The 88,489-nt window shown below is 36.2% G+C and carries 74 protein-coding genes; 49 read left to right on the top strand and 25 right to left on the bottom strand.

Annotated features, from left to right (window positions below):
- Positions 1-29: 29 nt before the first annotated feature.
- The gene (locus MJG50_RS11905; RefSeq protein ID WP_240255956.1) at positions 30-545 is read left to right on the top strand and encodes a methyl-accepting chemotaxis protein; all 516 of its coding nucleotides are present in this window, start codon (positions 30-32) and stop codon (positions 543-545) included.
- A gap of 87 nt (positions 546-632) precedes the next feature.
- On the opposite strand, the gene MJG50_RS11900 is transcribed toward MJG50_RS11905, so the two are convergent.
- From MJG50_RS11900 to MJG50_RS11885, 4 genes are all read right to left on the bottom strand, one after another.
- Positions 633-1,979: a GntP family permease gene (locus MJG50_RS11900; RefSeq protein ID WP_240255955.1), complete on the bottom strand. Its 1,347-nt coding sequence runs from the start codon at positions 1,977-1,979 to the stop codon at positions 633-635.
- Between the two features lie 22 nt (positions 1,980-2,001).
- Positions 2,002-3,546, bottom strand: a complete 1,545-nt coding sequence (gene gntK, locus MJG50_RS11895; protein ID WP_240255954.1) for a gluconokinase — start codon at positions 3,544-3,546, stop codon at positions 2,002-2,004.
- Positions 3,539-4,270 (bottom strand): GntR family transcriptional regulator, encoded by a 732-nt coding sequence (locus tag MJG50_RS11890; protein WP_240255953.1) that lies wholly within the window; start codon positions 4,268-4,270, stop codon positions 3,539-3,541. The genes gntK and MJG50_RS11890 overlap by 8 nt, the downstream gene beginning before the upstream one ends.
- A gap of 197 nt (positions 4,271-4,467) precedes the next feature.
- Positions 4,468-4,893 carry a VOC family protein gene (locus MJG50_RS11885; protein ID WP_240255952.1) on the bottom strand — a complete coding sequence of 142 codons (426 nt, stop codon included), beginning with the start codon at positions 4,891-4,893 and terminating at the stop codon, positions 4,468-4,470.
- A 96-nt stretch (positions 4,894-4,989) separates the two neighbouring features.
- Between MJG50_RS11885 and MJG50_RS11880 the strand changes: the two genes are divergently transcribed.
- Positions 4,990-5,637 (top strand): RNA polymerase sigma factor, encoded by a 648-nt coding sequence (locus tag MJG50_RS11880; protein WP_240255951.1) that lies wholly within the window; start codon positions 4,990-4,992, stop codon positions 5,635-5,637.
- A 49-nt stretch (positions 5,638-5,686) separates the two neighbouring features.
- Here MJG50_RS11880 and MJG50_RS11875 read toward each other — a convergent pair whose 3' ends face one another.
- A complete protein-coding gene (locus tag MJG50_RS11875; protein WP_431307277.1) occupies positions 5,687-6,640 on the bottom strand; it encodes an NAD(P)H-dependent flavin oxidoreductase in 954 nt (317 codons plus the stop codon).
- Positions 6,641-6,943: 303 nt separating this feature from the next.
- Here MJG50_RS11875 and MJG50_RS11870 point away from each other — a divergent pair, with 303 nt between their 5' ends.
- Both MJG50_RS11870 and MJG50_RS11865 read left to right on the top strand, forming a co-directional pair.
- On the top strand, positions 6,944-7,789 hold the full coding sequence (locus MJG50_RS11870; RefSeq protein WP_240255950.1) for a MerR family transcriptional regulator: 846 nt from the start codon (positions 6,944-6,946) through the stop codon (positions 7,787-7,789).
- Between the two features lie 174 nt (positions 7,790-7,963).
- A complete protein-coding gene (locus MJG50_RS11865; protein ID WP_240255949.1) occupies positions 7,964-8,782 on the top strand; it encodes a CPBP family intramembrane glutamic endopeptidase in 819 nt (272 codons plus the stop codon).
- 94 nt (positions 8,783-8,876) lie between these two features.
- Here MJG50_RS11865 and MJG50_RS11860 read toward each other — a convergent pair whose 3' ends face one another.
- Positions 8,877-9,344: a DUF8821 family protein gene (locus MJG50_RS11860; RefSeq protein WP_240255948.1), complete on the bottom strand. Its 468-nt coding sequence runs from the start codon at positions 9,342-9,344 to the stop codon at positions 8,877-8,879.
- Positions 9,345-9,367: 23 nt separating this feature from the next.
- A complete protein-coding gene (locus tag MJG50_RS11855; RefSeq protein WP_240255947.1) occupies positions 9,368-9,847 on the bottom strand; it encodes a GyrI-like domain-containing protein in 480 nt (159 codons plus the stop codon).
- A 109-nt stretch (positions 9,848-9,956) separates the two neighbouring features.
- Here MJG50_RS11855 and MJG50_RS11850 point away from each other — a divergent pair, with 109 nt between their 5' ends.
- The 6 genes from MJG50_RS11850 to MJG50_RS11825 all read left to right on the top strand — a co-directional run bounded on the left by MJG50_RS11850 (position 9,957) and on the right by MJG50_RS11825 (position 16,683).
- Positions 9,957-10,919: a helix-turn-helix transcriptional regulator gene (locus MJG50_RS11850; RefSeq protein WP_240255946.1), complete on the top strand. Its 963-nt coding sequence runs from the start codon at positions 9,957-9,959 to the stop codon at positions 10,917-10,919.
- Between the two features lie 128 nt (positions 10,920-11,047).
- Positions 11,048-12,484, top strand: a complete 1,437-nt coding sequence (locus tag MJG50_RS11845) for an AcpB/EbpR/MafR family transcriptional regulator (RefSeq protein ID WP_240255945.1) — start codon at positions 11,048-11,050, stop codon at positions 12,482-12,484.
- A 213-nt stretch (positions 12,485-12,697) separates the two neighbouring features.
- Positions 12,698-13,405, top strand: a complete 708-nt coding sequence (gene deoD / locus MJG50_RS11840) for a purine-nucleoside phosphorylase (RefSeq protein WP_240255944.1) — start codon at positions 12,698-12,700, stop codon at positions 13,403-13,405.
- Positions 13,406-13,430: 25 nt separating this feature from the next.
- Positions 13,431-14,708, top strand: a complete 1,278-nt coding sequence (locus MJG50_RS11835; protein WP_240255943.1) for a purine/pyrimidine permease — start codon at positions 13,431-13,433, stop codon at positions 14,706-14,708.
- Between the two features lie 34 nt (positions 14,709-14,742).
- Positions 14,743-15,924 (top strand): NupC/NupG family nucleoside CNT transporter, encoded by a 1,182-nt coding sequence (locus tag MJG50_RS11830; protein WP_240255942.1) that lies wholly within the window; start codon positions 14,743-14,745, stop codon positions 15,922-15,924.
- 324 nt (positions 15,925-16,248) lie between these two features.
- Positions 16,249-16,683 carry an SRPBCC family protein gene (locus MJG50_RS11825; RefSeq protein ID WP_240255941.1) on the top strand — a complete coding sequence of 145 codons (435 nt, stop codon included), beginning with the start codon at positions 16,249-16,251 and terminating at the stop codon, positions 16,681-16,683.
- A gap of 89 nt (positions 16,684-16,772) precedes the next feature.
- On the opposite strand, the gene MJG50_RS11820 is transcribed toward MJG50_RS11825, so the two are convergent.
- A complete protein-coding gene (locus MJG50_RS11820) occupies positions 16,773-17,750 on the bottom strand; it encodes an aromatic ring-hydroxylating oxygenase subunit alpha (RefSeq protein WP_240255940.1) in 978 nt (325 codons plus the stop codon).
- Positions 17,751-18,005: 255 nt separating this feature from the next.
- Between MJG50_RS11820 and MJG50_RS11815 the strand changes: the two genes are divergently transcribed.
- The 4 genes from MJG50_RS11815 (at position 18,006) to MJG50_RS11800 (ending at position 23,413) form a co-directional block, all read left to right on the top strand.
- Entirely contained in the window at positions 18,006-19,334 is a 1,329-nt protein-coding gene (locus tag MJG50_RS11815) for a uracil-xanthine permease family protein (RefSeq protein WP_240255939.1), read from the top strand.
- 205 nt (positions 19,335-19,539) lie between these two features.
- Positions 19,540-20,520 carry a LacI family DNA-binding transcriptional regulator gene (locus MJG50_RS11810; protein ID WP_240255938.1) on the top strand — a complete coding sequence of 327 codons (981 nt, stop codon included), beginning with the start codon at positions 19,540-19,542 and terminating at the stop codon, positions 20,518-20,520.
- Between the two features lie 207 nt (positions 20,521-20,727).
- The gene (locus MJG50_RS11805; protein ID WP_240255937.1) at positions 20,728-22,455 is read left to right on the top strand and encodes an amidohydrolase family protein; all 1,728 of its coding nucleotides are present in this window, start codon (positions 20,728-20,730) and stop codon (positions 22,453-22,455) included.
- Positions 22,456-22,714: 259 nt separating this feature from the next.
- The gene (locus tag MJG50_RS11800; RefSeq protein ID WP_240255936.1) at positions 22,715-23,413 is read left to right on the top strand and encodes a YczE/YyaS/YitT family protein; all 699 of its coding nucleotides are present in this window, start codon (positions 22,715-22,717) and stop codon (positions 23,411-23,413) included.
- 113 nt (positions 23,414-23,526) lie between these two features.
- Here MJG50_RS11800 and MJG50_RS11795 read toward each other — a convergent pair whose 3' ends face one another.
- The 4 genes from MJG50_RS11795 to MJG50_RS11780 form a co-directional block, all read right to left on the bottom strand.
- On the bottom strand, positions 23,527-24,405 hold the full coding sequence (locus MJG50_RS11795) for an RNA polymerase sigma-70 factor (protein ID WP_275695593.1): 879 nt from the start codon (positions 24,403-24,405) through the stop codon (positions 23,527-23,529).
- Entirely contained in the window at positions 24,371-25,672 is a 1,302-nt protein-coding gene (locus tag MJG50_RS11790; protein WP_240255935.1) for a phytoene desaturase family protein, read from the bottom strand. Before MJG50_RS11790 ends, MJG50_RS11795 begins: the two co-directional genes overlap by 35 nt.
- Before the next feature lie 465 nt (positions 25,673-26,137).
- A complete protein-coding gene (locus tag MJG50_RS11785) occupies positions 26,138-26,776 on the bottom strand; it encodes a lysoplasmalogenase (protein ID WP_240255934.1) in 639 nt (212 codons plus the stop codon).
- 88 nt (positions 26,777-26,864) lie between these two features.
- Complete coding sequence (locus tag MJG50_RS11780; RefSeq protein WP_240255933.1) at positions 26,865-28,163, bottom strand: globin-coupled sensor protein; 1,299 nt, start codon at positions 28,161-28,163, stop codon at positions 26,865-26,867.
- A 342-nt stretch (positions 28,164-28,505) separates the two neighbouring features.
- Here MJG50_RS11780 and MJG50_RS11775 point away from each other — a divergent pair, with 342 nt between their 5' ends.
- The 8 genes from MJG50_RS11775 (at position 28,506) to MJG50_RS11740 (ending at position 37,759) form a co-directional block, all read left to right on the top strand.
- Positions 28,506-29,438: an ArsR/SmtB family transcription factor gene (locus tag MJG50_RS11775; protein WP_240255932.1), complete on the top strand. Its 933-nt coding sequence runs from the start codon at positions 28,506-28,508 to the stop codon at positions 29,436-29,438.
- 182 nt (positions 29,439-29,620) lie between these two features.
- A complete protein-coding gene (locus MJG50_RS11770) occupies positions 29,621-30,922 on the top strand; it encodes an extracellular solute-binding protein (protein WP_240255931.1) in 1,302 nt (433 codons plus the stop codon).
- Positions 30,923-31,036: 114 nt separating this feature from the next.
- Positions 31,037-31,909, top strand: a complete 873-nt coding sequence (locus MJG50_RS11765) for a carbohydrate ABC transporter permease (protein ID WP_240255930.1) — start codon at positions 31,037-31,039, stop codon at positions 31,907-31,909.
- The gene (locus MJG50_RS11760; protein WP_240255929.1) at positions 31,910-32,800 is read left to right on the top strand and encodes a carbohydrate ABC transporter permease; all 891 of its coding nucleotides are present in this window, start codon (positions 31,910-31,912) and stop codon (positions 32,798-32,800) included.
- A gap of 15 nt (positions 32,801-32,815) precedes the next feature.
- Complete coding sequence (locus MJG50_RS11755) at positions 32,816-34,573, top strand: glycoside hydrolase family 2 protein (protein WP_240255928.1); 1,758 nt, start codon at positions 32,816-32,818, stop codon at positions 34,571-34,573.
- Positions 34,574-34,615: 42 nt separating this feature from the next.
- Positions 34,616-35,707: an acyltransferase gene (locus MJG50_RS11750; RefSeq protein WP_240255927.1), complete on the top strand. Its 1,092-nt coding sequence runs from the start codon at positions 34,616-34,618 to the stop codon at positions 35,705-35,707.
- A complete protein-coding gene (locus MJG50_RS11745) occupies positions 35,704-36,651 on the top strand; it encodes a glycoside hydrolase family 43 protein (RefSeq protein WP_240255926.1) in 948 nt (315 codons plus the stop codon). The genes MJG50_RS11750 and MJG50_RS11745 overlap by 4 nt, the downstream gene beginning before the upstream one ends.
- 172 nt (positions 36,652-36,823) lie before the next feature.
- Positions 36,824-37,759 carry a serine/threonine protein kinase gene (locus MJG50_RS11740; protein ID WP_240255925.1) on the top strand — a complete coding sequence of 312 codons (936 nt, stop codon included), beginning with the start codon at positions 36,824-36,826 and terminating at the stop codon, positions 37,757-37,759.
- Between the two features lie 164 nt (positions 37,760-37,923).
- On the opposite strand, the gene MJG50_RS11735 is transcribed toward MJG50_RS11740, so the two are convergent.
- Positions 37,924-39,714 carry a vWA domain-containing protein gene (locus MJG50_RS11735; protein ID WP_240255924.1) on the bottom strand — a complete coding sequence of 597 codons (1,791 nt, stop codon included), beginning with the start codon at positions 39,712-39,714 and terminating at the stop codon, positions 37,924-37,926.
- Between the two features lie 335 nt (positions 39,715-40,049).
- Here MJG50_RS11735 and MJG50_RS11730 point away from each other — a divergent pair, with 335 nt between their 5' ends.
- The 12 genes from MJG50_RS11730 (at position 40,050) to hprK (ending at position 53,664) form a co-directional block, all read left to right on the top strand.
- The gene (locus MJG50_RS11730) at positions 40,050-42,227 is read left to right on the top strand and encodes a transcriptional regulator (protein WP_240255959.1); all 2,178 of its coding nucleotides are present in this window, start codon (positions 40,050-40,052) and stop codon (positions 42,225-42,227) included.
- Positions 42,228-42,376: 149 nt separating this feature from the next.
- The gene (locus tag MJG50_RS11725) at positions 42,377-42,802 is read left to right on the top strand and encodes a membrane-associated protease 1 (protein ID WP_240255923.1); all 426 of its coding nucleotides are present in this window, start codon (positions 42,377-42,379) and stop codon (positions 42,800-42,802) included.
- A gap of 94 nt (positions 42,803-42,896) precedes the next feature.
- Positions 42,897-43,322 carry a DnaJ domain-containing protein gene (locus MJG50_RS11720; RefSeq protein WP_240255922.1) on the top strand — a complete coding sequence of 142 codons (426 nt, stop codon included), beginning with the start codon at positions 42,897-42,899 and terminating at the stop codon, positions 43,320-43,322.
- Between the two features lie 15 nt (positions 43,323-43,337).
- On the top strand, positions 43,338-43,901 hold the full coding sequence (locus MJG50_RS22335) for an FHA domain-containing protein (protein ID WP_240255921.1): 564 nt from the start codon (positions 43,338-43,340) through the stop codon (positions 43,899-43,901).
- Positions 43,902-43,939: 38 nt separating this feature from the next.
- On the top strand, positions 43,940-44,476 hold the full coding sequence (locus MJG50_RS11710; protein WP_240255920.1) for an FHA domain-containing protein: 537 nt from the start codon (positions 43,940-43,942) through the stop codon (positions 44,474-44,476).
- Positions 44,477-44,481: 5 nt separating this feature from the next.
- Positions 44,482-45,321: a PP2C family protein-serine/threonine phosphatase gene (locus MJG50_RS11705; RefSeq protein ID WP_240255919.1), complete on the top strand. Its 840-nt coding sequence runs from the start codon at positions 44,482-44,484 to the stop codon at positions 45,319-45,321.
- 52 nt (positions 45,322-45,373) lie between these two features.
- Positions 45,374-47,140, top strand: coding sequence for a serine/threonine protein phosphatase (locus MJG50_RS11700; RefSeq protein WP_240255918.1), 1,767 nt, complete (start codon positions 45,374-45,376; stop codon positions 47,138-47,140).
- A gap of 20 nt (positions 47,141-47,160) precedes the next feature.
- Entirely contained in the window at positions 47,161-48,444 is a 1,284-nt protein-coding gene (locus MJG50_RS11695; RefSeq protein ID WP_240255917.1) for a normocyte-binding protein, read from the top strand.
- Positions 48,441-49,130 carry an iron-dependent peroxidase gene (locus MJG50_RS11690; RefSeq protein WP_240255916.1) on the top strand — a complete coding sequence of 230 codons (690 nt, stop codon included), beginning with the start codon at positions 48,441-48,443 and terminating at the stop codon, positions 49,128-49,130. Before MJG50_RS11695 ends, MJG50_RS11690 begins: the two co-directional genes overlap by 4 nt.
- A 15-nt stretch (positions 49,131-49,145) precedes the next feature.
- Positions 49,146-51,791 carry a molecular chaperone gene (locus MJG50_RS11685; RefSeq protein WP_240255915.1) on the top strand — a complete coding sequence of 882 codons (2,646 nt, stop codon included), beginning with the start codon at positions 49,146-49,148 and terminating at the stop codon, positions 51,789-51,791.
- Positions 51,792-51,816: 25 nt separating this feature from the next.
- On the top strand, positions 51,817-52,596 hold the full coding sequence (locus tag MJG50_RS11680) for a DNA and RNA helicase (RefSeq protein WP_240255914.1): 780 nt from the start codon (positions 51,817-51,819) through the stop codon (positions 52,594-52,596).
- Positions 52,597-52,737: 141 nt separating this feature from the next.
- Entirely contained in the window at positions 52,738-53,664 is a 927-nt protein-coding gene (gene hprK, locus MJG50_RS11675) for an HPr(Ser) kinase/phosphatase (protein WP_240255913.1), read from the top strand.
- 46 nt (positions 53,665-53,710) lie between these two features.
- Here the strand turns inward: hprK and ahpF are convergent, their stop codons facing one another.
- Together ahpF and ahpC are read right to left on the bottom strand one after the other, a co-directional pair.
- Positions 53,711-55,240, bottom strand: coding sequence for an alkyl hydroperoxide reductase subunit F (gene ahpF, locus MJG50_RS11670; RefSeq protein ID WP_240255912.1), 1,530 nt, complete (start codon positions 55,238-55,240; stop codon positions 53,711-53,713).
- A 15-nt stretch (positions 55,241-55,255) separates the two neighbouring features.
- On the bottom strand, positions 55,256-55,825 hold the full coding sequence (gene ahpC, locus MJG50_RS11665; RefSeq protein WP_240255911.1) for an alkyl hydroperoxide reductase subunit C: 570 nt from the start codon (positions 55,823-55,825) through the stop codon (positions 55,256-55,258).
- A gap of 519 nt (positions 55,826-56,344) precedes the next feature.
- Between ahpC and codB the strand changes: the two genes are divergently transcribed.
- The 4 genes from codB (at position 56,345) to MJG50_RS11645 (ending at position 61,655) form a co-directional block, all read left to right on the top strand.
- Positions 56,345-57,577, top strand: coding sequence for a cytosine permease (codB, locus tag MJG50_RS11660; RefSeq protein ID WP_240255910.1), 1,233 nt, complete (start codon positions 56,345-56,347; stop codon positions 57,575-57,577).
- Positions 57,578-57,614: 37 nt separating this feature from the next.
- Positions 57,615-58,883: a cytosine deaminase gene (locus MJG50_RS11655; protein ID WP_240255909.1), complete on the top strand. Its 1,269-nt coding sequence runs from the start codon at positions 57,615-57,617 to the stop codon at positions 58,881-58,883.
- Positions 58,884-59,227: 344 nt separating this feature from the next.
- The gene (locus MJG50_RS11650) at positions 59,228-60,667 is read left to right on the top strand and encodes a multicopper oxidase family protein (protein ID WP_240255908.1); all 1,440 of its coding nucleotides are present in this window, start codon (positions 59,228-59,230) and stop codon (positions 60,665-60,667) included.
- Between the two features lie 241 nt (positions 60,668-60,908).
- Positions 60,909-61,655: an SDR family NAD(P)-dependent oxidoreductase gene (locus MJG50_RS11645; protein ID WP_240255907.1), complete on the top strand. Its 747-nt coding sequence runs from the start codon at positions 60,909-60,911 to the stop codon at positions 61,653-61,655.
- Between the two features lie 87 nt (positions 61,656-61,742).
- Here MJG50_RS11645 and MJG50_RS11640 read toward each other — a convergent pair whose 3' ends face one another.
- A complete protein-coding gene (locus MJG50_RS11640) occupies positions 61,743-62,357 on the bottom strand; it encodes a TetR/AcrR family transcriptional regulator (RefSeq protein WP_240255906.1) in 615 nt (204 codons plus the stop codon).
- A gap of 165 nt (positions 62,358-62,522) precedes the next feature.
- On the opposite strand from MJG50_RS11640, the gene MJG50_RS11635 reads away from it, so the two are divergent.
- Together MJG50_RS11635 and MJG50_RS11630 are read left to right on the top strand one after the other, a co-directional pair.
- The gene (locus tag MJG50_RS11635) at positions 62,523-63,236 is read left to right on the top strand and encodes a sulfite exporter TauE/SafE family protein (RefSeq protein WP_240255905.1); all 714 of its coding nucleotides are present in this window, start codon (positions 62,523-62,525) and stop codon (positions 63,234-63,236) included.
- A 148-nt stretch (positions 63,237-63,384) separates the two neighbouring features.
- Complete coding sequence (locus MJG50_RS11630; RefSeq protein WP_240255958.1) at positions 63,385-66,114, top strand: sensor domain-containing phosphodiesterase; 2,730 nt, start codon at positions 63,385-63,387, stop codon at positions 66,112-66,114.
- Between the two features lie 107 nt (positions 66,115-66,221).
- Here MJG50_RS11630 and MJG50_RS11625 read toward each other — a convergent pair whose 3' ends face one another.
- Both MJG50_RS11625 and MJG50_RS11620 read right to left on the bottom strand, forming a co-directional pair.
- Entirely contained in the window at positions 66,222-66,344 is a 123-nt protein-coding gene (locus MJG50_RS11625; RefSeq protein WP_240255957.1) for an anti-repressor SinI family protein, read from the bottom strand.
- 143 nt (positions 66,345-66,487) lie between these two features.
- Positions 66,488-67,189: a response regulator transcription factor gene (locus MJG50_RS11620; RefSeq protein ID WP_240255904.1), complete on the bottom strand. Its 702-nt coding sequence runs from the start codon at positions 67,187-67,189 to the stop codon at positions 66,488-66,490.
- A gap of 148 nt (positions 67,190-67,337) precedes the next feature.
- Between MJG50_RS11620 and MJG50_RS11615 the strand changes: the two genes are divergently transcribed.
- From MJG50_RS11615 to MJG50_RS11600, 4 genes are all read left to right on the top strand, one after another.
- The gene (locus tag MJG50_RS11615) at positions 67,338-69,425 is read left to right on the top strand and encodes a sensor histidine kinase (RefSeq protein WP_240255903.1); all 2,088 of its coding nucleotides are present in this window, start codon (positions 67,338-67,340) and stop codon (positions 69,423-69,425) included.
- Positions 69,426-69,613: 188 nt separating this feature from the next.
- Positions 69,614-70,609 (top strand): hypothetical protein, encoded by a 996-nt coding sequence (locus tag MJG50_RS11610; RefSeq protein ID WP_240255902.1) that lies wholly within the window; start codon positions 69,614-69,616, stop codon positions 70,607-70,609.
- A 14-nt stretch (positions 70,610-70,623) separates the two neighbouring features.
- A complete protein-coding gene (locus MJG50_RS11605; RefSeq protein ID WP_240255901.1) occupies positions 70,624-70,911 on the top strand; it encodes a helix-turn-helix domain-containing protein in 288 nt (95 codons plus the stop codon).
- Positions 70,912-71,138: 227 nt separating this feature from the next.
- Positions 71,139-72,077 (top strand): hypothetical protein, encoded by a 939-nt coding sequence (locus MJG50_RS11600; RefSeq protein ID WP_240255900.1) that lies wholly within the window; start codon positions 71,139-71,141, stop codon positions 72,075-72,077.
- 40 nt (positions 72,078-72,117) lie between these two features.
- Here the strand turns inward: MJG50_RS11600 and MJG50_RS11595 are convergent, their stop codons facing one another.
- The 6 genes from MJG50_RS11595 to MJG50_RS11570 form a co-directional block, all read right to left on the bottom strand.
- Positions 72,118-72,834, bottom strand: a complete 717-nt coding sequence (locus MJG50_RS11595) for an N-acetylmuramoyl-L-alanine amidase (RefSeq protein WP_240255899.1) — start codon at positions 72,832-72,834, stop codon at positions 72,118-72,120.
- 130 nt (positions 72,835-72,964) lie between these two features.
- Positions 72,965-74,440 (bottom strand): methyl-accepting chemotaxis protein, encoded by a 1,476-nt coding sequence (locus MJG50_RS11590; protein ID WP_240255898.1) that lies wholly within the window; start codon positions 74,438-74,440, stop codon positions 72,965-72,967.
- Positions 74,441-74,519: 79 nt separating this feature from the next.
- Positions 74,520-75,203, bottom strand: a complete 684-nt coding sequence (locus MJG50_RS11585; RefSeq protein WP_240255897.1) for a DUF4956 domain-containing protein — start codon at positions 75,201-75,203, stop codon at positions 74,520-74,522.
- 63 nt (positions 75,204-75,266) lie between these two features.
- Complete coding sequence (locus MJG50_RS11580; protein ID WP_240255896.1) at positions 75,267-75,965, bottom strand: polyphosphate polymerase domain-containing protein; 699 nt, start codon at positions 75,963-75,965, stop codon at positions 75,267-75,269.
- Between the two features lie 308 nt (positions 75,966-76,273).
- Positions 76,274-77,569, bottom strand: coding sequence for a sensor histidine kinase (locus MJG50_RS11575; protein ID WP_240255895.1), 1,296 nt, complete (start codon positions 77,567-77,569; stop codon positions 76,274-76,276).
- Positions 77,562-78,248, bottom strand: coding sequence for a response regulator transcription factor (locus MJG50_RS11570; RefSeq protein ID WP_240255894.1), 687 nt, complete (start codon positions 78,246-78,248; stop codon positions 77,562-77,564). The genes MJG50_RS11575 and MJG50_RS11570 overlap by 8 nt, the downstream gene beginning before the upstream one ends.
- Before the next feature lie 176 nt (positions 78,249-78,424).
- Between MJG50_RS11570 and MJG50_RS11565 the strand changes: the two genes are divergently transcribed.
- The 4 genes from MJG50_RS11565 (at position 78,425) to MJG50_RS11550 (ending at position 84,256) form a co-directional block, all read left to right on the top strand.
- Entirely contained in the window at positions 78,425-80,527 is a 2,103-nt protein-coding gene (locus tag MJG50_RS11565) for a carbohydrate-binding domain-containing protein (protein WP_240255893.1), read from the top strand.
- A 405-nt stretch (positions 80,528-80,932) separates the two neighbouring features.
- Positions 80,933-82,222, top strand: coding sequence for an ABC transporter substrate-binding protein (locus tag MJG50_RS11560; protein ID WP_240255892.1), 1,290 nt, complete (start codon positions 80,933-80,935; stop codon positions 82,220-82,222).
- A gap of 253 nt (positions 82,223-82,475) precedes the next feature.
- Positions 82,476-83,339: a carbohydrate ABC transporter permease gene (locus tag MJG50_RS11555; protein WP_240255891.1), complete on the top strand. Its 864-nt coding sequence runs from the start codon at positions 82,476-82,478 to the stop codon at positions 83,337-83,339.
- Positions 83,340-83,485: 146 nt separating this feature from the next.
- On the top strand, positions 83,486-84,256 hold the full coding sequence (locus MJG50_RS11550) for a carbohydrate ABC transporter permease (RefSeq protein WP_240255890.1): 771 nt from the start codon (positions 83,486-83,488) through the stop codon (positions 84,254-84,256).
- Positions 84,257-84,320: 64 nt separating this feature from the next.
- On the opposite strand, the gene MJG50_RS11545 is transcribed toward MJG50_RS11550, so the two are convergent.
- Positions 84,321-87,407: an efflux RND transporter permease subunit gene (locus MJG50_RS11545; RefSeq protein WP_240255889.1), complete on the bottom strand. Its 3,087-nt coding sequence runs from the start codon at positions 87,405-87,407 to the stop codon at positions 84,321-84,323.
- A gap of 96 nt (positions 87,408-87,503) precedes the next feature.
- Here MJG50_RS11545 and MJG50_RS11540 point away from each other — a divergent pair, with 96 nt between their 5' ends.
- A complete protein-coding gene (locus MJG50_RS11540; RefSeq protein WP_240255888.1) occupies positions 87,504-88,337 on the top strand; it encodes a TetR/AcrR family transcriptional regulator in 834 nt (277 codons plus the stop codon).
- The last annotated feature ends 152 nt before the right edge of the window (positions 88,338-88,489 follow it).

Raw genomic sequence — 88,489 nt, 5'->3', positions numbered from 1 at the left:
TTCAATTATAAACTAAATCTCGTTTTCCAGTGTCCACTTTTAAGACTAACCTCAAAAATGCCCCCCAAACTGCAATTAACGGAAAAAACTCCGCTTATGTACTTTCGCTTATTCGTAAACTAGCTGAACAATCCAAAACCTCTTCGGAGAAAATAACTGATATACTACAAGGCATTAGTGATCACACGAGTAAGACAGTGATATCTTTGGACAAATCAATGACAGAAGCTCAGACAGGTACACTTATCGCGAATAAGACTGGGCAAACATTTAGTTCAATCGTGGAATCGATTCGGAAAGTATCCGAGCAGGTTGAGGAAGTATCTGCTGCTTCGGAGCAACTGTCAGCAGGAAGTGAGTTAGTTGCTGCTTCATTAACAGTGCTGGAGGGTATCGTCGATTCATCTTCGGCTAACTCCGCGCACGTCGCCGCTTCATCAGAGGAACAACTTGCGGCTATGCAAGAGGTAGCAAGCTTTGCAGCTATGCTCCATGGACTGGCGGAAGAATTAAAACAAAGTGTTGACCGTTTCCGTATTAAGTAGATTGCTGATTAACTGTAAAAAGACTTTTAATAAAAATAAAAGGCAGTAAATCCTCACTATAAGTGGGAATTTACTGCCTAAATTCATTTATACAAATAAGCTTAGTAATAAGATAAAGACTAACCCAGCTACGGAAATAATCGTTTCAAGCAAGGTCCAGGTTGCAAAGGTTTCTTTCATACTTAAACCAAAGTATTCTTTGAACATCCAGAAACCAGCATCGTTAACGTGGGAAGCTATTAAACTCCCGGCACCAGTTGCAAGGACAACTAAGGCAAGATTTACGTCAGTTTGTCCGAGCATCGGGATGACTAAACCAGCTGTAGTTAAAGCAGAAACCGTTGCCGAACCTAGGGAAATACGTAAGATGGCAGCGATAATCCAAGCAAGCAGAATAGGGGATAATGACGTACCTTCGAATAACTCAGCTACATAGTCACCCACACCGCCATCAATTAATACTTGTTTGAAGGCTCCGCCTCCACCAATGATTAAGAGCATCATTCCAATATGTGTGATAGCGGTTGTACAAGAATCCATTACAGTTTTGATTGGGATTTTTCTTGCTAATCCCATTGTATAAACAGCAACTAATAACGAGATTAAAATGGAAGTACCAGCTTCACCAATAAATCGAATCGCTGCTAGAAAAGTATTATCTTCAAATCCGATTGTTTTTTGAAGTAATGTAATAATTGTTGCAATTGACATTAAAATAACAGGAAGTAAGGCAGTGAATACACTAATTCCAAAACCAGGTGTTTCTTCCGTTTTAAATGTTTTTTGCTCCCCTAAAGAAGCAATATTACCTGTTTTCGTAAAAGAGGCAGGGACCAATTTTTTTGCAATTTTTGTGAAAACCGGACCAGCTATGAAAACGGTTGGAATGGAAATAATCAATCCATAAAGTAATACGTGACCAATGTTTGCACCAAATTCACCAGCAATAACAGTTGGTCCTGGATGTGGTGGCAAGAAGCCGTGTGTAACAGATAAAGCCGCTGTCATCGGAATACCAAGGTATAAAATTGAGACCTTCAATTGTCTAGAAATCGCAAATACAATTGGGATTAATAATACTAATCCTACTTCAAAAAATAGAGCGATCCCGATAATGAATGAAGCGACAACGACAGCCCATTGAATATTTTTTTCTCCAAATTTGTTGACGAGGGTCATTGCAATTCGTTGCGCTCCACCAGCATCAGCAATTAATCTACCAAGCATTGCTCCAAGACCAAATACAAGTGCGATGTGGCCAAGTGTTCCGCCTAGTCCAGCTTCAACGGTTTTAACGACCTGATCAACTGGCATTCCAAGCGCTAATGCAACACCGATTGAGACAATAATTAAAGAGATAAATGTGTTTAATTTCAAGCCCATGATTAAAATAAGCAGGGCTACTATACCTATTGCGACTATAATTAATGGCATTGTAATTCCTCCAGATGTTGGTCTAGTTGTGTTTGTTTATCAAGTTTCTTTGATAATTGGCAATTTGCGTATATTCATTTTCTAATACTCTCGATAGGTTAATGAAGATTGGAAGTAAGCCCCTATAAGCATGTACTGCGCTTTCATTCGGTGTATGTTTGTAGGTGCTACCAATCATTTCAGAAACAACCTCAAAGGAATCTATTTCACCGGTGGCATATAACCCTAAAATACAAGCACCGAGACACGAACTCTCATAGCTTTCTGGCACAATGACTTCTGATTCGAATATATCAGACATCATTTGCCGCCAAACGGCTGATCGTGCGAAACCTCCAGTTGCCTGAATACGGGTAACAGGACCGTCCATGCATTCAGTTAGGGCTAGAAATACAGTATATAAATTGTAAATAACCCCTTCTAAAGCAGCGCGAATCATATGTTCTTTTTTATGTGACAGGGTTAATCCAAAAAATGAACCGCGGACGTCTGGGTTCCATAATGGAGCACGTTCCCCCGCAAGATAGGGATGGAATAACAATCCGTCAGATCCGGGTCTTACACGATCTGCAATTTTAGTTAGTACCTCATATGGATCAATTCCAAGCCTCTTGGCTGTTTCTACCTCAGAAGAAGCAAATTCATCACGAATCCAACGTAGAACCATTCCACCATTGTTGACTGGACCGCCAATTACCCAGTGATTTTCCGTTAACGCATAGCAAAAAATTCTTCCTTTTTCATCTGTTTGTGGATGATCAATAATGGTTCGAATTGCCCCACTTGTTCCAATCGTGACGGCAATTTCTCCTTTTTGGATAGCGCCTACCCCAAGATTTGATAGGACTCCATCACTTGCACCAATAACAAACGGTGTTTCTGGTTTTATTCCAATCTGATTGGCCAAAACGGGATCACAGTTTGTAAATATTTGGGTAGTTGGTACGAGTTGAGATAATTGATTGCGGGTGATACCGGCAATTTTTAGAGCTTCTTCATCCCAATCTAAGTTTTTTAAATTCATCATTCCCATACAAGAAGCAAGGGAGTGATCGACAACATATTGATTAAAGAACTTTTTAAAAATATATTCTTTAATCCCGATATACTTTTTAGCTTGAGTAGAAATCTCAGGGCGATCATGTACGATCCAAGTGATTTTACATAGTGGTGACATAGGATGAATCGGTGTTCCAGTTCGTTTGTAGACCTCATGTCCATTCATCTCATTTTTTATTTTATGTGCCCATGCTTCACTGCGATTATCCGCCCATGTAATGCAATTTGTTAGCGGCTGATCATTTTCATCCATGGCAATGACACTATGCATGGCACTGCTAAATGAAATAAATGATAGCTCTTTATCGGAATGATGTTTCATTATATTTGAAATTGATTGTAAGACAGCCTGAAAAATCTCTTCAGGGTTTTGTTCAGCAGTCATTACATCAGGTGTATATAGCGGATAGCCAATATTTTCTGTTTGGATGACTTCTCCCTTATCAGTAAATAAAACTGCCTTCGTACTTGTTGTGCCAATATCTATCCCTAACATATAGCTAGTCATTTTCTTCTACTACTCCTTTAGAAAGCATTTCTTGTGACCTCCAAAGGTCTTCGACTTTACCTTGAACATCGTCAAAGTTTTTGTGTAAAGACTCAATCATGAGGGTTCTATCTTTTGATTGGATGGCTTCAATATAAAGGTTGTGATTATGAACAATACGGGTAAAGTCCTCATATTTTTCTTTGAATCGTACTCGCATAGACAGTAGGATTAGGCTTTCCATTACTGGTTTTAAATTATTCCAAATCATCGAGATATAGGAATGATTACTTGCATGAATGATCGTTTCGTGAAATAACACATCTTGATAACTAAACTCATCAGCATCCTGATATTTGATGGCGATCTTCATCATTTCTAGTATTTTATTTAAATCTCTTACTAACCCACTCGTGTCCATCCCTACAAATCGTTCAAATACAAAGGTTTCAATTAGTAAACGTACATCATATATTTCTGCAATATCTTTTTCGGTTAATCCAATCACAACGGCACCCATTCTTTCTAAACGAATGATATTTTCAGATGCCAATATTTTTAACGCTTCACGAACGGGAGAGCGACTCACATTAAAATCCCCAGCTAATTTATTTTCAGAAAGGGTGGTACCGCTTTCAATTGAGCCGGAAATAATACGCATTCTAAGCTCTGATGCGACGCGTTCACCAGTTGGAGCCTTGGAAAGCCACTTCTCAGGATATAGAAATTCCTTTGAATCGACCATAAAAACACCTCCAAAAGAGTTTGTTTGTATACTTGTATACAAGTATTATAGTATATATTTTGAGTTTTGCAAGCGTTTTTATATATAATTCACCTAGATTTCTGCTAGAAGTTATTGGTATTTGAAGTATAGGGAGGAAAGTAAAAATAGAATTACCAATTCTATTTGAATGGTAATTCTATTCCTATAACTATCAATTAACTATTAAAATCACTTTCTTGCATTTTTCTAACATTATCTGAGTGGAAAGGGGAACCATCAACTTCATTAACTACACTGAATGGATTACCATCTAAATCGAAAAAATCAAAGAATTTCATTCCACCAAAATTATCAATTTCGGTTGTTACGATGCCATTGTTTTTAAAATGTTGATGAGCAGCTTCAATATGATCAACTACAAAGTTATAATAAGAATTCTTCTGATTACTATTGACGTTAAACTCCGTAGGTTGGTGGGATTCAACTTTTACTAAGGCTAGTTGCGTTGAACCAGTTGGTAAGTAAAATCCAGCACCATCTTCCCAACTATCAATTTTCTTTACCCCCAGATTTTTTTGATACCATTCAGCAGATTTTTCAACATCTGTAACCGGAATAAATATACCACCTATTTTAAACATAATCTTCCTCCTTTACGTGAAATTCATATTTATAACGTTTATAATAGTCTAAAGGTTACAACAATATAAAATTTTTTTATAAAAGGGTGCTAAAACATGGTTTTTGAGGATTTAGAGATTGAGATTAAAAAACTTTGTACATATTGCTTAAAGTTGTCTGGATCCCCTTGGACGGCTGAAGATTTAGTACAGGAAACATTGCTAAAAGTCTATAAAATTAAACATTCAGAACCAAATAGAGAGTTTACATTTTCATTCTTATGTACAGTCGCTAAAAACCATTTTATAGATGAAAAAAGAAAACATAAAGAGGTCATTCAATTTAATGAAGAGTTAAATGGAAAAGAGTATGATTCTATCGAATACTATAGTTTAATTGAAATTTTACTAGCTTCATTACCTTTGAAACAATCAATGCTTATTACCCTGAAGGATGTTTTTGGATACACTACAAAAGAAATAGCATCCATGTTAAGGGTGAGTAATGAATCAATTAAGACAGCACTTCATCGTTCTAGAAAGAAACTTAAATCAATCAGTGATACTGATAGAGAGATTTTAACGCCTAATCATGAGATTATGATTGAACTTTCAAGAGCAATACGAGAATTGAAACCGATGCGAATATTTTATTATTATCGACTATTAGAATCACACAACTTTCAAGTAAGGAGAAGTTCTAAGCAGTCTGTATTCCATGTCATAGACCCAGATGGGAATATATTAGAATTGGTTTCTACGTAAGTTTATCCATAGGTACCTGTCCGAATCGTGGAGAAGGTACCTTTCAAATTTACATACAAGCTTTGTATTCACTCATAATATTGTCGATGATTGTTTTAACAGGTAGGATTTCTTTAATTTCATGTACTCTTGATCCGGCAAAAACAAGACCATTCTCGCAATCTCCATTCATAGAGGTTAACAAAGAATCTAGCGTACAAAAGCGATAAGAACAATTTTTAAGGCAATCTACACACTTTTTAATTTTTACCTTTTTATCATCGGAAATGAGTTCAGTGAAGCGGTTCTTAATTGCACGACCCTGGAGCCCAACAGTTGTTTTAACCATAATGGTATCTTCTTGTTTGGCATTTACATATTTTTCTTTGAATGATAATGGTGCATCACACTCTTCACTAGCAACAAATCTAGTTCCCATTTGTACCCCAGATGCCCCTAGTCGTAAGGCTTTTGCAAGATCTTCTCCAGTCATAATGCCACCAGCAGCAATAACAGGAATCTTAACTGCCGCAACCACTTCAGGCAATATATCGAACAAAGGTCTTTCTGTTCCTAGATGTCCTCCAGCTTCATGGCCTTCTACCACAACCGCAGATGCACCAAGACGTTCTGATAATCTAGCAAGCTTTGCGGAAGACACAATCGAGATAACAGGGATGCCGTATTCTTTGCCCCAATTATACATATCTCTTGAAATTCCAGCACCTGATATAATGAAATCTACCTTTTCATCAATGGCCGCTTTCATTTTTTCAGCAAAGTCATTCATAGCGAAAAGGACGTTGACCCCAATATAGCCGGAATCCTTAATACCTTCTTTCGCCTTTCTTATATGTGATCTCATTTCCTCGATGGTAATCCCAGTTCCTGATATGATGCCAATTCCTCCAGCATTTGCAACAGCAGAAGCAAGTCCACTTAAAGAAATTCCTACACCCATACCACCTTGCATGATTGGAAACTTTGGAAACATATGACCTATTTTCAGTTGTGGATTGTTCAAATAAAGCCCTCCATTTCATTACGTTTATTAATGACGCTTAATGTCCACTAATTGTAACAATATGGTTTCTAAAGAATAGTTACGTTTGTAATGGTTACATCTAAAACACAAAAATAAATCTCAACCCTGTCACAGAATATTCAAATTTATTCAAACCCTTTTTGTACTTAATCGACATTGTGTTCAATAGGTGTATGTTTCTTTAATGAAAAAGTCCCTTATTATAAATGTTGCGTTCCTTTCAAATGTCGTTTAATAGTTATATTAGAGATTAAGTTGTATACCATTCATAAGGGGGAAACTATGTACACTGTAGGACAAGTTGCTAATTTTCTTGGTGTAACAAGAGATACATTAAAGTATTACGAAGAAAAGGAATTGGTCAAACCAAAGTATGATGAAAATGGGTATCGTAAATATAATCAATATGATATTCATGATGTGATAACAACCAATTTTTATCGAGAACTTGATATTGAGATTAAGAAGATTCAGGAGATAAGACAAAGCAAGAGTTTAGCAGATCTAGAAGATGTATTAGTGGAGAAAGAAGCAAAAATAATTGAGGAAATGGAATATAAAAAACTCCTTTTAAGGCAAATAAGCTCGGTAAGAGAGAACTGCTCTAAAATTAAACTACACCTAGGTAAGTTTACGGTTAAAGAAATGAGGCCATTAGAAGTAAAAGGCGAAATAGCTGATTTTACTGCTTACAATGAATATGAAATTATAAGAAATAGTACAGAAAGTTTAAAGAAAGCTGTTACTTTAATGAGTGTAAGGCGAGTAATCCATTTTGATGAAGAAGGGAAAAAAGAGGATAGATTTATAGTGGTAAAAGAAGTAGAAGAGGGGGACAAAAATCTTACTGGTGAAGTACTTGCCTTTCCAAAGTGCATTTATACCGTAATCGAAAATGGTAGAGCGGTAACCGGTGGAAAAAATATTGACAATGAAGTAGGAGAACGGCTTTTAAAAATTGCACAAGAAAATGGATATAAATTACTAGGAATAGCTTACATTAACATACTTTTGACTACATATGAGGAAGGCCTTGAGCGTGTGTTTGTAGAAATGTATTCTCCTATAAGTGCGTGTTCAAAAAGGAGGATAAAAAGGACCGAGAAGTTCGAGGCGGCGCAGTTTTGAGCAGCGGAAAAGCAAGCCAACGAAGAAATTCGATGTGTCATTTTTACCGGACTTTTTGAACTTCCTCTATAAAGTAATGTAAAAAGGTATTGAGCTGGGGGTAACCCACAGGTTTAAAATGAGGTTGTTGGGATGTTCTATAACGACAATTTTGTTTTAAAGGGGTGGGTTAATATGAAAAAAAGAAGTTCACTAAAGAAACCTTTACAAACCTTTGTTATTTTAAGCTATGCAATATTTTTTGTATTTTTTATGGGTATCGGTATAAGTATGTTGCTAGGTGCACCTGAGAGCATATCATCCATTTTGCAAATCATCTCCGCTTGGTCATCCACCTTTGCCTTCATTATTTTGTTTAGACGGATCTACCCGGGAGTAAGATTAAAAGACTTTATACAAGAAAAATTTACCCCAAGAATTAAGGTCTCTGTTCTTAGCAGCTTCGTGCTTATTCAAGTTATAATCGTCTCTGTGACTATATTGCTGCTATCAAATAAAAACGATACACAAAATCTATCATTATCAATTATAGGTCTAGCTTTCATATTCAGTGAGTTTTTTGATAATCTGATAAGAGGACCTTTAGGCGAAGAGCTGGGTTGGAGAGGATATGCATTAAATGAACTTCAAAAGAAGTACTCTGCTTTACGGTCAGCTTTAATAGTAGGTGTTTTATGGGGATTTTGGCACACTCCAATATGGTTTACCTCGGGTTATACTGGTGTGGATTTAGTTAATTACATTGTCCTCTTTATGATTGGAATTCTATCTTTCTCGATTATTGTGACGTTGTTCTATAACTTAAATAAGAACCTAGTAATCCCGATAATGATGCACCAATTATTTAATTTTTTTATTGGGGTAATTAAAGGGGATCGATTAGAGGTTTTAACATATGTTATGCTTTCTTATTTTGTTGTTGCGGTGATCGTAGTAATTGTGAATCCTAAGGGGATATTATATAAAAAAAGAGGGGAACTGTACCACAAGTAAATGATGTTTCTTTCAAAAAAGTAACAGCACCCTCTAATTTGTTGGAGAAGTGCTGTCTTGTTATTTGAATGGCTTTTCTTACACATTTCCTTTTTTAATATTCTCCTTTTATTACAAAAAACGAGCCCCGAATGGTTCCAGCTAATTTAGACTTCTGCCTAGCAAACTTAAACCTTGCTTCTAGCTCCTTTGGTACGTCCATACCTTCAGAAAGCTTAAAACCAACAGCACGCTTCGGCTTAGGGCCATCGATTGTATACAAGACGTTGACTGCAAGGCCATCCTCATAAAAGACGTGGGTCCATTTGATGTTTTCAACTTGACATTGTGACGTTTCTAAAGGTTTGGCCGCAAATTCAATATCACGTTCTTCTTTTAAAATTCGATTTACATAATCAAGTGTTTCTTGACTTTCGCTAGCTGGCATAACTGTGAATTCATGCTTATATTTGTTCATAAAGTAACGGGCTTCATTCGCACGTAATCCTGCTAGCGCTTCTGCGACTGGTGAAGACTCTAAACCAACTGTAGATACATCTTTAAAATCAACAATATAGGACAATTTCCAACTCTCCTTTTATCCCTTTATTTTCTAACAACAGGAATCCACATTTCACCAAATACTGATCCATTTCGATTTCCCATCTCAACCGTTGTATTTGGTCCACCCACATAGGCATAATCCTTAGCTTCTGGCAAGACTTGACCAAAGGCAATACCAGTAAGCATATTACTTAACTCTTCAGCTGTCTGTCCTTCTCCTTTAACAACAAGGTACTCTCCCTTAGGAAATTGAATAACTCTAGTTGCTTCAGGTATCGTCTCCTCTGTCATGACACCAGCATAATGCATCATCTTGTTATTCACTGCTTCGTTCACCGCGAAAATATAGTCATTTTTAGCTAAGGATTTTAAAGTATCAAGTGTTCCATCTTGTTTGACGGCTTCCCAAAAGTCTGCTTTTTCCTTGGTTATGCCTGCATAGTCTGTGTAATTGCTCTTAAGCTCAGTTCCAATGCCTAAAACGGTAAAGCTGTCTTTTTCTTCTAACATATAATTTGTCATATTCAAAACCTTCCTTTTTTTTAATTTATCAAATGAATTGTATTTTCACTTGATAGGTTTATAATAGCTTTAAATCATGTCAAAAAGTGATACTGTTTAGGAGGTCCAAATGAAAAAAGTTGAACGGATAAATATTATCATGAGATATATCAATAACCGCGCCCATTTTACAATCTCTGAACTTATGCGTGAATTTAACATTTCTCGTTCGACAGCCATAAGAGATATTAGAGAAATTGAAGCTATGGGGATGCCGCTTGTTGCTGAAGTTGGAAGAGATGGAGGTTATTTTGTCATGAATAACTCTGTTCTGCCAACTGTTCGCTTTACTGATAATGAGATTAAAGCTCTTTTTATAGCCTTCATGGCCACAAGAAATCAACAACTCCCATATCTAAAGAGCCGTCAATCTTTAGCTGAAAAATTATTAGGCCTCATCTCAGAAAACCAGCAAGATGCCCTTGTTCTATTAAATCAAATTTTGCTATTTGAAGGGACCAATCCCCATAATCCCGACCTGCTTGATCTATCAGACCTTCCACATCCTATGTTAGAAAAACTGATCCAACTACTTCTTGTAGATCGCCATTTATTAATTACCATTAAAGAAGAGAAGGTCATAAAGTCTTATCCAATCTATCTCTTGCACCTTTATCGTGAAAAAAGCATTTGGTTGATAGAAGGCTTTGACTTAAACGAGGAAAAAAGACTACTTATTTCCGTGGACAATCTCACTAATGTCGTATCATTCCCTTCGAAAAAAAAGCTAAGTAAGAAAAAGATTTTAGAAAAGCTAAGTAAACAGGAGGAAGTCAATAACCTTATTCTTGAGCTCGGTCCAAAGGCAATTACCCAGTTCAAAAAGTACCATCCTTTAAAGGTTTCAATTTCCTATACGAATCCTTACCAAACGACAGCCATTCTAAAAACTTTCATCAATGTTCACAATCTCGAAGAATTGGCAGAACTAACAAGCTGGCTACTTTTTCTAGGTGAGGATATTAAGGTCAGGGAAATGCCAGAAGAAGTCTTAGAAGTTTTACAAGAGAGATTATTCTTATATTGCCCATAGATAGAACTGGTTTAAACCTCCCTTATGAGGAGAGTGCCCTGTACAGTTTAATTTATTGGCATTAACATTATACTAACATTCTAAGGATTTCTTAAAAAATCAATATTTAGTAGAAATAAGGTGGAAGAGTGGATAAGGAATTCAAATTAGCTAGTCAATTATTAACCCTGCTTGATTCTGAGCAAAGATGGTTTACCTTAGCTGAAGTTGAAAAAAATTTAGGTGTTTCAGATAAAACCATACGTAAGATGGTTGAGGAGATTAATGTGCAATTACCGATTGATATGACCATTGATGTTTCTAGAGGAAAGGGAATCCTTCTTCAACGCGATGGGCGAAGTAAAACTGTTAGTGAAGTAATTTCTAACATGTTAAGACAAACCATCTTCTATCGTTTAATGGACATATTGTTTGCAAATCGTAATCCATTCTCAATGGAGGAGCTTGCGGAAGCCATGTTTATGAGCACTTCTTCTTTGAAGAAACTGATTGTGCAGTTAAATAATCATGATCTAAAGCCATATAAGCTACGCATTACATACTCGACTCCTGTCGTAAAAGGGAATGAATTGAATATCCGATATTTTTATTGGAAGTTATATGGTGATGCATATGAATTTACTGGATGGCCGTTTACGAATATCGACTTTGATTTCATCAATCAATTAATCACGAATATAGAGAATGAGAAGAACATTGTTTATTTTATCAATTCCAAAAGGAAATTATCCTTCTTAGTTGCGATTGTACTTGAAAGAGTAAAGAAAGAAGAATATGTGAAAATCGCCGAGAGTGGTTATCCGTGGGAAAAGGGGATATTCCATTCATCAGTAAAGTCCTTCGCGAAAGGACTTGAAGAAAGATTCTCGATCGAATTACCAAAAGGCGAAATATTTTTCATGCAGTCCTTGTTTAGTCTTAGCCAATATCATTATTATGAAGGGTCAGAAATGACACCAATGAAGGAGGTTGAATTATACAAGGAGAAAGAAGAATATCAAATGGGAAATCAGTTGTTAACATTATTGGATAATGTTTATCCCAATATTGATATGAACGAGCGATTTATCTTGGAAATATATGAGTTCGTTGACAAGCTTTTAATCGATAATGCGATTCCTGAATGGATGATGATTTCAAAAAGCAATTTAACAACATATGTCCAAAGTGAGTGTCAACAAGATTATCAAGTCGTACAGACCTGCATGCACAAGTGGCAAACTTCTTACCCTTCAGTCTTGTATAATAATTTCCATTTAACAAAACTTACCTTGCTTGTTCGTTCAAGCTTACGATACAAAAGTAAAAAGGCCTTCCTCGTAATTGGAGAGGAGTTTTCAATTCGACATTATATAGCAAATTTGATAAAGAAGGAAATAGGGGATCAGTTGATCATTAACACTTCTATCATGAAGGGGCTGACTGATGAAATGGTCCAGCAGTATGATATTGATTTTGTCATTAGTAATTTGCCGGTTGCATTAAAAACAGTGCCAGTGGTGATTATTTCCACGATTCCTTCTAAAAGGGATTTAGATAATATTCGTAAAGAATTGCTCCAATAATTCATTTGGTCAATTATTTTCCGTACGCTACGTAATAATCTGGTCTAGTTTGGAAGGATAAAAAAATTTATGCTCATAGTAGTTTCATAACTTATTTCTTTTCTTAGAAATTTGTTTGGAAATTGCGATGGGCATCTTTTTTTTGATGATGAATGGAAGCGATTTCCTTAGCGAATTTGAAATAAAACAATTTAATTATTTGGGGGAATAACGATGAGTAGGCATTTAAGTGCAAAAAAAGGAGAAATAGCAGAACGTGTATTGCTTCCGGGAGATCCTTTGCGTGCAAAATTTGTTGCAGAGCAATTTTTAGACAAAGCTTATTGTTATAACGAAGTAAGAGGGATGTATGGTTACACAGGAATGTACAAAGGTGTACAAGTTTCAGTTCAGGGGACTGGGATGGGAAATCCATCAATGAGTATTTACGGTACTGAATTGATAAATGATTATGGAGCTAAGAAATTGGTTCGAATCGGCACATGTGGTGCGATGCAAAAGGAACTTAATATTCGCGACGTTATATTAGCTCAAGCGGTGTCTTCAGACAGTAATTTGACGGAGAAGATTTTCCATGGCTGTAATTATTCACCTGTGGCAGATTTTTCATTGTTAATAAAGGCATATCAACTAGCGCAAAGCAAAAATGTAAACGTTTTTGTTGGCAATATTTATAATTCTGATGAATTTTATCGTGAAACATTAGATAGGCTTCACAAGTTTATGGAGTTCGGTGTGTTAGCTGTAGAAATGGAAAGTACAGCCCTATATACGTTAGCTGCCAAATATGGTGTGAAGGCTTTATCAATTTTGACTGTGGGTAGTCAATTATTAACAAATGAAAGCTTAACCCATGAAGAAAGTGAAAAATCTTTTTATGAAATGGTAGAAATAGCTCTTAATACGGTCATCGATGACTAAAGACAAATAAGAGAGTGGGAAAGAAATGAAAGCTTTACTGTCCGGATTGCAGTGGATGATTTTTATGATTGCGGGTGCAATTGCAGCCCCAATTGCGATTGCGGATTTGTATCAATTAACACCCAATGAAACGTCTGGACTAATCCAAAGCACCATTATAACTTTGGGGATTGCTGGTTTTTTACAAGGTCTGATTGGTCATAAATTACCTATTCATGAAGGTCCAGCTGGCTTATGGTGGAGCATATTTACGATTTATGCGAGTTTGGTGGGGGTATTATATACGTCTAACATTGCTGCATTACAAGCTTTATGTGGAGGAATGATCATTAGCGGTGTTTTATTTATCCTACTTTCAGCATGTAAGCTCATGGATAAGATTGCCCGTCTTTTCACACCAACTATCACGTTTATATATTTACTGTTATTAATCTTTCAATTAAGTGGCTCCTTTATGAAAGGAATGATGGGTATTTCATCAAGCCACCCGATGCTAGATGTTAACGTTTTTTTACTTAGTGTGGTTGTCATTTGTATCACCTTTTGGTTAGGAAACAGCCACTATGCTTTACTACAACAGTTTTCAATCATTATTAGTATTTTAATAGGCTGGGTATTATTTATGATTTTTGGAAATATGCCCGTAATTTCACAGGTGGATACCCTGTTTAAAATGCCTGCGTTTTTCCCATTTGGAAGGCCTCATTTCGACAGTGGGACGATCACTACTGCATTTTTATTAACACTGTTATTAATAACAAATGCAATTGCATCAATCCGATTGATGGAAACTGTTATGAAACAAAAACAATCACTTGATGATCGCCGCTATTTGCGTGCGGGGTTTACATCTGGGATAACGCAATTTATTTGTGGATGTCTAGGTGCAATTGGGTCAGTCCCTATTTCAGGAGCAGCGGGATATGTTGAACAAACAGGTATGAAGGAACGCAAGTCGTTTTTAATTGGATGTAGCTTAGTTATCTGTATCTCCTTGCTACCGCCTATTATGAATGTAATAGCCAGTATCCCAGCACCTATAGGCTATGCCGTAACATTCGTTATTTTTGTTAAGATGGTTGGAATTTCTTTGAAGGAATTGAAAAAGGTCCTACATGAAGAGCGAACGTATCTCGTTAGTGGAGTAGCCTTGTTAGTTGGTGTAGGTTTAATGTTTGTCCCTTCATCAGCAACGAATCAGTTATCTCCGATCGTGATTGCTATTTTAAATAATGGATTAATTTGTGGAAGTCTAATAGCTATTATTCTAGAACAAGGATTGATATGGAAGGATAGGCATTGAAGTAAGCGTAAACTTTAATTTTGGAGGGGATAAGATGCATTATTTAATTTCGATTGTAGGTCTAATTGTAGTTCTATTACTGGCATATGTTGCGAGTAATAATAAGAAGAAGATAAAATATCGCCCAGTTATTGTCATGATTGTTCTTCAAATTGTTTTAGGACTTCTTTTACTAAAAACGAGTATTGGAGAATTCTTAATTGGAGGTTTTGCTGATAGTTTTGCAAAATTACTTGAGTATGCTAATGAAGGTACTAATTTTGTTTTTGGTGGGATTGCCAATGAAGGGGCTCACACATTTTTCTTATTTGTCTTGATGCCGATTGTTTTCATGTCAGCAATAATTGGGATTTTACAGCATTATAAAATTTTACCGTTTATTATAAAATATATTGGTTTAGTTCTAAGTAAAATCAATGGTATGGGGAAATTGGAATCTTATAATGCCGTTGCAGCAGCGATAGTAGGGCAAAATGAAGTGTTTATATCGGTGAAAAACCAAATCGGATTTTTACCAAAACACCGCTTGTATACATTATGTGCGTCTGCAATGTCGACTGTGTCCATGTCCATTGTTGGTTCATACATGACAATGCTAGAACCTAGATATGTAGTTGCAGCATTAGTATTAAACTTATTTGGTGGTTTTATTATTGCATCAATTATTAATCCGTATGAAGTTAAGCCTGAAGAAGATATTATCGAAGTTCAAGAAGGTGAGAAACAAACATTTTTTGAAATGCTCGGCGAATATATTATGGATGGTTTCAAAGTGGCTATCGTAGTTGGGGTAATGTTAGTCGGTTTTGTTGGACTCATTGCTTTAATTAATGGGATCTTCAGTGGTGTATTTGGCATCTCATTCCAAGGAGTATTAGGATATGTATTTGCACCAATTGCCTTTGTAATGGGAGTTCCGTGGCACGAGGCTGTTAATGCGGGTAGTATTATGGCAACAAAGCTTGTTGCGAATGAATTTGTGGCAATGCTTGACTTTGTCGAAGTAAAAGATGGTTTAAGTGATCGTACGACTGCAATTGTATCCGTTTTCCTCATTTCATTTGCGAACTTCGGATCCATTGGTACTATTGTAGGTGCAGTTAAAGGCTTGAATGAAAAACAAGGGAATGTGGTTGCACGTTTTGGATTAAAGTTGTTATATGGGGCTACATTAGTAAGTGTTCTATCAGCTATCATTATCGGTATTGTATTTTAAATAGATTCATCAGTAGTAATATTTCAAGCTTGTAAGCTATATTCTAATAACCAAAGACATTATCTATTTCTATTGCATAAGGGCACCCATTCTAGAGTTTGTTCGTTTCAACAAACGTCATTCTACTAGAAAGGTGTCCTTTTTGGTGTAACTTAGTTGGGAGGCATAGGGTTGATTAACATTTGCAATTAGTGATAGAACTATAGTGTATGGAAGTGCGAAATGATTTCCCCCTCAACTACTAGAAAAAATAAAGTTGTAAACGCTGCTATTTTCACATATAATTAACGAAAAATTCAATATATTATAGGGGTGGTAGTGGAAATGGAAAAGGGTAAAAGTGAAATAATTACGATTGAAACCACAGTTCAAGCATCAGTTGAAAAGGTGTGGAAATATTGGACAGAGCCCCAGCATATAACAAAATGGAATACGGCTTCTGATGATTGGCACGCTCCAAAGGCAGAGAACGATCTGAGAGTTGGAGGGAAATTTTTAACGCGAATGGAAGCCAAGGATGGTAGCTTTGGATTTGATTTTGGTGGTGTTTATGATGAGGTGAATCTTAATGAATTAATTTCTTACACCATGGGAGATGGAAGAAAAGTTGCGATCACATTTAGTAGTCAAGGAAACGCCACGAAGGTAATTGAAGAATTTGAAGCAGAGTCTACAAATTCCATTGAAATGCAAAAAGAAGGCTGGCAAGCGATTCTAGATAATTTTAAACAGTATTGTGAAACGCCAAAAGAAGAGTAGATACTATTGGGATATTCCCTTTCAACTCGTTATAAAAGAGTGCCAATCGATTCCTACAATGTAATCTTTTGGCACTCTTTTTTTATTTATCAGGCTGTTCCTAATGTAACCCCTATTTTTTTCAAATATTGACGATAGGCTATACTCATGCGATCTGATTTTAAGGAAAGCTCAACTTGTAAATCCAATGGAAGGTCTTCAGGTTTTTGATTTTCGACTATTGGCTTGTCCTGTGCAAAAATCATATCCTGGAATTTTATCGTTTCTTCATCAGACGTTCCGGTGTCATAGTTAAAGGAAATAATTCCATGAGCAATTGATTTTTTTTCTGTAATTGGTTGAATCATAAGGACAATTGTCATTTTATTGGTACTTTCAGGATCCCTCTTTGTAAATTGAACAACAAGAGGATTGAAAATTTCGTACGTATAATAGACATCCTTTGCTATACCAGTCCCATCTGGATCAGGTTGGAAGATCGCAATTTCATCAGAGTAAATATGTTCTTCATCCTCGTGAACATCATAATCACTGATTACTGGTTTTTCTTGAACACCAAGGAAGCCTTCGTGAACGAATGCAAGGTGGCCAACATCAAGGAAATTTTCAACTACCCTTGGAGGGTTTGCATTTATTTCTGTTTGCCCCCATAAGACATTATGGTAGCTTTCATCAAGAAATGGACGATATGTAAACATTTTAGGATGATTATTATTTAAATTTACCCATACATAGCCATATTCTTCTCTGCATGAATATTTTATCGCCTTTGCCTTTAAAGGTATCTTTCTTCCTTCGGGTAACTGTGGAATTTTTGTACAAGATCCTTCTGAGTCATATTCCCAGCCATGGTATGGGCAAACGAGTTGTCCGTCTTTGACACAACCAAGTGAAAGGGCTGCACCACGGTGGATACAAAGGTCTTTGAATGCATGAATTCCCTCTTCCGTTCTAAATAAAACAATTCTCTCACCTAGAACGATCACTTGCTGTGGTTCTTCTTTAATATTTTCTGCTTTCGCTGCAACAACCCATTGATCTCTTAATACTTGGTCTTCAACTAGCATGACCAATCCTCCTTATAACTTGTATTCCCTTCTTACATTTTAAATACGCAAATTGATTAAGTCAACAAAAACCGAACATTAATTAGATTAACATTATAATCATTCGTATTTTCTATTTACATTTTCAATAACCTATTTTATAATGCAAAATATGTTAACAACACGCTTATAGTTTTTACTGAAATAATACTAGTGTTACCTAGAATGTATAGAGTTTCTATTCTAAAAGAATTTCATAACATTGGAGGAAGAGTAATGGAAGCGACGAAGCAAAACCCGAACTTAACAGTAGGGGTAAATGAGAAAATTGGTGTTGGTAAATCGCTTTTATTAGGTTTTCAACACGTACTTGCGATGGATCTATACATTGCTCCAATTATTATTGCAGGCTTACTTGCATTAAACACGATGAATACAACGTACTTCATTCAAATGTGTTTTCTTGCAGCTGGTATTGCTACACTGATTCAAACAATTGGCGGATTGAAATTACCTGTCGTTCAAGGTCCATCTTATGTACCAATTGGTGCTTTAGCCGCAATTGGCGGGAAGCTTGGATTAGGAGCAGTATTTGGAAGTTTATTACCTGGTGCTCTTTTAATAGCGGTGTTAGGATATCCATTAAAAATATTTGCAAAAACGGTTAGGAAAATTATTCCTCCATTAGTTGGTGGAACTGTAATCGTCATTGTTGGGATTTCATTAATGCCAAGTGCATTCAATAATATCTATGCTGCACCAGGAAGCGTCGGAAATAACGTAATAGTCGCTACTGTTTCAGCAGGAGTACTATTAGTTTGTATGTTACTTGGTCGGAAAAAATCAGGATCTGGTACTTTCTTCCGTCTGGTATCAGTTATTTTAGCAATTATTATTGGAACAATCACTGCTTCATTCTTTGGAAGTGTTGATTTTTCAACTGTCAAAGAAGCAAAATGGATCTCGCTACCAAGCTTCTTCCCATTTGGCGAACCTGTATTCAATCTTCAAGCAATGTTAACGATGGTCTTTATTTATATGATTATATTAATTGAAACTACTGGTACGTGGTTTGTTGTATCAACAGTTACAGGTGAAGAATTGGATGATAAGCGTTTAAATCGCGCATCAGCAGGAGAAGGTATTGGTTGTTTTGTAGGATCTTTATTTGGCGGAACTCCAATGACAGGTTATTCTTCAAACGCTGGTATTATTGCGATTACTGGTGTTGCGAGCCGTATGGCGATTATTGCAGCAGGTGCAATTCTTGTATTTCTCGGTTTAATTCCTAAACTATCTGCTATCATTACGTGTATTCCTGAGCCAGTAATCAATGGAATCTTTGGAGTTGTGTGTGTGGCAATCGTTATGAACGGATTTAAGGTTATTCAACGTATTGATATTGATGACAGAAACATGATTGTAATCGGCGTCCCTATTCTTTTAACCGTTGGAACGATAGTATTACCGAAAGAAATTCTATATAGTGTTCCTGATTTTGCAAACTACATACTTTCGTCTGGAACAGCAGTAGGTGCAATAGCGGTGTTAATACTTAATTTGTTAATTCCTGAGGTAAAGTCAAAATCAGAATCTTTATCGTAATATTCACGTCATCTAGACTTAGGCTAGATGACGTTTTTGTCGAATTCATCATCCTTTTTCAAAGAAGATAGATGATGTTCATTCCGAATTATCAGAACAATTTATTTTTTCTAAAAATAGTATTGCAATTCTAAAAATAAGTGTTATTATAATTTTAGCAGTTAATCGATTAACTAGGTATCTTATAAAATAGGAGAGATATTAAATGGCTACTTTAAAAGATATCGCCAAGCATGCAAATGTAAGTACATGTACAGTTTCTAGATATCTCAATTCCAATATTGTTGTAAAAAAGGAAACCGAGGTAAGAATAGAGGAGGCGATTAAGAAATTAGGATATGTTCCTAATATCATCGCTAAATCTTTAAAGCAGCAAGAGACTTCCAATGTTGCTGTTATTTTACCAAAATTAAATCATTTGTATTATTCCGAGGTCACTTCGGGTATCAGTCAAACATTAGCTGAGCATCACTACAATATTTTTATTTATGAGGTGGACAATCTTCATTTAGATGAAGAGGGTATTATGAATCTCATGAGAGAGAATATGGTGGCAGGAATTGTATTTATCGGATTATTTCCTGATACATCCTTTCAGGAAAAAATCAAAGAAGTTTTTTTAGGCTGGAAGATTCCAGTCGTATATACGAATAGATGTATTCCTTATGACGGTTTTCCGCTCCTCTATCCTAACCTAGTGAAGGCAAGTAAAATTGGTACAGAACATTTGATTAAAAGGAAAAAAGAGAAGATTGCCTTTATGCATAAGCCATTACCTAAGGATTTGCTAAACCAATTTTTAAAAGGATATAGGGAAGCAATAAATCGTGATCATGAGCCATTGTTTATAGAAATTTCTGATGATAAGAATGTTAATAAGGAATATGTACAGAAACTTATAGAACACCAGATTAATGGCGTGTTTGTACTTGATGAGAAAAGTGCAGTTTACTTAACAAAAACATTGGCAAAGTCCAATATACAAGTTCCATATGATATCGCCGTGCTTAGTCTAGGTAATTCACTTATTTCAGAAATTTCAACGCCAGAACTTACTTGTGTTGATTTGCAAAACCGGGTATTAGGTCAAAAGAGTGCAGAAATTATTCTAAATCAGATTTTAAATAAAACATTTGAGGATGTAACCGTATTGGAGCCATTTATTGTAGAACGAGAATCTACCTGATTTCTTTCAAGTAAATCAGGTGAGATCACTCATTTTAAAAATTTGTAAGGGTTTACACTAGCAAAGGTTAAACGATTAACTAATTGTAATACCAACCAATAACGGTAGTATAGTAGGACCATTATTAATTTTGGTTAATCGATTAACCATATGAGAAGAGGACTATGTTTTATAAATAAAAATGACGTACAGAAAGGGAGATATCACATGCAAGAAGGTACTAATCAATTAGAAAAGGTTCAAACGATTTTTCGTATTCTAGAAGGGAAAGCAGAAGCGGACTTACTTATGAAGAATCTAAATATTTTGGATGTACACGGAGAGACCGTGTATGAAGGATCTTTACTCATCTATGACAAACGAATTATCGCACTCAATCCAGATGAATCTATGATTCAAGTAAAAGAAGTTTTTGATGGACAAGGGTTATATGCTATTCCGGGATTAATAGATGCACATATTCATTTTGAATCTCAACTAGCCCACCCTACAGCATTGGCTGAAGCAATGGTTCCAAACGGTACCACGACTATATTTGCGGAATGCCTTGACCTTCTTAGTGCAGCAAAAGAAGACGGCATTAAAGCAGCTGCGGAGCTTTTTGAAGGATATGAAAAATTACCATATCGCTTGTTTGCATTTGCACCTGGGAAGAAAACAGATCCTAAGGTTACCAAAGCAGTATTGGATATGAAGCCAGTCATTGGCCTCGGTGAATTAGATCATTTCAAATATAGTAAAGGAGATATGGAAGATTTTCAAAAATTAGCATGGGCGAGAGAAAACGGAGGCTTTATTGATGGACATTGGGGAGTAACCGCACTTTCCGATATGATGTTAAATTATTTGCCTGCGGTTGGTGTATCCAATAATCATGACGTATGGAATGAAGATGATATTGAAAAAAGTATTCGCTATGGTTTCCCTACACAAATTAAATTTGGCGTCGGCAGTAGTGAAGTAATTAAAAATTTACTTCGTGCAATTGTCGACCGAAAATTTCCAACAGATAATTTTATGCTATGCACTGATAATATTTCTGTAGAAAGACTACTTAAAATGGGGCATATGGATTGGATTATCTCCTATTGTGCTGAGATGGGCATCAATCCAATTAAAGCAATCAAAATGGCTTCCTTTAATACTGCGAAGTCATTCCATATGGATCATGAAATCGGCTCCTTAACTCCAGGACGTTATGCAGATATTGTATTAACAGACAGTTTATCTAATATAAATCCAATTTATGTATTTAAAGATGGGGAGTTAATTGCAAAAGATAAAAAATTACTAAAAAATGCGGATAATGACTATTCGGGCATGTGTACAAAAGCAGTAAGAGGGTTAGAGGATTTAACCCCAGAACAATTAGATATTGAACCATTAGAGATTTCAGAGGATGGGACACAAGCAAAAGTATATTTATTTGATGTGTATGGCAGAGGGCATGCAAACTTCTTCCAAGAAATATGGGTACCTTACAAAGATGGTGTGGCCATTCCTGAATATGAAGGGGTATCCTACAGTAGACTATCTGTCATTCAACGATATGCGAATGGTACGAGGCATGTTGTCAATGGGTTATTTAAAGGTGTCTATGTAGACCATGGCGCTGTTGGGACAACTTGGCCAGCACCAACACCATATTTTGTAGTAATTGGTCAAAATAGCGAAGAAATGTGTTACTGTGCTAAGGAAGTAGATAAATATTCAGGTGCATGTATTGTTACAGATAACTTAGAGAATAAAAGTGTCATGCCTTTAGAAATCTATGGAGTGATGGCAAATATGACAGTAGATGAATTAACATCCAGCTCATATGCGATTGATACAGCATTGGAGGAAATGGGTAATCATAATGAAGGTGAGCCGGTTGTTAATAAATTGTTAAGTTTGTTCATCTCACTACATCGTTTCCGTTTCATGGAAGAATGATGAATGGACCGACCCTAAATTTTATTATTTTTTATCAATGAGAAAACACCTATAAAGTTGTTCGCTCACCATTAGTACTGTATAAAAATTTGTTTGTAAAATTGCCAATATTATGTGAATATATCGAGATAGTATTCGTTCTTATTATTTTGCTTTGGAAATTAGAGGAGGTTTCTAGCTTCCAATGATTTTGATAGAGGTCTGTATTTTCCTTAGTGGTAAGATCAAATAAATTTCTTAAGATAAAAGGAGGGTTTTTATGCAAAATGGAAGTAGTTTGGTGGCGGACAGGAGTAGTTTAGTAAAACGATGGATTGTGTATATTATTGGTATTTATATATTGTCAATTGGTGTTAGTTTGGCAATTAGAGCCGGGATTGGAATTTCTCCTCAAAGTGCTTTTCAACGAGTCTTTGTTGTGCATATTGATTGGTTGACCCAAGGAAGAGCAAATTTCATTTTAGAAGTTATTATGTTAATTCTAGCATTTTTAGTGTATAGAAAGGGCTTTAAATTGTACCATATTATGGGGCTATTAGTTGCTGGAGTTTTTGCAATTTGTCTAGATTTCAATTTATCCCTTGCATTTACCTACGTAGAGCTTCCTGTTTATTGGACTAAACTAGTAACACTTGTTATTGGAGATGCATTTTTAGCCTTTGGTGTATTCCTTATGCTTCAATCTAATGTTGTTCTAATGCCTATTGATAATTTCGTTGATGCTGTTAAGCGAAGGACTGGATTTAAATGGGGGAACGTTAAAACGTGTTTTGACTTGACGTTACTTGCTTTAGCAATAATCTTCGGCTTGATTTTAGCTGGTAAAATCATGTTTGTTCGGGAGGGTACAATCTTAAACGCCATACTTGTCGGACAATATATTAGATTATTTACGTACCTTTACAACAAACATAAGGAGAAAAAAGAACTTCCAATTACTCCGCCAATAGCAAAATAATTCAAAGTAGATTTAGTGTATATACCCTTAGGTTTAGAAGAAATGATGAGACGAGGTAAACCCAATTACGAGTAGTGGTTTTACCCCGTCTTTTTCTATTTCCGCTGCTTTACTTAAGAAGTAGGTAGCTTATCAGGATTCAGGGTGATATACATTTCTAAAATTTTATCATTACGAATATGAAAGCTTAGGATACTTTGAATCTTACTATCCATATAAAAAATGATTGCTGGCTGACCATTGACATTTTTAACTTCAAAATTAAAGTTGGGAAACTTTTTAGTAATACCGTATAGTAAGGCTAAAACATTGGATAAAGACTGAACTGGGCGAGTAGCAGCATTGACTTTTCCACCGCCATCAGAGAATACGGTAACATTTTCAGATAGTAGTTCTAATAGGACATTCATATCTTGAGTTTGAAACGCTTTGATAAAGCGATCAATAATAGATTTATTGATCTCGTAGTTTAAGCTTTCACCCTCGATACGGGAGATCTTTTGCTTGGCCCTACTGAAAATTTTTCTACAGTTTTCTTCTTTTTTTTCAAGGATACTCGCAATCTCTAAATAAGAGAAGTCCAGAACTTCTCTTAATAGTAGTACCGCTCGCTCATCTGGAGACAAATGTTCCATCATACGTAGATAAGCGATACTTAATCCTTCCTTTTCTATAATGACTTCAGAAGGGTCAAGGTCATGTAATTTTTCTTGTATTAAGGGCTCTGGATTCCATGGTCCTACATAATATTCCCGTCTGAATCTAGCAGACTTTAATAAGTCAAGACAACGGTTCGTCAACATTTTGCAGAGATAGGCTTTTTTGTTTTTTATGTTCTCATCACTTAGTTGGTATGCTCCTAGAAATGTCTCTTGGACAATATCTTCTGTCTCCACAACTGAACCTAGCATTCGATAACCTAATGAAAATAATAATGGTTTAAATAACAGGTACTCCTCATTTGAAATTTGCACTCTCTTTCCTCGTTTCATTTAAAATAATTTCATGAGCTGCATGTTTTCCGCTGCTGGCTGCCCCATCTGCTAAAATGAGGTCGGGGGAAGCCCAGTCTCCTGCTATATATAATCCAGGAATGACTGTTCTAGAACGCTGTAACTTGAGTTCATCTCCTATTTGAGGTAAGCGTTGATTGACTGTGATAGTAGGGAGTAGGCGACTAGTAACTACATATTGCTTCCACCCGGGTTGCACCTTGTCTAAGAATTGTTCAAGTTCACTTTTAATATTTGTTTTATCAATGTGTTCGTCTGGATGTAGATATTTAAATACATGAAGAATGGTATGATTTGTATCATCTGAGAGGTGAGCATAATGTGAATGTACAGAATAATAAAAGGGGTCCGTAATCCCCATTGCGAATAATCGTTTTGGATTAGGAAGCCGTGATAAAGCAACATCTAATGTTGCTCCTTTTATAGGTGTGATACGAGAAAAAACACCGTTTTGCCCAATATTAAAATTTTCACCTATCATTTCATTAAGTTCTTGAGGACCAGTAGCACTAATCACATACTTTCCGATCATTTCTTCCTCATTAGATAGAACTAATTTAAATTGCTTCTGTTCGTAAGGGTAAATTTGTTTAACAGGCGCATGTGATCGAACTTGAATACCTGAAAGGATTGCTAGATTGTGAAGCTGATCAATGATTGTTTGCCAACCTCCATCTAGATAAAGAACGCCTCCCATTGCATTTTTCAAATTTGTAACCATGACTTTTGCGCTCATCTTATCTGGAGCATGACAATAGGTCGCAAGTCTACCAAGTGTGTATAGCAATGACTCAATGACTTCAGAGTGGGCTATTTGCTTGACCCATTGTTGGAATGTTTGATTTGCTAGTGTTTGAGGATCTATCCTCATCACTTTCAATAGAACTGCAATCCATTCCATCCGTTCCTTAGTACGTAATAGACCTGTTGTCAAAACTCCTAATGGAGAAAAAGGGGCAGCATATTCAAAATTGTTCTCCATTAAGATGCCCCCTAATTTAGGGGATTTCCCATTAAGGTGAATACCTAACTCTTCGAGAATGGACCTCGCTTTTCCTCTTTTATATAGGGCATGTGGACCAAGATTAAAATACTGTTGATTCATTTTGTTTGTTCTAGCTCTTCCGCCAACATGTTTTCCTTTTTCTAATAGTAAGATAGATAGGTTCGTTTGACGTAAATAATTTGCAGCAACATAACCTGCTAATCCGCCACCAACAATGATAACATCCCATTTTTGAGCCATATGAAAACCTCCTTAAGTTCTTTCTATACTCAAGACGACATAGGAGGAATAGATGTGACAGGATTTTAAATTTATAATCTGGGTTCAAGAGACTAATTTTGCGGATTTCCATAAATTAGGTGTGTTGGCCGGATTAAATAGATATCCCGCCGGATTCCTGTTTAAACCGGCCGAATTAATCCCAACACTCGCCGGATTACTAGCAGAATCGGCCGGATTACCTTCAAAACCCGCCGGATTCCTTATGTTGAAGGTAGAAAGTTACTCATGAAACCACGTAATGATTAGGATATACCTTGAAATCAAAAAGACCGGCCCTTTATGCATAAAAATAACCGAACTAATTCATACTTGCTATCTGAATTAGTTCAGTTATTTAATTTCAGTATTGAAAATTATAAATGCCTCTTTATTTAGACTACGACATGCTTATTAAATTCGATAGTTCAGAACTTTAGTGTTGTCTCAGTCCCTTTTTTGAAAAAATATAATACTTTTGGCTATAAAAAACTGGGCTGTGTAATAGGTCGTCATAATTAAGATGGCTGAGTAAGGGACGTCCGAAACAAACCGATTCCATGCTAAGATTGAATCTGATATAACAAATAGAATACTCCCCATAATGGCCCACCTATTATTGGTCATGATTGCAGACCATGCCATGATCGAAATGATGATTAAGTATGCAATAACAGGGATTAATAAAGTGATATTCCCACCTTCAATAAGGGAGCTAGTAAGGCGATTACCAATAAAAATTGCATAAAAACCGATAGGAATTATGGATAGAACACGGATGAGGGAAAAATGCCACTCCTTAAAGAACGCAATTATATAAAAAATATGGCCTAACAAAAAGGCCGATAATCCTATTAGGAACCAATGGAGCAATCCATCCCCAAACATACAAAATATTAATCCTGTAACTATCATTTTACTAGTGAAGGAACGATTTTCCCGATAATGAATAAATGCATACGTAATAATTAACCACATCGGAATTAACTTGAAGGTGAGTTTAAACAGAAGAGGTTCATCCGGAATAATAAAAATATATAGTACACTTGAAACGAAGATCAATAAAGGTAAAGACAATCTTTTCAATTCGCCACACCTTTCTATTCGCACATTCTATTTTTACTATATTAAATGATTCTACACTTAATACCGGATTCCTCTTCTTGGTAAACCTTTAATATCCTTGCATCGTTTCATTTAGATTATCTGCTAAATCTGCTACTTTTGAATCGGCTTTGCCAATCTCTTTTAAAATATTTGTAAATTTAATGATTTCTTGGTTATTTCGTTCATTTTGTTCTCTGCTTGTTTTACTTGCAGTTAGAATTTCATCAAAGCTTTCTGCAGTTTCAAGGACATTTTGGTTAACTAACACAGTTTTCGAATTGACATTATTTATTTGGTGTACAACATCTTCAATTTGCTGAGTTGTTGAGATAACTAGTTCAGTTATATTATTTGAAGATAACTTTGTTTGTTCAGCTAGCTTTCTGACTTCAGCTGCTACAACAGAGAACCCTTTACCATGTTCTCCTGCTCTCGCTGCTTCGATAGCGGCATTAAGAGCCAAAAGATTTGTTTGATCTGCAATGGAAGTGATCACTGCAACGATATCTCCAATTTCTCTTGAGTTTGTTTCCAATGAACTGATACTCGTTTGAATGTGATGAACACTATCTTTTAGGGAAACCGTTTGTTCAATTACTTGATCTAACTGTTTTCTTCCTGATGCGGAAGTTTCTGCTGTGATGATAGAAGATTGTAGGCCTTCATTTAAATATGTCTTTATACCTTCAGACCGAACAATGACGTCTTCAACGGACGCCCCAACCTCTTCAGACATGGCAGCCAAGTCTTCTGTAATAGCGCCAATGGTTCCTTTGATATTCTGTTTTGCTTGAATTTCCTTCGTTGCTGCAGCCTCATTTTGAAGCTCCTGCAGTGCTGAAAGACAAAGCTGGAGTTCTAAATTGAAAAGTTTACTAATCACTTTAGATGCAAGTGCAATACTTTCAGAATCGTCCTTATATGCTTCTTTAATGAGATCAAGTATGTTGTTTATAAATGCTTGGTTTGTGCAAAGATACCATTTAACCTCTACACCAGTCTTTAAATAATATTTACTAAGCTGATATCTTTTCCCAGCGAACTTATCGTCAATGATCCCGTCAAAAAAGCTAACGACATATTGCTGGCTGCCTGCTAAATCAATACCTATTGGTGTCATATCAACTACACTTCGAATACCCGGAAAAGGGTTGTTATACATTGGATTATAGATAGTTGAAATGTTCTCTTGAATAAGTGGTTGTAATGCCCTCGCTACCGCTAGATCGTCTAAAGTGAGATCGATGATGGATAGTTGCTGCATTAAATCTCGATCATTATGGATCTCGATCCTTACGAATTGTCTTTGTTTATTCGCTTCTTCTAGTAAAGCTACTGTCTTTTCCTTTTTTGCAAAAATACTCATAAGATGCTCCCTTGATTAAAAAATATTTGTACAACTAAATAAATGATATAAGTTAAATATCGGCAATAAAAATTATTTTTATATAATAACGATAGAAAATAAAGATTTCAAGATAGTAGGCTTATTCAATGATAACAACACCTTCTTAATTTGATTTGTTCATTACACAAAGTAGTACAGTATGTGAAAATACGTTGTTTAGATCCTATTCCATTGTCCTATACTCAGAGAAAAAGTAGTATATTACCAACTTTTAAATATAAAACTTGTTTTAATACATAAAAATGGTTTATATTTATGTTATAAACTATACTTTTGTTAAAGAGGATTGAGGGGGAAGAATTGTTAGAACTATCGATTAATAATGCGGATCATTTACAAAAGGTTGCTCATGCTTTATCCTCAGAAGTTCGCTTGAAGATTATTTATTTGCTGAATAAAGGGACAATGAATATTCACGAGTTATCAGAAAGCCTCGATAAACCAGTATCTACAATTGCTTCTCATGTAAAGGTTTTGGAGGATTCGGGGTTGATTCTAACTGAGCTTCGGCCTGCAAGTAGAGGTGCGATGAAGGTTTGTGCGCGAAATTTTGATGATATTCATATTCAATTAAATGCAATAAAGGATCCAGCGAATGATCATAAAATTTATGAAGTAGAGATGCCAATCGGGCATTATGTTGATTTTCATGTGTATCCTACATGTGGCATTGCGAATCATGATGGACTTATTATTCCAGAGGATGAGCCTGTTCATTTCTATAGCCCTGTTAGAATGAATGCGCAATTACTATGGACGAGGAAAGGGTATTTTGAATATAAATTCCCGCTTATGATTCCTGGAGATGTTCTGATAGATGAGCTACAGTTATCCTTAGAGATCTGCTCAGAAGCTCCTAATTATGATCAAAATTGGTTGTCGGATATCACAATTTGGTTAAATGGTGTTGATATTGGAACGTGGACGAGTCCAGGAGATTATGGGGATCGACCAGGAAAACTTAATCCAATTTCGTGGAGTGAAACGACAAGCACGCAGTATGGAATATTAAAGACATGGAAGGTAACGAATCATCAAACAACGATTGATGATGTCCACTTATCTAATGCTACAATTCATGATTTGAACCTTCTGGACTCTAACTTTTTAACCTTTCGGATAGGTATCAGAGATGATGCGATTCACAAAGGTGGGTTTAATTTATTTGGCAAAGAATTCGGAGATCATCCACAGGATATTAAACTGAAGATATCATTTCGTGATGCTGACTAAAAAGAATATTACATGAAAGATCCATCAAAAAGTAAATTTGATGGATTTTTTATCGAAAATTGCTGTCCAAATTATATTGACTATTCTGAAATGTAAGCGTATTCTATTGATAAATACAAATAATCTGTAATTAAACAGATTATTTGTATTAAATGAAATGGATAAAAAAGGGGGAGGAAATGATGAAGAAGTGGTATACGATTCTTGTGGGAGTTGTACTTGCAACTATGGTTTTGGCTGCATGTTCAGACAAAGGTAGTTCTAATTCGGCTGGAAATGATGTTGAGATTCCAGAAGGTGCAACTGAGGTTGTGATGTGGAACATGTTTGGTGGCGGGGATGCAGAATTCATGGATGCAATTGTTAAAAAGTTTAACGAGAGTCAAGACAAGTACTTCGTTAACAATGTGTTGCAAGAGTATGATGAATATTACACAAAGTTACTGACAAGTATTGGATCCGGAAAAGGCCCTGACCTAGCGATTTCGCACAGTCACGTTTTACCTGAATTAGTTAGCCAAGGCCTTGTTACCAACATAGATGATTATGCTTCAGATGTGGGGCTAAAATGGGATGAATTTAATCAAAATGTATTAGAGGCCACAATTTTTGAAGGGAAAAATTATGCAGTACCATTTGATACTCATCCAGAGATTATGTATATAAATAATGATCTTGTGAAGGAAGCGGGCCTCCTTAATGACGATGGTACTCCGAAGATGGAAGAAACTCCTGAGGGATTTGTTCAATTCTTAACTTCCCTTAAAGAAGCATTACCTGATGATAAAATGGCGTTTTCATTTTCATCTGCTGGTGAGGACCCATATCGTATATGGTGGGCATTATATAACCAAATGGGTGGAGAGCACATCGTTTCAGGTGATTTGGAAAATCCAGAGTATGTGTTAGATGAAGAGAAAGCTATTGCTGCAGCAAATTATGTATATGATCTCTACTATAAACAAGAAGTGATCCCTTTAAATCTAGCTGACTTTTATGCAGACTTCCAATCTGGGAATGCGGCTGTATTGGCTACAGGTGTATGGGCAACAGGTATTTGGGAAAAGACAGACGGTTTAAACTTTACGCCAATGGCGTTCCCAAATATGTTTGGAGAAAATGCAGCATGGGCAAGTTCACATACATTCGTCTTACCTTATTATGATGATGTAGATGCAGAGGTACAAAAAGGTGCTGTGGAATTCATGAAGTTCATGACAGATAATGGTGTGATGTGGGCAGAAGCAGGTCATATACCATCAAAAGACACTGTCATTGAATCAGCTGAATTTAAAGAATTGCCATATCGCAGTGAATACGCTGAGGTAGCCAATTTTGTAAAATTCGCTGACAAAACAGTTCATGCGCGCGGTATTCAAGATATTTTCGTTCGTAATCTAGATATGTTATGGGCAGATAACGCTAGTGTTGAAGAAGTATTTTCAAATATTGAATCAGAAGTGACCGAGCTTATTGGTGATTAAGCAATAGAGTCATAGATTCGTTAAAAGGAGTCTGGCCTCAGGCAAATTGATGAATGTTAGGGGTCAGGTTCCACCATTTATATGTTCTATATCCTTTCTTAAAGGAGGTCAATTATGAATAAGAAATGGATTCTGGATTTGAAAGCGGTTCCCTTTTTACTGCCCTTTTTTCTTGCGTATGTTGTTTTTACGATTTTTCCAATCTTTAAAGGGTTAGAAATGAGTTTGTATGATTGGACATTGGTTCGTAAATTAGAATTCGTGGGATTAGAAAATTATCAAAAAATGTTTGCAGATAAGCATTTTTGGCGAACGCTATGGAATACAACCTTTTTTGTTATTTTAACAACGCCAACAATGGTTTTATTGGCATTAGGTTTAGCGCTATTAGCTAATCTTAATTCGAAATTTAAAACATTTTTCCGCGGTTCCTTTTTTATCCCAAGTATATTATCCGTTTCCGTTATATCCTTTTTGATGATTTTCATGCTGCAACCATACAATGGGTTCGTCAACTCATTTCTCCATGCGATTGGCATAAATGCTGAACCGTTTTGGATGGCGGATAAGGGACTTGCATGGGTAACGATTGTTATTGTTACGTTATGGTGGACGGTTGGATTTAATATGATTTTATTTCTGGCAGCACTGCAGGATATACCAGAATCATTATATGAAGCTAGTGAAATTGACGGTGCTTCCCGTTGGGATATGTTCTGGCATATCACCTTACCACAGTTAATACCGATTGGACGGGTCATTGTGTTGTTGCAAATACTCGCATCTTATAAAGTATTTGCTCAGATTCTCTTAATTACAGGTGGTGGACCTGGTGGAGCAACAAGGCCATTAATTCAATATATTTATGAAGCGGGCTTTAAGCAAAATAACCTTGGTTATGCCGCAACGATGTCATATGGGCTATTCTTTATTTTATTAATTCTCTCTATTATTCAATTAAAGAGTCAAAGATCGGGGGAGAACTAAATGGGCGCACCTCAAATATCGAGAGACAATGCTATCCAAGTGACCAAACAGAAAAGCAAGCTATTACAAAGAAACCGTGATCCTAAATTACGACTAAAGGTTTCGTTAGCATTTATTATAGCGATTGCTTTTATTTTTCCGATCATTTGGATGTTATTTGTCTCGATAAAACCAGAGGGATTTTCAACAACTGAACCATTGGCTTGGTTTTTACCACCATACTCGTTTGAAAACTATGCAAATATCATCTTTGATAGTTTAATCTTCCGTTGGCTACTCAATAGTTTGGTTGTTGGAGTAATTACAACCTTTTTGACATTGCTTATTACATCACTTGCTGCATTTGCTCTTTCGCAAATGAAATTCCGATATAAAAACTTGATCTTTATTTTCTTTTTATTAGGGTTAATGATTCCTGGCGAAGCAACGATTATACCACTCTATGAGGTTGCTAAGAGTTTGGGATTACTTGATTCTTATGCCGGTTTAATCCTTCCGATGATTGCTTCCCCATTAGGTGTCATTATACTGAAAAGCTTTTTTGATAATGTACCAAAGGAAGTTATTGAGAGTGCGATTATTGATGGATGTTCGAATTTTAAGCTGTTTTATAAAATCGTATTACCATTGGCAAAACCAGCTTTATCAGCAATTGGTATTTTTACTTTTATTGGTTCATGGAATAACTTTTTATGGCCATATTTATCAATATTGTCAGAGTCCTTATACACATTACCAGTAGGTCTACCAGTGTTTAACTCGACTTATTCTCAGGCATATGTGTTACCGATGACTGCAAATGCTATTGCTTCTATACCAGTTATTATTGCATTTTTAATATTTGAAAAACAAATTGTAAAAGGCATCAGCCTTACAGGAATAAAAGGATAAAAGGAGAGTACTCAGATGAAAACGACAATGACGTATCAACGAACAGAATACCCTCGTCCACAATTTCAACGTGATTCATGGGTGAACTTAAATGGAACATGGAAATTCGCATTTGATGATCAAAATATAGGTGAACGTGATCGATGGTATGAGAATGTAACGACTACAACAGAAATTCAGGTGCCCTACACGTATGAGACAAAAGCAAGTGGAATTGGAGATGAAGCATTTCATAAGTATGTCTGGTATCAAAGGTCATTTGAAGTTGCAACAGAGCAAATTGGAAAACGAGTAATTTTACGATTTCAAGCTTCAGACTATGTAACAAAAGTGTGGGTGAACGGTGCTTATATTGGTGATCATGTAGGGGGTAATGCGGCATTTTCATTTGACATTACACATGCCATTACGACACGAGCAATAAATGAATTAGTTGTGAAGGTAGAGGACAGTCAAAGCTGTTTCCAGCCGAGAGGGAAACAACGATGGAAGGAGGATAATTTTGGCTGCTGGTATGTACAGACAACAGGTATATGGCAAACGGTATGGTTAGAGTTTCTTGAGCGTAAAAGTATTGAGAATGTGAAAATTACACCGAAAATTGATACAGATTCAGTTGCATTTGATTATACCTTGAATGGCGATGTTGATCGACATGTAAGTGTAGAGACAACAATTCGATTTAATGGAAAGGAAATAAAACAATTTTCATTTACACCTAATCGATCAACGATGCAATTTGAAGTGGATCTATTATCTGAAATTCATGAATGGAAGATTATGCTTTGGTCGCCTGAGCATCCTCATTTATATTATGTTACATTTTCCTTATATGAAGGTGAACGGTTAGTAGATGAAGTTACATCCTATTTTGGAATGCGAAAAGTTTCGATAAAAGATGGGAAAGTCCTTCTTAATAATCGACCACTCTATCAAAAGCTGTTACTCGATCAAGGCTATTGGACGGACACGATGCTAACACCACCGTCGGATCAAGCGATGATTGAGGATATCGAAAAAACTCTTCAAATGGGATTTAATGGGGTTCGTAAACATCAAAAACTAGAAGATGAGCGCTTCTTATATTGGTGTGATAAGAAAGGATTGTTAGTATGGTCAGAAATGGCTGCCACATATGAGTTTTCAGACAAAGCTGTTGAAAACTTTACAAAGGAATGGCTCGAAGTTATGCAACAGCATTACAATCATCCATCAATTATTACTTGGGTCCCTTTCAATGAATCATGGGGAATTCCACATATTGCAATAGATAAAAAGCAACAAGCATTTACGGAGTCAATTTATTATTTATCAAAATCAATTGATGATCAAAGACCTGTTATTGTCAATGATGGGTGGGAGCATACCGTATCCGATATTATTACCCTACATGACTATGAGGAGTTTGGTGAAAAATTTTATAATCGCTATAAAAATAAGGAGTTAATTGTGAATAATGAAATCCCTCATAATCATCATAAATATGCATTTGCAAATGATTATTCCTATAAAGGACAGCCAATTATAATCTCTGAATACGGCGGAATCGCATTTAACGATGAAAGTGGATGGGGGTATGGGAATCAGGTTGATACGGAAGAAGCATTTTTAAAGCGTTACCGTAGCATTACAGATGCCATTAAAGAAATCCCATATATATCTGGCTATTGTTACACGCAAATAACGGATGTGCAACAGGAAGTCAATGGATTGTTAAAAGAGGACCGCACACCAAAGATTGCGCTAGAAAGGATAAAGGAAATAAATGATTGAGAAGGGACAAGAGGACATTCCACTCATATTTATTAGGAAGTGATGACCATCGATACTCGTGATCATTCTATTGATTATTTTAAAGGGCTATTAGTTATAGGGATGGTCTATACGCACGTATTGCAATTTTTTAGTGATGTATCGATCTTTCCATCAATTGAATATAGCATAAACTTCTTTAATTTGATTACCTTCTCTGGCTTTGTTTTTTGTTTTGGTTATGTTTGTCAACTAGCTTATTATCGGAAGACGTTCCAATTAATTTATAAAAAAATGCTTTTAACTGGTTTGAAAACCTTACTTGCATTTTATCTCTCGGGAATTGCGTTTCAAGTATATGTTGGTCAACAGGCATTGAATATGAATACAATCGTACCCATTCTATTATTAGATGTAATCCCAGGGTGGTCTGAGTTTTTAGTTTCCTTTTCGATAATTATCTTATTGGGATTGGTGTTCTTTCCAATTTTAATTTGGATTTCTAATCGACCCATTGTATTTTGGATCATCTGTCTACTACTATTGGGGACAACTTGGATTGACTATAGCAAGGTAACGATTCCGCAGCTTGGACTACTGGTTGGTACAACGCAATTCCCAACCTTCCCCGTTGTACAATATTTCCCATTTTACTTAATTGGGATGTATTTTGCGAGACATCGAATTGGTTTTAAATGGAGATATTTCCTAACCTCTGTCGTTGGATCGATTCTATTTCTTTCTTATCTGATATTTAATGAAATGCAATTACCGGGAAGGTTTCCGCCAAGTATTTACTGGATCATCGGGCCAACCTTTGTTCTCTATGTAGCCTATCTTTTTACGAGAACATTGGATAAGTGGAAGGCAGGCTCGAGCTTTCTCCGGATAATGGGGGAAAATGTGCTCGCCTATTTGCTACTAAGTAATATCATAATTTTTTCACTGGATCGTTCGCTAACGTTATTTATCGTTGGGCCGTGGAAGGGATTGTTCGGTAGTATCCTGTTACTGCTCATTATTACTTTTTTAATTACATTGGTTAATCGGTCTAGTAGACCAAGGGGGAGATCTATTAGCTTTGCACAGGCCTCAACATCCTACAGTGTAGGCGTTTTGTCGTCAGCTAAAAAAGAGGAGGAGAGCATTAAGTGAATCTTACATTTCAGAACCCCCTTCTAGATCCTGGAGCAGATCCATGGGTGTATAAAGATAAGGATATGTACTATTTTATGGTTACGAAAAGGACACATCTTGATATATGGAAATCAACTACCCTGAGTGGAATAGCTGAAGGGGAATGTAAGACAATTTGGACAGCACCAACTGAGGGAATAAATTGTGCAAACATATGGGCTCCGGAGATTCATAAGGTGAATGGAAATTGGTATGTGTATTACACTGCGAATGATGGAAAAGGGGATGATCGAACAAGAAAAGTGTTTGTACTTGAGAATTCCGCAGAGGATCCTTTTCAAGGGGAATGGGTAGAAAAGGGATATGTGAACACAGAATATCCTGGATTAGATGGAACAATTTTTGAACATAGAGGATGTTTATATTTTGTCTATGCAGGGTATGGAAAATTTCCCGACTATGGTTCTGCGCTATACATAGCTGAGATGGAAAACCCATGGACCATTTCGGGTAAGAATGTATTATTGTCGAAACCTGAGTACGACTGGGAAAAGCAAGGTGGTATGGCAATAAATGAGGGCCCTGTTATGTTAAAGCGAAATGGAAAATTGTTTTTGGTATATTCAGCAAGTACAACTTGGTCCGATGAGTATTGCCTTGGTATGTTGACCGCTACAGACGATAGTAGTCTCCTAAATCCGGAGTCATGGCTTAAATCTACCCAGCCTTTGTTTAAAAAGAGCATCGTAAATGAAGTGTTTGCACCAGGTCATAATTGTTTTACCCAATCACCTGATGGGAAAGAGGATTGGATTGTTTATCACGCAATCCCGACATCAGCAGGCGGCAGTCAACTAAGGAGTACTAGAATTCAAAAATTCACCTGGAATCTAGATGGAACACCCAATTTCGGAGTTCCTTTGTCTACAGGGACACCAATTGATTTGCCCTCTGGGGAATAAGGGAGATCACCATGTGTTAGAGTGATTTTTTGCATGATATCAAGAAAGGTTTAGAGTAAACTCTTTTTAGTAGGCTCCTGATTTCTCTATTATTCTACAGGAAGGGACTTCCATTCCACTCGGCTTATTGGTACTATAAAACTATTAATTCTGATAAATGAGGGAGTTTCTATTGGAAGAGATAATCTATGAGGCTTGTCTTAAGGAAAATGAACAATTAAATCATTCGTATCAGATTCAATCAGTCATGTCTGCTAGTGACTTATCGATTGTCTATTTAGCGCAGGGGATAGAAAATGAAAAAAGTGTCGTTATCAAAGAATTTTTTCCAAAATCCCTTGTCAACCGCGATTTAGATGATCGAACATTATTATGTAGATATTCAACCAATAAAAAGAAATGTAATGAATTAAAGCAATCCTTCTTGGAAGAGGTCAACTTTTTAAGACGACTTTCACATCCTAATATCATTCAATACATTGATCATTTTGAGGAAAATGGAACAGTCTATTTAGTGATGGAGTATTGTCAAGGTGAGACTATGGAAAGGTATATACAAAGAAAAGATTCCTTTCAATTTTCAACTTTTCTAAAAGAGGTTTATCTTCCTCTAATAAATACGCTTCACTATGTGCATAGTCAAGGCATTATACACCGGGATATTAAGCCTAAAAATATATTGATTGACCAAGAGGGAAATCCTAAATTGATCGATTTTGGTTCAGCTACTTCATTGGAAACAAACTCTAATAAACAGATTTTCACTACAAAAGGTTATTCACCATTGGAGCTTTATTCGAATCAGTCACAACAAGGTGTCTATTCAGATATATATAGTATGGCTGCAATTATTTACTATATTGTAGTTGGACAACCTCCAGTCGACGCCCCTTCAAGGGTAATAGAAGACAAGATGGAATCTATTAATCGTAAAGATTTGAATTTATCGCCATGGTTTGCGAAAAAAATAATGAAGAGTCTATCAGTTCACTATCAAGAAAGACCGGATTCTATCGCATCATTCATTCCAGTAATTAAGCTTGAATATACACTCTTCAATATAAGGAACCGGTTTCTGAAGCCATCTAAAAAACCCGATTTCAATTAACATCGGGACCGGATGAGTATATAATTTTACTGATAAATGTCTAGCTCGAGCGCCTAGGCCCTCGAGGTCAAATAACCTGATGCAAGAAAAGTCAAAGAGCGACTTTTTTGCATCAGAACATTTGCTTGTCGGGCCTGGACAAGGCGCTTGCGCTTTTCTTCATTTCAACTCGTATAAGAGTATGCTTCGATCGTTTCATATTGTTCTGTTGCTTTATAAAGCAGCTCTACTTCCATTTCGCCATCTTCAAATGTGATAAATAATTTCTCGTTATTTCGGATGATTACTTTTTGATTTCTAGGAATGGTGGTTCCGCCTTTTAGAATGATACATCTCGTGGTGTGTTTCATGAATAGAACACCATTTTTACCTGCTTGAAAGTAGATTTGTTCTGCACCTGGAACTTTGTCGTGAATATCCAGCCGTGAAAATAACTCTGATAATGTGACTTGTTTTTGATTGTTAAAGGCTGCGAGTGGCCAATGTTTTTTTGAAGGAATCATTTTCCCTTCTGTCTGACGATAGACCCCCTCCAATCGGCCAATAAATGAATAACTTCTCCTAGTTAACCATAGAGTTATTAATGCAATACATATGAAAAAAGCAGCAATTCCTACTATTAAATAGATTGGATTCGATTTTTTTTTCGTAATAGGTTCTGATTTTGATAGGATTGGTTGTGAATTAATTAGTTCAAAGGACATACTTTCAGTTTCAGCTTGAAAGCTCGGCCCCGTTATTAGTGCTTTTGCCTCATAATTACCAAGTGTTGTAAATTCTTGTTCAAGCTCAAAATAAGCTCCTGTATTCTTCATCGGAAATCGTAATTCGGTCCCTGTTATCAAATGCTTAACAACAAGTTCGCCAACAAGGCTTGATGAGAGCTCTGAAGGTGTGCTAGTGTCTTTGCTGATGAGCTTGGAACGAATGACAATTGGTTCATCCTTCACTATTTTCTCTTCTGGCAGTTCAAGTGCGGCAGTAAACGGCTGATTACCAAGAAAGCTTACCGTTACCATATCTCCTGAGACAGCTTTAAAATTCAAAAATAAAGATTGTTCTTTGATTTGTTTCATATTCAAAATTGTGTAATGTTTTGATTGATGTTGCTTGCTGACAGTAGTGTCTCCATAGATAATGGCTTCACCAATTGGCTGCTGTGAAAGTAATACGACAGATCCTTCTGATATTCCAAATGGGATATCAATCTTAACCTCTTGTTCCTTTCCGTTGGCAGTAACTGATGCGATTGGAAAGATCGTCGATTGACCTAGTCCTGCAAAAATTGTTTGAAATATTTCAGGGAGTGCCTCTGCCTTTTGTGCAAAAAATGTGGATCCCCCAGTTTCTACAGCAATATGCTTCAACTGCTTTTCATTCATAATCCCACCACTACTCAAACCGACAGTATGGATCGTGTGATTTTCTTGTTGAGCTTTTTTAATTACTTCGGTAATATCACTTTCAGATTCTGCCTTCGTTCGTTCAGAATGGGGAGGCAAATCAATTTCCCCATCGGTTAATAAAATGATAGTTTTGCTAGTTTGGTCATGATTGCTACTCACAAGTAACTCTTGGCCATTTTTTAATCCTAGACCAAGGTCTGTATAACCCGTTTGGGGAATCGTATTTAATTTTTCCTTCAATCGTGATTTGTTTGTCAATGATTCGAGCGATGTTAACGGTTGTGAAGCAACTATTTTATCATTGTAGAAGACAAATCCAACCTTCGTTTTCGAATCCTCATTTAAATCTATGAACATATTTAGTACTTCGTTCGTAATTCTCTCTTTATCATTTGTCTTCATTGAGAAGCTAGTATCGATAACAAAGACAACTTCCGCCTCTGGTGGCACACTTGCAAAGATATTTGAAGCACCAATAGGACTGATAGAGAGCGCAATTATAATGAATGGAATTAGCAACCTTTTCACAATCTGATTTATTTTACTCATAATCCAACCCACCTTTTTTTGAAAAGTTTCATCTGTTTTTTAATTTACATAAATACTTCGTGACGAAATGCAAAAATCCTTGAAAAATGTTGAATATGGTAGGAAAGTATCAAAATTAGAAACTTATGGTACTTTTTTCTCAATTTTTGGAATTATGTAGTTGAATTTTTAAATTCTTCTGTATAATACAATTGCAGGATACTACAAAGACTACAATTTATAACTTTTATGGAAAAAAGGGGAATAGGTAAAAAGTTATTAGAGATTATTAATACATTGAGAGGAGGAAGCCATTATCATTTGCAGCCATTTTGCAAATTGTATGGCCAAAATTTATGGATATTATCTATCAAACAAACAGAACAATGCTATTTGAAGAAATTAATCCTGAAAAGTTAGATTTACTTACGCTTGTAGGGGATGTGAAGGGCATTGATAGTTTAAGTGACGATAAAATTAAGGAGATCAATCAGTATTTACTAGTAAAAAGCTTTGATGAGTTTTTGACTAAGTTTTCACCGACTGTTTATTCCTTCTACAATGCTGCTAATCAAAAGGTCATTTACACATTAAAAAAACCAGAAGGCATATCTGATGATTTAATCTCAGCAATAAAAATTGATCAAAACAATGATTTCTTAAAAATGTTATTTACACTTATCGATACGAAAAGAAGCCAAGGAATTGCAAATGTAGACTTTAAATTTGAAAATTTACTTGATATGATTTCACCTAAAAAGGTGATGGAAGATATACGCCAAGTTCGAAAAGAGATCCACTATTTGCATGATGAGTATGAAAAGTTGGACGAAGGCGATCCAAAACAACTAGACATTGGCGATAAATTAAATATGAAATTTGAAGAGGCGAGTCAAAATTACAACAATGTAATGGCGATGCTTCCATTGGCAATAGAGGATATAAAGACAAGACTATTACTAGGTGCTTCCCAGAACGGTGAGGAAGCAGAGGAATTACAGATCGGAATTCTGTCAATTGGTGATGACGGTGAGTTGAAAATCATTGAAGCACCAAAGGAAGAAAGCAAGGAATTACTAGCACTAGATGAAAATAGCCAAATGAGATTAGAGACTGTATTTGAGGAAGATTATGAAGCAATTACAGAAACACCTTCCTCATATGTTAAGGATCTAGTTGTACGAACCTTTTCACCACTTCCAGCTGTAAGAAATGAAGTTGATGTTGAAGTAGAAGTACAGAACTACAACACCTATTTGGAATTTTATAAGAATGCAAAGGATGACTTTGTAAAAACAGTGAAGCCACTCGTGGAAAAAATTCTCGGTGTTAAACTGTTTTTTGATCAATACGATACGAAAAACCGAGGAATGCAGCCTAGTTTATTAGTATTAAATACGAGATTGGATATGTTAGTCAAAAGCAGCAATATTTCTAGACTAGAAGCGTATTTAAATACCGTCAATGCCAAAAATGACTTCACTGATACAGTTTGGTTTGGTATTGTTCCAGTCATCGAATGGGAGACAAATGGAAAGGCACCAATTAGAAGGCAGCGCTTCAAAGGGAATGAAGTATCTGTAAAAAAAGACAGCAATCGAATGGAGTCCCTATCTATGCTTCTACAGGTTGCGAAGAATTATCGAGTACAGTTGTTCTTCAGCTTTGAATCTGGTGATGAAACAACATTTAACAGTATTTCAACGACAGGTGTAGACCGCTTCATTGACAAATGTGCAGTCCTTCTGAGAAAGGACTATAGTGAATTTGCTGTCCCTTGCTTACCGAATTTCACCATTATTCCAAAGGACAAGTCAGGTGTCATTCTCGATAGTCGAATGAAACAGACTGAAAATGGTGTTCAATTATCAAAAGAGAAGGAAGATATCTTGAAGCTTTGGATTGAAGGGGTCTATGTGGAAGCCTCTTACATAGCAGCAGGAATTGTTGCGGCTTACCAGTGTCCGGAATATTTGAAGAAGAAATTCCGCAGTGTAACGAGAGAGTATCCTGGTGTACGCTTTGACATTGAAGCAGAGGATCATAGTTTACATGCAACGACAACGATGGCGAAAGAGATTTCTGGATTCACAAACACGATCAAAGATTCTATTAATCAAAGAAGCTTTGGTTTTATCTTTTCATCTGATAATGCCCAAGTTGACAAAAAGGATGTTACTCGTATTTCGGTCTATAAGGCTAGAAGTTTATCATCCTCAATCGATGATGGTGTAGGCTTTGATTCAATTTACAAGACGCTTGTTAGTACTTATATAGAGCGTATCCTTCGCTTTCAAACAGGTGATTTCAAGCATGACAATATCGTGAAGTTCTTTAGTAATAATCCTAGCAGTCAAAAGAGCAAATGGTTGAAATCCAAGGAATTTGTGAACTCAGTTCTTCAGGACGGAGATGATATTAGTTATACCATTGATGAGCGTAATAATCTGTGCCATATCGATATTGTCTTCAATGGCAATGTGAAAAACCTTGAAGTTACGATTACAAAAGGGACAACTGCAGTCAAAGCATAACTTCATAGATTCATATGAAATGGATTCGTAAGTAGACTTATTATTATCAGTTGTTAAAGGCAAGGTTATTACGCCATGCTTTTCAACATAAATATCACAAGCAAAAAATGCCTGTGAAAAGTATCAATAAACAAAAGGAGGATTTTTGTATGGGATTTAGGCTTAGGGTAGAAGGAGCAGGAGAAACAATTGAGTTAGGAGTTAGAAATATTGAGGAGGCAGTGTTTGGCACTGATACACCAGATGATACAAATGCACGTTCAACAGATGTGGGTGCAACACTCAAAATTAAAGGTAAAATCCTAACTGCAACTACTGAAGATGGAGCAGATGACACAATTAAGCTTGCTGAATGGTCTACTGTTCCAGCAGAGAAGCTTGAGGCTTATCGTGAAGTTACATTAGAAGTAGAAGCAGCTGGACAAATTGTGCGTAAATTTACTTTACCACATGCATTTGTTGTGGATTACAGTGAGATTTTTGGAGATTCCCAAGGCGTAGGAAGCTTCGAATTATTAATTAAACAGAAAAAAGACAAGACAGACGAAGTGGTCATCGACGGAAACTTCCAATAATTTTTTTACAGGACGATAAGAGGCTTTCCGCCTCTTATTGTTCGTATTAAAAATAGATAAACCACTTCACTAAAAATTACAAGGATTTGAGCTGATGAATAATTATTATGATCAATTAGGGATTGAACCTAGTGCAACAAGGGATGAGGTAAAAAATGCTTACAGGCGATTAGCAAAGAAATATCATCCAGATGTAAATCATGGGGATCCAGATGCAGAGAGTCGTTTTAAAGCAATCAAAATAGCTTATGAAACGCTATATTCAACTACATTAAGAGAAAAGTACGACGCGAAACAAGGAATTAAGCAGCATGCTCCAAATGGTGATACTCAATCAAAACATGCAAATGGAGAAATGAGTAATCATGGATTTGACCCTGCAGCAGTCCATCAAACCTTTGAGCAGTTTTTTGGCTTTAATCCAAAAACGAAAGAATCAACACGAAAAAAGGGAGAGCAACAAAAGAAAAATCCATTGGATACATCGGAAATGTTTAATCAATACTTTGGCAGAAGATAAATGGAGGGTTGGGTAGTGAAGGTAGATGATTCTTCGCATGAAAAAGAGAACAAACCTAAAGCAATCATTGTGATTGATAGCCTCATCGTTATAACAATCATCTTTGCTCTTATTTATACATATTTCATTAATTCTCAATTACTACTAAAAATTCTTGTAGCCATTATGCTAGTCATCACACTTGTGTGGCTGCTGATTGTTAAAACGAAGAAAGATCCAAATGAAGAGTTCAACGATACAAAAATTAATAAGCTTGTGTTGTTAGATCATGAAGGTGAGAGCTTGAAGGAATGGTATATCCAGGGTATTCCTTCGATGCTAATTGGAAAAAGCTCCCCAGACCATGAGGTAGATATCGATTTATCAGATGTTGATTATGCTTCACTCATTAGTAAAGAACACGCAGTCCTAAACTTTTCTTCAGGAAGCTGGTTCATTGAGGATTTAGAGTCTGAAAATGGGGTGGGCTTAAGAAAGCTGGGTGAACGTTCCCCACAAAAATTACAGAGTGATAACCCAAGTGAACTTCACTTTGGTGACATGATATTCCTGGCAAATACACGTATTTTAGTAAAATGAATGACACTTAATAGGAAATTTAGGGAAGGGTGATAAAAATGAGTTTAACACGCTGCAAAAATGGTCATATGTTTAGTTCGAGAAGGCATGGAAGTCTGTGTCCGTACTGCAATGTAGCAGTTGAAACAACGATTAATCCTAGCAATAATCGAGTGATTCAACCAAGTGATGATGATAAAACAATGCCATATTTAGGTGAAACAGAAGGTGTAGAGCCAGTAACAGGCTGGTTGGTTTGTATTGAAGGACCACCACTTGGACAAGATTTTAAAATTTATGCGGAGAAAAATTTCATTGGTCGATCTGATGAAATGCATATTCGTATTCTAGGTGACAATACAATTTCTAGGCGTAATCATGCGGTAATTGTGTATGATCCGAAGCAACGAAATTTTTATCTATTACCTGGTGATGCATCAGGACTTGCCTATCACAATAATGAAGCTGTCTATTCTCCTGTAGAACTCCAAGGTTATGATGTCATACAGCTAGGGCGAAGCAAGTTCATTTTCTTGCCGCTTTGTGGCGTTCACTTTGAGTGGGAACATCATCAACTTCAGCATCAGGAGGCGTAAAATAAATGTTTGCTGACCAAACTTTTAGCCCCTATATCATTTTATTATGCCTTGTATGTCTTATTTTTATCTTATTGTATGCCCGGCGCATTGTACAAACTCCACAGGAAGTGGATGAAATTTTAATAGGAAATGGACAAACAATTGGAAAAAGGGAAGAACAGGATGATTATTTTTCAACAGTCATATCGGAAGGGCATACCCTTGCAGTTGTTGCCGATGGCATTAGTGGATTAGCAAATGGAAGAATGGCAAGTACCCTGGCTGTAACAACCTTTGTAAGGGAATTTATGAAGCTTGACCGCTTTATTAAGCTTCATGACTTTTTCTCACGTGCTGCACATCAAAGTAATCAAGAAATATTGAAATCCCTAAGTGGAGCAAGTGGGGGGACAACCTTAGCCTGTGCCGCCATTTCTCATAATTATCTACATTGGGGAGCGGTGGGCGATAGTATTATTGCTTTATATCGAAATGGGCATCTAGTCAATGTTAATGAGAAGCATACGTTAGGTTCTTTACTAGAGGAGCAATATTTATCAGGACAAATTACGAAACAGCAGGCAATGGAAAATCCACAGAGAAAAAGACTTATTAATTATTTAGGATTTGAAGGGTTTAAAAGTATGGAAATTGGAGAACCGCTTTCTTTGAAAAAAGGGGATAAGATTGTTCTGTGCACGGATGGTGTTTATAACAGCCTAACAGAGCTGGAGCTATGTGAAATCTTAGAAAAGCCCATGTTGCCAATTGAAGCAGCGGAAGAAATTATTAATCGAATCGATGGTAAAGGACTTAAGCATCAGGATAATGCAACAATCATTATTTTAGAGAAATCATGGTAAGCCTTGCTGTGTTTTAAAGAGGGAATTTAAGAGGAAGGAGCTGGAAATTGCATTGAGAAAGGAAAACAGCAAGTTTGAAACGGCATTCCTGTCCGAAGCAGGGAGTTCCATTCACAATAAAGATTATTTTGCCTTCGTTGAGCTTGATGATTTTGCATGCTGGGTGATTGCCGATGGGCTTGACACGGATCAGGAAATTGAAAGTGCAGAGCTTGCGGTGAAGACAATCATTGGCAAATTTCTCGAAAAACCAACGATGTCGAGACGTAAAATAAAAAAGTATATGCGTACAGCTCACAAATTACTTCAATCTGAAAGCAAGCGTTTCCGACTAAAAGCAAGCCTTACGATGGTTGTGTCGAATTATTCAAAAATGGTCTGGGCGGTAGCCGGACATACACGCTTGTATGTGTATCGAAATGATGTTCTATTTCAAAAAAGCAATGATTTAAGTCTGGCTCAAACATATGCGGATGAAGAGAAAATCTCATTTGATCGAATAGATACACATGATGAAAGATATAATTTGCTGACATATATGGGAATGCCTAGTGAATTCAATCCATTTGTATCAAAGAAAATACGGTTAAATGACGGAGACGCTCTTCTATTGTGTACGGCAGGTCTTTGGGAGAATGTTGAAAGCACTGAAATGTTGGATGCAGTCAATGAGGCCAAAGGTGGCCAGAAGCTAGTGGATACACTTGAGGAAATTATCTTAAGCAAGCAAAAACAAAATGTATCAAACTACACGGCTGCTGCAATTATGGTTGACAAGGTCTTTCAAGAGGACCCGAAGAAACGAGCAAGGATCTTCAAGCGGATAGCACTTATCTTAATTCCGATTCTCTTACTTGGAGGAGGAGGAGCATTCTTCATGGTGAAGAATGCCCAACAAAGAGCACAATGGGTCGCTGATATGGCTGAATATAGCCAAAATGGAGACACCTATTTAGAAGACAAAGACTATGCAGCTGCTGCTAAGGAATACAGTGAAGCCAAAAATGCCGCAAAAAGGATAAAGGATCCGATTCACCGTGAGTTATATGGGAAGAAACAAAGGGTTGCTCATTTGGTTGCTCAAGGTGACTCGATGCTTGCAGAGGGCGATTATGTGAAGGCAATTGAGTTCTATGAAAAGGCGAAAAAGGAATCGAAGTCATTAAAACAATTTGACAAAAAAGATTTAGAGGCAAAAATTGAACAGGCTTCCAATGTGCAAGGTGTATTGGATTCAATGAAAGAGGCAGACTTGAAGCTGGCAGCGAAGGATTACGTTGCTGCACTTGCCATTTTTGAAAAGGCGAAGAAAGCTGCGATTGAAGTATCTTACACAAACGGTCAGAAGCTTATTCAAGAAAAAATGGTGGATGCTGAAACGAGAATAGCAGAAATAGAACGTGAATTAAGAAAGCTTGATGCAGAAAAGCTTGAAAAAAGCGGGGACCAAAGTGAAAAAATGAATGATCTAGAAGAGGCGATGACAGCTTTTGCAGGGGCTCAAGAGATCTATCAAGAAATTGATATGCTTGAAAAGGTATTAGCAATGGAACGTAAGATGGCAAAGATTCAAGAGACAATGAAAACGGAACGATCAGAGCAAGAGATAGAGACTCAGGTGATGGACGCAGAGCGTTTGGAGAAAAAAGGGGATGGGTTTTTAGCGACTCAAAATTATGGACAGGCAATTGCTTCCTTTTCAATGGCACAGCAGCTTTATCAGGAGGCAAGTCTAATTGATAAAGCGATGCAAGCTGGTGAAAAGAAAGCGTTGGCGCAACAGGAACAGGCCCTTCAACAAGCTGGAAATGAAGAATAAAGGAAAGGGGGTCACATAACATGTCATTAAAGGATATTGTACAAGATCGAATCAACCAGATGGAGGACTTGGAGCAGCGCAAGCAATTGAAGAGTATTGTTTCGGGATTATTTACGAGTCTTGCTACCTATCAAGAAGAAATGAATGCGAGATTAGAGGATCGGATTTTTAGTGAAATTGTTGATTCTGAGGAAATGCATACGATTTATGTAACGATTTGCCCTCGTAAAGATATTGATCCAATTCATGACTTTCTCTATCCGATGCTTGAGGAAGATTTAGCTGTACCTGTCTTACATCCAAAGAGTATCAATATGGCATTGAGTGAAAAACGAGACATATTTTTATATACCCTTTTCCTTGCTTGTGATTATCCAATGATCCAGAAGTTGATAGCTAACAAGCCATTATTCCAAGGGAAAATGATCACGAATAAAGGTGAATATAGCATTGAGGTTGTCCTGCAGCAAAGTCAAAAGTATCTTTTGGAAATTGAAAAACTATATATATCCTTTTTAAAAAGTGCCCTTTCCTGGAAAACTGTTAATCATCCATATGCTAATAAGTTTTTTGATATTCATTTACGAAGTATGAATGGTGAACTGCAGGAAGGTGAGGTAGTTCAGGAGATATCCATACATTTACAAGAATGGGACGCCTTTAAACGAACAGATATTATTCCTCTCTGGAATATTCAACGCTTGAATATTACAACCGCTGGGTTTCCATTTCCAGCACTTGACCGAGTCAATTATGAGCATAATCTTTCCATTCAAAAACATGGAACAGGAAATGGTTATTTGATAGATTCGGAGGAAACAAATATAAGATTTATGAAGCGACTACCAGAGTCCTTAGTGGTCGTATCTCCAGTAGAGGAATCAAAACAGTGGAATATTATTAAAATCACCCAACCAAAAGAGATAAATGAGACAGACTATCCGTATACTCTTGTTTCAAATAAGAGAAAGGATCGTTTCCTTAACCGTTATGCTAATCTGCAATCTAGAACCATCAGAACTAAAGGGGAATTATTCAGAATGATCGATTCATTCGAAGCAGCTACAAGTTTGAAGCTAATCGACCTTACTGTTATTGAAGAAAGGGAAAGAGAATCAAATACATATGATATGAACCCTTTTGTAAGTGAAAATATAAGAATTGATCAAAATAAAAAGGTGCTACGAATAACCTTTGATTCTGAACTAGAAGATGATTATCTCATTTATGATTTAATTAGTTTTCTTGTTTCTGAGATACAAAGTTTTTTCCCAGAGTATCGTTGTGAGGGTGTCTTGAAATGAATTACATTTGGGATCTAGTAATCAAGGCAGAGAGTGCTGGGTTACAAAGGAAGGATCTAACTTTTACTCCCGCGACTATCTACTCACCATATATGGAGCTTAGCTATGAGCATTTAAATACGCATTTGATTGAATCGAATGTTGAAATCAATCCATATTATCGATTCCACTCCATATTCCATCAATTATTAGATATTAATTTCAACGAAAGCCAGGAACTTAGATGGACACTATTTGATATCGTCACCCATCTACTCGTCGAAATTGATGTCATGCAAGGTATGAGCAGAAGGGAATTCTATATTCACTTTTTAATGAATGACATTCAATCGGGAGTATATGGGGAAGAGGTTACGCACGATTTTTCATATTTTCAGCGGGTAGAGAAGGAGATCATTGCAAACAATATTCTTCGTCTTCATGAAACCGGTGAGACAATCTATTTATTAAAGGATTCAATCAGTCAAATTTTTAAGAGTACAACGGTATATGTCAATTGTGATGAAAAAGATGAGCTGCTTATCTATATTGGTCAGAAGGAAACGGAAGAAGCAATGGCAAAAATGAAACTAATCATGAATTTGTTTTTACCGATTTCGTACCATGTTGAAATGTATTGGCAGTATCATTTTGGAATCATTGATATTGAGAAAACGATGCGTATTGACCGAATTGCGCTGTATTGAGGGGGGCGATTAGAGATGGGAAGCTATTCATACAAACTGTATCAGGGTACAGAGAAAAGACGAAGCAATCTAACATACACACGGGAAGAGCTCGAGGAAATGACAACATTTCACCTTAGAAATATTTGTTATAAGGAGAAGCTTGTCGTTGGAATGATTTACAAACTAGATCGAAATGGGTTAATCGAGACGATTCTGAGATATTTAGGCGCAAAGGAGCATCTTCTAATCAATGACTTTAAAGATGGCGGATTTCAAAGGCTTGAACAGACCTTAAAAAACTATTTGCGAACGCCACTTTCAGATCAGCATAAAATACAGGTTCCTGCAAAGCTAACATTATATAAGGGATTAAAAATGGATAGACGGGATCAATATCGTGTTGAAGCTGGCAGTGGAATTGGCGTATCAAATGTGTTGGTCATCAATGAAAAGATGGAGTTATGTGGAATATTGACTCTTCGACAAGACGTGGAGAAGCCAGGAAGCTTTGTCCTAATGACTTCAGGACAATTGGAAATGAAGGAAACGAATAATCAACAGTATAGTTTACTCTTTTTTCGGAAAGAGGATTCTGATTACTTATATAAGGCATATTATCAAGATCGCGCATTGCCGCCTACAAATCTACGGTATTATCAAATTCCAGTTGAAGAACTTGAAATTCGTACACTAGAGTCGACAAAGGCTGTTCTTGCTATTGATTTTGGCACATCGAATACGACAGCAGGGGCGTACCTTGATGATGATTATGTGCTGCTTCCAAATGAGCAAGATATCATAATGGGGAGAATACGCCCAAATGCAATTAACTATATTTCCTTTCCACAAGTAATGGAGAAGGAAGAGGAATGGATTGAGCTATTGCCGACCGTTATCGCAGTGATTAATTGCGAGGATCAGGAAAATATTCAATATAGTTATGGATTTGAGGCATTGAAAGCAATGAAAAAAAATGGCTTCAGTAGTCATGCAACCGTATTCCATGGAATAAAACGATGGGTCAATGATTATTTGAAGGAAGAAGAGATTATGGACAGCCATGGAAATACAGCAAAGGTCGCCCGAAAGGATCTACTTCGCTCCTATTTGAAGTACATTATTGGAACAGCTGAGCATCAGCTGAAATGCCGCTTCAATCATTTGCATATTTCAAGTCCAGTCAAACTTAAGTCACAATTTCTTGATATGTTTCAAGCTATATTACCAGAATATACGATCGAAACGGAACAGGCATTAGATGAAGGAATGGCAGTTCTGTACAATACGATTGCGAATACGATTGAGAAGAATCAATTTTTAGATGAAGAAGAGTATCACGCTCTCGTGATTGATTGTGGAGGAGGTACAACAGATCTATCCTCATGCAGATTCCAAATTAGGGATAATCGAATTTCGTATAAGCTTGATATTCATACAACATATGAGAATGGTGAGACGAATTTTGGTGGAAATAATATCACCTACCGTATCTTTCAATATCTGAAAATTTCATTTGCACACTATTATTCTAAAAATGGAAGGATTCTAGATATTGACCAATTAATCGAGATCCCAGGGGCAGACATATTCCGACATGTAGACGAATTCGGTGTAAATTCAGTCTATGAAAGGCTAGAACAACAGTATCATCAAGTAGAGGGTATTCTGCCAACGAAGTTTAAACTCTTTGAAAATCGAAGCCGTGAAGAATACCAGCGAGTCCGCCATAATTTTTACTTTCTATGGGAGCTCGCAGATTCCATGAAGAAGGAATTCTTTCGTAAAACAGGGGTTGTCCGAAATCGATTCCATTCAGAGGAAGGAAATCTTCATGAAAATGATCTACTCGTGACAGCTGTGGATCGCTGGTTCCTGTCAATTATTGATAATGAGCAATTCAATGATGTGTATGACTATCCTGATATGGTCTTCAATATTCAAGAAATGAATCACCTAATAAAAGCAGATATTTATGAAATCGTCCGAATGTTCCTTGATGACTTTTTCCAAGAGGGTCGACTTCAGCATTATTCCATCATAAAGCTAACTGGACAGTCCTGTAGAATTGATGTATTTCGCGAAGCACTCAAAGAGTTTGTCCCAGGAAGAACGATTGAGTTTCGACAAAAGTCTGAGGAGCAAGGTAAGGTTCCAGAATTGAAATTAGCTTGCCTACGTGGTGCGATTCGGTATATTAGCGATCGAAAATTAGGGAAGGTTGAAGCAAGTATTACAAATGATGCTCCGATTACTCCTTATTCAGTGAGTGCGTACACACACACACAAGTGGAAAAGGTGCTAATCAGTTCATTAAAACGAATGAGTGTTGTAAGGGGATCGATATCAAGACCGGTGACTGTAAAAGAAGTTGAATTTTTCCTTCGTGGCAATGAAGGCGATATCAGAAGGAAATTAATATATTGGAATGATAGTAAAAGCTATACACCCGTTCTTTTTGAGGAAATTAAAGAAACCTTTGGCGATAAAATCCCACAGGATGAGACAGATACGATTGGAAATGGTGAGGTTAAGTTTTTTGTATTTGCGGATGAGAACAATTGGGGCTTTCATCTTCTGCCAATTGCTAGGGAACACGAACAGCTCTATTGGGCAAAGAAACATTATTTTGCCTTTGAAAATGAATTATCCGAGCTTGATTTCTTTAACGGGATGAAGTAAGAGCGCAAAGAAAGGGGGAAAAGGCTTGCCAACCAATTTTTATCCTACCTTTCAAAAAGGACGGATTCTGAAATTAGAAATGCTAGAGCAACTGCGTGACTATCCTCGGCATTTGATGGACATTTATTATCAGGATTATTCAGATGGAATCATAACAGGAGCAAATGTCATTGTCAATGAGAATAGTAGTCTAACCGTAACGAAGGGAATCGTCAAACTTCATGGTCATCTCTATTATATTGAACAAGATCAAAAGATTGGATATGAAATTTCCGGGAATGAAACCATTATAAAGATGCGCTTCCATCCAGAGAAAAAGGAGAAAGACTTTATTAAGTATCAAACAGAACTTCTTCTAGATGAAAATACAGAGATCCTGCCAAATGAGCTTGAGCTTGCACGTTATAAGTTAAAAAAAGGTGCACGTTTAAGGTCAGACTATCAAAACTTTGAGGATTTTTCTACCGAATTTAATACTCTTAATGTCATTCATACCCCTTATGCTGGCATCGGTCAGAGCACGATTCATCCAATTATTCAGCGCTATTTTGCGAAAGAGGTGCTGAGGCTTGGAGGCAAGGTAATGGAGGATATGATGATTGCCATGCTTTGCCTAAATAATGAATCAGTTGAACGAGAAGTGTACCTTTATTATTTGGCAAACCGCTTCAGCTTGGACTATAAAGATTACTCTAATCTGCAAATACATCGTTTTTTGGTTCGTATTTTACAAGAATTAATGGGAGGAAGTCCTACAAGATCTACGATGGGCGGAACTGGAAGGAAGAGAATCCTTGTTGATTAACATTTGTAATCTACTAGCTTGTACCGATTGAATACCCTAGACGAAATGTTTGGGGTATTTTCATTTTTTTAATGGGTGACGATTCCAGTATTCTTAAGTATAATTCAAATAAAGATGGGCATTGAGGACGGTGAGTATAGAGTGAAAAAGATAACAGTTGAAAACGTAGTTCGTACATTTTCATTGAAAATAGTGGCAGGTGAGAGTAAGCTGCAGAAGGTGATTACACAATCAAGGGTGCATCGTCCAGGCCTTGAATTTGTAGGCCACTTTGATTTTTTTCCAACAGAGCGAGTGCAAATTTTAGGGAAAAAGGAAATTACCTATTTACATAAGTTAAGTAAAGAGGAGCGGAAAATCCGAATCGGAAATATTGTTAAATATCATCCACCTTGTTTTATTGTTACAGCTGGTGAAGAAGGGCTTACTTATTTAACACACCATTGCATTCAAGAAGGTATCCCTTTGTTAGTAACAAAGGAGCCTGAATCGACTTCTGAATTTATTACAAAATTGGATGCTTATTTGGTGAAGGAATTAGCACCGGAAATTGCGGTACATGGAGTTTGCTTGAATGTGTCAGGTATTGGGATTTTACTTCGAGGTCAATCAGGGGTAGGAAAAAGTGAGACCGCACATACGTTAATTCGCAGAGGACATAGGTTAGTTGCTGATGACATTGTTGTCTTAAAGAAGCTAAGTGCTCAGACAATTCTTGGTACACATGATGAGAAAACGAGAGAATTTTTAGCCCTCCGCAGCATAGGACTGTTGAACGTAGTTCGCTTATATGGTCGTAAGGCATTTCAAGATGAAACTCGTATTGCTCTTGAGATTAATTTAACGAAATGGGAAAAAGACGCCTTATACAATGATTTAGATCAAGAATTTCACCATACTGATTTTATGGGTGTTAAGATCCCATCTATTGAAATTCAATTACAACCTGGACGTGACGTAGCGGGGTTAATTGAGGCTGCGGCAAATAACTGGTACTTGAGACAGCAAGGATATATTGCAGCGGAGGAATTTATGAGCAGGATTGAGGCGGAGAACGCAAGTAAGTAAAAAAAGCTAGAAAAGACATATCAATTCGTCTTTTCTAGCTTTAATTTTAATTACGGATTAGATAATCAAATGCACCTAATGCTGCAGTTGCACCTGATCCCATTGAAATAATGATTTGTTTATAAGCACTGTCCGTACAGTCACCTGCTGCAAACACACCAGGGATGTTAGTAGCACCATGCTTATCTACAACAATTTCACCCATTCTTGTACGTTCAAGTGTTTCACCTAACCAATCAGTATTAGGAACAAGACCGATTTGAACGAATACACCTTGTAATTCAACATGATGTTCCTCGCCTGTTTCACGGTCAACATAGGTAATACCATTTACTTTATCAGTACCGGTAATTTCCTTTGTTTGTGCATTCTTAATAACTGTTGCATTTGGTAGACTGTTAAGACGATCTTGAAGTACAGAATCTGCTTTTAATTCTGATGCAAATTCAAGAACTGTTACATGTTTTACAATACCTGCAAGGTCAATAGCTGCTTCAACACCGGAATTCCCACCACCGATTACTGCAACGTGTTTTCCAGTAAATAATGGACCATCACAATGAGGACAATATGCTACACCTTTGTTCTTGAATTCAGCTTCACCAGGAACACCAACATTACGCCAGCGAGCACCAGTTGATAGGATAACAGATTTGCTCTTTAGAACAGCACCGTTTTCTAACTCAACTTCAATAAAGTCCTTCTTCTCAAGACTTTTTGCGCGCTGTAAATTCATAACATCAATGTCATACTCTTTCACATGCTCTTCAAGACTTGCTGCAAGCTTAGGACCTTCTGTACGGCTTACACTGATAAAATTCTCAATGCCTAATGTGTCCATAATTTGGCCACCAAAGCGTTCAGCTACGATACCAGTACGGATACCTTTACGTGCTGCATAGATAGCTGCACTTGCTCCTGCTGGTCCACCACCAACAACAAGTACATCATATGGATCTTTGTTAGCGAATTCTGATGCATCTGGAGCACTGCCGATCTTCGCAAGAATTTCCTCTAGTGACATACGACCACTGCCAAATTCTTCACCATTAAGGAATACGGTTGGTACTGCCATAATGTCTTTGCTCTCAACCTCTTCTTTGAAAGCTGCACCATCAATCATTGTATGTGAGATACCAGGATTAAGAATACTCATTACGTTTAATGCTTGCACAACATCAGGACAGTTGTGGCAGCTTAAGCTGATATAAGATTCAAAGTGATACTCGCCCTTAATCCCTTTTACTTGATCAATGACTTTCTGGTCAACCTTTGGAGCTCTTCCACTTACTTGTAGAAGTGCTAAAACAAGTGAAGTGAATTCATGTCCAAGAGGAATTCCGGCAAATGTTACACCTGTGTCTTCGCCAATTCGATTGACGCTAAAGCTTGGTGTTCTTTGTAATTCAGTTTTCTCAACTTTAATATTGGCTGACATGGAGACTAATTCGTCTACTAGTGCCATCATATCGCGAGAAACGTCATCGTTTCCCGCGCTTACTTTAATTAGTACTTCGCCTTCCATCAATTCAAGATATTGGGCTAATTGAGCTTTAATATCTGCTTCTAATATCATTTGTGGTCGCGCTCCTTAAATTTTCCCTACTAGATCAAGGCTTGGCTTAAGTGTAGTCGCGCCTTCCTTCCATTTTGCTGGGCAAACTTCACCTGGGTTGTTACGAACGTATTGTGCTGCTTTAATCTTGTTAACAAGAGTACTTGCATCACGACCAATACCGTCAGCATTGATTTCAGCAGCTTGAACGATACCGTCTGGGTCAACGATGAAAGTACCACGTTGAGCAAGACCAGCTTCTTCATCAAGTACGTCAAAGCCACGAGAAATTTTTTGAGAAGGGTCACCAATCATAACATATTTGATTTTACCAATCGCATCTGAATGATCATGCCATGCTTTATGAGTAAAATGAGTATCAGTTGAAACTGAGAATACTTCAACTCCAAGACCTTTTAGAGTAGCATATTCGTTTTGAAGATCTTCTAATTCAGTTGGGCAAACGAATGTGAAGTCAGCTGGGTAAAAGCAAACAACACTCCATTGACCTTTTAAACTTTCATCAGAAACCTCGATAAATTCACCACTGCCAGCATCATATGCTGAAGCTTTAAATGCTTGTATTTCTTTTCCGATTAGAGACATAGTAAAATTCCTCCTAAGATATATTTATAATTATAGAATGCTTGTCCAGTGCAACTGGGAAGCGTATTTTCTATAATTATTCCTTATTTATATTTATTATTATATAGTATTGATAATATTTGTCAACGAGAACATAATAATTATTTTAAATAAGATATTAATTTACAGTTACTGAGCTTTTCTGCAAAGGTTAGAGCAATAGAGGTGAGCATTCTAAAATTTCTAATCCATATTACATTATATAATACTTCCAAATGTACCATTTTTTATTCATTGACAACAAATTAGTTTCTTGCAATAATAAGGACAATTAAATATGGGTACCTTTAATTCAGTCCTGAGAGGCTGACAAGGACAGCGGAAGTTTATAACATTCATGGGATGCATAGATAGGTGCAGCCTGTGTGTATTGTAAATGAATGGGGTTTATTGTCAGATGATGGCGATAAACCCCTTTTTGTTGTTTTGTACAGGCTTATTAAAGGATCAATTACAAAACAAAAATTTGGGGGAATATATATGGAAAAGGTAGACTTAGAGTTTTCATTACAACCTGTACCACAGAATAATAGAACTGGATTTTGGAAAATTCTCGCTGTTATGCTTGGTTTTACATTTTTTTCAGCAAGTATGTGGTCTGGTGGAACGTTAGGTAATGGCCTATCATTTATAAATTTTATTTGGATTGTCCTAGCTGGTAATTTAATTCTTGGTGCTTATACGGGTGCACTTGCTTATATTGCAGCAAAGACGGGGTTATCTACTCATTTGCTGACTAAGTATGCTTTTGGTGAAAAAGGCTCTTATTTATCTTCTCTTTTGTTGGGTGTTACTCAGGTCGGCTGGTTCGGTGTAGGGGTTGCCATGTTTGCTGTTCCGGTTCAAAAAGCAACAGGTCTTAATGTATATGTATTAATTATTATTTCAGGAATTTTAATGACTATCACAGCGATCTATGGAATTAAAGCACTTGCTATACTGGGAGTTGTTGCTGTTCCATCGATTGCAATTTTAGGGAGCTATTCTGTTTTTGAGGCTACTGAAACAGCTGGTGGGATTCAAGGACTTTTGGAATATCAGCCACTTGAAGCAATGGGGCTAGCATCTGCGTTAACGATTTGTATTGGCTCATTTATCAGCGGTGGGACACTGACACCAGACTTTGCACGATTTGCTAAAACAACTCGTTCTGGAGTAGTTTCAACAGTAATTGCATTCTTTCTTGGGAATTCATTAATGTTTTTGTTTGGTGCTGTAGGAGCGATTGTCTATAATAAATCGGATATATCAGATGTTATGTTTTTACAAGGTTTAATCATACCGGCTATCATTGTTCTGGGCTTAAATATATGGACAACTAATGAAAATGCTTTATATGCTTCAAGCTTAGGGTTCGCTAATATTACGAAAATCTCAAAAAAGAAAATTGTTATCTTTAATGGTGCTGTTGGGACAATTACAGCGATGTGGTTATACAATAATTTTGTTGAATTTTTGACTATATTGGGATCAACATTGCCTTCGATAGGTGCAATTGTATTAGTCGATTATTTCTTATTAAAGCGCGGCAACTATAAGCCGTTTGAAGACATGAAGTTTAAAGCGGTAAATTGGCTAGCAATTATTGCGTGGATCGGCGGAGTTATTGCTGCGAACTTTATTCCTGGTATACCACCGATTAATGGTCTTATAGGTACAGCAGTTCTTTATGTTATTCTAATGAAGTGGGTACCACAGCGTGAAGATTCGTAATAATAGAAATTGAATGCAAGAAAAGGTGGGTTAATCAATGATTATTAAACAAGCAAAGCTTAGGGGCAAAGAAGGATTATGGAATATTGTTGTACAGGATGGAAAGATAAGTAAGGTGACACAAACCTTAGATGAAGTATCTGATCATGAAGTAATCGATGTAGAAGGAGCACTCGTTCTTCCTCCGTTCATTGAACCACATATTCATTTAGATACAACATTAACCGCGGGTGAACCAGAGTGGAATATAAGTGGTACCTTGTTTGAAGGAATTCAAAGATGGTCACAAAGAAAAGAAACATTAACATTTGAAGATGTTAAAAATAGATCAAAAACAGCATTAAAATGGCAAATTGCCCAAGGGATTCAACATGTCCGTACTCATGTAGATGTGACAGATCCAAAATTAACAGCATTAAAGGCAATGCTTGAAGTGAAGGAAGAGATGGCTCCTTATGTAAATATTCAGCTAGTTGCTTTTCCACAAGAGGGTATTCTCTCTTTTCCAAATGGAGCTGAACTATTAGAAGAGTCATTGAAGATGGGTGCAGATGTAGTTGGAGGAATCCCTCATTTCGAATTTACCCGGGAATATGGTGTGGATTCATTAAAAGTGGCGTTTGATCTAGCGGAAAAATATGATCGATTAGTAGATATTCATTGTGATGAAATTGACGATGAACAATCCCGATTTGTTGAAGTGGTTGCAAAGGAAGCATATGAGCGTGGAATAGGTACTCGCACAACAGCAAGTCATACAACGGCAATGGGCTCTTATAATGATGCCTACACATACAAATTATTTAGATTATTAAAGCTTTCTTCTATTAATTTTGTATCAAACCCACTTGTAAACATTCATCTTCAAGGAAGGTTTGATACATATCCGAAACGTAGAGGTCTAACTCGGGTAAAAGAGCTGCAGGAATCAGGGCTAAATGTTTGCTTTGGGCATGATGATATTTTTGACCCATGGTACCCACTGGGAACTGGGAATATGCTTCAAGTATTGCATATGGGAATTCATGCTTCACAATTAATGGGCTATGAACAAATCATAAACTCAATTGACTTAATTACTACAAATAGTGCCAAAACGTTACAAATTGAAGAAACATACGGAATTGAAGAAGGGAAACCTGCAAATTTCATCGTTTTATCTGCAGAAAATGAATATGAAGCAATTCGCAAGCAGGCAAAAGTCAGATTCTCTTTCAGAAACGGTAGAATAATTGCTGAAACGAAGCCGACTGAAACAACAATTACATTGGATCAATCAGTAGAGAAAGTTGATTTTAATAAATGATAGATATTTCAGGCATAGTCTTTTGGGGCTGTGCCTTTTTTTAGCTTTAAAAATACTTTCCCATATGCATAAGTGCTACTATAGACAGATGTTTATTGAATAAAAAATCTCTTTTGTAAACTGCCTTAGAGCTTGAAGAATGAACTAATTTATCAAAAATTCCTTTCACATATAATGAAGAAAACCATCTATTGTAATATCCTGTTGTTATTTAATTTGGTAGAATTTAAATGATTGAGTAAGAGAAGAAGAACAACTTATTAAGCAAATACATTATTTTGAAGTTGGAAAGGAAGTAAAGATGGAAAGTGAAATCATATAATTACATACTTGTCCTAATTTTTATGTTACTTGTGTTTGGTTTAGCTGGTTGTAGTAAGGAACCAGTAACAAATGTCGGGAAATTAAACTTTGATAATCTATTAAAAATTCCACAGCTACTCGAACCTGAGATTGATGCCGACGGGACGAAACACTTCTCATTAACGATGCAATCGGGAACTACAGAATTTTTATCAGATAAAATGACAGATACTTGGGGTTTCAATGGATCTTATTTAGGTCCAACAATTAGAGCTTCGCGTGGTGATAAGGTTGCCTTTGATATTGAGAATAATCTGGGTGAGACATCAACTGTACATTGGCATGGTATGAAACTGCCAGCGGTTATGGATGGAGGGCCGCATCAGATGATTGAAGCCGGAGAGACTTGGACACCATATTGGACAATTGATCAACCATCTGCAACCACTTGGTACCATCCTCATCTACATGGAAAAACAGCACAACATGTGTACCGGGGGCTAGCCGGTATGTTTATTATTGATGATGAGGACTCAAAAAAATTACCATCTAATTATGGAGTCGATGATATTCCACTTATCGTGCAGGATAAACTTTTTACAAGTGATGGGCAGCTATCAGAATCAGACGAGGGTACATTTGGTACACTTGGTGATGAAATACTTGTAAATGGAACATATGACCCATATCTTGAGGTGACATCTAGTCAAGTTCGCTTTCGATTACTTAATGGTTCAAATGCTAGAGCCTATCATTTTGGTTTTTCAGATGGTCGCTCATTTCAACTTGTAGCAAATGATGCTGGCTTATTAGAGGAACCAGTTAAAATGGAACGTTTCCTATTAAGCCCTGGAGAACGTGCGGAAATTGTTGTTGGATTTGAGCCAGGTGATGAGACGATTCTTCATAGTTACGATGGCAATGCGGGTATTGAAAATGGTGAGTTTGATTTATTAAAAATTGTAGCAGCTTCTACTTTAACGGAGTCAACACCTATCACTGGACAACTTTCTAGTGTGCAACCGATAGAAGCGCCAAAGGATGCGAAGGTACGTCAATTTAAAATGACGATGCAGAATCAAATTAATGACAAATCAATGGACATGTATCGAATTGATGAAGTTGTACCAGCGGGTACCCGTGAGATTTGGGAAATTCACAATTTCGGGTCAGAACATAATTTTCATGTTCACAATGCTGCATTCCGAGTATTGGATATAAATGATAAGCTACCTCCAGAGTACGAAAGAGGTAGAAAGGATACCGTATATATTCCTAATGGAGCAAAGGTTAGAATTGTTGTCGAATTTGGGGATTATGCCGATCCAAAACATCCACTCATGTATCACTGTCATCTATTAAAGCACGAGGATGACGGAATGATGGGGCAATTTTTACTAGTAGAACCTGGTACAGAATCAGAAGTGCCGAGAGAATTGCCGCATAACGATACTGAATATGAACATAAGGATCATCATTAATGCTGCGTTTTTATAGTAATTTTTAAAGCGGTTAACCCAAGGAGGTAGCCGCTTTTTTTAGTACCTAATTATTCTTCTTGATCTCTAACATTTATGTAAGTATTGGCACTTTATTTACACAGTGTAAATTACTTCACAAATTAGATGTATTTATGTATAATATAAATATCCTAGGTAGTAGTTTCGAACTATATATTGAAAAATGAGATGTTATCGTTTCATAATGAAGGGATGGATTATGATGGGACGTTTATCAGGGAAAGTTGCTATTATTACTGGTGCAGCCTTAGGAATGGGAGCTGCTGAAGCAAAGCTCTTCGCAAAAGAAGGAGCGAAAGTAGTTGCAACGGATATTAAGGATGATATATTACAAGAAGTAATTAATGAAATAAAGGCAAATGGCGGTGAAGCCATTGGCTTAAAACATAATGTTGTGTCTGAAGACGAGTGGAAAAACGTCATTCAAACAACAATCGATCATTTTGGAAAAGTTGATATCTTAGTTAATAATGCAGGTATAGCTAGTCCAAAAACGATGGTACAAATGGATATGACAGAATGGAATAAAGTAATGGATATTAATTTGAACGGGTGTGTACTCGGGATGAAGTATGTTATTCCGGAGATGCAAAAGGTAGGTGGAGGTTCTTTAATTAATATCTCCTCTATTGGTGGAATTGTTGGGATGGCTGGTTCAAGCCCTTATACAGCTGCAAAAGGTGCCTTACGTTCATTATCAAAATCAGCCGCTGTGGAGTATGGAAAAGATAAAATTAGAGTGAATTCTGTTCACCCTGGTATCATTGAAACACCTATGACAGCAGAATCCTTTAAGGAAGCATTACCTTTCTATAAAACATTTACGCAACTTCCTTACTTTGGACAACCAGAAGATGTAGCGCATGGTGTATTGTTCCTCGCATCTGATGAATCTCGCTTCATGACAGGTGCTGAGCTTGTCATCGATGGTGGTTGGACAGCGCTATAATTGATTATATAAGTAAATCCTCTCGTATATAAAGAGAGGATTTTTTTGTATTTGTCGCCGATATACATGTGCCTTGTGCTTTTCTTGTTAGGACTCATTCTTCATAGGATTATGAATATATGGGCCTTTAATGGAAACATTCATAAGTTGGAAGGCGATCTCTTTCTCAGAAAGATGCATCCCATTCTCAATCCACCAAATTATTACTTCTAAAAAGGCAGATTCAACAAATTTTATAATCAGGTTGCGGTCCGCAGTTAAATTTTGATCATTTGGTTCAATTTGATTAATTCCTTCTGAAATAAATTCATGAATGATTTTCAATAATCCAGAGGCTAAATTTGGAATCCGATTTGTTACAAGTAATGCACTGTAAAAAGGATAATTTTCACCTATATGATGGAATAATTGAACGAAGCTTGGATGGGGTTGTTCTTCTAAAAAGTCATAACTACCTGAGAATGATACTTTTTCATTAATCCTATCATGCAAATCATTTAGAATTTCATCAATACACTGATTCATCAAATCATATTTATCTTTATAATGAAGGTAGAAGGTTACTCTTTTTACGGTAGCCCGATCTGAAATATCTTGGACAGTAATTTGTTCAAATTCTCTTTCATCCATTAGTTCAATAAAGGCTTGCTTCAATAAGCGTTGTGTTCGAATTGCGCGTGGATCCTGTTTTTTTGTTGACATAGACTGCTATCCTTTACGAAAAGTTAATTGAAGTTCATTTTTAGTTTAGCATTTATCTGTATTTCTGGAAAGTTGAGTGAAACATATAGCTTTGGTGGCCTACGTTAAATAGTAAACGTAGAAGCAACCTCTGAAAGTTATGAAAAAATCGGAAGGAGGTATGATGTGGAGACATTTGCATTTATTACAATCATTTTACTCGCTTCCATACTGCAAACGAGTACTGGTTTTGGATTTTCTATTTTGGCTACCCCATTTCTACTTTTACTATTTAAACCGACGGAAGCCATTCAAATAAATCTATTATTATCCCTTATTATATCTGGCGCGCTAATCGTAAAAATTAGAAAAGATATTGATAGAGCTATCATTAAAAGATTTGTTGTTGGTAGTGTTGTAGGTCTTCCAATAGGAATTATGATCTTTTTATTAGTAGATCTCAATAAATTAAAGCTAGGAATAGGTTTGCTCATTTTACTTTTAACAATCATGCTCATTTTTAAACTTCGAATGAAGCAAAGCAAGATAAGGGACTTGGTTGTTGGTGGTCTATCTGGTTCTCTTACAACAAGTATAGGTATGCCAGGCCCACCTTTATTACTATATTTTTCGGGGACAGATACCCAGAAGGAAAAGCTACGGGGGACTACACTGGCATTTTATTTGTTCATCTATTTGGTAAGCTTAATTATCCAGGTGATTTTTGCAGGAACAAGTAAGACGGTATGGATATCAAGTATGATGGCATTTCCACTTGTACTGATAGGCTTGTATTTGGGACAAGTATTATTTAAATGGATTAATCAACATACGTTTCGTATTTTTACATATATAATCTTATTGTTTACAGGAATCTATATGCTGCTTGAAAGTTTCTAGTCTCTTGAATCCAATATTATCCATTATTAAATTGAGAAAGTCTATTATAAAATGAAATAATAAGGGATTATGCCAAATCATGCTAAAATGTAAAAATGATTCAAATGGATTTTAGAGAAATAGAGTGGATATTGTAGGATTGGAGTTCATCAAGATGTCGCAAACAAGGTATTCTCGACTAGCGAATATTACGAAAATGATTAATATGAAGCTAGATTTACGTGAAGTATTGGAGCAAGTGACAACAGCCATTTCTGAAGAAATCGTCCAATGTGATTCTGTGGGTATCTATTTGCCACAAGAGGATGGGACTTTTAGAGGGTATGTTGGAAAGCCAGAGGTTATTAATGGTTGGACATTAGATATGCATGTAGTAGACACGGATTATGATTTACTTGCAAAAGAAGTAATTGAAACAAAAAAAGCAATTTATATACCAGATACATCAAAAGATCATCGTCCCGATCCGAGAGCAGTCGAAGGCTTCCAGATCAAATCATTATTAGGTCTCCCTATCTCGTTTGAAAGAGAGCTATTTGGTCTTGTATTCTTATTTGATTATGGAATTCCGATGAATCTGACAGAGGAAGAAATTCAAACGGTTGAAGCATATGTGAATATGGCTGCAGTAGCTATTCAAAATGCTAAAAATTTAACATATAAAGAAAAACTTATCGGGGATAAACAACTACTACTTGATGTTTCAAGCGATCTTTCCATGTGTTCTACCATGCAAGAGAGCTTGGATATTTGTTTTGCTTACATAGCAAGAGTATTACGTAATGATAATATTGGTGTTCATCTGCTTGATCCGATCGCTGGTAAAAGAATTAAACCTGCGAAATTAAGCAAGAGCAGTGATTGGAATGAGGAAGACTGGATTAATACCCATCAAGCAGCTCAATTCGATGAAAGAAGTGATGCTGTTACCCAGGAAGTAATTGCGACTAAAAAGGCGATTTACATTCCGGATGTATTTGCAGATGAACGGCCAAATCATGATATGTGTAGAAATTTTGGAATTAAAGGTCTAGTAATGTTCCCTTTAGTCTCTATGGGTGAAGTGTTGGGACAAATAGCGGTAGTTGACCTTGAGAATATGCTAATTTACTCTGAAGCAGAACTACAATTAGCCCAATCAATCATTGATGTGACTGCTGCTACATTATCAAACCTTTTATATATTGAGAAACAGGAATTGATGATTGAGGAAAGAACATCGGAAATTAAGCAGCTTAGCCGGGAAAAAGAGTTAATTCTTAATTCTGTAGGTGAAGGAATATTCGGTCTCGATCTTCAAAGGAAGATTACTTTCTGTAATCCCGCAGGAGCTTCGATGTTAGGATATGATTCAGAATTTGAATTAATAGGGAAGCTAGCTGAAATTATTTTTAATAAAACAGCTCTAGAAAATCTTGAACCATTTGGTTCGAATCATAATTGGAGGCACAATATAGAGACAGTGTTTTTTAGAAAGGATTGTTCTAGCTTTCCGGTTGAATTTGAAATCTCTTCTATTAAGGAGGGATCTAAGATTATCGGAGAGGTTGTTACCTTCAAAGACATTACCCAGCGAAAACAAATGGAAGCAGAAATAAGATATCATGCCTATTATGATAGCCTTACAAATTTGCCTAATCGTATTCTATTATATGATCGTTTAAATCAAGGGCTGAAATATGCTAAAAAGAATGGTGGGAAATTAGCAGTTCTATACTTGGATTTAGATCGTTTTAAATTTGTGAATGATACTCTCGGGCATAGCTATGGGGATTTATTACTACAGGAAGTTGCAAAGCGCTTGAGTAATTGTGTTCCAAATGATGCAGTTATATCACGTCAAGGTGGGGATGAATTTACCATCTGTTTGCCAGCAATCAAAAATAAACAAGAAGTATTAAAGGTTGTCCATTGTGTGATGGATACCTTCTCCAATCCTATTAATCTCCAAGGTATTGAAATGTATATTAAAACAAGTATAGGGATAAGTATATTTCCAGACAATGGTGATACAGAGGAAATACTTATAAAAAATGCAGATACAGCTATGTATAAGTCGAAAGAGGTGTCAGGCAATAGCTATCATTTCTATAGTGAAGGTATTGATACAAGGACACTTGAAAGTATTAAGCTGGAAAATGAGTTGTATAGAGCATTAGAACGCAATGAACTCGTCATCTATTATCAGCCTCAAATGAACTATAAGACCGGTGAAATGATAGGGGTTGAGGCATTAGTAAGATGGAATCATTCTGAACTAGGGATGATTCCGCCTGATAAATTTATACCAATTGCTGAAGAGACAGGCTTAATTGTTCCAATTGGTGAATGGGTTTTGAGAGAAGCATGCAGACAGCTTAAGACTTGGCATAGTAAAGGGTATCCGTTAATTAGTATGTCTGTTAACCTGTCTGTGCGTCAATTTGAACAAAATAATCTATATTCAGTGGTAAAAAATATTCTGGATGAGGTAAAACTTTCACCTCAATATTTGCATCTGGAACTCACGGAAAATTTAATAGTTAAAAATACTGAATTGACTTTGAAAACAATGGGAGAATTAAATAGCTTAAAAATCAGTATCGCAATTGATGACTTTGGTACGGGGTACTCTTCTCTAGGTTATTTAAGAAATATGCCGATTTCAACGTTGAAAATTGATAAGTCCTTTATAAAAGATATGGCAGAGGATGAAGCTGCGATTACGAATACAATCATTATGTTAGCCCATAATTTAAATCTTAATGTGATTGCTGAAGGAGTCGAGGAAAAGGAACAGGCTGAATTATTAGCAGAAAGAGGTTGTTATTTGATGCAAGGGTATTTTTTCAGTCGACCATTGAAACCAGAGGATATAGAAAGTAACTATTTTTCCTAAAACTCAAATAAAAAAATGTAAAAGGATAGATGAGGGAAGCGCAATGCTAGCTTTGTCTATTCTTTTAGTATGTAACAAAAAAAACGAGGATCATTTATGCACACAGATCACCCCGTTTTTGATATTTTTTCACAATTGGCATTCCTATTTAAAAATTCTCTAATCTCTTCAATGGTTAGTTCTAGGTGTTTTGCCTCTACGATAAGATTGACCCACTCCTGATCCAACATCACGTTCCAATTTCCTCCCTCGTTTTTAACCAATAATAAGTATCCAAAGAAGTGCAGGTAGTTCATGCAATAAAATACACCTATTGATACCATATCTTACAAAGGTTAAAAACTGGTTAAAACGAACAAGTTATTTTTAAAATTTAATATTTTTTGTTAACTAGATGATGAACAGCGAACTTATAGCCAAATCCTCTCTCCGTAAGAATATAGAGGGGGTGTTTAGGGTCATCCTCAATTTTTTTTCGTAATGTACTTATATGAACGAGAACGGTTTTTAAATTGGCCGAGGAGTCCATTCCCCATATCAAATCATATAATTGCTCAGTACTAAATACTTGATTTGGATGTTGGACTAAATGGAAAAGTAGCATTTTTTCTTTTGTAAAAAGATCAATTAATTCTCCGTTCTTTTGTACGGTTTTATCAGAAAAATTAATGGTTAAATCACCTATTGTTATGATATTGGGAGTACTTTTGCCTGTTCTTCTTAGGTTGGCTTTTATTCTCGCAATTACCTCAGGAGGGTCAAAGGGCTTTGTGATATAGTCGTCACAACCAATCTCAAATCCGTGGATAATGGTACTCTTTGTTTTTTCGCCAGTAATAAAAATGAGAATCCCATCTGATAGAGTTCGATACTTGCGTGCAAGTTCAAATCCACTTTTATCAGGAAGGTTGACGTCGAGTAAAACGATGTCGGGAACAACATCTTCAATTAATAGCAATCCATCTGCAGCATTTAAGGATGAATAGACGATATACCCCTCCCTATGAAGGTAGATACGTAAAATTTCAATAATGGAATGGTCATCCTCAACTATTAAAATCTTGATTGGCTGCATATCTACATCTCCTTCAAAGATAACAATCTACCTTAAATATAGCATACTCAGGACTATTTACCCGAATATTACAAAAAATATTTTGAAAAAATTACCGAATCATGTCAAAATTGGGAGTAGAGAGGTGAAGGAAGGGGAATGTTTTATTGTGAAGTGGAAATATTCAATGATTCTTATATTTATTATAATGGTTTTGATATTTTCACAATCATCTACTGTAATGGCAGTTACAAGTGGGACAAAGGAGAATGGGATATTCACAATCAGCGACTTTGCTAAGGAAGGCATCATTGAATTAAACGGAAATTGGCAGTTTTATTGGCATGAACTATACACACCAGATGATTTCAAAAAGATGAATAATAATAAGAAACCTGTTTCAGTGATTGTTCCTGAGAGTTGGACTAGTTATAAAATAAAGGGAAAAAGGTTACCTTTGGAAGGCTTTGCAACCTATCGCCTACAAATAAAAGTTCCGGAAGCTGAGATTGGAACTGTCAAGGCGCTTTACATGCCTAGTGCTGCTTCCGCATATTCCTTATGGATAAATGGTGAAGAGAAATCAAGGAATGGGATAGTCGGTACAAGTAGGGAAGTAATGAGCCCCGAAAGTAAACCTGAGGTTATTCCATTTTTAGTTGAATCTAACCGAGTTGAGCTTATTATTCAAGTTTCTAATTTCAATCAACGACGTGCAGGAATCTCTAATCCAATTATGATTGGGGAGCCGGAAACGATTTTAAATTATAGAGAAAAGTCAATGATTTACCGGGCCGTTATTGTAGTAAGTCTCGTGATTATTGGTTTATATCATGTTGTTTTATTTCTATTTCGGAAAAAGGAACTCTCATTTTTATTCTTTGCAATCGTCTGTATGTCAGTAGCGATTCGAGCAACGATTCTTGAAGAAGGCCTAGCTTCAAATTTGCTCTCATTTTTAAGTTGGGAAATTGCCTGTAAGCTTGAATATATGGGTGCGGCTTTGGGAACTTTGTTTATTGCTTTATTCACCAATACCCAATTCCCAAAAGAAATGCATCGCACGATAAGAACTATGATAACAATTGCTTTATCCAGTTATAGTGTATTTGTCATAGTAACCCCGGCGGTCATTTTTACTCAAACCATGGTTTTACTACAAATACTGATTGTCCTAGTGTTTCTTTATATCCTTTATGTTTACCTACTTGCAGCCTTACAGAAGCGTGAGGGATACCTCCTTAATTCTGTAGCAACCTTTATTTTATTTCTTTTGGTACTTAATGACATTTTATTTTATAACCAACTTATCCACACCACTGAATTAACTTCTGTAGGCCTATTTTTCTTCTTATTTACCCAGGCTATTATTCTCTCAAAAAAGTATTCCAGATCATTTACACAGGCTGAACATTTATCAGAGGATTTAAAACGTCTTAATTCATCATTAGAAGAGCAGGTAAAACGAAGAACAATAGAGCTGGAAAAAACAAATAAGGAATTATACTGCACAAATCAAAAATTAAAAGATTCCCAGCAATCGAAAAATAAATGGATTCGTAATATTTCTCATGAAATTTCAGCACCACTGACAAATATTCGTTCATATTCAAAGGGGATGATTGATGATGTCATCCCGCCGGACAAAAAATATCTCCAATTAATATATGACCAAAGCTTATATTTTTCTAGAATGTTGAATGACTTGAATGATATATCAGAGATGGAGAATAACCAAATTAAGTTCCATCTGGAAAAATGTAATATTCAAGAGTATCTCCATGAAATATACGAAAAATATAAATGGAATCTAGAGAAGCAAGGAATTAAATTCTCTTTTAAAAATTTGATTCACCAACAGGTAAAAGAACAGTATGTACTGATTGATTCAACTAGAATTGAACAAGTGATTGTTAATCTCTTAACAAATGCGCAGAGATTTGTCATGGATGAAGGAGAAATTACTCTAGAATTGGCAATGGATAGAGAGGATACCGTTACAATAAGGGTCAGGGATAATGGGATTGGGATGACTGCAGATAATCTTAGCAAAGTATTCAATCGATTTTATAAAAATAGTAATCAAGGAAAACCACATAATGGTGCCGGCTTAGGATTGCCCATCTCAAAAGAAATTATTGAATACCATAATGGAAAAATTTCTGTAGAAAGTACCCTCGGCGAAGGAAGTTGCTTTAATTTTACCTTGCCGATGGACCAGGGGGACGGTTCTTCTGGTTCAGAAAACGGTATTTAGAAAAAAGACGTCCAATTAGGACGTCTTTTGCGTGTTGCGGCAAGAAATAACACTTCCCAAAAGGAGTGCTAATTTCAACATATACTTTACAATCAGTGTTAATATTGATAATCTTAAATCATAAGTAGTAAGTAGTAAGTGAAAGTAAATATAATCCATTTGTTATTTTAAATAGGAGGGATACGGTGATGATAGAACTTAGTTTTGCTCAAAATTTTTCCTTAATAGCACTGAACGCCCAGGATAGTAATCGATTAACAAACGCAAAGAAGGTTGCTCTACGTTGTATGGCTGCAGCAACGATTCTAGAATTATATTTGAATAATGACTTTAAAAAACAAGGTGAAATTCTTTCTTTTGAAAAAAAGAGTTTGGATAATTCCTCCTTAGCTCTGTATCAAGAAACAGTTTTAAAGGCTCTTTTAGGGAGAAGTGATGCGATAAATGGCACTCTTCCAAATCTTCTTTTGAAAGTTACAAAGCTCTCTAGTAGGATATTAAAGGAGATTGAGCATTCATTTACTGTTACATTAAAAGTTATCGATATGATGGAAGAAATCCCAGCATTAATTGGCTGTGATTTGGAATTTGTTACAGCAGGGATTTCGGTGAAGGAATACCGCAGTAATGCAGAGGTTTTTATAAAAGTAGCAGAAGGTTTCCGTGCGGACATTTTAGAAGATGGACCACTGACAGATGAAACAATTATGATGCTTTATTTAATGAAGGAAAGTGGGTGTGTCTTTGATCTATTTTCTAAGGAAGAACTGAAGCGGGTAGCCGAGCGTATCAACGAATTACTTGAACATCATTCGTTGGCAAAGCTTATAGTAGAAGTTACTATTCACAAAACACTTGAGGCTGCTGCAAAGAATTTTTTAAAGATGAAGAAGGCTGCAATTGCTACTCCGACTGGCTCAGGGCTTAATTTTACTTTTCCTATAATTGAACGGTCACAATCTGTATTTATCGATACGGAGGCTTGGTTTTCAAATAAGGAAGACCGATTAAGAGATGTAAAAGCTAGATTAGAAGAAAAAGGTCACTCTTTTACCGTAATTCGCGAAGGAGACGTACCTCTAATCAAGATCGATAATATCCTGTATGAAGCAGTACCAGACGCTAAACAATATCGGTTAACTGTTCATGGAGTTCGACTCAGAAAATACCCTTTATCATTATAGCTAGGGGGATCACAATGTCCCGACAACGTTCGATTGAAAAAATATTAGCATCTGAATATGTATCCATTGGTGAATTGGTGCGTATTACCGGAAGCCGATACAGTACATTGAAATTTTATACAGAAGAAGGAATGCTACCGTTCGAGCAAGAAGACGAAAATATGACCCGTAGATTTCATAGAGAAAAAGCAATTGTTAGAATCAATGAGATTAAGGACCTGAAAAAACAGGGACTTAGGATTCCGGAAATCAAGGAGAGACTGCACCAGAGGGAAGGTTCTTCTGGTTCAAAAAGCGGATAAAAAAAAGACGTCCAATTAGGACGTCTTTTGCGTATTGCGGCGAGAGACAGCACTCCACATAGTGCCTGCCAAAAGGCATGTCAATCTCGACTTATGCAAATCAGCTCATCGCTCAATTAGTATACCGTACTTTCCGTAAAAAAAGAAGATGTAATTTTTGTTAGCCATCATAATGAAACTTTTTTCCATTTTTTTCGTAAAGGATAGTATCACGGGGAGGGATACTTATGTTTGAGGAAATCAATGCAAGACTTGTTGAGATTCAAGGGGAATTAAGAAAGAAAGATAAATATAAGAAACAGCTTGCGGATTATACTGAAGAATTACGTACAATTGAGGAGGTACTTTCTCAATTACATGATCAATTTGAATCAGAACGTGAAGATGTTGAGAAATTAGAGGGTATGACCCTAACAAATCTATTTGCGAAGCTATCTGGTAGATGGGCAGAGAAATTATCGAAGGAAAAACAAGAAATGCTTGCAGCACAACACAGGCTAGAAGAGGCTACTAAAACAAAAAAAGAGATTGATGATGAAATGCTTCGTATCCGAAATCAATTACAACTGCTGAAAAATGCTGAAGATGAATTCCAAGATATTCTTATAAAGAAAGAGAATATCATCAAAACAAGTTCATTACCGTTAGCAGCAAAGGTATTTGAATGTAGCGAGCAAGAAGGTACTCTTTTAGCATATTTAAAAGAACTCGATGAAGCGATTGTTGCTGGAAACCGTGTAAAAGGGGCATTAATCGATGCAATTGGCTCGCTTGAAAAGGCAGAAAATTGGGGAACTTGGGATATGTTTGGGGGAGGAACCATTTCAGGCATTGTTAAGCATCAACATATTGATCAAGGTGAAGCCTATCTCCACCAAGCACAACGGAGTATGCGTCAATTTCAAAAGGAATTACTAGATGTTAAGGAACAAGCTCAACTAGAGGTTAACATTTCTGGTATGTTAAAGTTTGCTGACTTCTTCTTTGATGGCTTTATTGCTGATTTTATGGTGCAGGGTAAAATTCAGAACTCCTTGAGTCAGACGAGAGACCAACATCGTAAAGTTAATGATATTTTGAGGAAATTGGAAGAGCAGGTTGGGGTAAAAAGAACTGAATTGGACGCAATCCAAAGGGAAAAGATGGAGATTGTTAAGAATTTATAAATCTAAAAATTAATAGGACCAGGAGAACCGTCCCCCTGGTTCACTGGCCCCGCAAAATTTCATCTATTTTTTTTTCGATTAATGGGAAGAAGTACTTTTTCGCACTTTCTGTAGAATTCCCTCCAAAGAATCCAGTACCCGGACATGTTTTTACATCATACTCTGGCCCTTTGTCTAATACTCTTTCTCCTGTTCTTAAGCTCCACCAATGGTGATACGTGAGGCTATCAACCGAGGGAGTTAATCCGAATTTAATACAGAGTAAGGCGTTTATAAAAATAATCGTTTCCTTTTGTTCCTTTGTCATCACATCATGCCCTTTATCAAAATTGCCGATGTGCTCGATCATAATTCCGGTAGGGTTTGCCTTCGTCCCAATCGTACCGTCAGGCGCAATATCAAAAGGTCTGGAAACGGCGACCTTTCCATCAGGAAATGTTGTGATATTTTGAGCGATATTTTTCCAACCCATCTTTTCCTTATGAAAGTTCTCCATCCCCATCAATAATTGAAAATGATTGGACCCGTTAAATCGCTTATATGAAGGGGACCATGTGTGGTGTTGTTGAATCAAGGTTATTTTTCGATTAAATTCATTGTGATATAACCAATCTTTAAATTCCTCTCTTGTCATGAGGATATGCTGACCTTGCTTTGTCATCTTTTTTTCAGTGGTTCGATTCGTTGCATTCGTTGTGGAAATAGTCATGATCATCATTACGGTAAAACTAAGTACAAGAATAGCCCTTTTTTTCATTTTAGTATCCTTTCAACATTGTTAATAACATTCCTCTACTAGTATCAATAAAAATGCTGGGATTATTCTTAAAGAAAAAACAGCGTATTTCATTTGAGAAATACACTGCTTTAAAAGTGGGACCTATTATTTAGAAGCTATTCTTAATATTTTCCGTACTTGTTGCCGTATCTTGAATGTAAGCTGCGATTGAGTGATTATCTTCAGCCATTGTTTCAATGGATGCACTTATTTGTTGTAAGCTTGCAGTTGCTTCCTCGATAATGGCAGCAAATTCATTTGTAGATGCTTCTACATTTACACTATTTTTCTCTACCACTTTGGAGAGATTCTCAAATTCCTTGAATTGGGAATTTAGGGATTTTAACATTTTATCAAGTTGATTAAAACGATCATTCACTTCTTTTGTTGATCCAACACTTTGTTGTAAACCTTCACTACTTGTTTGCATATTCATTTGTGCTGACTCATTTGTCTGATTCACTTCTATTAAATTATCTGTGATTTTAATGGTAATATCCTTCGTTAAATCTGCTAATTTTCGAATTTCCTCTGCAACTACAGAAAACCCTTTCCCAGCTTCACCAGCTCGAGCAGCCTCAATAGAAGCATTCAATGCTAATAAATTTGTTTGCTCTGTGATTTGTTTAATATTGTTTGCAAGTTGATTGGTTTCCTCAATTTTCAGAGTCAACGTTGAAAAGTTTTCACTTAGTTTCGAAATAACCAATTGAAGATGATCCATTTCATTTGTTAGTTCATTTGCTTTAACTTGTCCTTCATCAGCAAGTGTACTTGATTTTATGGAATCGTCAATTAAGTTAGTTGTAATTTTATTCATTGCATGAATCGCAGTTAAGTTGCGGTGTGCACTTTCTGCGATCTCAGAAATTTGTTCGCTTTGCACTTGGCTGCCAGATGATACTTCACTCATCGCAATCTTCATTTCCTCTTGTGAACCGAGCCCTAATTGAATCTTCTCGCTAATTTTACTAATGCTCTCCGCAATAGTAGCTATTTCACCCTCAAGTCGCTTCTTTTGTTCCTCTTTAGCCTTCGTATCTGCCTCGGCCAGATCAGTATATTCTTGTAATTTCTTAAATTGTCTTTGGTTTAAGTGAATTAACATCCCTAAAAGTACACCAGAAAATAAATAGACAATAATAATTGCATTTAACTGTTCAGATATATATAGGAATTCCTTTGCTGGAAACTGGCTATTGATAATGATTGTTACTAAACCTAATCCATAACCAATTCCAAATATTTTATTATTAAATTGGACTACAGCAAATATGGAAAAGAAAAATACTGATAGAACTGTTGATAATGAACCGCCCTGTACCCAGACTAAACTTAAAGTAAATAGATTCATTGCGATAACCATCATATAAGCAAAAATGTATTCCTTCTTAAATTTATTTGCTAAGACATATATAATTGGATAAAAAATGATTTGAATTATATATGAAATTGAAGTCCAAGAGCTTGGATCAAGTGCCAATACTCCAATTAGACCTAATATTGTAGACGCCATATAGATAATGAGCATCAACTTGTTTTTGTTCTTCATATCAGTAAGTTTTAGTTGTTCAATTGCATTCATGTTTTTTCCTCCAGTTGAAAAGTTTCTATATTATTATATCGGTAATAAATTGTGAAACTTTAAACTAGTGAAAATTAATTTACGCAGTAAAGTTGCCATCATAGCTTAACATGACCGCTGACTTCACCCCTTCAATGTTAGAAATGTTATTAATAAAACTCATATCATTCTCTTTCACACGAATTTCATATGTTACTTCATAATCATTTCCTGGCATTACAGACTTAGACTTAAGTGAGTGTTTTTTTGCTTGTCCAGAAATAACATGCTCGAGTGAGTTTTCAATTTCAGTTGCGTTGTATCGTATAACTAATAAAAATGGGTTTTCGACTTTAATTCGATTTACAAAAATAAGTAACACGAATCCGATTAAAATAGAACCAATAATCACAAGTGGAATGAAGCCTGCTCCACATAAAATACCAGCAACGATGGACCAGAAGATATAGACAATATCCATGGGATCTTTAATGGGTGTTCTAAAACGAACAATTGATAATGCTCCAACCATACCGAGTGATAAGAGAACATTTGATGAAATTCCCATAATGATTAATGCAGTAGCCATTGTCATTATAATCAATGAAATATTAAAGGTGTGTGAGTAAATAACACCTGTGAAGGTCCTTTTATATACCCAATAAATAAATAGCCCAATTGCAAATGCAACTATTAATCCAAGAAGCGAATCAACAATTGAAAAGCTACTAGTCTTTTCTAAAATACTAGATTTAAAAATATCCTTAAAATTTGTCATTTCCATTTCAATTCCTCCAACATTTTTGTGTGATGTCTAACTTTAGATGCATTGTGGTTTCCTTGATGTTCATCCAAACATTCTACTAATCTGGTATTTTGAATACGTACCTTTGCGACGATCCCCAAGTTGAAGTAAATATTTAATGACATCTGGTAAAAATTCATCATATTTCACTTCAAGGATGACAATGTCCGGATTTGTATCAATCATTGCTAAGTCTGGATTCAACACATCGTTGTTACGAAAGCTTGTTTTGATTGAACTGTCGAAGGTAACGCGTACATTCCCGTGTTCATAGATGAAAACTTCTCTTTCATAATCAACGACTGTAACGGGTTTTAATTGCGTTAGATTCATTTGGATAAATAAATCCTGGATAAGTAATCGTGAATCACCTTCCATCCATGCAATATCTCCAGCCCTAATTTTTTCGTACTCTTCAGAAGTAATGCTGCACTTTTGCTTGTACGTGAGATTATTGCGCTTGCTCTTCTTTTCTAGATTTAGCAAGTCTGAATTAAAATCATAAAGCCGTACACGAAATTTATCCCGTTCATAAAATCCCTCTTTTTTCTGAGTTAAGATTTTATTATCGAAGTTATCAAAATAAACACTTCGAATGAAATACTTGCCATCATTTTTGGCATGAGGGTCTGGCTTCATAAAATGTCTTAATTTATTTCTAAGGACATGGCAATCCATTTTCGTTATTTCATGCTTTAATTCAGTCCGACCCTTTACTCCGTTTAAATTCATAGCCTCCATGTTCAACATTCTCCTTTGTAGTTTGGCTCCATGAATCACATTATTAAGGACAAACCTTAAACAAACCTTAAAATAAATTCTTGGGACAAAAATAGCCGAACTAATTCATACTTGCTTTCTGAATTAGTTCGGCTATTATTTATCGGTACATTTCCACAAATTAGGTGTGTAGGCCGTATTAAATAGAAATCCCGCCGGATACTGGAATGGAAATCATACGATTTAATTTTAAACCAAAAGACTGTAGGCCTAACTCAATTTCCTACGAGTTTGACTACAGTCTGAAGAGATTACTAATGGGAAATCTCTTATTTTGGTAGTTTTATTTTAAAGGTGGTTCCTCTTTTATCATTTTGTATTACTTTAATTGTTCCGTTATGCTTTGTAATAATCCAGTGGGCAATTGATAATCCAAGTCCAACTCCCCCTGTTTCTCTGGAACGGGCTCTGTCCTCTCTGTAAAAGCGGTCAAATATATACTTCATATTCTCATCTTTAATACCTATTCCAGTATCTGTTACTTCTAAAATAATCTTTTGATCCTCTGTATATGTTTTTACCCCGATACTATCATTATCATTCGTGTATTTTAACGCATTATCTAATAAAATCACTAAAAGCTGGTGAAAACGTACTTCGTCTGCTTGGATCGTACTATTGCAGCTTAAATGTAACCAAAAATTCTTATCCTGTGACTCTGCAATTTCTTTATAAGGACTACATACGTTTTTGATGAAGGTGTCAACATGAATAGGTTGCTTAACAAGCTGTGTCTCCGCTGAATCAGCCCTTGCCAATGTTAGTAAGTCCGAGGTGAGCTTAGACAATCGTCTCGTTTCGGATAAACTTAAGGCAATACTTTCAAATTTATCAGCAATCCTGTCCTGTGGTTTCGTAAGCAGTAGTTCTAATTTATTTTGAATGATTGTTAATGGAGTCCTGAGTTCATGTGACGCATTTTCAACAAATTCTGCCTGTTTATTCCAAGAGTGAATGATGGGTTGCATCATTTTTCTAGACAAAATATAGCTAGCAGAAATAGAAAGAATGATAAAGATAGCCGCACATATAGTGATAAGCTTTTCAAAGTTAGACATAATCGTTTGTTCTGCATCAACATTTATCATAAGCTGTGTATAAGCTATATCATCATCCTTGTTAGTGTCCTTGAAGAGAATATATCTAAAATGATATAGATTATTAATTGTTGTCATTGTAATTTCATCGATGTTTGATGGATCAAGATGATAATCTTGAAGATAGTTTTCGTAAAACAACGATCCAATTTGGTCCTCATTTACGATATTCCCATCTTTATCCCAATTTAAGACAATCATTCTTGGATTCGGAATCCCCCTTTGACGATCTTTCGGAGGTCTGGGACCGTTATCCTTATTTTGAGGCGGCGAATTTACATCATTAAGCATATTATCTACTAACATTTCCTTGAAGGATAAAAGCTCCTCGTCCGTTTTGGAAAATAAGGTCTGTTGAACTTGGCTAAAAATGATAATGCTAAAAATTGTAAAGATAACAGTAAAGGCAATTAAGTTGAATAACATAAATTTAAGCTGTTGATTCCTAAATATTTTTTTATTAAACATCACCTTCACCATTTTCCTGAAGCATATAACCTAACCCACGGAAGGTTTTAATATATTGATCGTATCCGAATTTTTTTAAATTTTTCCGTAAATTGCTGGCGTATACTTCCACAACTGTTGTTGAGGTATCAGATTCAAATCCCCATATCCGATCAAAAATTTGTTCTTTCGTTAATATCGAGTTTTTATTGTTAATTAAATACTCCAGTAAATCGAATTGTTTTCCGTTCAGCTTAATGATCTCTCCATGAATTTCAGCAGTTTTTGTTTTTAGATTTAATTTTAATTCTTTAAATGTAATTACATTTTCCTTTAATAGCCCTCCAGACCTTCTAACCATTGCCTCTAATCGTAGCAAAAGCTCTTCACGATGGAATGGCTTCACTAAATAGTCGTCGGCACCTACTTTAAAGCCATGGATTTTATCATCAATTCCATCTTTAGCTGTTAGCATAATAACAGGTGTTGTAATCTGTTTCTTTCTTAAATGCTGTAATACCTCATATCCATTCATATGAGGTAACATGATATCTAAAATAATCACATCGAATATATTTTGCTCAGCTAGAAATAGCCCCTCTTCACCATCAAAGGCTTGTTCTGTTTCAAACATTTCATTTGTCGTCTCACAGATGGAATCAGAGAGATATTTATCATCTTCAATGATTAATAATTTCATATACAATCTCCTTTTATACGATTTAAAGCTCCAAATCAATATGTTAGATTATAATGCCAAATGGAAGAATTGCAAAATAATCATACATTGATAGAACTCTTTAAGGTTTGTTTAAGGTTCGTTCTTAATAATGTGCATATAGGAGAAAGAACTCGTAATAAGAAAAGGAGTCTATTATGAAGAAAAAGAAATCAAAAATAATCCAAGCGGCGTCAATCCTTATTTGTACTACATTTTTATTTTCTTGCAGCAATGACGCAGAGAAGAGTGATGCACAAATAAAAGTAGAGAGTTTAAGTTCAATTGGGGATCGAGACATTTCGAGTGTAATAAGTGAGAATGTGAAATATACGGATGATGATTTTAATAGTAACTGGAAAAATGACACGTATACTTCGATTCAATTGGACGGAGCAAATACTAGTTTTGAAGGTGACGGAGGAGTATTGATCACGAATAACATCATTACGATCCGAACATCAGGTGTTTATGTTATAAGTGGGAAGCTTGATGATGGCCAAATCATCGTTGATGCAGAAGACAAAGGGTTAGTTAGGCTAATTTTAAATGGTGTAGACATTACGTCGACTACGAATGCCCCAATCTTTGTTAAAAATGCTGAAAAGACGGTCGTTTCATTAGAGGAAGGTACAGAAAATGTTTTAACCGATGGTAAAAAATATGTATACGAGGATTCTACGACTGATGAACCGAATGCAGCCCTTTTTAGTAAGGATGATCTGACTATTAATGGAAGTGGAACATTAGTTGTGAATGCCAATTATGATAACGGTATTTCCAGTAAGGATGATTTGAAAATTACCGATGGTACAATTCAAATTGATGCTGTTGATGATGGGATAATGGGAAGAGATTTAGTTGCGATTAAAGAGGGAAGTTTTACGATAAAGGCTAACGGTGATGGAGTTAAGTCTACGAATGACAAGGATGAAACTAAAGGAATAATCGTGATCGAAGGTGGAACTTTCGATATTGATGCAGCAAATGATGGAATACAGGCTGAAGCTTCATTATTAATCGCCGAAGGGAACTTTTCAATTAAAGCCGGTGGTGGAAGTCCAAATCGTATAGCAAGACGTGAAGGAAACATGCCTAAACCAGGTGACGAAAATACAAATTCTATTGATACTGAGAGTGAATCAGAGAGTATGAAAGGATTAAAGGCAGAGATAGAGGTTGCAATTGGTGGAGGGAAATTTGACATTGATACAATGGACGATGCTGTTCATAGTAATAATAGTATAACAATACTTGATGGGGACCTTAAGATTGCTACCGGGGATGATGGAATTCATGCAGACTCTGCTATTCATACAAAAGGCGGCAAGATTAATATTACGAAAAGCTATGAAGGGATTGAGAGTAAAATCGTAACCATCACTGATGGGAATATTCGTGTAATAGCGAGTGACGATGGAATTAATATTGGTGGGGGCAATGATGGCTCAGGTATGGATATGCAGGCCGACTCTGAGGAAAGTCTTCTATCAATTAATGGTGGATATATATATGTTAATTCTGAGGGAGATGGGCTAGATTCAAATGGTTCGATTGAGATGACAGGTGGAGCGGTAATTGTGTCTGGACCGACGGAAAATAATAATGGTGCTCTAGATTATGATCAGAGCTTTATAATAAGTGGTGGCACCCTTATTGCTTCGGGAAGTTCTGGAATGGCAATGGCAACATCTGAAGAATCCACACAGCTCTCAATACTTATGAGCTATTCTGAGAAGCAAGAGGCAGGCAAAATTGTTCATTTAGAAGATAGTGATGGTAATGCGATTATGACCTTTACACCTGATAAAGACTATCAATCTATTATGATTAGTTCACCAAAATTGAAGAAGGATACGTCATATGTTCTTTATTCAGGAGGAAAATCAACAGGAAACGATACGGATGGCCTTCATACAGATGGGGATTATCAAGATGGTACTAAGGTTGTTGAATTTACGATTGTTGATTCTGTCACATGGTTAGATGAATCAGGAATAACGACTCCTAAAAGTTCAGGTCCAGGAGGCCAAGGAAGACCTGGTGGTGGATTCCCAGAAGGGCAGGGTCCTCAAGGTAATCCTGGTGAACAGAACCCACCAACAGGGAAACCAGGTGACATGTTTTCAAATGTAGATGAAGAAACAAAGGAACAAATTCAAACAATTATGGAACAAGAAAGGGAAGGAACGATTACTAGGGAAGAGGCAGAAAAGAAGCTTAAGGAACTTGGCATAGAGTTTCCTGGAGGAAGAGAATAATAAAGTTTTAGGACTCTGACAAGGATTGGGATAATGATCCTTGTCCTTTTTTTGTGCATGGGAAAATAGGACTATCAACTTATATGGACCCTTTATTCAGATTTTTTTAAAAAATATAAACTTTTTGGTGTAATATGAAAAAGAAGGTGTTATAATTGTTCATAACATTATAATGTTATAAGTTATTCGTAATGCCGTTAAATAAGTTAAAAAGAATAACCTACCATATCATAGCGAATCACCAAAAGTCTACTAGATAAGAAATTCAGCGTTCGTTCAAATCAAAATCTACCTCAAAGAATACATACATCAAAGAAAGCGTTGTCATTGCAAGTGAAAATTGGTTTAAGCATTTGGATCCTATCCATTTGTTTATAATAAAAAAAAGTTAAAAGGGGAGTTTACATGAAAAAGAAAAGCTTTAAGTTAATGTTAGTGATTATGGCTATGTCACTTTTACTTCTTGCAGCATGTAGCGGCAAAAGTAGTGGCGGAGAAAAGCCGGATGATGGTGGGAAAAAGGATCCTGATAAGGCAGCTGAAAAGGTTGAGTTACGTGTAGTTACTACAATGGCTGGTACTGACCCTGCAGGTAAGGTATTCCAAGAGGTTCTAGATGAGTTCCAAAAGCAAAACACAAATGTTACAATCGTAAATGATTCACAATCAGCTGATGCTGGTACAATCCGTACAAAAGTAAATACAGATTTCTCATCTAATAATGAGCCTGAATTAATGTTCTTCTTCAACACAATTGATGCTCAAGGTATTATCGAAGCAGGTAAGGTTGTTGACCTTGAAAATGCAGAAGGTGTAGACCTATCTGGATTCAACTCAATGCTTGAGCAACAAAGAAACAAAGATGGAAAAATTTATGCTGCACCACAATCTGGTTTCTATGAAGGTCTATTTGTAAACAAGAAGCTTTTCGAAGAGAATAACGTTAAAATCCCTACAACATGGGAAGAGTACGAAGCAGCTATCGAAGCGTTCGCTAAGACTGACATTATTCCAGTTGCAGCTTCTACTGTAGATTCTTATTATGTTGTTGAACACTATGCACTAGCTGCTGGTGGTATTGATAACTATAATGCAAAGCTTTCTGATAAGAATAAAGCTTGGGCAGAAGGATTAGATAATATTGCTAAGCATGCGAAGATGGGTGCATTCCCTGCTGACGCAGCAACAATCGATTTAGCAATGGCTGCAGATTTATTTAAACAAGAACAAGCTGCAATGATTTATGAAGGTTCATGGTTCTGGGGCCAAATTGAAGAAGCAGGTATGGCTGAAAATGTATCTGTTATCCCTGTTCCTGTATATGGTGATGGAGGACAAACTGGTGATTTAGTTGGTGGTGCTTCTCAAGGTTGGTTCATTAGCCAAAAAGCATTTGACGATGAAAGTAAGAAAAAAGTGGTTGTAGATTTATTCAACTTCATTACATCTGAAGCTAACTTACTTAAAATTGTAGGTGCAACTGGTCAACCACCAGCAAAAGGTGCGTTAACTGATCTATCTGAACACATTGCTGCTGGCCACAAATTAGTAGCTAATGCAACTGCAGTATCTATGCCTATTAATGACCGTATTTTACCTGAAGCATTTACATTCATTCGTGAGAGTGTTCCTTCAGTTGTAAACGGTGACAAAACAGGTGCTCAAGTTATTGAAGAAGCAGCTGCAATGGAATAATAAGTAATAGAATAAGAGATTAATAGTATTTTAATCTGCTTTGCTGTACTGATAAGATGTTAATTCAACCACGAATAAATGGTGTTTGAATATAGCTCTTAATTAGTGAAACTATCCACCAGTGAGGAGGACCTGGCTGGTGGACGTTTTACTATAGTGACTGCGAGGCAATTTTAATTTAGTAGAGATGTTCAAAAGGTCAGCTTTATCCTCCTTTTTGAACACATATTATTTAGTAAAAAAGGAGCTTCTTATGAAAGGTGACAAACTTTATGCATTCCTTTTCTTAACACCGGCTTTTCTTATTTCAGGGATCTTTTTGTATTATCCGTTTTTTGAGAACTTTAAGCAAAGTTTTTATAAGACAGACGGTTTCTGGAATTCAACTTTTATCGGGTTCGATAACTATATAAGACTTTTCAACGATGTAATCGCAAGAAAAGCAACATTACATTCATTGGAGCTTATGCTTTATGTTGCTATTTTCCAAGTGGGTATTGCTTTAGTCCTTGCTATTATGGTCGATTCCATTAAGCGAGGAGCAGGCTTTTATCGAACAACCTTTTTCTTTCCAATTGTAATTTCTGGTGCTGCGATCGGTTTGCTTTTCACACTTATCTATAATTACCGAAATGGTCTACTTAATGAAATATTGGTTAGCTTCGGGTTTGATCGTGTCTTGTGGCTCACAGAAAAATCCGCGCTGTATATGGTTGCCATCCCAACCGTTTGGGGCTATGTAGGGTTTTACTTTATCATTCTTTTAACAACCATTCAGAAAATCCCTCAAGATTTTTATGAAGCAGCGACGTTAGAAGGAGTAACTGGCTTTCAAAAAATGACCAAAATCACCTTGCCTTTAATAGTTGGAGATATGAAGACATGTTTGGTATTGGCAATTACAGGTGCACTTAAAATATTTGAACTTGTGTACATCATTACTAAAGGTGGACCAGCACGGGCTACCGAGGTATTAGGTACTTATATGTATCAAAAGGCGTTCACTGACGGAGTAATTGGTTACGGTGCTACCCTAGCAGTTTTCATGGTATTTATTGGACTTTCCCTAGCATTTATAACCAATAAATTAATGAAGAGTGAAGACTTAACTTACTAAGATTACTAGAAAAGTGGTGAAAGGAATTGGAAGTAGTAAGAAATACTGGAAGGCAACTTACTTTTTGGGAAAAGACCCAAAGGAATCTTTTTTCAAAATCAAAGTATGGAAAAATATTTATTTATGTATGTTTAACAATATGGTCAATGACAACCATTTTTCCTTTAGCGTGGGTAGTATTAAACTCATTTAAACAATCAAGGGAAATTATTACAGATACATTTAAATTCCCTTCAGATCCTACATTACAAAATTATATTAATGCTTTTGAAACAGTCAATATAGGTAGAAGCTATATGAATAGTATTATTATGTCTGGATCTGTTGTGTTTTTCACCCTTCTATTTGGAGGTCTAGCTGCTTTTGCGATGTCACGAATGAAATTCAGAATAAGAGGTTTCCTACAAACTCTTTTAATTGCAAGTTTACTTATTCCAGCATTCGCAACAATTGTGCCAGTATATCGAATGATGATTAAAATGGATCTAGTTAACACGTATTGGGCACTTATTATTCCTCAAACTGCAGGAAATCTTCCTTTTGCTATTCTCGTTATTAGTGCCTATATGGCGACAATCCCAAGGGAGTTAGAAGAAGCATCCGTTATGGACGGTTGTAATCGTTTTTCGCAGTTTACAAGAATATTCCTCCCAATCTCATTACCATCATTTGCTACGGTTGGTACGTTCGTATTCTTATGGTCATATAATGATCTTTTTGCGTCACTTGTTCTTGTATCGCATGAAAAAGTGGCACCAATCGTTGTATTGTTATCTAATGTAAGTTCACAATATGGGACAGACTATGGCTTAATGACAGCAGCGATTGCGTTAACCGTAATACCAGTTTTAATTGTTTATTTACTTGCTCAAAAGACATTTATAAGAGGTGCAACAGCTGGAGCTGTTAAAGGATAAAGAACGATAAAAAAAGCCCTACAAGATGAACTTGTAGGGCTACTTTATTGGAAAAAAAGCAATCTTAGTTTTCCTCTTCTTCTCTTCTGTTTTTCTTGAATAGCTTAGATAGCATTTCGTAGACGATTGGTACGATAACTAATGTTAATAGTGTTGAACTTGTTAATCCACCAATAACCGTAATTCCAAGTCCTTTCGAAATTAAGCCACTACCACCTTGACCAATTGCTAATGGGATCAATGCTCCGATTGTTGCAATTGCTGTCATTAGGATCGGACGTAGTCTTGTTGCGCCAGCCTCAAGAATTGCTTCACGCATACTCATTCCACCTTCACGTTCCATCCGAACAATCCGGTCAACGAGTACAATTGCATTCGTGACGACAATACCGATTAACATTAAGAGTCCCATCATAACTGGTACTGATATGGTTTCTCCGGCAATTAATAACCCAACGAATGAGCCGATAACTGCAAATGGTAACGAGAACAGGATTGCAAATGGTGCAACACCTTCACGGAATGTAACAACTAGAATGAAGTAGACAATAGCAACTGCTGCAGCCATAGCTACACCAAGCTGTGTGAATGTTTCATTCATATCTGCTTGAACACCAGCAACACCAACAGTTACACCCTTAGGTAAGTCTAACTTATCAACTTCCTTATCAAGCTTTGATGTAACTTTGGAAATATCATCACCTTCGATTGTTCCTGAAACTGTTGCATAGTATTCACCTTTACTACGAGCTAACGTATTTAAGGTTGTACCTTTTTTAACAGTTACAAGCTCAGAAAGCGGAATTGTCGTACCAAGCGGTGTTGGTACAGGTGTAGCTAAAATATCATCGATTGATTTAGGTTGTGCAGCCTGTTCTTGCTGAACAATTACATCTAGAGATTCACCATCTTTTTCAATCGTTGTGATCACATCTTGCGTGTTATTCGGGCTTAACATCATGATAATTTGTCCTGTTGTTAAACCTTTCATAATCAGTTCATCTTGGGCTACATTGAATGTATGCTCAACATATGCATCTTCTGTACTAGAAGAAACATCTTTTAAACCATCTGTTTTATTAAAAATGCCTTCAACCTTTTGCACAGATTGATTTAGTTTTTCTAGATCTTCACTATAGAATGTATAGCTGACTTCATTAGTTGACATCGACATTGATGAGAAGTTTTGACTCTTCCATTCACCGGATTGACCAATATTGAATACATACTCCTCAATATCTTCACGAGCTTCTGGGAAGTCTTTCATATCAGGATCAAAGATTAAGTACATTAATGCTCCACCTGATCCGCCACCCATCATGGCAGACATCTCATCTCCACTCTCGGTTATAGAAACTTGGACGATATCAATATCTTCACGTTTTAGTAATTCTTCTTCAACTACACTTACATTTTCTAATGTATCTTCCATAAGATCGCCTGTTTTTGGCGTATATGTTAAATACATGACTTTTTCTTCTTCACTACCTAGGAAGCTAAAACCAATTAAAGGTGTTAATGCGATGCTTCCTGCTAATAACACAATAGCGATAATGGATGTAATCACCTTATGGTTAAGTGCTTTATTAAGGATACCTTTATACCAAGTTGCTAACTTACCAACTTCTTTATGGCTTCCTTCTTTCTTTTCGCCATATAACTTCTTCTTAAATAAGAAGTGTGATAATGCTGGAACGATCGTAATTGCAACGATCAATGACGCTCCGAGTGCAAATGCCATTGTTAATGCGAATGGTACGAATAGTTCACCAACCATTCCACCAACGAAAATAAGTGGAGCGAATACCGCTACTGTAACTAATGTTGATGACAGGATTGGTTTGAACATCTCGATTGTTGCTTCACGAACAAGTGCACGACCTGTTAATTTTTCTTCTTTTAAATGCAGTCGCCTATATATATTCTCGACGACGACAATGGAGTCATCAATTACCCGTCCAATCGCAACTGTAATTGCCCCGAGGGTCATAATATTTAACGTAATATCCATCCAGTTCAATAGCAGTAGTGCCATGAAAATAGAAACTGGAATAGAAACGATCGATATGATGGTTGATTTAATATCACGTAGGAATAGAAGAATAATCAAGATAGCAATTAAACCACCGAACAGAGCCTTTTCGACCATTGTAAATACAGACTCTTTGATTGGTTCACCTTGGTCAAGTGATACATCGATAACAAGACCATCAATTTTTGCCTTTTCATCTTTGATTAATTCTTTCACTTCGTCTACAACATCAACTGTATTAGCTTGCTGGCCTTTGACGATTTGAATGGCAATAGCATCTTTACCATTTGTGCGTGAAACGGATTGAACCTTACCAATAACTTCAATTTTTGCTAAATCACTAAGTTTCACAAATGGATTTGGATTAGTAGCTGATGGAGTTACAGGGATTAGCATATTCTTAAGTTCATCAGCTGTCATGAACTTGCCATCAACTGCAACTGCTTCTTCGCCTTCTTCAAACTCATAAAGACCTAATGAAACCGCCATGTTACTAGCTTGAATCATTTGTTTTACACTGTCTTCTGTCAGTTTAAGTTCTTCCATTTTTGCTTTATCATACGTAAGGTCTACCTCATTAATATGTTGACCCGTAATTGTAGCAGAAGCTACACCGTCTATTTTTTGAATCTTTGGAAGTAAAATATCTTCAACTGTAGATGTTAATTCAACAATATCTTCTTTTGTACTACTAACACTGAGTGCAACGACTGGCATCATATTCATACTAATCGCTGTAGTTGTTGGAGCCTGTGCACCTTCAGGTAAATTCAATGAATCTAGTGCTGATTTTAATTCGCGTTTTGCTTCGTCCATATCGGTACCATATTCATATTCAACTTGAATGCTCGCCATATTAGAATATGAATTTGAATATACTGCTTTTACATGCTCTAGATTCTCAACAGCTTTCTCTATTGGCATGGACACGTCTTCCATTACCTTTTCAGGAGTTGCACCTGGGTACACATCCATTACCATCAAATATGGAATTGAAATATTTGGAATGGTCTCCATATTCATTCTAGTTCCGGAATAGATCCCGGATACAGTAATGATGATTGTCAATAGCCATACGGCTAGTTTATTTCCAAGAACAAAATTGACTAAACCTTTCACGATTACACCTACCCTTATTTGACTTTATAAACCCATTTCCCTATAATAATGACTAATCGGTCATTTGTCAACAAAAGACTATAGGAGCGTAACTAGATGGTGAAAAAACAATTAATTATGGAAAAGGCAATTGAACTGTTTGCTAAGCAAGGATTCGAAGCAACATCAGTTCAACAAATTACAGAACAATGTGGAATATCAAAAGGTGCTTTTTACTTATCCTTTAAATCAAAAGGTGAGTTGATCGTGGCATTGATTGACCACTTTATGATGCAATTCACTTCTGATATTGACCACTTAGTCAGATATTCAAAAGATGATGAACAACTATTATATAAATTTTATTATGCTACATTTACAGCTTTTAATAAGCATTCTGATTTTGCTAAAATTCTTATGAAGGAACAAACACAATCTTTAAATGAAGAATTCTTAGTGAAAATGCATTATTATAACAGAATAGTTGAAGAAAATATCCAGAATATGCTGGAACGTCTATATGGTGACGAGGTTAATCAAATAAAATACGATTTGGTCTATTGTGTTAAGGGCTTTATGAGTATGTATTCAGAGCTCTTTTTATTTCATAAGCTGTCATTAGATATGGAAACACTGTGTGAGTCATTAGTAGAGAAAACGAGGCTTCTTGCAAAGCATACAACCATTCCTTTTATAACAAAAGAGATAATCGGAATGACCAGAACGCAAATAGAGGAAGTAACGAAGGAACAAATTATTGATGCCATCGATCAAAAAATAGAAGAAATTGAGGAGCCTATTGTTTCAGAGTCAATGGTATTATTAAAGCAACAGCTGCAGGTACCAAATCATAGTCCTGCAATTGTGAAAGGATTATTAGAAAATATTCGGAATCACCCACATTGTAAGTGGATTTCATATTTAATTCGTAGTTATTTTCAATTATATTAAGTAGAAACATCCCTATGTTACATTAAGCAATGTAATATTATTAGGGGCATGGTGAAAATCGGTTATTGAAAAAGTGCTAAACCATAGGGTTTAGCACTTCAGACTGTAGACAAACTCGAAGATTTTCGAGTTTGCCTACAGTTTTTTTTCAT

This window comes from Fredinandcohnia quinoae (assembly GCF_022427965.1).
Classification (GTDB): Bacteria; Bacillota; Bacilli; order Bacillales; family Bacillaceae_L; genus Ferdinandcohnia; species Ferdinandcohnia quinoae.
This window is presented reverse-complemented; position numbering and strand designations above follow the sequence as displayed.

Bases quoted from the DNA above. Each gene is read 5' to 3' on its own strand.
- MJG50_RS11865 (WP_240255949.1), top strand. From the start codon at position 7,964: ATGAAAAAAAGAAGTTCACTAAAGAAACCTTTACAAACCTTTGTTATT.
- MJG50_RS11655 (WP_240255909.1), top strand. From the start codon at position 57,615: ATGATTATTAAACAAGCAAAGCTTAGGGGCAAAGAAGGATTATGGAAT.
- MJG50_RS11790 (WP_240255935.1), bottom strand. From the start codon at position 25,672: ATGGCTCAAAAATGGGATGTTATCATTGTTGGTGGCGGATTAGCAGGT.
- MJG50_RS11570 (WP_240255894.1), bottom strand. From the start codon at position 78,248: ATGAAATTATTAATCATTGAAGATGATAAATATCTCTCTGATTCCATC.
- MJG50_RS11640 (WP_240255906.1), bottom strand. From the start codon at position 62,357: ATGTCAACAAAAAAACAGGATCCACGCGCAATTCGAACACAACGCTTA.
- MJG50_RS11690 (WP_240255916.1), top strand. From the start codon at position 48,441: ATGAATTACATTTGGGATCTAGTAATCAAGGCAGAGAGTGCTGGGTTA.
- MJG50_RS11770 (WP_240255931.1), top strand. From the start codon at position 29,621: ATGAAGAAGTGGTATACGATTCTTGTGGGAGTTGTACTTGCAACTATG.
- MJG50_RS11755 (WP_240255928.1), top strand. From the start codon at position 32,816: ATGAAAACGACAATGACGTATCAACGAACAGAATACCCTCGTCCACAA.
- MJG50_RS11645 (WP_240255907.1), top strand. From the start codon at position 60,909: ATGGGACGTTTATCAGGGAAAGTTGCTATTATTACTGGTGCAGCCTTA.
- MJG50_RS11725 (WP_240255923.1), top strand. From the start codon at position 42,377: ATGGGATTTAGGCTTAGGGTAGAAGGAGCAGGAGAAACAATTGAGTTA.
- MJG50_RS11710 (WP_240255920.1), top strand. From the start codon at position 43,940: ATGAGTTTAACACGCTGCAAAAATGGTCATATGTTTAGTTCGAGAAGG.
- MJG50_RS11560 (WP_240255892.1), top strand. From the start codon at position 80,933: ATGAAAAAGAAAAGCTTTAAGTTAATGTTAGTGATTATGGCTATGTCA.
- MJG50_RS11610 (WP_240255902.1), top strand. From the start codon at position 69,614: ATGATAGAACTTAGTTTTGCTCAAAATTTTTCCTTAATAGCACTGAAC.
- MJG50_RS11565 (WP_240255893.1), top strand. From the start codon at position 78,425: ATGAAGAAAAAGAAATCAAAAATAATCCAAGCGGCGTCAATCCTTATT.
- ahpC (WP_240255911.1), bottom strand. From the start codon at position 55,825: ATGTCTCTAATCGGAAAAGAAATACAAGCATTTAAAGCTTCAGCATAT.
- MJG50_RS11870 (WP_240255950.1), top strand. From the start codon at position 6,944: ATGTACACTGTAGGACAAGTTGCTAATTTTCTTGGTGTAACAAGAGAT.
- MJG50_RS11695 (WP_240255917.1), top strand. From the start codon at position 47,161: ATGTCATTAAAGGATATTGTACAAGATCGAATCAACCAGATGGAGGAC.
- MJG50_RS11625 (WP_240255957.1), bottom strand. From the start codon at position 66,344: ATGTTGGATCAGGAGTGGGTCAATCTTATCGTAGAGGCAAAACACCTA.
- MJG50_RS11555 (WP_240255891.1), top strand. From the start codon at position 82,476: ATGAAAGGTGACAAACTTTATGCATTCCTTTTCTTAACACCGGCTTTT.
- MJG50_RS11885 (WP_240255952.1), bottom strand. From the start codon at position 4,893: ATGTTTAAAATAGGTGGTATATTTATTCCGGTTACAGATGTTGAAAAA.
- MJG50_RS11805 (WP_240255937.1), top strand. From the start codon at position 20,728: ATGCAAGAAGGTACTAATCAATTAGAAAAGGTTCAAACGATTTTTCGT.
- MJG50_RS11900 (WP_240255955.1), bottom strand. From the start codon at position 1,979: ATGCCATTAATTATAGTCGCAATAGGTATAGTAGCCCTGCTTATTTTA.
- MJG50_RS11795 (WP_275695593.1), bottom strand. From the start codon at position 24,405: ATGAAACGAGGAAAGAGAGTGCAAATTTCAAATGAGGAGTACCTGTTA.
- MJG50_RS11685 (WP_240255915.1), top strand. From the start codon at position 49,146: ATGGGAAGCTATTCATACAAACTGTATCAGGGTACAGAGAAAAGACGA.
- MJG50_RS11800 (WP_240255936.1), top strand. From the start codon at position 22,715: ATGCAAAATGGAAGTAGTTTGGTGGCGGACAGGAGTAGTTTAGTAAAA.
- ahpF (WP_240255912.1), bottom strand. From the start codon at position 55,240: ATGATATTAGAAGCAGATATTAAAGCTCAATTAGCCCAATATCTTGAA.
- MJG50_RS11600 (WP_240255900.1), top strand. From the start codon at position 71,139: ATGTTTGAGGAAATCAATGCAAGACTTGTTGAGATTCAAGGGGAATTA.
- MJG50_RS11830 (WP_240255942.1), top strand. From the start codon at position 14,743: ATGCATTATTTAATTTCGATTGTAGGTCTAATTGTAGTTCTATTACTG.
- MJG50_RS11650 (WP_240255908.1), top strand. From the start codon at position 59,228: ATGTTACTTGTGTTTGGTTTAGCTGGTTGTAGTAAGGAACCAGTAACA.
- MJG50_RS11540 (WP_240255888.1), top strand. From the start codon at position 87,504: ATGGTGAAAAAACAATTAATTATGGAAAAGGCAATTGAACTGTTTGCT.
- MJG50_RS11835 (WP_240255943.1), top strand. From the start codon at position 13,431: ATGAAAGCTTTACTGTCCGGATTGCAGTGGATGATTTTTATGATTGCG.
- MJG50_RS11620 (WP_240255904.1), bottom strand. From the start codon at position 67,189: ATGCAGCCAATCAAGATTTTAATAGTTGAGGATGACCATTCCATTATT.
- MJG50_RS11810 (WP_240255938.1), top strand. From the start codon at position 19,540: ATGGCTACTTTAAAAGATATCGCCAAGCATGCAAATGTAAGTACATGT.
- MJG50_RS11735 (WP_240255924.1), bottom strand. From the start codon at position 39,714: ATGAGTAAAATAAATCAGATTGTGAAAAGGTTGCTAATTCCATTCATT.
- MJG50_RS11890 (WP_240255953.1), bottom strand. From the start codon at position 4,270: ATGGTCGATTCAAAGGAATTTCTATATCCTGAGAAGTGGCTTTCCAAG.
- MJG50_RS11550 (WP_240255890.1), top strand. From the start codon at position 83,486: ATGACAACCATTTTTCCTTTAGCGTGGGTAGTATTAAACTCATTTAAA.
- MJG50_RS11750 (WP_240255927.1), top strand. From the start codon at position 34,616: ATGACCATCGATACTCGTGATCATTCTATTGATTATTTTAAAGGGCTA.
- MJG50_RS11815 (WP_240255939.1), top strand. From the start codon at position 18,006: ATGGAAGCGACGAAGCAAAACCCGAACTTAACAGTAGGGGTAAATGAG.
- MJG50_RS11720 (WP_240255922.1), top strand. From the start codon at position 42,897: ATGAATAATTATTATGATCAATTAGGGATTGAACCTAGTGCAACAAGG.
- MJG50_RS11855 (WP_240255947.1), bottom strand. From the start codon at position 9,847: ATGACAAATTATATGTTAGAAGAAAAAGACAGCTTTACCGTTTTAGGC.
- MJG50_RS11705 (WP_240255919.1), top strand. From the start codon at position 44,482: ATGTTTGCTGACCAAACTTTTAGCCCCTATATCATTTTATTATGCCTT.
- MJG50_RS11580 (WP_240255896.1), bottom strand. From the start codon at position 75,965: ATGGAGGCTATGAATTTAAACGGAGTAAAGGGTCGGACTGAATTAAAG.
- MJG50_RS11575 (WP_240255895.1), bottom strand. From the start codon at position 77,569: ATGTTTAATAAAAAAATATTTAGGAATCAACAGCTTAAATTTATGTTA.
- MJG50_RS11780 (WP_240255933.1), bottom strand. From the start codon at position 28,163: ATGAGTATTTTTGCAAAAAAGGAAAAGACAGTAGCTTTACTAGAAGAA.
- MJG50_RS11820 (WP_240255940.1), bottom strand. From the start codon at position 17,750: ATGCTAGTTGAAGACCAAGTATTAAGAGATCAATGGGTTGTTGCAGCG.
- MJG50_RS11590 (WP_240255898.1), bottom strand. From the start codon at position 74,440: ATGAATGCAATTGAACAACTAAAACTTACTGATATGAAGAACAAAAAC.
- MJG50_RS11880 (WP_240255951.1), top strand. From the start codon at position 4,990: ATGGTTTTTGAGGATTTAGAGATTGAGATTAAAAAACTTTGTACATAT.
- MJG50_RS11730 (WP_240255959.1), top strand. From the start codon at position 40,050: ATGGATATTATCTATCAAACAAACAGAACAATGCTATTTGAAGAAATT.
- MJG50_RS11850 (WP_240255946.1), top strand. From the start codon at position 9,957: ATGAAAAAAGTTGAACGGATAAATATTATCATGAGATATATCAATAAC.
- MJG50_RS11585 (WP_240255897.1), bottom strand. From the start codon at position 75,203: ATGGAAATGACAAATTTTAAGGATATTTTTAAATCTAGTATTTTAGAA.
- MJG50_RS11760 (WP_240255929.1), top strand. From the start codon at position 31,910: ATGGGCGCACCTCAAATATCGAGAGACAATGCTATCCAAGTGACCAAA.
- MJG50_RS11605 (WP_240255901.1), top strand. From the start codon at position 70,624: ATGTCCCGACAACGTTCGATTGAAAAAATATTAGCATCTGAATATGTA.
- codB (WP_240255910.1), top strand. From the start codon at position 56,345: ATGGAAAAGGTAGACTTAGAGTTTTCATTACAACCTGTACCACAGAAT.
- deoD (WP_240255944.1), top strand. From the start codon at position 12,698: ATGAGTAGGCATTTAAGTGCAAAAAAAGGAGAAATAGCAGAACGTGTA.
- MJG50_RS11765 (WP_240255930.1), top strand. From the start codon at position 31,037: ATGAATAAGAAATGGATTCTGGATTTGAAAGCGGTTCCCTTTTTACTG.
- MJG50_RS11595 (WP_240255899.1), bottom strand. From the start codon at position 72,834: ATGAAAAAAAGGGCTATTCTTGTACTTAGTTTTACCGTAATGATGATC.
- gntK (WP_240255954.1), bottom strand. From the start codon at position 3,546: ATGACTAGCTATATGTTAGGGATAGATATTGGCACAACAAGTACGAAG.
- MJG50_RS11825 (WP_240255941.1), top strand. From the start codon at position 16,249: ATGGAAAAGGGTAAAAGTGAAATAATTACGATTGAAACCACAGTTCAA.